Source organism: Pectobacterium aroidearum (assembly GCF_015689195.1).
Classification (GTDB): Bacteria; Pseudomonadota; Gammaproteobacteria; order Enterobacterales; family Enterobacteriaceae; genus Pectobacterium; species Pectobacterium aroidearum.
The window spans coordinates 115,344-230,105 of record NZ_CP065044.1; the positions used below are offsets into that span (position 1 = coordinate 115,344).

The following is a 114,762-nucleotide window of genomic DNA, read 5'->3' on the forward strand; positions in this document are numbered from 1 at the left end:
TTCCTCACCTGTTTTATCTGGTGAGTCAGGTATTCAGGTCTGCATAAAGGTTGACGGAGAAAGCGCTTGCGGCTCAGACGTTCATTAACGATTAAACAGATGACAGCCGTGTCTGCCGTGGCATTGGTGACGATCAGCCTGTTTATCGTCATACAGCTCTTTCACTTCGTTCATCAACGCCGTGAAGATTATTCCAGACAGCTGGAGAGCATCGCCTATTCCGTGCGCCAACCACTGACAGACGCGGTGCTGCAAGGGGAAGTTCAGCGGGCTGGCAATATTCTGGACAGCTTATTACCGGTTGCTTTTCTAAGTCGGGCAGATGTGCTGCTGCCGGATGATTTCCAGACGCTGCATGCGAATTTCCCGAAAGAACGTCCGGTGCCAGACTGGATCGCGCGGGTATTCAGGCTGCCGATCCGTATTTCTATTCCGCTCTATTCCCCGCCGCAGACGCAGTATTCGGCACCGCTGGCACATCTGGTCTTGCAGGCGGATTCCTACCGGATGTATCAATTTATTGTCAGCACCTTTTCCACCATGCTGGCAACGTACCTGCTACTGGCGTTGATTATGTCGATCGCCATTACCTGGTGCATGAACCGCCTGCTGATACACCCGCTGCGTGGGATTATTATCGAGTTACAGAATCTCCCGCCGGATGCCATGCTGCACCGTCCGCTCACGCTGCCGCCCTGGCATCATGATGATGAATTGGGCGCGTTGGTGCGCAGCTACAACCGCAATCAACAACTGCTGGAGCAATCTCTTTCTGCCGGAACGGAAGGGGTGGGGTTACCGGATAAAGCGCATTTTATGCGACGCCTCGAACAGCGTCTGGCCGATGCTACTCCATTCAGCCTGCTGGTTTTCGGGCTTGATTCCTCAGCCAGCAAGCAGGGCGATATGGCCACGCTGGCTACGCAGCTTCGCGCGGTGATTGAGGAACAAAACGAGGCGGGGCTCACCTGTCTGGCACGTCTCGATTGTGACGAATTCGCTCTCATCGGGAAAACGCTGGGATCTACCGGGCAAGCACAAGACTGGGCGCAAAACGTCATGCTGGCGATCAATCTGCCTTTTTTACCCGCGGACGCCCAGCCTGCACGGGCTGTCAGCGTGGGTATCCTCACCATTACCGATCCTCGGCCAGAGGCGGCGGCGCTGCTGTTGTCACAGGCGCGTTTTGCCATGCAGCTAGCGCGGCACGATAAGAAATGCGGTATTCATTGCCTCACCGTGCCTTCCTGATTCTTCACAGGTAACGTAAATGTTACTTTTTGTGGATAGGTTTCCTGAAAGGCACTTTCCCCGTATGGCGGGGGTTTGTGCGCTTTTATAGGGGATTATCCTGCTGCAAAAATGTGCATCTGTTACAAGTAAATTGCACTGATGTTTCTTTATAATTCTTGCTGACGTGATTCAGCTCTTGTTTTTAACCTGTCGTTCACAAACTAAACTTATAAAACATTCTCAGCTTGTTATTGCAATGTTACTTTCCGGCGCAATCACAGGCGGCATTTTCGTACCCTATTCCCCTCCTGTGTTTTCCCCACCATAGGACGTATGTATGAAAACATCAATTTTTAAAAGTCTTTATTTTCAGGTTCTTGCTGCCATTACGATAGGGATACTGTTGGGGCATTTCTACCCTCAACTTGGCGAGCAAATGAAGCCTCTGGGCGATGGGTTTGTTAAATTAATTAAAATGATTATTGCGCCGGTTATCTTCTGTACGGTGGTTACCGGTATCGCAGGAATGGAAAGCATGAAGTCGGTCGGTCGTACTGGTGCGGTCGCCCTGCTGTATTTTGAAATTGTGAGTACGATTGCGCTGATTATCGGCCTGGTCGTGGTCAACATCGTGCAACCTGGCGCGGGCATGAACATCGATCCAAGTACGCTTGATGCGTCTGCGGTGGCAGTTTATACCCAACAGGCTTCGCAACAGGGTCTGATTCCGTTCCTGATGGACGTGATTCCGGCGAGTGTGGTCGGCGCGTTTGCCAGCGGTAATATTTTGCAGGTTCTGTTGTTTGCCGTGATGTTCGGCTTTGCATTGCACCGCTTAGGGGCAAAAGGCAAAGTGATTTTTGACGTGATCGACAGCTTCTCCAAGGTCATTTTCGGCGTCATTAACATGATCATGAAACTGGCTCCGCTGGGTGCGTTCGGTGCAATGGCCTTCACCATCGGTAAATATGGTGTCGGTACGCTGGTGCAGCTGGGGCAGCTGATCGCCTGCTTCTACATTACCTGTGTCCTGTTCATCTTCCTGGTGTTGGGAAGTATTGCTAAAGCGACCGGCTTCAGTATCTTCAAATTCATTCGCTACATCCGTGAAGAACTGCTGATCGTACTGGGTACGTCCTCTTCTGAATCCGTGCTGCCACGTATGCTGGAGAAGATGGAGAAGGTGGGTTGTAAAAAGTCTGTCGTCGGTCTGGTCATTCCTACTGGCTACTCGTTCAACCTTGACGGTACCTCTATCTACCTGACGATGGCGGCAGTGTTTATCGCTCAGGCGACCAACAGCCACATGGATATCTGGCATCAGATTACTCTGCTGGTGGTGCTGCTGCTGTCCTCTAAAGGTGCAGCGGGCGTGACGGGAAGCGGATTCATCGTGCTGGCGGCAACGCTGTCTGCCGTGGGCCACCTGCCTGTTGCTGGTCTGGCGCTGATTCTGGGTATTGACCGCTTCATGTCAGAAGCCCGTGCGCTGACTAACCTGATTGGTAACGGTGTTGCGACTATCGTGGTAGCGAAATATTGCCGCGAGCTGGATGAGAAGAAACTGGATGCTGAGCTGTCTGGTACGAATAAAAGCGACAACGCAGCCACGCCGACGGCGCAGTCATAATTCCTATAATCTCGGTATAGTTTTCTAAATCAGTTCCCTGCGGTGTTAAGGCACCGTGGGGAATTTTTTTGTCTGCGCACACATCGAACCAAACTGTTTCTCCCGCCTCCCTGACTCGCCATGAAACGTAAAAATATTGTTAAATATGACTATTTTTACCTTTTTTGCAGATTATTTCGCCTCATGGAGTGACATAGACAAAAGCGCGCGGTCTAAGGGAATGGTACACTTCGCGTCTTCAATTTTTTCCGTGATATATCCACGAGAGTGTGCGGTGGCAGACGCAAGGTCACCATAACGATTAACAATAACCACATTTTATTATGTTGGATAGCTATGAGTAGGGGTTCACATGCAGGGCACCAAAAAGGCGCTTTTCGTTGGTGGTTTGTTGCTGGCAGTGGTCAGCAGCAGCGTGCAGGCTGAAGCACTACAGCCCGATCCTGCCTGGCAGCAGGGTAAGCTTGATAATGGTTTTACCTGGCAGTTATTAACCACGCCACAGCGCCCCGGCGATCGGGTTGAGTTGCGCTTGGTGGTGAATGCCGGGTCACTGTTGGAAAACGCCCAGCAGGTAGGTTTTGCCCATTTTCTTCCTCGTCTGGCCTTAGCGCCCGGCGATAAACTGTCCGCAGTTCAGCGACCTTCCACGTGGATGAGCGATGCTAACGGCTCCCGCGTTCTGCCTCCGGCCATTATTTCGTACGATTTCACGTCGTATAACCTGAGTTTGCCGAATAATCGCCCCGAGCTGCTGAAAGAAGCGCTGACGTGGTTGGCTGAAAGCGCAGGACAGATGACGTTCGACGAAAAAAGCCTACAGGCGGCGCTGAAGGTGCCCGATCAGGTCGCAACCTTTCCGGTTAACCCACAGGATCCGAGCTGGCGCTATCGTCTGAAAGGCTCGCCTCTGCTGGCGCACGATCCTGCTCAGGACGTCAAACCACCGTTAAATGGCGAGCAGCTCCAGCAGTTTTATAAAACCTGGTATACGCCAGATGCCATGACGCTCTACATCGTTGGTCATGTGGATAACCGCAGCGTGATCGAGCAGATTGGCAAAGTCTTCTCCCCGCTGGAAGGGAAACGCGAAGCGCCAGCGCCCTTACCGACGTTAAGTCCGCTGCCGACGCAGGCGATCAGCCTGATGAATAACAACGTCCAGAAGGATACGCTGTCGTTGATGTGGGATGCGCCGTGGCACCCGATTCGTGAATCGCAGGCGTTGGTGCGCTACTGGCTGGGTGATATGACGCGGGAGGCGATGTTCTGGCATTTGCAGCAGGTGCTGGAGAAGAGCCCGCAGAAGGGTAACAACCTCCGCTTCGACTGCAATGTGTTTTATACCCGTTCTCAGTGCGCGATCCATATGGACGTGCCGAATAGCGAGGGCGTTGAGCCGGGCGTGACGTTTATGGCGCGTGAACTGGCGACGCTGCGTGAGAAAGGGCTGACACAGCAAGAGTTTGATGCGCTAATCGCGCGCAAGACGGACGAGCTGAACAAGCTGTTTGCCACCTATGCGCGTACCAGCACGGACATCCTGATGGATCAACGCCTGCGCTCCCAGCAAAACGGTGTCGTCGATATTGCTCCTGAGCAGTACCAGAAACTGCGTCAGAGCTATCTGTCCGCGCTGACGCTCGATATGCTGAATCAGGAACTGCACCAGCAGCTGGTACAGGATATGACGCTGATGCTGATCCAACAGCCTGGTGAGCCGGAAGCGAATATGAAGGCATTGCAGGAAGCTTACGATCGGATTATGACACCGGCCACCGAGCCTGCGGCCAGCGCCGCGACGGCTGCACCTGAAGGCGCCGTTCCAGAAGGAAAAAAACCGCAGGAAACGGCTCCCGCCGCGCAGTAAAGTATTAAGGTCGTCGCCTTTCGGCGCGGCCTATACAGGAAGGTGATAAGCGAGATACAAATTCGTCTGGAGCGAATTTGTACAGCCAGCTCACAAGCAACTTGAAGCATGGCGAGTATTGGTGGTTGTTTAAATCCACAATACTACGCTGTGTATTCGGTGGCGTTTTTTATCACTAGGCTAACCGCTCTCAAGACTCCGTATAATAAAATACGGGATATCGTTCGTGGAACGTTAGCTTATGTAACCAGTTATTTATAAAGCAGTTTTCAGGATAAATCCCGTTGTGAGCCCTTTTCTCCACCTCTATTATTCCCCCCGAGCGTCGTAATAATGAATCGAGGTACAAAGCATGAGTCGTACTCTTAAAGCTGCGGGGGTGATCGCTCTGATCGCCATGTTGAGTGGTTGCTTGTTCCCTCCTCCGGGAGGTGGAGGCGGTGGTCGAGGCGGCGGCGGCCCGTTCGGCGGTTTCCAGGAACAACCGGTTAACCAACCGGGGCCACGTTAAACCTCAAATGACGATGTAAGGCAGAGTGTCCTGCTTTGTCTAGCAACTAAAGGCCGCAATAGCGGCCTTTATCTTATTATCACGCGACGTACGGTTTATGCAGGCATTGCCTCAAGCGGGATAATCGCGCCACGGTATTGAATGACCGTGCTGGCCGTCAGGTGGCCGCGCTGTGCCGCTTCCTGCGTGCTGCCGCCATTCAGGCGCACTGACAGATAGCCTGCGCTGAAGGAATCGCCTGCTGCGGTGGTATCGACCACTTTCTCTTTTGGCAATTTGATCGCCGGGACATCAACCAGAGCTTGTCCACGTTCTGACACGATGCAGGAATCAGCCCCGCGTTTAATGACTACTTCGCTCACGCCCAGACCGTGCGTCCGCTCCAGTACCGCTTCCAGTGGCTTCGCGCCCCACAGCATGTCTTCGTCATCCAGCGTCAGGAAAGCAATATCGGTACAGGACAGGATGTCGGTATAAGCTTGTTGCGTTTCTTCCTTGCTCTGCCACAAACGTGGGCGATAGTTATTATCAAAAATCACTTTACCGCCGTTGGCGCGGCAGGCGCGCAGCAGGGCGAGGAGACGTTGGCGGCTTTCGGCGTTCAGAATCGCCAGACTGATACCGCTCAGGTAGAGATAGTCAAAGTGCGCCAGTGACTGACCGATTTTTTCTGCTTCCGGGCTGTCCAGCCAGTAGCGGGCAGCGGCATCATTACGCCAATAGTAGAATGTACGCTCGCCGCTTGCGTCGGTTTCAATGAAGTATAAACCGGGCAGCTTGTTGTCCAGGCGCTGAATCAGGTCGGTTTTCACCCCTTCTTTTTGCCAGGCGGCAACCATCTCGGTACTGAAGCTATCGGTGCCGAGAGCGGTTACGTAATGCACGCCCAGCTTATCGGCGTTTACCTGACGGGCAATGTAAACGGCGGTGTTCAGCGTATCGCCGCCAAATCCACGGTTAAGATCCGTGCCCTTCTGCGACAGTTCGATCATGCATTCGCCGATTACGGCAATGTTAGTAGTTGTCATCACTTTTGGCCTGTTTGAAAAGCTGGGTATAAAAAATGCGGAAATTAACATCAGTCTCAACATTACGTGAGACTGAGTCAATAGTCTTGAAACGATGTTTTACTTTTTCATGACGCAGATCGGAAAACCAGTGCTTCCCCGCTGCTCTTAACGATCGGAAGGCGGTTCTTTTTCCTGCTCATTCCGGTCTGTCGAGGTGTCACCTTTGTAGTTTGCCGTGGCGATCCAGGCGGCGCAGAAGAGCGTCAGACGTGCGAAGAAATAGAAAAATGCCATCAGACCAATAACCGAACCGAACGCTGCACCGGAAGGCGAGCTGGCCAGTTTAGGCAGCGCGACGGTCATCGCAAACTTGATGACTTCAAAGCCTACGGCGGCGATCAGCGTGCCGCGAAAGAGCGCTTTGCGCTTGGGTTTATGGCGCGGTAAAACGAAGAATATCCACAGGAATAACAGATAGTTGGCGAAGATGGAGATTGACAGGGCAATCAGCGTCAACGCGGGGCGCAGCCACTCAATGCCATCCAGTCCCAGTGCGGTCACAATCATGTTTTGCGCGGTGCCAGCAACGGAGGTCAGGAACAGCGTAATAATCAGCGCAATGACCAGGCCAGTCAGCGATAGAAAATCCCGCGTGTACTGAAAGTAAATCTTCTCTTCATCTTTCGGGCTCCTCTCCCACACGTCGCGCGACTGGGCGCGAATCGCTTCACGCAAATTTCCCATCCAACTGATGCCGGAATAGAGCGCAATCAGCAAGCCGGTAATCCCGACGGTGGTACGCTGCTGCACGGCCGTGTTGACGGTATTTTTCAGCGTATTGGCCAGATTAGGATCGCTGATGCTGTTGACGATACGGTTAATCAGCCCCGTCAGCAGGTCGGGGTTGGAGGCCAACACAAAACCGACGGCGGCAAACGACACCATGAGGATGGGAATCAGCGACAGGAAGGAAAAATAGGTAATGGCTGCACCAAACTGGTTGCCCATCCGATCGTTGAAGCGTTCGCCCGCGCGGATCAGGTGTGCCACGCTGGGAATCGCCTGAATACGTGCGGCCAGACGTTTGCTCTTACCCAGAAACGAGAGGGGTTTCTGCGGCGATGTGTCCCCTTCTGGGGTTGACGATGTTGATTTGCGATCCGGGTCTGCCGGTACAGGCATTGCGTTTCTCCTGTGTTCGGGATTAACTGGTTAGTATAAGTTTGATTATAACCAACAATATAAGAATGTTACTTTTAGATGTTTTTCTGAACGTACGTCATACACGGACGTTAAGCGAGTGAATTTTCCATGCCAACACCTTCCCCATCCGAACCGGCGCTGAGCGGTCTGCGCCTTAATCTGCGCATCGTTTCAATTGTGGCGTTCAATTTCGCCAGCTATCTGAATATTGGCCTGCCGTTGGCGGTGCTGCCGGGGTATGTGCATGACCACCTTGGCTATAGCGCGTTCTGGGCCGGTCTGGTGATCAGTCTGCAATATTTTTCCACGCTGTTGACCCGCCCGCACGCGGGGCGTAGCGCTGATGAAAAAGGACCGAAAAAAATCGTCGTTTGGGGGCTGGCTGGCGTCATGCTGAGCGGGGTGTTTTACCTGCTGGCCGCTTTTAGTGATGCATCGCCCGCGATCACGTTGCTGCTACTGTGTCTCGGGCGCGTTGTGCTGGGGGCTGGGCAGAGTTTTGCCGGGACAGGTGCAACGCTTTGGGGCGTTGGCGTGGTCGGTTCCCGACACATCGGGCGTGTGATTTCATGGAATGGTATTGCCACCTATGGGGCGATGGCGATTGGCGCACCGCTCGGCGTCTGGCTTAACCATATCGGTGGGCTAAAACTGCTCTCCGTGTGCATTATCCTGATTGCGGCAGTGGCGATTGTTCTCGCGCTGCCACGCCCGACGGTGCAGGTCGCGCCGGGGAAAAAGATTCCCTTCCGCGAAGTGCTGGGGAAAGTCTGGGTTTACGGCATTATTCTGGCGATCGCCTCTGCGGGTTTTGGCGTGATCGCCACCTTTATCACGCTGTTTTATGCCGATAGGAATTGGGAAGGTGCCGCGCTGACGCTGACGATTTTCAGCTGCGCTTTTGTCGGTGCGCGGCTGGTGTTTCCTAACAGCATTCAGCGGTTTGGTGGATTGCGTGTAGCGATGGCGTGCTTTGTGGTTGAGATCGTGGGGTTATTGCTGGTGTGGGGGGCAGCGCTGCCGCTGATGGCCGAAGTCGGCGCATTCCTCGCGGGGGCGGGTTTCTCTTTGGTGTTCCCGGCATTAGGCGTGGTTGCCGTTCAGGCTGTCTCGCCGCAGAATCAGGGCAGCGCACTGGCGACCTATACGATATTTCTCGATTTGTCGCTGGGCATCGTCGGGCCAGTGGCGGGTGTGCTGATGGCCTATACCGGTATCGCCTCTATTTATCTGGCGGCGGCGTTGCTGGGGCTATGTGGTCTGGCGCTGACGTGGCGGCTGGCTAAGAATACGGCGGAAGGCTAGGTAGCCATAATGAACATCATGCCTCCACATTGCCGATGATATGCCGCCGTTCCTTGCTCACGGTGAAAAACCATTACTTCACAGGCTGTTGGTCTGTTTTAGGCTGGTTGGCGCGGTAGGCATCCATAATCGGTGCCCAGTCCATACCTAATGGGACAGGGTGCTGTTTAAACAGTTCGCCGTACTCCTTGTCGAAATCATCAATGCCGTATTGTCTTGCTACGGGTACCTTTTTATCATACCAATCATCGGTGACCTCTTCGGCAATACCCCGGGCAAGCAAGAGGTCTGGTTTGACAAGTAGCCTATCGGCTTTCAATAGCACCTCATAATAACCGCCGGGGGCCAGACCAAAATAGAGCCAGCTACGTTGGTCAGTGTGTTCGCCAACCTGATAACGCTGTTGCATTTGCTGGGCTAGGTCTGCGGGTAAACTCACCGTAATACGGTACCGCTTACGATCGTAGAAAGAGACCATCTCTATCGAAGCCTTGTCAGGGGTGGGAACACCCTCGGTAGGTAACCCGCCCCCCCCAGCCCAATAATATTTTTTGTCAATGATGCTTTTATACGGTGCGCCGGCGTTACACCCCCCGCCGGGATAACTGAATACAGTTTCTCCTTTATGATAAAAAGTGGCCTTCGTCGTACAAAAACTGTCAATATTGCTACCTGAACCATAACTCCAGCTAACCGGAGTTCTGACATTCGGGGTTGAGCAGGCGGCCAACGAGACACAAAGCCCCACGACCATAATAAAATATCTGAACATCATGCCTCCACATTGCCTATGATATGCCGCCGTTCCTTGCTCACGGTGGTTTCCTGTTTGTGGGTTCCCGCGGGACTGGATATGCCCTGATTGCTGGCGCTGCGGTGCACATAGTCACGACGCAGCGCCCGATAAACCTCCGCAGAAAGTTGCTGACTCAGGTTCTTTACCACGCCCTGTTCGATTGCTGCCAACGACCAGAGTTCATCCAATTTAGTCAGATTGACCGAGGGTCGCTTGACCGAGAGCGGTTCAAGTTGAAGCATCTTATCTTCTGCACGCCATCCCTTAAACGGCACACCAACGGCGCGCCCGGCCTCCACCATCATATGTAGCGGAATACGCGAATATTCGCCTTCCACCACGCGGCTCATTACCACCTCCACATACACGGCCTTTTTCGGCCAGGCATCATCCTTACCCCGCCGCCGAATAAACGAATAGGGGATCAAACTGATTGCCCCCACGGGTGGCGTGGCAGCACGCGGTAAATGCGGGTGAAGCCGATCCACCCAGCCCTGCGCGATCTTTTCCTCGGCATAAGCGCGGGCTTGGTGGTAGGCGCGGCTTTCTGTATCTGGCGTGGAAGTTTCCTCCTCGCTCATAAAGCGCTCCAGTTCGAGGCACTCGGTCAGCGCCGGGTCACTGTTCGGGTTAGGCAGGCTCCAGCGGCTGTAATACCCACCGCCGATATCCGAGTGCGCGCCCGGCAGCGCCAGTTCAGTAAAATGGGGCGGAATGCTGGTGCCGATCGCTGTGGGCGTGACGCGTGTTAAGGGAAAGTGTTTTCGCACCTCATCCAGCGCGGTTAAATGTACCACCCGTTCGGCGCAGTCATCCTGCAAGCGGATGTTGAGACTGGGATGGTACGATGAAGCCACCGTATCAAAAATCCCGACAAAGGTGATACGTACGTCCTCCCGATTGGCCCAGTCAAACCCCGCTTTCAGCCGGATAGTGGGTATATTGGCGATCGCCTGCACCAGCGGATGATTGTTTTTCTGGTCGATGACGTTAACAAAATGGCGTGCCGCCGCCGCCCCGCGGCTAAAGCCAAACACATCGAATACAATACGGTGGATGCATTCAATATTGGGTAAAACATCCTCCAAATCCCGCATAACTGCGGAAACAATGCTCTGTTCACTGGCCTGATTCACCTTGCCAACGATAGAGGTATTTTCACCACCAAAATCGAGATCCAGCCCCTTCGTTAACATATTGTCCGATCGGTATTCCAGCCCCTCTTTTCCTGCAACCGGATCGCGAGTGCCAATGCCGCTGATATAGCTATGGGCGCTCAATGTCTTAGCCCCAAAGATATATTGATCGTAGAGTTTCCCCACATTAGTAATATCGTTCGCCGCACTGTCACTCACCGGAAGCCGCCCCATCTGGCAACCACGCAGCTCTTTCTCCCGCTGTGCCGGATCGGTGCAGGTTTCAGCCAGCCATTGTTCTACCTTTTTAAGGCCAGACTCGGCGTTATAGGTGTTATTCCCCGTGCCATCGAAGAACACGCCGATGCGCAGCACGTTGATCTGGTAGCCTTTGACCTCGATAACGTAGGAATGGTTGGTAAGGAAACGGACGCTACCGGCTTTGCCTTCCTGATGCGCTTCTGGCAAGGGTTGCTCAGGTGTGGTCAGGCACAGGTCACCGGTGGTCACCTTAATATGTTCACGTGGCGTGTCATCGTATCCTGCCTTTTCTGCCACATAGGCAGGGACGGCACTTTGCCCGTCCTTCAATACTTCACGTGATTGCGCTGCCTTGAGCCAGGGCTGCGTCTCCAGCTTCACGGTGATGGGGCCCACCGCAAGGCCCTGTACGACGACAGGCCCTTCTTTGAGGGTGACCGTTTCGGACTTGCCGGTATCATCGGTGAGTGTCGCTTTCAGCCCTTTAAACGCACGATTGTGTTCATCACGCACCTCAATTTCTATCCAGCAATCGTAATGTTCGCAGGGGATACAGTAGGGATCGGCTGCCATTAGTTAACTCCTATCAATGCGTTATGCTGCACCATCCAGTGGTTGACCTGCGCGAATTCAGCTTCGGTCAGCATCAGCGGCGCTCGAATACTCTCCAGAGGAAGCCCGACCTGCAAGGTCAAGGCTCCGGCCACCACTCCATCGAGCACGTCTTCCTGAAGCTTCTCCGCATTGGCTTGCCTGAGAACGGACAAAATAGCCCCAGCCGGATCGGGATGACGTGCCATCATACTCGTCATGGTCTGCCACAGACGCCGACGAAGAATATAGGCATGACGATCGTCGTCATACAACGCCGCCAGATGAGGCGGACGAATGTGAAACCAGGGGCTTTTTGACGGGGGATGACATGGCGTATCTGGATTCCGTGTAAACCCAGTGTCGTTGATCCAAATCCCATTACAGGGGCCAAGCACGGCATCCCGCTCTTCTGGGCTCATCGCGCAGAACATCGGCAGAAAAATACGAGGCTCAGAGAAACGAAACCAGACCGCCTCTCCTTCACGGATAGCCAATATCAGGCTTTGCCAATGGTGGCGAACGACGTCAAGAGACTGTTCACTGACCAGATAGAACCCACTCAGTGCCGGAGAATCCGACACGAATGCAGGTGAAGGGTTAGACAACAGCCAGGGGCCAAGTGCCAGTTGTTCGTCAAATTCTGTCCCCGCAAAGAGGGGGAAAGCTTCACCCTGGCTGAGTTCATAGAAACGGGCTACCGCCGCGCGATCTAACGCGCTGTCGACAATAGCAAAGAGGACGCCGCGATGTTGTGCTTGCCACGTATTCAGACTCATGCTTTGCCTCCCTTCGCAAGGGGGCAAGGTTTGACCAACGGTGACATCGATTCCATGCTTTTATGAATGGCGGGTGCAGGTAATGTCGCGGGTGGAGCAGGGGGGACGGCAACACCGCCCGGCAGAATGGGGCTCTGTCCGCCCCAACCCGAACCGCTGCCCGCGCTGCCCCCTGAGTTAATATTGATAGCCGGGCCAACGATGCTCACGCCGCTGGGATCGATCTTCACGAAGCTTCCTCCGACTTTCAGCGTCAGCTCCGCGCCCGCTTCAAGAACCACCTTAGCCCCCGCTTTTACATGTACTTCCTCACCCGCCTCGACCAGCAAAGCCTGCCCCAGTTTCTGATGCATCGACGCATCAACGGTCAGCGAAAGAGCGCCTTTCACGTGGTCACGTTTCTCGCTCTCCACCGTCAGGTGATCGTTGGCTTTAACGCGGGTGACTCGCTCATTATCAATCTCCGTGTGGGCATCATGTTTGATGTGCCAGACCACATCATTCTCAACGAGCGCCTTGAGGTCTTTCTGCCCGTGAAGATAAATCTTCTCCTGACCGGCCTGATCCTCGAAGTGCAATTCATTAAAGCCTTCTCCCTGATGCGTCTTCGTGCGCAGTACGGTGCGCGTCTTATTGGCAGGCAGCGGATACGGTGAGGGATTGGTGGCATGAAACGTCCGCCCGGTGACAATCGGCTGGTCTGGGTCACCTTCCAGGAAGCTGACGATCACTTCATGGCCGATACGCGGGATGGCAATCATGCCGTACTGACCGCCCGCCCAGCCCTGACTCACCCGTACCCAGCAGGAGCTTTGGTCGTTGCTCGCGCCGTATCTGTCCCACGGGAATTGCAGTTTCACCCGACCATACGGGTCACAGTAGATTTCTTCCCCGGTCGGACCGACAACCGTGGCGATTTGCGGGCCGTCCACCATCGGTTTATACGGCATCGCGGCGCGCCACGTTGTTGTGCCTTTCACCACCACAAAACTGTTGCTCATCGTGGTTGGTTCGCCGCCACTTTCCTCTTCCAGTGCCTGCGGCTGTTGCCCGACGTGCGTCACGCTCACCGTCTGCCAGACCGCATTCAGCGTCGTATTCGGGTGCTCCGTCAGGGTAAACGTACTGCCCGGCATCAGCCCCGCACAGTTGGATTCCCCTTCGCTCGTCACGGCTCCAGACCGCAACGCATCCAGCCGGTAGCCGCTGAACGCCTTGCCGCTCGGGTCTTGTTTATAGCGTCCCGGATAGTCGTAATGTTGGTAACTTTCACGCTGGTGTTCCAGCTCACCGCTCATCTTCTTGTGCGACAGCCCGTAAGCCGGCGTTTTGAAGCTGTAGTCTTTCAGCTCGACTTCGGCCGTGCTCACCCGCTCTGCGTAGTGGAAGCGCCGAACGTATTCCCCCTCGCTCAGCCCCTGCGTGGCGAGATTGAAGAACAGCTCCGGGCCTTTGGTCAGTGCGCCCGCATCGTCGGCAAACACCACCCGGTGTTTGCCCTCTTCATATTCGTGGAAGAAGTACATGCCTTCCTCCGCAGCCAGACGGGTGATAAACGCCAAATCGCTTTCCCGGTACTGCACGCAATATTCCCGCACCGCATGCTCGTTACGCAGCGCAAAGGCGTAGTCGGTGATGCCAGCCTCTTCCAGCAGCATGCTGATAATGGCTTCCGGCTTTTGTGCCTGAAAAATACGGGCGTTGGTGCGCAACCCCAGTCGCCACAGCGCCGGACGAACTTCTATCTGATAGCGCGTGCGCCGAAAACCGGTGTCGCCCTGCGTGAAGCCACTGACAATCCCGCTGACCCGGCGCTTCAGCTCGCTTTCATACCAAATCATCAGCTCGCACGGCTGGTCCAGCACCGCGCCGAAATCGACATCCGGCAGTGCGCTCGCCAGACTCAGCGACAGGCTGAAAGGCCGGTTCAATCCTTCATCCAGCCTGAAATCCACCACTGCAAAAGTACCTGCCGCCAGGGCACCGACCTTAACGGTGAACTGTAATCCTGTACTGTTTGCCATCGGCTTTCTCCTTATTTTTATTCTTACTCTGCTGTCACGGCTACCACATGCGCCGATGCGTTCCGCCGCTCCCCTGATGAAAAGCAAAATGCTTAAACGGTGGTCTGAGTCTGCTCACACCACAGTTCACGTTGATAAAACACGACGCTGGCTAAACACCATGCGAGAAAAAACGCGGCTTCAGAGAAAAGCGTAGGAATTTAAGTTGAACAGCGATTCGGTGTGTTCACCACACGGTAAAAAGCAAACAGAGCGCAGGTTTTAGGCGGTAGGCAGAATACTAAAAACGTCCCCTGTCACATCCTTGGCGCAGGTCCTGTTGATAAATAACAGCGAGGGAAGGATAGCAGGCGAAGTGAAAACCAATAGTATGAAGAAAGGACTGAAAACAGGTCAATCAATTGATTAATATTGAAATAATTTCATTTTTAAGTAAAAAACATAGAGAGAGCGACTCTTTCTCCCACGTTGGTATAGGCCGGGTTCTCAGGTTAAATACTAAGCTGGCAGGAGCATAAATCCCCAGTGAACTGGGGATTTATTAAGAGACTGGTGGGGGGATTATTTTAGCTTCAGGGTGTGGATGATGCCTTCCGCTTCGCTCTGTGCCTGCTGCTGATTGCTGGCCGGCAGCGTGATCTGTAAGGTCAGCAGTTGGTTTTCTACTTTGCCCAACACGACAGAGGAATAAGCCTGTTGCCCGCTGCTGGTGATGATGCTGTCTAGCTGTTGCAGCTTCTTGCCGTCAACGTCGATGGTTTTGTTGGTCACGACCTGGAGGTTGGCGTCACGCGTGCGTTGTTGATCTTCCAGACGCTGCGCCAGCACGGTCAGTTCTTCCGTAGTGTTGTCGCCCAGAATCACGATGACCGCTTTCTGCCCATTGTCATTGGCATAAACGTGCATGTTGTTCGCCTGCGTTCCCACTTTCCCACTCTGGTCACGCATATCGGCTGGCAGAGTAAACGCAATCTTGCCTTCCATTAATTCAATATTCTGACCTGCGCTGGCTTCTGCGGCAGGTTTATCTTGCGCACCCGCTTTTGCGGCGTCATCCGTTTTGCCATCACAGGCAGCAAGCAGGCCGACAAGCAAGCCGACACCGAGGTATTTGATTACATTCGACATGGGATCCCTTTCTCTCGTTTTTGAACAGGTCATCTTTTGAAACAGGTAATAACAGTATGGCACCCTATTCAGATAGCAAAAACAAGCATTTTGTTGTTGCAAACCGTTGTGGGAACCTGCGTTATTTTTACAAAACGATGAGTGACTTAAGAGGAAAGGGCGGCGTAAATAGCCGCCCGATTGGCATTAATGGTGGCTGCTGACGGAATGGTAGTCGGCAGAGCCTTTTTGCTCGCTCAGACGTTTGAGTACCATGTTCAGCATCACGCCGTACATCGGCAGGAAAAATGCCAGGCTGATCAGCAGCTTGAACGCATAGTCCACCATCGCAATTTCGACCCAGTTTGCAGCCATGAAGGCATCAGTGCTGTGGTAAAACGCGATGAAGAAAAAGGCCAGCGTATCGCTGAAGTTACCAAACACGGTCGACACGGCTGGAGCGACCCACCACGCACGATTTTGGCGCAGGCGGTTGAAGACGTGAACATCCAGAATCTGACCCAAAACATAGGCCATGAAGCTGGCGCAGGCGATACGTGCTACGACGATATTTACCTGACTTAACGCTTCGAACGACTGCCACGATCCCTGATAAAACAGGGATGAAACCAGATAGGAAATCACCAGTGCAGGTACCATCACGGTCAAAATAATACGACGCGCCAGCGGTGCACCGAAAATCCGTACCGTCAGGTCAGTAGCCAGAAAAATAAACGGAAAGGTAAACGCGCCCCAGGTGGTATGGAAACCGAAAATCAAGACTGGGAGCTGAACCAGATAATTACTCGATGTAATGATCAGGACATGGAACAACGATAGCCAGATCAGCGCCGTAAGCCGCTGCTGGGGAGTAAAACGATACATAATGTGACCTTTTTGGTTATTGGGGTTAGGGAACCCAAGGAATAACGTGCAGATTTATGCTGCAACGCGGCGGCATAATACGCAATTGTTTCGCTAATGCAATTATTTCGCTACGACCCTGTGTTTTGCCCATAAAAGATGGTTGTTTTATGCGCAAACGTTGTCGTCGCTTGCGTCGAAAAATCCTCCGCGTAAACTAAGGCGGTTTTTTGATTCCTGCACTGAGAACGTTGATGACCGATCCCTTTACCAACCCGGATAAAACCCTTGATGCGCAGGGGCTGCGCTGCCCTGAGCCAGTGATGATGGTGCGTAAGACGGTACGCCAGATGGAAACCGGGCAAACGCTGCTGATTATTGCCGACGATCCGGCCACCACCCGCGATATTCCCGGTTTTTGCGTGTTCATGGAACATGAGCTTCTGGCGCAGGAAACCGAACAGCTTCCCTATCGTTATCTGCTGCGCAAAGGTTAATACTCGTCATACTTCAAGCCGCGGGTGCGCGGCGTTGCACCGCGCACCGTAGACTGCGATTAGTCCTGTTTTCTCAGCAGCCGTAGCGCGTTGGCGGTGACCAGCGCTGTTGCGCCGGAATCCGCCAGCACCGCCAGCCACAGTCCGGTAATGCCCAGAATGCTGGTGACCAGAAAGACCGCTTTCAGCCCCAATGCGATAGTAATGTTCTGACGAATATTACGCTGTGTTGCCCGCGACAGGCTGATCATGGCTGCCAGCCCGGTTAGACGACTGTGCGTGAGTGCCGCATCGGCGGTTTCCAGCGCGACATCCGTACCGCTGCCCATCGCAATGCCGATCGTTGCAGCTTTCATTGCCGGGGCGTCGTTAATACCGTCACCCACCATCGCGACGGGATGCTGCTTGCTTAAATCACTGACTGCCGTGACCTTATCGGCAGGGAGCAGACTGGCGCGGTAATCGATCCCTAGTCTTGCCGCAATCGCTGCTGCTGCGCGGGGATTATCGCCTGTAAGCATCACGCCACGGATCCCCAACTGCTGCAAGGCATCCAGCGCTTCACGCGCATCGTGGCGTAGCGTATCGCTGAGCGCCAGCAAACCCAGCAACCTGTCGTCTTCTTGTACGACTACGACGGTTTTCCCTTCGTTTTCCAGCGCGTCAATCTGTTGCAGCCAATCGGCGTCGAGCAGGTCGGAGGCAACGCGAGTCGGCGCACTGACCTGAATCCGTTTGCCGCCTATCGTGCCTTCAACCCCGACGCCCGCCAGTGCCTTACGGTTTTCCGCCAGCGGCAGGAATGTACTGCTGGATAACGCATGCTGGACGATGGCTTTGGCAAGTGGATGGTGTGAACCGGATTCCACGGCGGCGGTGCGCGTCAGCAGCGCCGTTTCGCTAATGCCTGCTGCGGGTAACACGTCCGTTACCTGCGGCTTTCCTTCCGTTAGCGTCCCTGTCTTGTCAAATGCGATAGTCTTGATACTGCCCAGCGATTCCAGCGCTGCACCGCCTTTAATGAGCGCCCCACGGCGCGTTGCGGCAGCCAGCCCGGACGTAATCGCCGCAGGTGTTGAGATCACCAACGCACACGGACAGCCGATTAACAGCAGCGTCAGACCGCGATAAATCCATTCTTGCCACGGCTGCGCCAGCAGCAACGGCGGCACCAGAATTACCAGCAGTGACAGCAGCATGATGGCCGGCGTGTAATAGCGGCTGAACTTATCGAGGAAGCGTTCTATCGGCGCACGGCGCTCTTCCGCTTCTTCTATCAGTTGCAGAATGCGGTCGATCGCACTGTTGCCCGGCTGTGAAACCACGCGCAACTGCACAACCCGATCGACACACAGGCTGCCAGCAGCAATTTTTTCACCGGGTGTGCGCTCAACGGGCACCGATTCGCCGGTCAGGGCGCTTTCATCAAAGCTGGCATCGCTGTTCAAAAGCTCCGCATCGGCGGGAAGACGTCCGCCGGGCGCGACTTCAATCACATCGCCGGGAACCAGACTGGCGACAGGCACAAGACGCCGTTGCCCGTTGACGATCGCCGTGGCGTCTTCGGGAAGCAGCGCCATCAGTGCCGTTACGCCCCGTCGTGCGCGGTTGGCCGCGTAAGACTCCAGATATTCGCCCAGCATAAACAGCAGCAAAATGACCGTCGCTTCGGTGGTGGCGCCAATCAAGAGTGCCCCGATGGAAGCCACGCTCATCAGCGTTTCAATCGCGAAGGGGGTGCCTGTGCGAATGAGTTGTATCGCTTTTTTCAGGATTGGTATCAATCCGACAATCGTGGTCGCGATAAACGCGATTTGTCCGCCACGCTCGCTGAGCAGGGAAAGCCCCCAGCTTGCAGCAGCCAGCAAAGTGAAAAGAAGTAAGAAACCATATTCGTGCACGAAACGACGCACGGTAGATGTATTCGGGGGAACGACGGGGAGTGCGGTGTCCTGCAAGGTAAAGCCCGCTTGCTGGACGGCATGTTGAACCTGAGGACGAATGTCGGTGTAGGCATCAACAACCAGTTTTTCGGTGGCGAACAGCACTTTGGCTTGTTCAATTCCGGTGAGATTTTTTACTGCATTTTCGATTTTACGGGCGCAGCTGGGACAATCCATCCCGCTGATTTTCCAGCTGAAACGCTGGTTTGATCGGGGCCTGTCGCTGTCTCCGCCGTCGGGGTCGTCTGAATCCGCGCTGCCGCCGCTGTCTGACGAGTGCTGTTCTGTGCCGCAGGCGCTCTGTACTGCGGCGTCAGAGGTGTGTTTGGTTGAACAACAGCTGTGATCGGCGTGGTTCGAATGCTGCGCGTGCTCGTTGCAGCAGCTTTTGGTGCTGTGTGCGGTGCTGCGTGGCGCGTGGTGAACGCCGTTATTGCAGCAGGCTGATTTCTCAGCGCTGTGGTGCTGATGAGAGTGCATGTCTTCCTCCTGGGTTATTAGTGATAGCCATTCTCATCAGGAACTTTACACCGCTGTTCAACGCTTAGCCAGATTTTCGTGAGCGCCGTAAACGTTAGAAATAGAGGGAGCGGACAATCAGGAAATGGCCGCCAAAATAGCCCGCTGCCACAATCGCCTGATGGGCGCGGAACGGAAAACGGTAATGGTGAATCAACCAGGCTGCGTGGGCGATAAACAGCAGTACGGTACCCGTCAGCAGAGAGAAATTCGCGTTTGTTCCCAGCGCAAAATACCGCTCGCCGGCAATCCAGACCATCAGCGTGGTCATGATGATGAATGCGCAGGCGGGCCAGCGCTGTGTGTCCAATCGTCCCCAGATAATGGCGATCAGGATTGCAGCCAGAATGACGAGCGTTAATGCCAGCGGCCAGAAGAAGGTGAGCGCGATTTGTCCGGTAAAGAAGCTAACGGTGTACAACAAATGGGAGAGAAAATAGGCACCAAACGCGTAAAGCAGACGCTGAGTCGGCAGCAGCAACAGGGTATCTGCGACCAGCGTTGCCAGCAACCCCAGCACAATCAGATAGCCCGGCACGCCAAGTAGCGGCGTCTGCCAGGCCAAAGCCAGCAGCAGTAGCATGGTGACTGGTTTGAATAACCAACGTTGCCACGTTGGACCACGGTAGCTGGCGTCCACATACAGCCAACCAGAAAAAAGCACAGCAATAAATGACCAAAGCATAGCGTGTCCTTTTTGTGTTTTTGTTTGTGTCAGGATAAAAATAAGCCGTTCTTTATTCAGTGTAGGGGATTGTGAGGAAGTTAAACAACGCGTCGTGAGACGGATGCGACTTCTGTGAGCTTCATGTTATGTTATCGCCTGTTTTTATTGTAGATGGGCGCCGTGACGTCTCGAAGGGAGCATTGTGTTGAATGAGTAGCGAATCCGCGCTTTATCGTATTCAATTTATAAATAACGGTAAGAATTACCAGCTTTACGTGCGTGAGTTGGTTCAGAGCAGCCTGTTCGGTTTTATTGAAATTGCCGACTTCGTGTTTGATAGCCAGTCGGCGGTGTTGGTTGATCCGTCAACGGAGAAACTGAAAACGGAATTCTCTGGCGTTAGCCGTAGTTTCATCCCGCTACAGGCGATCATTCGTATTGATGCCGTGACGGAAAAAGGTAGCGCCCGCATTTCTGATTTAGGCGATAACGTTACCGCGTTCCCTTATCTTCCCGGCAAGAAACCCTGATGAATGATTTTCCCTGGCTGTTGGCGTTGGCTGTTGGCGCGATTTTGGTGCTAGCGGCGCGACAGTATCGACGTCAACGCCAGAGGGACGCGCAGAATGACGCGGCGCCGCTGCGTATTGTGGCCGCAGAGGTGAAACACAAACGTGAGTTTCCCCGTACTCGTCGGCGCGCGCGCGAGCATCAAATGATGGCCGTAGAGGATATGCGGTATGAGGTCACGTTCAGGCCGATTACCGGTGGTGCGACTATCACGTTGCGCCTTGAGAACGCGGATTATCACCAGCTTGATACTGGAATGCAGGGATCGTTGCAGCTAAAGGGCACGCGCTTTATTCGCTTTGTGCCCCAGCAGAGGTAGGGGTTACGGTTTCGGTGGCTTAGGCTGCTTTTTCTGCCACGCCAGCAGTTCAAACACGCCAAAAAGGAAAATACGTGCCTGAAGTGCCCGGTTTAGCGCAGGGCTGTCCTTTGGCTGGCTGGATTTTAACAGCAGCAGTTGGAAGCCGTGCATCAGGATCATAAACACCATTGCCACGGTCATGAAGATATTCAACGGTTTGGGAAACGGTTGAATCAGGTTAAGCAATAGAAATCCCCACACGCCCAGCATCAATAATCTGCCAAGGTTAATCAAAATCATCTCTTACCCTTACGTTGCTGCGAAGATCACTGACGGATGTACAAACGGTAGGCGACCTGACCTGCAATTTTCTCACGGTGCAGTTGCCAATTTTCTGGGATAGTCAGCTGCGCATTTTCCGCCTCAGTTTCCACGTAAATCCACGCATCGGGTGCTAGCCAGCCCTGTTGTTCCAGCAGCATGAGCGTGTTGTTCAGCAGCTCTTTGCGAAACGGTGGGTCGAGAAACACGACGTCAAACGGCGTACCGGGCTGCGCCAGCCAGCTCAGGGCATCAGTATTGACCACCTCAGCATTTTCCGCCCGAAGCAGCGCCAGATTTTGCGTTAATTGCTGGGCGACTGCACGCTCCATTTCCAATAATGTGGCGTGAGCAGCATAACGAGATAAGGCTTCCAGCCCGAGTGCGCCGCTGCCAGCGAAACAGTCCAGGCAGCGTGCCTGTTGAATGATGGGAGCCAGCCAGTTAAACAGCGTTTCCCGCACGCGGTCGGTGGTGGGACGTAAACCGGGACTATCAGGAACCGGAAGTTTTCTGCCGCGCCATTGACCACCGATGATTCGGATTTGTCCGGCGGCTGACGATGCGTTTTTTTTAGCCATAGCTCACAGGGTTATTGTTGTGCCGCATCATCATGGTGTGGATACGGGCAGGAAATTTCTGGCGCTATTCTAGCGGCGGTTACGTGTAGAGGGAATGTTAAGATGGAGGTTAAGGCGCTTAAGCCAAAATTTTGTGCGGTCTGCGGTCTTCCGGTAACGCGCAGCGTTTGACACACTTCGTTACGGACATTGCCTTTCGTTACGAAGATTGTTGGCCGCACGGAGAATTGTCTGTCATTGCCCTCGCTGGCTGCGTGTTGCTGTCGGCAGGAAAGTGTTAAACTTATTGTTTAAATATGATTTTCATTGATTGATTCGCTGCGGTGAGCAGCGTGGAGCGCGATCGCACATGTCAAAAGAAAAGAAGCGCGGTTTTTTTTCCTGGCTGGGACTAGGGAAACAGGAAGAAAAACAACAAGAGCAGCCGCAAGAGAAACCCGTTGTTCAAGAGAAGATTGTTGTTGAAGAACAATCGCCAGCGGCGGAGTCGGGTGCCGCAGTATCAGTTCACCAGACCGTTGAGCACGCGCCGGAGCAGGTAGAGAAACCGCTGCCGGAAGAGCCTGTCGTTGAAGCGGAAGAACTGACTCAATCAGTCGCTGAGCGTGATGTTACCGCAGCGGCAGACGAATCGGTTGTCGTTGCCCCGGAAGTCAACGTTTCTGAATCCATTACTTCTGAACCTGCTGTTTCTACCCCTGCTATTTCCGAAACTGACGATCGTGACCTGATCGATCGGGATGTTATCGATCGTGATGCTGCCGATCCGATCGTGCAGACCGAGATCGCCGAAAGCGCGACGTTGGTTGAGGCAGAGCCGGATGTCGCGCAGCAGGAAGAGCAAGAATACGAAGAACAAGAACCTACGCAGCCAGATGATGTTCCGGTTGTTGCGCAAGAGCAGGAGCGTCCGACGAAAGAGGGGTTCTTCGCTCGTCTGAAACGCAGTCTGGTAAAAACGCGCCAAAACCTCGGTTCAGGATTTATCGGATTGTTTCGCGGTAAGAAAATCGACGACGATCTGTTTGATGAACTGGAAGAGCAACTGTTGGTTGCGGATGTGGGGGTCGAAACGACCCGTAAAATCATCACCAGCCTGACGGAGCACGCCAGCCGACGCCAGTTGAAAGATGCTGATACGCTTTTTGTGAAGCTGAAAGACGAAATGGCGGAGATTCTTGCTAAGGTGGACGCCCCGCTGAATATCGAAGGCAAAACACCGTATGTCATTCTGATGGTTGGCGTTAATGGCGTGGGTAAAACCACCACCATCGGGAAAATGGCGCGTCAATTCCAGGCACAGGGTAAATCCGTGATGCTGGCGGCGGGTGATACCTTCCGTGCGGCAGCGGTGGAACAGCTTCAGGTCTGGGGACAGCGTAATAACGTGGCAGTGGTCGCGCAGCATACCGGTGCGGATTCAGCATCGGTGATTTTCGATGCGATTCAGGCAGCGAAAGCGCGCGGTGTGGATGTCCTGATCGCGGATACCGCCGGTCGCTTGCAGAACAAAGCGCACCTGATGGAAGAGCTGAAAAAGATTGTGCGCGTGATGAAGAAGCTGGACGAAGACGCGCCGCATGAAGTGATGCTGACGCTGGATGCGAGCACCGGGCAGAACGCGGTGAGTCAGGCCAAACTGTTTAATGAAGCCGTTGGGCTGACGGGAATTACCTTGACCAAGCTGGACGGTACCGCGAAAGGCGGGGTGATTTTCGCCATTGCCGACCAGTTTGCGATTCCTATCCGCTATATTGGGGTAGGGGAAGGCATTGAAGATTTACGGCCATTCAAGGCCGACGATTTTATTGAGGCACTTTTTGCCCGAGAGGATTAAAACGGATGATTCGTTTTGAACAGGTCAGTAAAGCTTACCTCGGTGGGCGTCAGGCATTGCAAGGGGTGGATTTCCATCTGCGCCCCGCGGAAATGGCGTTCCTGACCGGCCATTCCGGCGCAGGGAAAAGTACCCTGCTGAAACTGATTTGTGGCATTGAACGTCCCAGCGCGGGGCAGATTTTGTTTGGCGGTCACAATATCAGCCGCCTGAAAAAACGCGAAGTCCCGTTCCTGCGGCGTCAGATCGGCATGATCTTTCAGGATCACCATCTGCTGATGGAACGTACAGTCTATGACAACGTCGCGATGCCGCTCATTATCGCGGGCGCCAGCAGTGAGGATATCCGTCGTCGGGTATCCGCTGCACTGGACAAGGTTGGCCTGCTGGATAAAGCGAAAAATTACCCTATCCAGCTGTCCGGCGGTGAACAGCAGCGCGTTGGCATTGCGCGCGCGGTGGTGAACAAACCCGCCGTGTTGCTGGCGGATGAACCGACCGGCAACCTGGACGAAGCGTTGTCAGAAGGCATTTTACGCCTGTTTGAAGAGTTCAACCGCGTCGGTGTTACCGTCCTGATGGCGACGCATGACACCGGGCTGATCGCCCGCCGTAATTACCGTGTGCTGACGCTGTCGGATGGCCGCATGGTGGGGGGAAACCACGATGGCGAATAACGTCCGTAATGCGAAAAAGCCTGTTGCAAAATCGAAAGCGTTGCGCGGCGGCTGGCAGGAACAGTGGCGCTATGCTTGGACGAATACGCTGGCTGATATGCTGCGCCAGCCGCTGGCCACTTTCCTGACCGTCATGGTGATCGCCATTTCGCTGGCATTGCCCAGCATTTGCTATCTGGTGTGGAAAAACGTCAGTCAGGCTGCCACACAGTGGTATCCCTCGCCTCAGCTAACGGTCTATCTGGATAAATCACTGGATGACAATGCGGCGCAGGCGGTAGTCACGCAGCTTCAATCTGAAGACGGCGTTGATAAAGTCAATTACCTGTCGCGCAATGAAGCGATGGGCGAGTTCCGCAACTGGTCTGGTTTTGGCGGCGCGCTGGATATGCTGGAAGAGAATCCGTTGCCGGCGGTGGCGATTATCACGCCGAAAATGAGCTTTCAGGATTCCACCACGCTGACGACGCTGCGCGACCGTGTGGCGGCAACGCAGGGTGTGGACGAAGTACGGATGGACGACAGCTGGTTTGCACGGCTGGTAGCGTTAACCAATCTGGTCGGGCAAATTTCTGCGACGATTGGCATCCTGATGATTGTTGCCGTCTTTTTGGTGATCGGCAACAGTGTGCGTCTGAGTATTTTCAGCCGCCGTGAAACCATTAACGTGATGAAGCTGATTGGCGCAACGGACGGGTTTATTCTGCGTCCGTTCCTGAATGGTGGGGCGGCAATGGGCGTAGGCGGCGCGGTGCTATCGCTGATTCTGTCGCAGGCGCTGGTCTGGAAGCTGGATGCGGTGGTGGCGCAGGTGGCTTCCGTTTTTGGTACGACGTTCGCCGTTAAAGGACTGAGCTGGGATGAGTCTCTGCTGCTGCTGTTAATCGCCGGCATGATTGGCTGGCTGGCCGCCTGGTTGGCTACCGTGCAACATTTACGCCGTTTTACACCACAGTAAGCGTTTTCTGGTATAATTATCCCCTGTAATTCAGACCGTATTGCAGGGGAAATCTCCTCAGCGACATCTCTTCTTTGCGCTTCCCGCTGTGTTTTCCCCTTGGTTTTTCGTGCGTTAACGGCTCGTTTTCTCCCTGCTTGATCTCTGGCAGGAGGTGAATAAAATGATAGGAACTTGCGAGCGAAATCACAGTCTGAATAGACAGATTTTAGGATTTGAGTGAATACGCTTTAAAGGTGTCGTGTTTTGCCATTTTCGCGCAAAACGATGCGGCGAAGCAGTGCTAAGATAGTCGACTGCAATATGACGAGTAGAGCAACTGAGAGGGTTGAATGACCAAAGATATGCAAACTTTCACCTTAGTTCCCCAGGGCAGTCTGGAAGGGTATATTCGTGCCGCCAATGCCTATCCGATGCTGACGGCGGAGGAAGAGCGGGCGCTGGCTGAACGGCTGCATTATCAGGGCGATCTGGATGCGGCTAAGCACCTGATTCTGTCACACCTGCGTTTTGTTATTCACGTTGCCCGTAACTATTCCGGCTACGGCCTGCCGCAGGCGGACCTGATTCAGGAAGGGAACATCGGCCTGATGAAGGCGGTACGTCGCTTTAACCCTGAAGTGGGCGTGCGTCTGGTTTCTTTCGCCGTGCACTGGATTAAAGCAGAAATTCATGAATACGTGCTGCGTAACTGGCGTATCGTGAAAGTCGCGACCACCAAAGCACAGCGTAAACTGTTCTTTAACCTGCGGAAGACGAAAACGCGCCTCGGCTGGTTTAACCAGGATGAAGTCGAACTGGTGGCACGTGAACTGGGCGTGACCAGCAAAGACGTGCGCGAGATGGAATCCCGTATGGCGGCGCAGGACATGACGTTCGATCCAACGCCGGAAGAAGATTCGCACGACGGCAAAGCGATGTCGCCGATGCTTTACCTACAGGATAAATCGTCTGACTTTGCCGATGGCATTGAAGAAGATAACTGGGACACGCATGCGGCGGATAAGCTCACTTACGCGCTGGAAGGGCTGGATGAACGTAGCCAGCATATTATCCGAGCCCGTTGGCTGGATGATGACAACAAATCCACCTTGCAGGAATTGGCCGATCAATACGGCGTTTCCGCAGAGCGTGTGCGTCAGTTAGAAAAGAATGCGATGAAAAAACTGCGAGCGGCGATAGAAGCGTAATCGCTCTCATCGTCTCTTTCTGTAGCGACCGGGTAATGCCCGGTCGTTTTGTTTTTGTCTGCTGTCAGGCTGTCGTGTTTGGGCTATGGTTTCTCTGAGTTGATTTCGTCAAGAATCAGCGGCGTTTCTTTTCTGCGAATGTAGCGCCAGCCGCCGGATACCGGTGAGAAGCCACAGGACACCATAAACCGTGCCAGCACTTCCTCTTTGATCGCAGCATGATTCGCCGTTGCCAGCCACCACTCGTTTACTTCAGGGAGTTGACGGCGTGCCTCATCAACTAACAACTGCCCTACGCCCCGCCGCCGGGTAACTTCACGTACCATCATATCGCTCAGTTCCGCATAGTCCCCTGCAATTTCGACCAACATACCGCCGAGTAACCGATCGTTAAAACGCGCGGCAAAGAGGCGTCGAGTCGGTTTTAGTCCTGCTTCTAATAAATCAATGTTTTGATGCGGCCAGATTTTCGCCAGGTCAATTTTGTCCTGAGGGCTGAATTGGGTGAGGCATTCAACGGTGAGTTTCATTTTTATCGGCACTCCATCATATGAGTGAAGAATAATGTAGTTGTTTTGTAGTGGATCAGTTGTGTAATTTGATCGTTATGGTTAATAGGGCAAATGTTTTTCTCATTCTTCGTTTTTCGAGTAATCCATCAACAATTAATGCACAAAGTAGAATATCTGACTATATATAAATTAAATGCTGGATTTTGCATCTAGCGTTTTGTGCTGTTTGCTCCGCTTGTTTCTGACAATGTGAGTTGATTTGCAGCATAAAATTCCTGTTTAATAATATGAAAAATAAAGCCTTATTAGAAACTATTACTAATAATAACCTAAGCCTTTCTTACTTATAAGAAAATAGCGGGTTATGGCAGAAGGCGGTCAGGTTTTCGGCAATATCCATAATGACAGATGGGGTAAAAAGAATGAAATTCAGTAAAGGTAAAGTATTGCTGATGGGTTGTATGGCTGCGGCGTTTAGCCATGCAGTCAGTGCTGCCGATATTAAAGTTGCGGTGGTCGGCGCGATGTCTGGCCCGGTTGCCCAATATGGCGACATGGAATTCATTGGCGCGCGTCAGGCGATTGCTGACATTAACGCAAAAGGCGGCGTAAACGGTAACAAACTGGTTGGCGTGGAATATGATGACGCGTGTGACCCTAAGCAGGCTGTTGCCGTAGCGAACAAGGTCATTAATGACGGTATCCGTTATGTGATTGGCCATCTGTGTTCCTCCTCTACGCAGCCTGCGTCTGATATTTATGAAGAAGAAGGCGTGATCATGATTACGCCTGCGGCAACCAACGCCGACTTGACCACGCGCGGCTACAAAATGGTGCTGCGCACGACGGGTCTGGATTCCGATCAGGGACCAACCGCGGCGAAGTACATCGTTGAAACCATCAAACCGCAGCGTATCGCCGTGGTGCATGACAAACAGCAATATGGTGAAGGTCTGGCCCGCTCTGTTCAGGATAGCCTGAAAAAAGCCGGTGCGAATGTTGTGCTGTTTGAAGGTGTGACGGCGGGTGACAAAGATTTCTCTACGCTGGTTGCGCGCCTGAAGAAAGAGAACGTCGATTTCGTGTATTTCGGCGGATACTACCCAGAAATGGGGCAGATTCTGCGCCAATCGCGTCAGGCTGGCATGACGACCAAGTTCATGGGTCCGGAAGGCGTGGGTAACTCCTCACTGTCCAACATTGCGGGCGATGCGTCTGAAGGGATGCTGGTCACGCTGCCGAAGCGTTACGATCAGGTTCCTGCGAACCAACCGATTGTGGATGCGCTGAAAGCCAAGAAACTGGACCCGACGGGCCCGTTTGTCTGGACGACCTATGCCGCGCTGCAATCGTTGACCACCGCGATGACGCGTACGGGTAGCGACGAGCCAGAAAAACTGGTGGCGGATCTGAAAGCGAAATCCGTGGATACCGTAATGGGGCCATTAAGCTGGGATGCAAAAGGCGACCTGAAAGGGTTTGAATTTGGCGTATTTGAGTGGCACAAAGACGGTACTTCCAGCGCAGTGAAATAATCACCATGCCGGAGGCGGATAACGGATGAATTCGCCGCTATTTGCCTCTTCGGCGCGAGGATCATTCTCCGCCCTCTGAGTGTGTACCAATAATAATCCCTCAATACCGAGCCCCCGTAGCCGCAAGGCGCGGGGGCAGCATTTAAGGTTAAGGTATGTCCGAGCAGTTCCTTTACTTTTTTCAGCAGATGTTCAACGGCCTGACGTTGGGCAGCACCTATGCGCTGATCGCCATTGGCTACACCATGGTTTACGGCATTATCGGCATGATTAACTTCGCACACGGCGAAGTGTATATGATCGGTAGCTATGTCTCCTTTATTGTGATTGCGGCCCTGATGATGATGGGCATCGATGCTGGCTGGCTGCTGATTGGCGCCGCCTTCATTGCCGCCGTGGTCATTTCCAGCGCCTACGGCTGGAGTATCGAACGGGTGGCCTATCGACCTGTTCGAACGTCAAAGCGCCTGATTGCGCTGATTTCTGCCATCGGGATGTCAATTTTCCTGCAAAACTACGTCAGCCTGAATCAGGGCTCGCGTGATGTTGCGCTGCCGAGTCTGGTGACTGGCCAGTGGGTGCTGGGCGAAAGCAATGGCTTTGCCGCAACCATTAGCTCCATGCAGCTGATCATCTGGATTGTTACGTTCCTCGCCATGCTGGCGCTGACGTTGTTTATTCGCTATTCCCGTATGGGACGCGCCTGCCGCGCTTGCGCGGAGGACCTGAAAATGGCGAGCCTGCTGGGTATCAGCACCGATCGCGTCATTTCCCTGACCTTCGTTATCGGCGCGCTGATGGCCGCCGTTGCTGGCGTGCTGTTGGGGCAATTTTACGGCGTTATTAACCCCTATATTGGCTTTATGGCTGGGATGAAAGCCTTCACCGCTGCGGTGCTGGGCGGAATCGGCAGTATTCCTGGCGCGATGATCGGTGGGCTGATTCTGGGCGTAGCCGAAGCGCTGACGTCCGCCTACCTGAGCACGGAATACAAAGATGCGGTGTCGTTTGCCCTACTGATTGTGGTGCTGTTGGTGATGCCTACCGGTATTCTGGGTCGCCCGGAGGTTGAGAAAGTATGAAACAGCTCAACCTGTTTAACGCGCTGGTTTCCGCGTTCATGTTGCTGGTGCTTGCCTCGTTCTTAATGGGCATGCAGTTGGCGTTGGATGGCACCAAATTGGTGGTGCGCGGTGCCGATGAAGTCCGCTGGTATTGGATTGGCGCAGGCTGCGTCGTGGTGTTCTTCTTCCAACTGATCCGCCCGTTCTTCCAGCAAAGCATCAAGAAATTTTCCGCGCCGTCGCTGGTGCTACCGAGTTTTGATGGCAGTACGCCGCGGCAGAAAGTATTGGCAGTGGCATTGATTATCGCCGCTATCGCCTGGCCGTTCCTGGTGTCGCGCGGTACGGTGGATATTGCCACCCTCACGCTGATTTACGTGATGCTGGGTCTGGGGCTGAACGTGGTCGTTGGTCTGTCCGGCCTGTTGGTATTGGGCTACGGTGGGTTTTACGCCATTGGTGCGTACACGTATGCGCTGCTGAATCACTATTATGGATTGGGCTTCTGGGAAAGTCTGCCGCTGGCGGGTATGGCGGCGGCGCTGTCTGGCTTCCTGCTTGGTTTCCCTGTGCTGCGTTTGCGCGGCGACTATCTGGCGATTGTGACGCTTGGGTTCGGCGAAATTGTTCGTATCCTGTTGCTGAATAATACCGAAATTACCGGTGGCCCGAACGGCATCAGCCAGATCCCTAAACCTACTTTCTTTGGTCTGGAATTCAGCCGCAGCGCGCGCGATGGCGGTTGGGATACGTTCCACAATTTCTTTGGCCTGCAATACGACCCTAGCGACCGTATTATCTTCCTGTATCTGGTGGCGTTGCTGTTGGTTGTGTTGACCCTGTTTGTGATTAACCGCCTGCTGCGGATGCCGCTGGGACGCGCCTGGGAAGCGCTGCGCGATGATGAAATCGCCTGCCGTTCTCTGGGGCTGAGCCCCACGCGTATCAAGCTGACCGCGTTTACTATCAGCGCCGCGTTTGCGGGCTTTGCCGGCACACTGTTTGCCGCGCGTCAGGGCTTCGTCAGCCCGGAATCGTTCACGTTCGCTGAGTCTGCCTTTGTGCTGGCCATCGTTGTGTTGGGCGGGATGGGGTCGCAGTTTGCGGTCATTCTCGCGGCAATTCTGCTGGTGGTGTCTCGTGAGCTGATGCGCGATCTGAATGAATACAGCATGCTGCTGCTGGGTGCGTTGATGGTTCTGATGATGATTTGGCGTCCGCAAGGCCTGCTGCCGATGAAGCGTCCTGAAATGAAGTTGAAAGTCGCGAAGAAGGAAGAGCAAGCATGAGCACGCAGCCACTATTATCAGTCAGAGGTCTGATGATGCGTTTTGGCGGCCTGCTGGCGGTCAACAACGTTGAAATGGATATTCATGCGGGCGAAATTGTCTCGCTGATCGGCCCAAACGGGGCCGGTAAAACCACGGTCTTTAACTGCCTGACCGGTTTTTATCGCCCAAGCGGCGGCACCATCATGCTGCGCGATCGTCATCTGGAAGGATTATCCGGACAGGCTATTGCCCGTATGGGCGTAGTGCGCACGTTCCAGCACGTTCGCCTGTTCCGTGAAATGACGGTGATCGAGAACTTGCTGGTCGCACAGCATCAGCACCTGAAAAGCGGCGTGTTTGCCGGGCTGTTGAAAACGCCAGGCTTTCGTCGTGCGGAAGCCGATGCGCAGGAGCGCGCCGCAGTGTGGCTGGAGCGTATCGGCCTGTTGGATTTAGCGAACCGTCAGGCGGGGAATCTGGCTTACGGCCAGCAGCGCCGTCTGGAGATTGCCCGTTGTATGGTGACGAGGCCCGAGCTACTGATGCTGGATGAGCCTGCGGCCGGTCTGAACCCGAAAGAAACGGACGAGTTAAATCAGCTGATTGCGGAACTGCGCGATAGCCATCAGGTATCGGTGCTGTTGATTGAACACGATATGAAGCTGGTCATGGGGATTTCCGACCGGATCTATGTCGTCAATCAGGGCACGCCGCTGGCACAGGGTACTCCAGCTGAAATTCGTAACAACCCGGATGTCATTCGTGCCTATCTGGGTGAAGGATAACGTTTATGCTGTCATTACATCAGGTTTCGGCCCACTACGGAAAGATTCAGGCACTGCATCAGGTTAGCCTGCATATTAATCAGGGCGAGATTGTTACGCTTATCGGTGCAAACGGTGCCGGTAAAACCACGCTGCTGGGCACGCTGTGCGGGGATCCGCGCGCGACAGAAGGCACCATCACGTTTGACGGTAAGGACATCACGAACTGGCAGACCGCGCAGATTATGCGTGAAGCTATCGCGATTGTGCCGGAAGGCCGTCGCGTCTTTTCCCGCATGACGGTAGAAGAAAATCTGGCGATGGGGGGATTTTTTGCCGATCGCGAGCAGTATCAGGAACGCATTGCGCGTGTCTACGATCTGTTTCCGCGCTTGTATGAGCGACGCGCCCAGCGTTCCGGCACGATGTCCGGCGGTGAGCAACAGATGTTGGCGATTGGCCGTGCGTTGATGAGCCAGCCGCGCTTACTGCTGCTGGACGAACCGTCACTGGGGCTGGCGCCGATTATCATCCTGCAAATTTTCGATACGATCCAGCAACTGCGCGAAGAGGGCATGACCATCTTCCTGGTGGAGCAGAACGCCAATCAGGCGCTGAAGCTGGCCGACCGGGGTTATGTACTTGAAAACGGGCATGTCGTGTTGGAAGATACCGGTGCGGCATTGTTAGCTAATGAAGCGGTACGTTCGGCCTATCTGGGCGGATAATTGAAGTTTTGTTGAAAGGTTAAGAAGAGATGGCCATTGAAGGGTTGTTAGCGCACCGTATCGCTCAGTTAAAAAGTTCCGCCATCCGTGAACTGCTGAAACACAGCAAGATGGAAAATATTATCTCGCTGGCTGGCGGGATTCCGTCAGATGCATTGTTTGATTTCGAAGGGTTAAGTCAGGCCACGCACTTAGCGATTACCGAACAGCCGAAAACGGCATTCCAGTATGGCTTGACCGAAGGCAGCGGCGTGTTGCGTGATCGCATTGCCGAGCTGTGTGCCGTGCGCGGCGTAAAAACGCGCGGTGACGATATTGTAGTGACGGCGGGTTCACAGCAGGCGCTGGACTTGATCATGCGCTCGATGGTCGATCCGGGTGACGTGTTCGTCGTTGAACGCCCGACCTATCTGGCGGCGCTGCAAACGCTGGAACTGGCGCAGGCACAGGTGATGTCGGTGTCATCTGACGCCGACGGCATGGTCGTCGACGAGCTGGAAGAGCTGCTGAAGAAACAGCGCATCAAAGGCGTTTATATCGTTCCGAACTTCGGCAACCCGAGCGGCGTGACGCTGAGCTATGAACGTCGCCTGAAATTGATTCAACTGGCAGAGCGCTACGGTTTTGTCATTATCGAAGACGATCCCTATGGCGAGCTGCGCTTCACCGAAGAACGCAACCCGACGCTGTTCCAACTGGCGCAGGAGAAGCTGGGGAGCACGGAATACGTGCTGTACACCTCCACGTTCTCGAAAGTGCTGGCACCGGGGCTGCGTCTCGGCTGGGCGATTCTGCCGGACTGGCTGTTGCACAAAGTGGCGATTATCAAACAGGCCGCTGACCTGCATGCCAGCGCGCTGTCGCAGACCGTCGCGGAATGCTATCTGGGATTAGGACGTCTGGATTCGCAGATCGAGAAAATCCGCCACGCCTATAAGCACAAAGGCGAACTGTTGGCACAGCTGGTCGAGAAGGAACTGGGTGATGTGATCACCTTCAACCAGCCGAAAGGCGGGATGTTCCTGTGGGCGAAGTTCCGTCAGGACGATTTCAACACGACGGAATGGCTGAAGAAGACGCTGGATCAGGGCGTTGTTTTCGTGCCGGGTGAGTTCTTCTTCCCAGACAATATCGATTACTCAACGCTGCGTCTGTCCTTTGCGACGGCGACGGATGAGCAAATGCATGAAGCGGTGGCGCGACTGCGTCGGGCGCTGTAATCGCCGATAACAGGCTATCCGTTAATGTAAAAAACCGCTGATATTTCAGCGGTTTTTCTTTATCAGTGCAGCATTAACAGATGATAGCTTTAAAAGGTTTCCCAGTTTGTGTGACTCGAATTAGCGGCCAGCGCCAGTTTGGGTCTGGGCAGCGTAGCGGCCTGTGGTGCGGCACGCTGTGGCTGGATACCGTCGATTTTGAAAACGCTCATCAATTCAAGTAAGTTTTTGGCCTGCTGGCTCAGGCTATCCGCCGCAGAAGCGGATTCTTCAACCAACGCAGCGTTCTGCTGGGTAACCTGATCGAGCTGATTGACTGCGTCATTCACCTGCGAAACGCCTTGTTCCTGTTCATGGGTGGTCAAGCCTATTTCATTGATGAGATCGGCGACGTGCTGCGACTGTTCGACAATGTCTCTGATCGTGGTGCCCGCCTGATTAACCAGCGCCTCGCCCGCTCCTACTTTTTCGACGCTAACGCTAATCAACTCTTTGATTTCACGTGCCGCAGAGGCGGAACGTTGAGCCAACGAGCGTACTTCCCCTGCAACCACAGCAAACCCGCGCCCCTGTTCTCCGGCACGTGCGGCTTCGACAGCGGCGTTGAGCGCCAGAATGTTGGTCTGAAACGCGATGCTATCGATGACGCCAATGATATCGCCAATTTTATGTGAACTTGCGGTGATTTCTCCCATGGTGCGTACAACATCATCGACAACATCACCGCCTTTTCGTGCTGAAGCGCTGGCTGCGTTGGCAAGCTGTGTTGCCGTGCGCACGGTTTCTGCGTTCTGCTTCACCGTGGTGTTCATCTCTTCCATCGACGCAGCGGTTTCCTGAAGGTTAGCGGCCTGTTCTTCAGTACGTTGACTCAGATCGGTATTACCGATGGCAATCTGGCTGGCACCCGTGGCGATAGACTCACTGCTCTGATGCACTTGCCCGACAATGTTACTCAGGCTTTGGCGCATTTCCTCCATTGCGGCGAGGATGCTAGTAGTGTCTCCGGCACGCCGTTCAATGGCGATGGCAAGATTCCCCTGTGCAACCTGACGAGTCACCTCCAGGGTATAGGCCGGTTCTCCGCCCAACTGGCGTTTGATGCTTCGCGTGATCCACCAGGCAATCACCCCGCCTGATAGCGCGGAACACAGTGCGATAATCATCATTAAAGAACCTGCTTTTATCGCATCATTCTCAGACTGATTGGCAAGGTCAACGGTGAGCTGTTTTTGTATTTCTACCATTTTATCCAGAATGTTGAATATTTCTGTTTGGGTAACGCGAACTTCTGTCATCAACACATTACGGAATGCTTCATTTTGACTGTTCATCGCGAGGTCGATGGATTTTTTCACACTGGCGACATAGGCTGGTCGTGCTTGCATCAGATTGCCAATAAGTGCCTTTGCGTTGCTATCGGCGGCATTTTTATTGAGTATTTCCAGTAACTCGGTATTACGAGCAAGCGTTTTTTGAACGCGCTCATTTTCTTGCTTCATTTGTGCTTCGTCTGTCAGGAGTGCGATATTTCTCATTGAACGCGCGGTGATGTTGACGTTATCTTTAAATTCCTGCATCAATAACAGATTGTTAATACGTGTCTTTGACAGAACCTGAATGTTACCACCCAGCGTTTCTAATTGAACACGACCCAACAGTGCAACTAAAAACCCAATAATAATGATGAGTGTGAAGCCTGTTCCTAATATCTTTCCTAAACTGATATTTCTCATAGCGTTCCTTTATTATTTTTAAACATAGGACACATCAGGTGTCTTTATTTTTTAAAGGGTTAGCGTATAAATATGGCTAACCCCATGAACGTTAGTACTTTCATCATGATACTTATCCACACAGGCTTTGCTGGTGTAGAAATACCCATAACGTTTGGCGATGATTTTCGCATTTTCCACGAGACACAAACGTTACGTTTGTGTAGATATGGAACATCTTTTAAAGAGATCGGCAGGATAAGATCATGATGCCTGAAGTGTAGAGAACAACCAGAAAAGTAATGATAGAATAAACGTAATAAAACCCCCGTTATTCAGATTCAGTAAATGTTAGCTATGTGGCTTATGTTTAAAATCTGAGAAGAGTAAATAATGTTAAAGCATGGCTATCTTTAGGGAATACTTTTGAATTTCTGTGATATTTCTAATGATTAAAGTGAGAAAGTGACAGTTCTTTGTCCTTATATAATGGCATTGTCTGGAGTATTTTACGCTCTGTCATTCCTCTCCCTTGGAAGGGAGAGGAGGATTGTTGCGTGCCTGTAGGCCTGACGCTGTTAAAAGGTCTCCCAATTTTGATTATCTTTACCTGTACCTGCGTTGCCTTTCGTCGTGCTCAGAGACGGTAGTGTGCCGATCGGTCTTTTCAGCGTTGTAGCCACACGTAACGACGATGCGCCTTCAACCGTAAAGACTTTCATGATGTCCACCAGGCGTGCTGCCTGCTCGCTCAGGCTATCGGCGGCAGATGCAGATTGCTCAACGAGCGCGGCGTTCTGCTGGGTGACCTGATCCAGTTGGTTAATGGCATCGTGTATCTGTGATACACCCGATTCCTGTTCTTGCGTAGTGACGCCGATTTCGTTGATTAAATCAGCAACGTGGCGCGCCTGACGAACCAGCTCTTCGATCGTGGTTCCTGCATCGCCCACCAGTACAGAACCTGTTTCAACTTTCTCGACGCTGTGACCGATCAGTTCTTTAATCTCTTTGGCTGCGGTGGCGGAGCGCTGTGCCAGCGAGCGAACTTCGCCAGCCACCACGGCAAAGCCACGGCCCTGTTCGCCGGCTCTGGCTGCTTCAACGGCGGCGTTGAGTGCCAGAATATTGGTCTGGAAAGCGATACCGTCGATAACGCCGATAATGTCGCCGATCTTACGCGAACTGGCGGTGATATCTTCCATCGTACGCACAACGTTATTGACCGCATCGCCGCCTTTTTGCGCTGTGGTGCTGGCGGAATGGGCTAACTCTGTTGCGGTGCGCACGGTCGCCGCATTCTGCTTCACCGTGGTATTCATTTGTTCCATCGAGGCTGCGGTTTCCTGAAGATTTGCAGCCTGTTCTTCCGTGCGCTGGCTCAGATCGGTGTTGCCCATCGCAATCTGCGTCGCGCCGGTGGCGATCGATTCGCTGCTCTGATGCACCTGACCGACCAGATTACTCAGGTTTTGGCGCATATCCTCCATCGCAGCCAGTACGCTGGTGGTATCTCCATCGCGCAGTTCAATCGCAACGGCCAGATTCCCCTGTGCAACCTGACGGGTCACTTCCCGCGTGTAGGCTGGCTCCCCCCCGAGCTGACGTTTAATGGTGCGGGTAATCCACCATGAAATCATTGCACCCAGCACGACAGAAAGCAGGGCGATGATGACCATCAGCGTGCCCGCGTTAGTGGCATTTTTTAAAGACTGGTCGGCGATGTCGACTGTGAGCTTCTCTTGCCAGTTGACCATGTCATTCAGCGCTTTGAAGACGGCTTCCTGTTTTGCCCGCACGTCTGTTAATAACAGATGTTGCGCTTCGCTGTTTTTATTCGCCATGGCTAATGTGATGGCGTTGGTATAGCTACTGCTGTAAGCCGGGCGCACGCGCTCCAGTTCCGCGACCAATTCCTGAGCATGTTTCTCGGCGGCGCTGTCGTGTATTTTGGTAAGTAACGCGTTATTGCGGGAGACCATCTCCTCGATACGCACTTTCTCTTGCTGCATCTGCCGACTGTCTTCCTGCATCGTCAGGTTTCTGATGGCGATGGCATTGGTGTTTATGTTGTCTTTAAACTCCTGCATCATGATGAGGTTGGTAATGCGAACCTGCGACAGCAGCTGGATATTTTCCCCGAGTTTATCTAACTGGATACGGCCAAATATCGCCACCAGAAAACCGATAGCAATCACCAGAGTAAAGCCTGTCCCTAGCATTTTACCCAGGCTGCTATTTTTGATGAGATTCATTGTGTCCCTTATTATATGCTGAAGATGAATATGGTTGGTGTAGGTGTGCTTTAAATGTGAAATAGGCGTTGCGCAAACGTATTTATTTTGCAAATGCCGTCACGTTGCGGTTTGAGCTATGTCAGGTAAATCCTTTCCTTTAATCACTGCCCGTTTCCTTTCGGCTATAAATGTATTTCACGTTACTTTTTCTGGTTATTTTCTTAGCAAAGTAGGGTTGTGTCTGGTGCGATAGAACCTATTCTGATGACAGGGAAATGATGGCGCAGGAGTATAAAGGCGAAGGGAAAATCCGCAATATTTCTATGGGTTAGAGAAAAAATAAACTGATATCGTGCTGTAATGTTAAATTGACAGTCATGTTAATAAACGTTGTGAATTATGATTCTCTGCTTATTTATTCAACCTTAAAGCGGGTTTTATTTTCTATTTATTCTTCTTTTTCGAACGATATGATGATTTTACCATCATATATTTGATGTTTTTATCATCACAGCGTTGTCATTTCTCTTGTTTTTTATTGATTTTATTTTATTGCATTTAATATAAAGTTAATTGCGAGTTTTTCTTTTTTATTAATTGTTTTTCCCTATTGAAAAAACCGCTGATCGCTCAGCGGTTTCGGCATGTTTTGATTAACGGCTAAAAGGTTTCCCAGTTTTGTTTATCGCTTCCCGTGGTGCTTTTAGGGTTGGCGAGTGAAAGCTTTGCGCTGTCAGGCCGTTTTAACTGTGGAGCAAGGCGCTGCGGCGCTCCGCCTTCAACGATGAAGACTTTCATCAGTTCTACCAGATGAGCGGCTTGCTCACTCAGGCTATCGGCCGCAGATGCGGATTGCTCAACGAGCGCGGCGTTCTGCTGCGTGACCTGATCGAGTTGGTTCACCGCCTCATGAATCTGTGAGACGCCGGATTCTTGTTCCTGCGTGGTAATGCCAATTTCGTTAATCAGATCGGCAACGTGGCGCGCCTGACGAACCAGCTCTTCGATTGTTGTGCCCGCATCGCTGACCAGTGCGGAGCCTGTCTCGACTTTCTCGACGCTGTGACCGATCAGCTCTTTAATCTCTTTGGCTGCGGTGGCGGAACGCTGTGCCAGCGAGCGGACTTCGCCAGCTACCACGGCAAAGCCACGACCTTGCTCACCTGCCCGAGCCGCTTCGACCGCGGCGTTGAGCGCCAGAATATTGGTCTGGAAAGCGATGCCGTCAATCACGCTAATGATGTCGTTAATCTTGTGCGAACTGTCGGTAATTTCTTTCATCGTGACAACAATATTCCCGACAGCTTCACCGCCTTTAGCCGCGGTGTTGCTGGCAGCCTGCGCCAGTTGAGCGGCGTTGCGCACGGTATCGGTATTTTGACGCACTGTCTGGCTCATTTCTTCCGTAGACGCTGCGGTTTGCTGTAAGTTGGCTGCCTGCTCCTCTGTGCGCTGGCTGAGGTCAGCACTGCCTGCGGCGATCTGTCTGGCTCCGGTGGCGATAGATTCGCTGCTCTCACGCACCTGTTCAACAATGCTGCTTAAGCTTTTGCGCATGTTATTCATCGCGAACAGCAAACTGGTATTGTCACCTGACGCCAGATCGACCGGTATTGCGAGATTACCTTGTGCGATTTCCTGTGTGACCTGCGTGGCATAGGCGGGTTCACCCCCCAGCTGCTTCTTGATATGGCGGGTAATCAGCCAGGCGATGCATGCGCCGAATAATGAGGCGATGACAGCCAGAATGAGCAGGGAATTGCCATCATAGTAGGACTCTTCAATCGCGTTGGTTGCCGTTTGCGTGGTGTAGTCTCTCTGCAACTGAATCATGGTGTTCAGATTGTTAAAAAGCTTGGTTTGTATGGGTTCAAGCTGGGTTTTAACTAACTCGATAGATTCAGCCTGTCTATTGCTGAGTGACAGCGCGACGGCCTGGCGGCCTACTCTGGCAAATTCAGTGCGGTTTTGCTGTAGCTCGCCCAGAATATTGCGAACCTCGGTTGCCCGTAAATTGGTTTCCAGTTGAGTGACGAGCTGCGTGTTTTTGGCACTCGTGGTTTCAATCAGTTTTTGATTGTCTTCCAGAACCTTTTGCTCGGTAGCGATCAACATACGCAATGTGGCTTTGATCGTGACGTTAAGATTATCTTTCAGTTCTTGTAGCACGATGAGATTGGCAAGGTGGTGTTTGGCCAGCCTGTCCGTAGTATTACCGAGGCCAACCAGGTGCATTCTGCCGAAGATAGCCACTAATAGGCCAATAATAATAACAATGGCAAAGCCTGAACCGACCTGAGTACCCAGTTTCATTTTTTTTGTATGCTGCATGTTATCCTCATGACTTATTTACAATATTTATTGTTATTAAGCAGATTTTCCTTTGCACGATGGAGGCATGTGCTGCTGCGGTTTCTCGATCCCTCTGATGAATAATTAAGCACTTCACTCTAGAGTATCGGCATGACCGGAGAAAACATTGATTTTAATTGCCGCCTTTGCAGCGTGGCGCACGCTGATGAGGAAAAAACAGAAAACGCAGGGTATGGCGGGGTTCGGTGGAGAATGGATGTGAAAGTAAATAGGGGGAGGTGATCCCCCTGTGTCGAATCAGAACTGTTCCCAGTTTTGCGTATCGCTTCCTGCGCGGCTTCTGGAATTGGCAAGCGAGAGTTTGGCGCTGTCAGGCCTTTTCAACTGCGGAGCAAGGCGCTGTGACGATCCGCCTTCAACGACGAAGACTTTCATCAGCTCGACCAGATGAGCCGCCTGATCGCTCAGGCTATCGGCGGCAGACGCGGATTGCTCAACGAGCGCGGCGTTCTGCTGCGTGACCTGATCGAGTTGGTTAACGGCATCGTGAATCTGCGAGACACCAGATTCTTGTTCCTGCGTGGTGACGCCAATTTCGTTAATCAGATCGGCAACGTGACGCGCCTGACGAACCAGCTCTTCGATTGTCGTGCCCGCATCGCTGACCAGTGCGGAGCCCGTCTCGACTTTCTCGACGCTGTGGCCGATCAGTTCTTTAATCTCTTTGGCTGCGGTGGCGGAGCGCTGCGCCAGCGAGCGAACTTCGCCAGCCACCACGGCAAAACCACGGCCTTGTTCACCCGCCCGGGCGGCTTCGACCGCGGCGTTGAGCGCCAGAATGTTGGTCTGGAAGGCGATGCCGTCAATGACGCTGATGATGTCGCCAATTTTGTGCGAACTGTCGGTAATTTCTTTCATGGTGACAACGATATTGCCGACGGCTGCACCGCCTTTAGCCGCGGTGTTGCTGGCAGCCTGCGCCAGTTGAGCGGCATTACGCACGGTGTCTGAGTTCTGACGTACGGTCTGGCTCATCTCTTCCATTGAGGCTGCGGTCTGTTGCAGATTGGCCGCCTGCTCTTCCGTACGCTGGCTGAGGTCGGTACTGCCTGCGGCGATTTGGCTGGCGCCGGTGGCGATGGATTCACTGCTCTCACGCACCTGTTCAACAATGCTACTCAGGCTTTTGCGCATTCCGTTCATGGCTGCCAGTACACTGCGGTCATCACCGGGACGTAAGTTCACGGCGACGGCCAGATTTCCCTGCGCAACCGCCTGGGCGATTTGTGCGGCGTAAGCCACTTCACCACCCAGTAACCCTTTGATGGTGCGGGTAATCAGTACGGAAACCAGAATGCCAACGAGCACCGCAATGGCTGCGAAGACGATCAGCATGTTGCCGTCTGAGCGCGCTTCCTGCATCGCGCTTGTCGTCATATCCAGCGTCCGTGTTTTCTGAAATTCCCGCATGCTATCCAGCGCGGCGAAAACTGGTGCCTGCGTAACCTGCATCTCATTGACCATGATTTGCACGGCACGCGCCCTTTCTTCGGCGTTCTCGGATAGACCAAGTTCAACCGCCTTATTCACGGTATCCCGATAAGCCGGACGCGCCTGAGTCAGGCTCTCCAGCGTGTCACGAGTTTCTGGTTCAGACATGTGTTCATACAGTTTGGTCAGGATTTCTGTATTGCGGGCAATTTGCTGATCGATCAGGCGCTTTTCTTCCTGAATACGGCTCCTGTCATCGGTCAGGCCAATGTTACGCACCGAACGCGCCACGGCATCAAAACCGTTTTTGGCGTCCTGTATCAGGATAAGGCTGGTCAGATTTTTTTCGGACAGTGATTCAATATCTTCACCCAGATCGACCAGATGCGCGCGCCCCAGCACGGCGACCATCAGACCGATGATGATGACAGAGGCGAAGCCAGCACCCAACATGGTGCCAAGCTTCATTTTTGCTAGAAAATTCATAATGTTCCTTTATTATTTTTTATCGGTGATGCAGGTTCTGCTTTGTGGATTGGGTCTCTTCTGCGACAGGTCAGGAATAGGATGTACTTCTGATGACGTCATGTGTTGGCATGCAGACTTGCGTAGCGGTGGTAAAGAAACGCGCAGTTCCTTACCCCATGCACAGTATAAAGACAGGTGTGGATAGGCAGATGTGGAATATAGGAGTAAAACAGGCGCATTTTCCGGCATAAAGAGAAAAACCGCCGAAGATCAGCGGTTTTTCCTTTAGTGAAAGGTCGTAAGGGGTGAAACGTTGAGACGTTTACATCACCAGCCACAACGCCCAGGTGAAGAGGAACCCGGCTAGCCCGAGGATAGTTGTCAGCACCGTCCAGGTGCGCAGGCCATCGGCGACGGACAGCCCCAGATATTTGGTGACGATCCAGAAACCCGAGTCATTAACGTGTGATAGACCCAGTCCGCCAAAACAGGCAGAGAGTGTCACCAGCACCAGCTGCATCTGGTTCAGGCCGCTGACGGCTTCGCTCAGCAGGCCGCAGGTGGTGAGAATGGCAACGGTAGCGGAACCTTGCGAGGCACGCAGCGCCAGCGACAGAATAAATGCGGCAGGCACCAGCGGCAGGTGAATGCTGGTCAACGTATCCGCCAGCGCTTTACCAATGCCCGATTCCACCAGCACTTTACCGAACACGCCACCGGCACCGGTCACCATAATGACCATCGCCGCGGCAGGCATGGCATCACCCATCACACCGCTGGCTTTCTCCAGCGACCAGCCGCGACGCAGTGCAATCAGCCAGAACGCTAAGGCCAGTGCAATCAGCAGCGCCACGGCAGGAGAACCGACCAGCGACATCACGTTACGCACCGGGTGTCCGGCAGGCAGAATGGTCGCAGAGACGGTGCCGAGCATAATGATGGCAATCGGAATCGCAATCAGCGCGGCGATCAGCCCGGCGGAGGGGGCAGAGACGGGGGCCGTATCCGGCGTGGCATCTTCCGGCTTCGCCAGCTGTAGCTGCTCTAATACTTCAACGGAAAGCGCATAATTACGGCGGTTCATGGCCTTGGCAGCCCAGTAGCTGATGATGCCGACAGGAATCGAGACCAGCAGGCCAATGATGGTCAGCCAGCCGATATCCGCATTTAGCAGGCCAGCAGCGGCGACAGGACCAGGGTGGGGCGGCAGCGCGACGTGGACCGTCAGCATAACGCCCGCGACGGGCAAGCCGAATTTAATCGGGGAGACTTTCGCGACTTTCGCAAAGCCGTAAATAATTGGGGCGAGGATAATAAAGCCGACATCGAAAAATACCGGAATACCCAGAATAAAGGCGGCGATGGTTAATGCTGCCACCATTAATCCCGGCCCCATCAATTGGGCAAAGCGGTGCGCTAAGGATTCCGCGCCGCCGGACACTTCGATCATTCTGCCCAGCATGGCGCCGAGGCCGATAATAATTGCCACTGAACCGAGAATACCTCCCATACCGGAGGTAATCACTTTCATCACGTCGCCAGTGGGAATACCCGTAGCCAATGCAACGAGTAAGCTGACGACCAGCAGGGCGACAAAGGGCTGAATTTTAAATTTAATGACCATCAGCAGCAGGAGTAATACCCCGGCGATAGCGATGCAGAGTAAGAGCGAGGTGGCCATGTTCTTATCCTCATTGACCCATTTTGCAATTCAGAGGCTGAAAAGGTATTGGGTTATTGTTTTATTTGAAGAAAAGGGTGACCTGATTCCCACATTGAAATAATGCGGGAATCTGACCTTTTCTCGTATTTTATAAAGGTGTCTCTGGTGTTTGCTTTTTTATAAAATATCCCCGTCATACTTCAAGTTGCATGTGCGTTGGCTACGTTCAGTCACCCGAATCACTTACCTGAGTAAGCTCATCGGGATTCCTTCTCTTGCCGCCTTCCTGAAACTCGAATTATTTAGGGTATAGTCATGCATTACGGCGATAATTTATTTCTTCAGCCAGGGTTTAATCCATCCCAGCCCGTCTTCCGTTTTGCCACGCGGGTTATATTCACAACCAACCCAGCCGCCATAATTCACGCGATCCAATTCGGCAAAGATGAACGGGTAATTAATCTCTCCTTCATCGGGTTCATGCCGTGCAGGAACCGAGGCAATTTGAATATGTCCGATGCGGCCATCCAAATCGTGAATAATTTGCGTCAGGTTGCCATCGACAATTTGCGCGTGGAAGAAATCCAACTGGATATAGACGTTCGGCCGATCGATCAGATTGGCTAATTCCAGCGCCTGATACTGACTAGCGAACAGATAATTCGGCTTCACTTTCGCGCTCAGCGCTTCAATCATGATATTGATGCCGTGCGGTGCAAATTTATCGGCGGCGTAGCGCAGGTTATCAATAAAGGTTTGCTGATAGGCTGCGCGGTCTTCACCGGGCGGGACGACACCCCCCATCACCAGTACCGAAGGACAGTTGAGCGCCAGCGCATATTCCAGCGCGTTATCGATATCCCGGCGAGCATCTTCAATGCGATCGGGCAGGGCGGATACGCCCCATTCGCCCGCGGCGATATTGCCGGGCGCAGTATTGAACAACACCTGCTTCAGGCCATTTTCCCGCAGCTTTTCCGCCAGCAGCGGTGCCGGATATTCATAAGGAAACAGGTACTCGACCGAAGTGAAACCCGCATCGGCAGCGGCTTTAAAACGATCGAGAAACGGCACGTCGGTAAACAGCATAGAAAGATTGGCAGCAAACTTAGGCATGGTTAACTCCTCGGTTCAGCAAAAAATGGCTCATCAAGAGAGCTCTGCAATATCGTCAGCGGTGAGGTAGCGAATTTTTCGATCACCGAGAATAAAAATCAGCTTGGCGGTTTCTTCCAGCTCTTCCATGTTGTCCGCCGCCGCACGCAGATCCTTGCCAGTGACGACCGGGCCGTGGTTAGCCAATAAGAACGCCTTGTAGCGCGAGGCCAGCTTCGCCAGATCTTCACCGAGCCGTGCATCGCCGGGACGGTAATAAGGGACGACGGGCACTTTACCGACGCGCATCACCACATAGGGCGTGAACGGCTTGATGGCATCCTGCGTATCCAGCCCTTCCAGACATGAGAGCGCCGTCAGGTAGGTGCTGTGTAGGTGGACGATCGCTTTGCATTCGGGGTCGTTACGGTAAATCGACAGGTGAAAGCTAACCTCTTTCGACGGCTTATCCCCGGAGATCCACTCGCCGCTCAGGCTGACTTTGGACAACCGCTCGGCATCCAGGTCGCCGAGACAGGAGCCGGTTGGCGTTGCCAACAGCGTGCCATCATCTAATAGCAACGAGAGGTTGCCCGCTGAGCCAGTGGCGTAGCCGCGCTGGAAAAAAGACGCGCCCAGTTTGACCATTTCCGCGCGTGCGCGCTGCTCGCTGTTCAGTGCGGCTTCAGTGTTGTGGTGTTTTTCACTCATGCGGCAAACTCCTTTTGAGCGCGGGCAAAAAAGTCTTCATCACCGAAATTGCCGGATTTCAACGCCAGCGAAAGCGGATGATTGGTGGAACGTACCCACGGCACGCCGGGAGAAATGGATGGCCCGATATGGAACGCGTGAATGCCCAGCGTTTGCACCACGATGCTGGAGGTTTCCCCGCCCGCAATGATGAAGCGCTGGAAGCCATCCTGCTGAAGCTGGCGGGCGACGGCAGCAAACAGTTTCTCCACTGCCTGACTGCTGGCTTCTGCACCCCAGCGCTGCTGAATCTGCGCCAGTTCGTCGGGTGATGACGTGGCGTATAGCAGCGGCGCGAGTGCGTCATCACGATGTGCTTTTACCCAGTCGGCCAGTTCCTGCACGTAGGCTTGCTGGGCATCATCGCTTTCCAGACAGCGAGCGACGTCAATCGCGCGACCCGCTGCCTGTTTCAAGTAATGAGCGACCTGCTTGTTGGTCATCACTGAGCAGGAGCCGGACAGCACAACGCCTGCGCCGGATTGTGGCTTGCCTGCCTCGGTGGCGGAACCGGTTTGTTTTGTTGGGTCTGCCAGCTGGCGTGCCAGACCAATCGCCAGGCCGGAACCGCCAGTGACCAGTTTCATGTCGCGCAGTGCTTCACCCTGTGTTAGCAGGTGTTGTTCGTTCAACGTATCCAGCACCACATAGCGGATGCCCTGTTCTTTCAACTGTGCCAGCCGCTGTTTGACGGCTTCCGCGCCCTGATCCATCACGGCATACGGCACCAGACCGCATTGCCCCGCCGCCTGCTGCTCCATGACGCGCATCAGGTTGCTGTCCGTCATCGGTGTAACCGGATGGTGGCGCATCCCGGATTCTGACAACAGCTGATCCATCACGAATAAATGCCCTTGATAGACGGTTCTGCCGTTCACCGGCAGCGCTGGAGAGATGATGGTCTGCGTTTCGCTGAGCTGTTCCAACAGCGCATCGGTTACCGGACCGATGTTGCCTTTTGCTGTGCTGTCGAAGGTGGAGCAATATTTAAAGTAGAACTGCTGGCAGCCCTGCTGTTGCAGCCATGCCAGCGCCTTGAGTGAATCCGCCACGGCCTGTTCCGCCGGACAGGAGCGCGATTTCAGGCTAATGACCACGGCCTGCGTGTCGACCTTAAAATCGGACGGCGGTACGCCGTTGAGTTGTACGGTCGGCAGCCCGTTGTTGACCAGAAAGCTGGCGATATCCGTTGCGCCGGTAAAATCATCGGCGATCACACCTAGCTTGATCATGGCGCCTCCTTCTTTTCCGGCAGCGTAATACCGTTGAAAATCTTGATGACCGCGCTGTCGTCTTCTTTACCGAATCCGGCGTTGCTGGCGGCGGTAAACATGTTGAATGCGGTAGAGGCCAGCGGCAGCGGGAAATGGAGCGATTTGGCGGTGTCGGTGACCAGCCCCAGATCTTTCACGAAAATATCAACGGCGGATTTTGGCGTGTAGTCGCCATCGACAACGTGACGCATGCGGTTCTCAAACATCCAGGAATTCCCGGCGGCGTTGGTCACCACGTCATACATGATATCCAGTGGGATATCGGCACGGGCGGCGAGCGCCATTGCTTCCGCGCCAGCGGCGATGTGTACGCCTGCCAGCAACTGGTGAATAATTTTAACCGTTGCGCCCAGCCCGATTTCTTCACCGATGCGGTAAACCTTGCCCGCGACGGCATCCAGCACGGGCTTCAGTTTCTCAAAGGCCAGATCGGAACCGGATGCCATGACCGTCATGTCGCCTGCGGCAGCTTTTGCCGCCCCGCCGGATACCGGTGCATCCAGCATGATCAGCTGATGCTCAGCCAGACGCTGTTCAATGTTTTTGGCATCCTGCGCGGAGATTGTGGAAGACACCATGACCACGGTGCCGGGCTTGAGTTTCGCGGCGACCTGCGGTTCACCGAACAGAATCCCGTTAACCTGTGCGGCGTTTACGACCAGCAGCACCACGGCATCCAGCTTGTCAGCGAAGGCATCAATACGTGTGTCGGCCTGCGCCGCACCCGCTTGACGTAACCGTTCCAGCGCCTGCGGGTTGATATCGACGCCGTATGTCGTCAGGCCAGCATTGATGCAGGACGCCGCAGCGCCAAAACCCATGGAACCCAGACCGATAACGGCGACAGCATAATCAGAAGTCTTTTTCATCGTGGTTGCCTTGTTAAAATTAGTGATTTTTTGTTCTCTGGTGTTAAATATAAGGACTATCAGAACAAATTATGGTGATTTTTATCACATAAATTAACATTGAGATCGTGATGATTCAGTGTAGCTGAACACCGTCGGGAAAGAGATATCCTTAATTTTCTTTGTATATCATGTAATTAATTATGATTTCTCGTTGCGTAACGATGAACGCAATCATGTCTGGCGTGGTGTATGACGTGAATTTATGATAATTATCGTCATCAAACGGGGTATCTCTCACAATATTTATCAAACCAGAGTTATCAGACCAGCACTCTCAAACAGGGAACGAACAGCGTGATTCCAGTAGAACGTCATCAACAGATTCTGGCGCTGATCGCCGAACGCGGCGTGGTAAGCATCAATGAATTGACCGAGCGGCTGGGCGTGTCGCACATGACGGTACGGCGCGATGTGCAAAAGCTGGAGCAGGATGGCCTGCTGCTGAGCGTCTCCGGCGGCGTGCGCTCGCCCGAGCGTCTGGCGATTGAACCGTCGCATCAGGATAAATCCGTGATGTTCAGCCAGCAGAAAGCGGCGATGGGTAAACTGGCGGCGCAGCACATTCCGTTGAATAGCTGCATTTATTTGGATGCAGGCACCACGACGCTATCGCTGGCGCGCGAGCTGGCTGAACGCGACGATCTCCTGATTGTCACCAACGATTTTGCGATTGCCGCTTTTCTGATTGAGTCCAGCCAGTGCCGCATGATCCACACCGGCGGCACGCTGTGTCGGGAAAACCGATCCTGCATTGGGGAAGCCGTGGCGCAGGCGCTGCGCAACCTGTTTATCGACATCGCCTTTATCTCCGCGTCTTCCTGGAGCCTGCGCGGGCTGTCCACGCCGAACGAAGACAAAGTGGTTGTGAAACGCGCGGCGGTAGAAGCCAGCAGCAAGTGCGTACTGCTGTGTGACACCTCGAAATACGGTCGCATTGCCACCCATCTCGCTACGCCGCTCAGCGTATTCGACAGCATCATCACCGACGACGGCCTACCTGTCGCCGCCAAAGAAGCCTTGAGCAAAATGGGGGTGGAGGTGCTGGTGGCGTGAGGGGATAGCCAAATTGGGACGGCCTAACTATCGCCTTGAGTCCAATGTGGAAATAAACGTATTATCGCGATGTCGTTAATTACATAAACTCATGAAAACAAAGGAATGTAAATAATGAGTGTGCGTAGTGAAATTATTGATGGCCGACAAGCCTCTGGTGTGACATATGGCTTGATTTATACTGAGGTGCTAGGTTGGATTGATTTAGGCCATGCGAAAGGGGACGACATTAAGGATATTATTCAACAAATGTATGTCGGAGAGAATACTGAAGACGGAATGCCATACTACGATGTTACCTATAAACAAGGCATGATTGGACTCAGAAGAAGTGTCACTATCAACCGGTTTATTAAATGGCGGATAAAAAAAGGAAGGTCTCTTCAAGAAAGACATAGCATTGCTCTTGCTATGATGCTCACCGTAGCGAAACGGTTTGAATCTATGCAGGCTTCTTTTCCATTCAATTTAGTTACAGATAGTGGATTTAGTGGGGAAGATCTTGTTTCAGATTTATTAGGTTTCTACCGAGTGGTTTCTACTCCGAACCCTTTTTATTTATTACGGCCAGTGAGTAAAGAAGAAGCATTAAAACGATGGGATTTCTATGGTCCTATCGGAAATTTTAAAAATATAGGATTCCGACCTATTTTATTTCCTGATCCTGAGCTCATGTCCTATGCTCAACCTCGGTTAGGGTTTCTCCCATCTTTTATGCAAACAATACAACCTTATAATGACTTTGAGTCAGGAAATGTAGGCATTGCATCCTACGATGGTACTGAACTCACAACAAATTTCTTTAAATAACATGAAAAAAAAGATAATTATACCACTCGTCATATCGATCCTAATTGCCTTACCGCTTATCTATTATTGGCCTGCCATGGTTATTCTGACGGAGGGGAGTTCTCGCTACACGGAACAGGACACCCGACGATATGAAATGCTGACTGACGATATCATTAAAAATTGCCCGCGCATTTCTTCTATCTATGATTTTGGCTATGCCACGGTTGATGGCTCTGCATTGGAAGTCAGCAATATTACGTTTCAAAACACCAATGATGCGACAAGCATACGCAGCTATCTAGCGTCGCTTGGTTTTACGCTGAGCGACACAGACACGACGGGTGAGTATTGGAAGTCTGCGGATTCAGATAAAACGATACATATAGGAATCATCAACGATCCGAAAACCGTTATCGTTGATGTCATACGAAAATAGCCCTGAATAGGGTAGTCAGAGTGTTTAATAGAACCTTATAGTTATGCCGTTACTCTAGTCTTTGTTGCGATGGAGGCGGGCTAGAAGAACTATTCTGATTACGCTTTTTATTCTCGGCAATTTCATGCAGCGTCAATGGGCTTTCGCCGCTTTCATCTCCTGCCAAGATAGCGTGGTATAAGGAGTAACGACCAGCATTATCTTGAATATTGGTTTTTAGACTGTTATTCCACTTATTACGCTGGTTGTTGTCCATGTTTAGTGAAAACCTGTAAAATCTATTTACTGTAGTATAAGCGACTTCTTTACTTATGCCTCTCCTTTCCTTGTCACTTTCCCGTCATCTTCCAGTTATTTTTCTGTCATGCGCCCATGTCATGTTTACCTTCGCATAAAAAACGCCGTGATGATGGCGCATTTAATTGATTGCAGGAGACAGGCATGTTCAACAACACAACTCGTAAAACACATGCTATTCGCACCGCCGCGGCGTGTGTGGCATTAGCGCTGATGAGCGCCAGTGCGCAGGCCGCGACAGAAATTCCTTTCTGGCACTCTATGGAAGGCGAACTAGGGAAAGAAGTGAATTCTCTGGCTGACCGTTTTAACAAAGCACACAGCGATGTAAAAATTGTGCCGGTCTACAAAGGCAACTATGAGCAGAATCTGGCTGCCGGGATTGCGGCCTACCGCGCTGGGAATGCGCCCGCCATTTTGCAGGTCTATGAAGTCGGTACGGCCACCATGATGGCAAGTAAAGCCATCAAACCTGTCTATGAAGTCTTCAAAGAGTCAGGCATTAATTTCGATGAGTCGGTGTTTGTGCCGACTGTCTCTGGTTATTACACCGATGCGAAGAGCGGCCACCTGCTGTCGCAGCCGTTTAACAGCTCTACTCCGGTGTTGTACTACAACAAAGATGCCTTCAAAAAGGCCGGTTTAGATCCTGAGCAACCGCCGAAAACCTGGCAGCAAATGGCTGAGTACACCGCCAAACTGCGTGCAGCCGGGATGAAGTGCGGCTATGCCAGCGGCTGGCAGGGCTGGATTCAGATTGAAAACTTCAGCGCCTGGCACGGTCTGCCAGTTGCGAGCAAGAATAACGGCTTTGACGGCACCGATGCCGTACTGGAATTCAACAAGCCGACGCAGGTTAAGCACATTCAGCTGTTGCAGGACATGAACAAGAAGGGTGACTTCACCTATTTCGGGCGCAAGGATGAGCCGACCGAGAAATTCTACAATGGCGACTGCGCCATCACGACCGCTTCTTCTGGTTCTCTGGCGAACATCCGGGAACACGCCAAGTTCAACTACGGCGTTGGCATGATGCCGTATGACGCTGATGCGAAAGGCGCACCGCAGAACGCCATTATCGGCGGAGCCAGCCTGTGGGTGATGGGCGGTAAAGATGCCGCGACCTACAAAGGCGTCGCTGAGTTTATGAAGTTCCTGGCCGAGCCGGAAAATGCTGCTGAATGGCATCAGAAAACCGGTTACCTGCCAATTACTACTGCGGCGTATGAGCTGACGCAGAAGCAGGGCTTCTACGAGAAAAACCCAGGTGCGGATATCGCCACGCGTCAGATGCTGAACAAGCCACCGTTGCCGTTCACCAAAGGCCTGCGTTTGGGCAACATGCCGCAAATTCGTACCGTTGTGGATGAAGAATTAGAAAGCGTATGGACAGGTAAGAAGACGCCTCAACAGGCGTTGGATAGCGCGGTTGAACGCGGTAACGCGCTGCTGCGTCGCTTTGAGCAATCGACGAAGTAATACGCTTCTGTTGAGCAATACCGGGCCGAAGGGAATCGGCCTGTTTCTTTTCTGTTTGCAATGAGTTACCGCATGACATCATCCCGCCCCGTTTTTCGCAGCAGTTGGTTGCCTTACGTGCTGGTGTTACCTCAACTGCTGATTACCGTGATTTTCTTTATCTGGCCCGCTGGCCAGGCGCTGTGGTATTCGGTGCAGAATCTCGATCCGTTTGGGTTATCCAGCGAATTTGTCGGCATGGAAAACTTCAGGCAGTTGTTCAATAACCCTTACTACCTCGATTCGTTCTATACCACGCTGATATTCAGCTTTCTGGTAGCCGGGTTTGGCATGTTGATTTCACTCTTTCTGGCCGCGTTGGTGGACTATGTCATCCGTGCCAGCCGCCTGTACCAGACGTTGATCATCCTGCCCTATGCTGTGGCACCTGCCGTCGCTGCCGTATTGTGGATGTTCCTGTTTAACCCCGGTCTGGGGCTGATTACCCATTTTCTCGGGCTGATGGGCTACACGTGGAACCACGCGCAGCACAGCGGTCAGGCGATGTTTTTAGTCGTCCTTGCGTCGGTCTGGAAGCAGATTAGCTATAACTTCCTGTTCTTTCTCGCTGCGTTGCAATCGATCCCTCGTTCACTGGTGGAAGCGGGCGCGATTGATGGCGCTGGGCCCGTACGGCGTTTCTTCAATCTGGTGTTACCCATGATCTCACCGGTGAGCTTCTTCCTGCTGGTGGTCAATCTGGTGTACGCCTTTTTCGACACCTTCCCGATTATCGATGCCGCGACGGCCGGTGGGCCAGTGCAGTCGACGACCACGCTGATCTACAAAATTTATCGCGAGGGCTTCGCAGGGCTGGATCTGTCCAGTTCGGCAGCGCAGTCGGTGGTGCTGATGATGCTGGTTATCGGGCTGACCATTATTCAGTTTCGTTTTGTTGAACGGAAGGTGAACTATCAATGAAGGTCGATAGCAATGATTGAGAATCGTCGCGGATTAGATATTTTCAGCCATGTCATGCTGATCGTCGGCATCCTTGCCGTCTTGTTTCCGCTGTACGTGGGGTTTGTGGCCGCCACGCTGGATAATCAGGAAGTCTTTCAGGCACCGATGACGCTCATCCCCGGTACTCACCTGTGGGAAAACCTGCGTTATATCTGGCTGCACGGCGCGGGCAACAACACTACGCCGTTCGGACTGATGCTGCTCAACAGCTTTGTGATGGCACTGGCGATTACGGTGGGCAAAATTACCGTATCGATCCTGTCCGCTTACGCCATCGTCTATTTCCGTTTTCCGCTGCGCAACCTGTTCTTCTGGATGATTTTCCTGACGCTGATGCTGCCGGTGGAAGTACGTATTTTCCCGACGGTGGAAGTGATCGCTCGGCTGGACATGATGGACAGTTACACCGGTTTAACGCTGCCGCTGATGGCCTCGGCGACCGCGACTTTCCTGTTTCGCCAGTTTTTTATGACGCTGCCGGATGAGCTGATGGAAGCGGCACGTATTGACGGCGCCAGCCCGATGCGTTTCTTCTTCGACATGGTTTTACCGCTGTCGAAGACCAATCTGGCGGCGCTGTTCGTGATCACGTTCATCTACGGCTGGAACCAGTATCTGTGGCCGCTGCTGATTATCAGCGATGCCAATCTGGGGACTGCGGTCGCCGGGATTAAAAGCATGATTGCTTCCGGTGACGGGGCGACCCAGTGGAATCAGGTGATGGCCGCTATGCTGCTGACCATGCTGCCGCCGCTGCTGGTGGTGTTACTGATGCAGCGCTGGTTCGTTCGCGGTCTGGTCGACAGCGAAAAATAAATCGAGACGAATTTCGGAAACGCTTATGGCATGTTTAAAACTTCAGGCCGTCACCAAGTCTTACGATGGCAAAACACAGATTATCCAACCCATCGATCTGGATGTCGCTGACGGCGAATTCGTGGTGATGGTGGGTCCATCGGGCTGCGGTAAATCGACGCTGCTGCGCATGGTGGCAGGCCTCGAACGCACCACCAGCGGCGATATCTATATTGATAACCAGCGGGTCACCGATCTGGAACCGAAAGATCGCGGTATTGCGATGGTGTTCCAGAACTATGCGCTTTATCCCCATATGAACGTGTTCGACAACATGGCTTACGGCCTGAAAATTCGTGGTCTCGGCAAGGCGCAGATTCGTGAGCGTGTTGAAGACGCGGCGCGAATTCTGGAACTGATGCCGCTGCTGCAACGCAAACCGCGTGAGCTATCAGGCGGCCAGCGTCAGCGCGTGGCGATGGGGCGGGCGATTGTACGTGAACCGGCGGTGTTCCTATTTGATGAACCGTTGTCGAATCTGGATGCCAAACTGCGCGTACAGATGCGGCTGGAATTGCAGCAACTGCACCAGCGCCTGAAAACCACCAGTCTGTACGTCACGCACGATCAGGTTGAAGCCATGACGCTGGCGCAGCGCGTCATCGTCATGAACAAAGGGATCGCCGAGCAAATTGGCGCGCCTGCTGAGATTTATCGCCGTCCGGCCTCGCTATTTGTGGCCAGTTTTATTGGCTCACCTGCCATGAACCTGTGGTCGGGTCGCATTAGCGATGACGGCTGCCGCTTTGAAATCGGCGACGACATCGCGCTGGCGCTGCCTGAGCCGAAGCCGCAGTGGCGCGGTAAAGCATTGACGCTGGGGGTACGACCGGAGCATATTCAGCTGGCAACGCGCGAAACCGACGGTATTCCGTTGCAGATCGACACACTCGAACTGTTGGGCGCGGACAATTTAGCGCACGGTAAGTGGGGCGGACAGAACGTGATCGCTCGGCTCTCTTATGAGCACTGTCCCGCCATCGGTTCGACGCTTTGGCTGCATTTACCGACGTCATCATGGCACCTGTTTGATTCGCAAAGCGGATTACGGATGGAATAATGGAAACAATCTGGCCTTACCCGAGCATTGTCGCCCATCGCGGCGGTGGTTCACTGGCACCGGAAAACACGCTGGCGGCGATTGATGTTGGCGCCAGCCTCGGTCACAAGATGATCGAATTTGATGCCAAGCTGTCGCAGGACGGCCAGATTTTCCTCCTGCACGACGACACGCTTGAGCGCACCAGCAATGGCTGGGGCGTTGCTGGAGAACTGCCGTGGGACAAGCTGGTCGGGCTGGATGTCGGCGGCTGGTACGGTCATAAATTTGTTGGTGAACGCCTGCCGCTGCTATCGGAAGTGGCAAAACGCTGCGTGCAGTATGGCATGGCGGCCAATATCGAGATTAAACCCACTACCGGATATGAAACCGAAACCGGACGGGTGATTGCGCTGGCGGCGCGTCAGCTGTGGGCCGATCATCCGGTTGCACCGCTACTGTCATCGTTCTCCATCGATGCCCTGGAAGCCGCGCAGCAGGCTGCACCGGAACTCCCGCGCGGGCTGTTGCTGGATGAATGGGAGGAGGGCTGGCTGACGCTAACGCAGCGTCTGGGATGCGTGTCCATCCACCTGAATCACAAACTGCTGACGGCAGAGCGCGTTGCGGCGCTGAAAGCCGCGGGTTTACGCATTCTGGTTTATACCGTTAACCAACCTGATCGCGCGCAAACTTTGCTGGATTGGGGCGTTGACTGTATCTGTACTGACCGGATAGATTTAATTGGGGCAAGCTTCGCGACCGGCTGAGGTCTGCCTTATACCCGTCATACTTCAAGCTGCTTGTGCGTTGGCTGCCTTTGCTCACCCCAGTCACTTACCTGAGTAAGCTCCTGGGGATTCTCGCAGTTGCCGCATTACAAGGCCATAAATGGGCCTTGCCCTAAAGGGTCAACGCATAGCGTTGTTCAAAACGCTAACGTTTTGTCACGCAACTCGAATTATTTAGGGTATATCTCCATAATAACGGATCCCCTTTCTGACTTGGTGCCGGTAATAAGGAAGTGGCTTCATGCCCGCATTTATTGTTTCGCTTTGGCACCAGATTTTTCTGTCGTTACCCCTCTTTGTTCTGATTGCGCTCGGCTACAGCCTGATTCGCTACGGTAAATGGCCGACTACCGTGACCGACGGCATGACGCGCTTTGTCTTCTCCGTCGCCATGCCCGCCATGCTGTTCCGCCTGATGTCGGATTTCTCCCAACGTCCAGTGGTGGACGCTCGGCTGCTGATCGCCTTTTTCGGCGGCTGCCTGCTGGTGTTTGTCTTAGGCCGCATCGTGGCGCGCAAGATCTTTCATCTCGATGGCGTCTCCGGCTCGCTGTTTGCGCTGAGCGGCATCTTTTCCAATAACGTGATGCTGGGGCTGCCGATTGCCACGCTGATGCTGGGTGAAGAAGCAATCCCGTCGGTCGCGCTGGTGGTGGTGTTTAACGGGCTGATTTTGTGGACGTTGGTGACGGTGTCGGTGGAATGGGCGCGTAACGGGGCGTTGTCGCTGCAAGGCTTTACCAAAACCGCGCTGGGTGTGCTGAAGAACCCGCTGATTATTGGCATTCTGTCCGGTACGGCGTTCAGCCTGACCGGCTTGCCGCTGCCGTCATATATCGATCAGCCGCTTTCCATGCTGGGGCAGATTGCCGCACCGCTGTCGCTGGTGGCGCTGGGCATGGGGCTGGCGGAATACCGCGTGCGCGACGGCTGGCAGATCAGTACGGCGATTTGCACGATCAAGCTACTGGTACAGCCGCTGGTGATCTGGGGGATTGCGATTGCACTTGGCCTGCCGGAAATGGAGACGCGTGCAGTTGTGCTGCTGGGGTCGATGGCGGTGGGCGTCAACGTCTATCTGATGTCGCGCCAGTTTGGTGTGCTGGGGGGCCCGGTGGCATCAAGCCTGCTGCTATCAACGGCGATGGCGGCATTAACCACGCCGTTGATTCTGACGCTGATGGGTGTGCGGCTATAAGGCCGCAGCAGCCTCAGGGGTTCTGTTTAATTGGCGGTGGCGGCGTGGTTCTCTGCGACCGCTCTAAATCTTTCTGTAGCTGCTGTTGGCGCTGTTGCTGCAACTGCTGGTTGCGCTGTTGCTGCAACTGCTGGTTGCGCTGCTGGAGCTGCTGATTCAATTGCTGTTGCTGCACTTTCTGGCTCTGCTGCATATTCTGCTGCAACTGTTTCTGGCTGCTGATGCCGCTCTCAAACTGCTGCTGAGGCGTGGGTGCTTGTGTCGTGTTGGCGTTTGCCAGAAGCGGCAGGCCGAGCAGCACAGCACAGGCCAGTAATGTCGTAGGGTGTTTCATTAAACCTCCACACAGGCTGTATGCCCGCATCGTGTTTTCATCAGTACATTAGCCTGATGTGTTTCCTTAAGTGTAATCGCTGTAGAGGAAAACGTCGTGCAGAGTAATCCGCAATCCTGCATGCACAGGTTTTGGGTTGCCCTGTTGGAATGCGTTATACTGCGGCGGAATTTTCCTTCGTGGTTGACGTTATCTCATGTTCCATATCGCGCTCTATGAGCCTCAAATTGCACCAAACACCGGCAATATTATCCGACTGGCGGCTAACAACGGCTGTACGCTTCATTTGATTGAACCGCTGGGGTTTGATTTTGAAGAGAAAAAACTGCGCCGTGCAGGGCTGGATTATCACGATCTGGCGAACGTCAGCCGTCATAAAAATTATCAGGATTTTCTGGCCGCCGTTCCCGGCAAGCGCATCTTCGCCTGTACCACCAAAGGCAGTCGCCCTTATGACCAGCCAGCCTATCAGCCAGGTGATGTCTTGCTGTTTGGCTCGGAAACGTCGGGGTTACCGGATGAGATTCGCAATGGCTTTGAATCGGATTTCCGTATCCGCATCCCTATGCAGTCCAACAATCGCAGCCTGAACCTGTCGAATGCGGTAGCGATCATCAGCTATGAAGCCTGGCGGCAAAACGGCTTCGGCGGTTGCCTGTAGTCACGACAGGCTACAGCCTGCCGGTGGCGGATTTTTTCAGTGGTGGATTCACCAGAAACACCACCTCCCCGCGATAATACGGTGAAGTGGCAAGGCGATGCTGCCACTGCGGTTCCCACTTGCCGTTTTGTACCAGCCCTACCCGAAAAGGCAGAGTGAGCTTCATCAGCGCGGGCAGGTACTCGGCGTAGTTGGTAATGGTGTTACGCCCCTGATAGGTCTGTACCACCACTTCATCGAGCTTACCCTGTAAGCGGTTCAACGCCGACACATCCCCGGTTTTTGACCAGTCGAGCAGCCCGGTAATGCTGAGTTGACAATCCTCGGGTAAACGCTCACGCAGCTGTGTCAAAAACGCGACATAGCCAGCCAACTGATAGCTTTTCGCGTCAAAGTCGATCTGAATCCCGACAACCTGATTACCGTGGCGCTGCCATTTTTCCCGTAGCTTTAGCATCCGGTTCAGATGGCGATCGGAAAGTTCCAGCGTGGTCATGCGGAAAGCCAGCCAGACACGGTTAACGCGCAGCTGGCTCGGCGGGATCCCCTGGCGCAGAAACACGACCTTGCCCTGACGGCGAGCCACTTCTCCCTGATGCAGGTACAACGTCTGGGCTTGATGCAGGATGGGCTGCGGCTTTACCGCTGCCCACAGCCAGAAATCCTGATAGCGTGTCGCATCGACGGTGGTGTTCGCCGCGTTGACGGTTGAGGGTGCTGCGTTAACGGAAGTGGCCTGCGTACAGAATGAGAGTATGCAGGCCAGCACGATTGACGGCGTTACCAGTAATAATCGAGCTTGTCTGCCCACACGCTGCCTTTGTATTTGGTTTTCAGTTGAGTAAACCAGGCTTTGCGGGTTGCCTTGCTGATTTCCTGTGGACCACAGTCGTTATAGCCGCTCGGCGCATAGCAGTAGACCGCGCGATACAGGGCATAGGTTTTGTCTTCCGGTGGCGCTTTCGGGTCGGCAATCACCTTCATATAACCATCTAGACGGTTATATTCGGTGCCGACGAATTGCGTTGGCGCGTTGGTGAGCCCGCTCAACATGCTGCCTTCACCCCAGTCGAAGCCCACGCTGTTATTGGTGCGCAGGAAGAACTCGCCGAGGCAGTTAATCGCACGCGCGTCATTCGGCCGTTGGTTCAGTGTTGTGACCACGTCGTTCAGTGCCGGACATTGATAGTCTTCTTCGGTGTCGCTACCATCCCAGTCAAATGCCGTCAGATCTTCCTGATTCCAGCTTTGATTTTCGCTGCTGACCAGTGGTGCGATGTCTTTTCGCAACTGAACATCCTTGAGATAGCTGGCGTAATCGCCGTGAGTCAGCGATTTGGTTAACAGCGTATGCAGCGCAATGGCCCGCTCCTCATGGCTCTGCTGCGCGCCCGTTTGCTGACGGAGCAAATCGGCGTTGGCGCTAATCTTCAGCACGGCAGAACGGAAACGCAGGTTTTTCACCGGGCTATCAGCGGTAAAAATTCGCTCGGGATGGCCTGCCTTGACCAGCGTTTCTGCCAGCGCCAATTGCAGGAACTGATTTTGCGTGTACCCCATCTTGCGTGTTAACAGTTGGCGCCAGTGCGCTTCTGCCTCATCCCAGCGCTCCAGACGTACCAGTGCACGACCGCGTAATACTTGCAGACTAAAACGCACGGTATCGGTCAGATCGTTTTCCTGCGTAGCGGGAACGCTGTTAACCACAGCGGCGTAATCTTTTTGACCATAAAACAGCTGGGCGGCTTGAAGGTAGCTGAACGCGTCCTGCATGTTGTCTTGCTCAAACAGCGGTTTCTGCGCGGCCAGTTCTTCGGTGGATAAGGCGGGTAATGCCAGCCAGCCTTCATCCGAACGCAAGCGCTTGAGATCTTGCACCATCGTCAACGGTGTGCTGCCCGGCGCGCTGGTGAATTGCCGATTTTCCAGCAGCTTATTGTCGATCTCATCGTTCAATTCAAGGAGGTCTTCGACGTCGGTGGTGCCGTCCAGTTCGTGTTGGTACGTTTTCGCCAGGGCATTCGTATCATTCATGATCCAGTAGGCGCGGCGATACAGTCCGTTAGCGGAATCGACGTATTGCCCTTCGGGATACTGTTTCAGGTAGTCATCAATATGCTGAACGGCCAACTGAGCAGTGGCCTTATCGGCTTTACCGGCGTCGAACATGTTGTATTCATCAAGCGCATTTTCCATGGCTTTATTGATTGCCACGCGAATCAGCATATAGCGTGAAGTTTCGGCCACCCAGGGCTGTGGTGATGATACCAACGCCTGAAAACCGCTTTCCGCCTCATCAAAGTGACCCTGATAGAACGCCAGAACCGCGAATAAATATTGCATAAGTGCGCCGGCATTCCCTTCGTCCGGCAGTCTTGCGAGACCTTCGTTCAGCGCGTCTTTGGTATACAACGGATTGAGGAGATTCACCCGCTGATGTGCCAGCAGCGTGCGCTGTTCCTCTGTGAGCTGTTTATCCGCCAACAGGACGTCGAAGAACGCCTCCAACGTGGAGAGCGCATTGGAAATATGCCGTCCTTCGTTATCATCAGGCGAAAACGTGGAGATAGTGCTCTGAACGGACAAAGGAAGGTGCAGTTGCTTCGCTTTGTTGAGCGTCGAGAGGTAAGGTGCATCAGCCGTGACGTCCTCTCCTGACTCTGACGTCTGAGGTGTTTCCGTCGCCGCGATCCCCATGACTCGGTAGGCCGTGAAAGGGTCGATACGTGAACGCGCTTGATCGGGTAAAGGATGGGGTAACGGAAGCGAAATTCCGTGGAGACGGCTTTGCAACAACATCAGATTCGTACGCGTGTCATTACCCGGTTGCAGGTAAGGCAGGGCGGACATGCCACATTCTGAGTCGGAAAAGCCGCACACTCCATCGCTGGAACTGAATGCCTGACTGCTCATTAACGCGATCAGTACGCCAGCCAGCAGCGTTACTCCTTTCATGGTTGGTATCCTTCATTTAACACGGGTCTTGCCTGTTTTCGGCATGAGTGGCGATCACTCTACGCAATCGCGTAAAAAACGCAATCCAGTGTAACTTTGAGAAGGTAAACAGAACATGACAGGTGCCCTATCGGGCACCTGAATGTGAGTTGTCGCGGGAATGTCGGCGGCGGGGAAGAACCCGTTCGATTTACCGTTGATGCAATGGCAGCCAGATGATCAAGCGCAATCCACCCAGCGGACTGTCTTCTGCTTTGACCCAGCCTTTGTGCTGCGTAATGGCGGTTTCCACGATAGCGAGGCCCAAACCGCTGCCGCCGGATTCGCGATCGCGCGCTTCATCGGTACGGTAGAAGGGGCGGAAAATCTGTTCGCGATCTTCCGGGCTCACGCCAGGGCCGTCATCATCCACTTTGATGGTGATGCCCTGATTATCCACTGAGAAAGCCACTTCGATGTGGTTGTGCGAATAACGCAGCGCGTTGCGCACGATATTCTCCAGCGCACTGTCGAGCGAGGCAGGGTTGCCAAAGAGCGTCCACGGCCCCGGTGGATAAGGAACTTCCAATGTTTTCCCCATCTGCTCGGCTTCAAAGGCGGCATCGTCCAGCACATTGCCCCACAGCTCATCGGCACGCAGGAACTCGCGGGTCAGTTCGTTCTTGTGCTGATTGCGTGAGAGTACTAGCAGATCGTTAATCATGCTATCGAGCCGCTGCGTTTCCGTCTCGATGCGGTTCAGCTCATTGCCTTCCCCCTGACGCCGACGCAGCAGCGCCGTCGCCAGTTGCAAGCGCGTCAACGGCGTACGCAACTCATGAGAGATATCCGACAGCAGGCGCTGCTGTGCGGTGACCATCCGTTCCAGCGCACTGACCATCTGGTTAAAGCTGACGCCCGTCGCCTGAAATTCCTGCGGGCCGGACTCCAGCTCAGGGTGCTGGCGTAAGTTGCCTTTGGCGACTTCGTCGGCGGCGTGTTTGAGCTTACGTGCGGGTTTCGCCAAACTCCAGGCGAGCCACAGCAACAGCGGTGAACTGATCAGCATGGTGAAGATCAACAGCAGTAGAGGGCGGTCAAACAGCAGGCTGATGAAATCTGACTGCGGGCTGCTGGCAGGACGAATGAGGTAGAGCTGATAGTTGTCATCACCATCGCGGATCGCAAAAGGGCCGAGAAGCTCAATGCGGCCGTAATTTTTCTTTTGCGGGTGATCGGCGTTATCCGACAGCCCGATAAAATTACGCACAATTGGGGTTTCATGCTTCTCTACGCCGAAGATTCGGCCTTCACTGGTGACCAGAAAAAGGCGCTGTCCCGGCGGAGCCCACTTCTCCAACACCCAGAACAGCCGTAGCCACCAGCGCAGATCGTTGGCAGGCGTGTTGGCAAGGTCTGCTTCAATATGCTGTTCCAGCATGATGCCCTGCCGCTGCTCGTTTTCCAGCAGGGCGGTAAGCTGGCGCGAGTCCAGCTTGGGCACCATCAGAACCAGCATGAGTACCAGCGCCAGCGTTAACCAAAAAATGGCAAAAATACGGGCGGTCAAACTATTGATCATGCAGCCGATACCATCAAATAGCCTCGTCCACGCAGCGTTTTAAACCAGGGCAAGCCATCCTTGCGTTCTGGCAGTTTACGTCGCAGGTTCGAGATGTGCATATCGATCGCGCGGTCAAACGGTGTCAGTCGTTTCCCCAGCACTTCCTGGCTTAAATGTTCGCGTGAAACCACCTGTCCCAGCCGCTGTGCCAGCAGATAGAGCAGCGTGAATTCTGTGCCCGTCAAATCCAGTACGATATCGTCAAAGCTGGCTTCCTGACGTCCGGGGTTCAGACGCAGGCCGTCGACTTCCAGCGTCGGCGCGCTGTTATCGCCCGCTTGCTGTTGATCGGTCCAATTGGAACGGCGGAGAATCGCGCGAATACGCGCCACCAGTTCTCTGTCGTTAAAGGGCTTCGGCAGATAGTCATCCGCACCCAGTTCCAGACCAAGAACGCGGTCTAATTCACTGCCGCGGGCGGTCAACATGATGACCGGCGTTTGATGCTGCTGTCGTAGTTCTTTTAATGTATCGATACCGTTTTTCTTCGGCATCATCACATCCAGTAATAACAGGTCAATGGTGTTATCTAATACCTGTAACGCCTGCTCGCCGTCGTAGGCGACAACGACGTTAAAACCTTCCATTTCGAGCAACTCTTTCAATAAAGATGTCAGCTCTCTATCGTCATCAACCAGCAGAATTTTATTCATGTTTTCTCTACCTCCAAGGGCAAAATACGACATAGATTAGCGCTATTCCATGACTTTACGTAGTTTTACATCCTCTGACGCATGTTTGCAGCAAGATGCGTAGACTCCTGCTCATTGATTCACAAAATGACGTACCGCTCTGGAGAGTTATCGATGCAACAGTTTGCAACCTTATCTCTTGCTTCACTGCTTATGCTAGGCACTTTTACCGCCGTTGCAGCAGAAAGTGGAGACGCCCCGGCGAGCGGCTGGCATATCGATGATTCCGCCACAAAAGGTGTCTCCGGCCAGCAAGGTATGTTCGATGGCGTGAGGCTGACTGAGCAACAGCGTCAGCAAATGCGTGATTTGATGCACCAGAGTCGTCAGGACAAACCGGCGTTTAATGCCGAAGATGTTAAAGCCATGCACAAGCTGGTGACGGCAGAAACGTTTGATGAAGCGGCGGTGCGAGCGCAGATAACCCGAATGATGAGTGTGCAGATTGAGCGTCAGATTCAGATGACCCGAGTGCGCAACCAAATGTATAACCTGCTGACGCCGGCGCAGAAAGAGATCTTAGATGTGAAGCATAAGCAACGCATGAAAGAGATGCAGCAGCAGATATCCATGTTTAACCAGATGGCCGCGCCAGCACCAGGCACGACAAACCAGACTGAGACAGAGAATCCCGAGTAGTAGCGCTAGTGTAGTAAGTAGTCTGTAGTAAACGTAGTGCAGTCCGAGTAGCAATGTGTAGTAGGTACACACCCTGTTTTTCCTTGCCATAGACACCATCCCTGTCTTTTTGCCCTCCATGATGGAGGGTTTTTTTTGCCTTTTTTAATGTCGATAACAGGTTTTGACTTCACTTTTTGACTTCAAGTTTGTGGTGTCTATAATGACTTCAAAAAATGACATCATGGAATCGGCAATGCAGGGAAAAATAGCCAGTCTACGAAAAAAGCAGCGAGAAACGCTGAGCCAAATTTTCAAAACACCCGTGCTTTCAGGTGTTAAATGGTCAAATGTTGAGTCACTCATCACTGCGTTAGGTGGTGAAATTAAGGAAGGTAGCGGGTCACGGGTGCGATTTTTATTGAATGGGAGTATCGCCCGGTTCCATCGTCCTCACCCGTCACCGGATACTGATAAAGGCGCATTGGTTAACCTGCGTGAATGGTTGGAAAGTATAGGAGTAAAACCATGACTAAAGCACTTAACACACCAAATACGATGGTTGTTTCCGGCCAATCGGCCATTATCAGCTATGTACCGGAAATCGGTATGTTTCGCGGTAAGTTTATTGGCTTATCTGGCTACTGTGATTTTGTCGCTGACAGTATTAATGGGCTGAGAAACGAGGGCGAAATTTCGCTACGTGAATATCTGGAAGACTGTCAGGAAAATGGCATTGAACCTTACGAACGTGAAGAGAAGGTGAAAACGTTCACTCTCCGTTATCCTGAATCATTCGGAGAACGACTGACTATTGCGGCGGCTGAACGTCAAATTTCAGTGAATACATTTATTGTCGAAACGCTTAATGAACGTATGAAACAGGCTTAACGATCTCCCGATGAGGCGGTTTTATTGCATAAACACAATAGTGAAAGCCCGTAGTACACCGCGAAATCTCTTGATGCAATCCATGCTTTCCCGATAGAGAGCAGGATAAAAGCTGAGTAAGAAAAGCACGAAAAAAGACAGCGTAAAGGGGCGGTAAAGCGTAGAATATGAGCACCAAAAATGATGCTCATGAATGCTCCCTTACCTGTCTTCAGGCTTTTGGCTGACATCCTCATAAAAGCACGCTGAAACACCCTTGGCCGCTCGCCGATTACATGGCGATGTCATACTTTCCCTGTACCATTGCTCCATCGCGCTAGCCTCTGCCACGACAGAGGGCGCATTCTTTTATTTTAACTTTTGATATCAATGCCATGATCCGTTCTTCCCGTTCGACCGCCTGGTTACGCGTCGTCAGCCTTTCTCTGGCGGCATTCATTTTTAACACCGCGGAATTTGCCCCTGTTGCGTTGTTGTCAGATATCGCCGCCAGCTTTTCCATGAGCGCCGCGCAGGTTGGGCTGATCATTACGATTTACGCCTGGGTGGTCGGGCTGATGTCGTTACCCTGTATGCTGCTGTCCAGCGATATGGAACGACGTAGCCTGTTGATCAAAATCTTTATCCTGTTCGCCATCAGTAATGTGCTATCCGGTCTGGCCTGGAACTATTGGGTGCTGGTGATCGCCCGTATCGGCGTGGCGCTGGCTCATGCAATATTCTGGTCGATTACGGCATCGCTGGTGGTGCGTCTGGCGCCTGCGGACAAAAAGGCGCAGGCATTAAGCCTGCTGGCGACCGGCACGGCGTTGGCGCTGGTGCTGGGGTTACCGCTGGGACGTGTGGTCGGTCAGTATCTGGGGTGGCGTGTGACGTTTGTCCTGATTGGCCTGATTGCTGCGGCGATTATGGTGGGTCTGATGAAACTGCTGCCCGTGTTGCCAAGCAGCAATTCCGGTTCATTGAAGAGTTTGCCTCTTCTGCTGAAACGTCCGGCACTGCTGTGCGTGTACGGCCTGACCGTCATGATCGTGACGGCGCATTTTACCGCCTACAGTTATATTGAGCCGTTTATCCAGAAAGTGGCGTTGTTGAGTGAGAACTTCACGACCATCTTGCTATTGATTTTTGGCGGTGCCGGAATCATTGGTAGCATGCTGTTTAGCCGTTACAGCAGTAAGTATCCGGCGGGCTTTCTGATTGTCTCTTTCGCGTTTCTGGCGGCATGTTTGCTGTTACTGCTGCCGTTGTCATTTAGCGGCTGGAGCCTGTCGACGCTGTGCATCGTCTGGGGAATCGCCATTATGGCGCTGAGCCTGGGTATGCAGGTCAAAGTGCTGACGCTGGCATCGGATGCAACGGATGTGGCAATGGCGCTCTATTCGGGGATTTATAACATTGGCATCGGCGGCGGTGCGCTGCTGGGCAATCAGGTTATTATCCATTTGGGCTTGCCCGACATCGGCTTCATGGGAGCGGCGATGGCGATGCTGGCGACGGTATGCTGTATTTTGACGTTTGTTCGCTATTCCCGTGTGTTAAAAACATCATTAACGAGTTGAACGTGGGTAACAACCCAGGCGATCGGTTTTCTGTGAGGGCATGATGAATCCACACTATGCGCGTCTGGTGACGCTGGCCGCCGTGAGCGCAACTGCCGTGGCGCTGGTGCTGTTCATAATGAAAGTGTTTGCCTGGTGGCACACGGGTTCGGTGAGCCTGTTGGCGTCACTGGTTGATTCGCTGGTGGATATCGCCGCGTCGCTGGTGAATCTGCTGGTGGTGCGCTATTCGTTGCAGCCGGCGGATACTGAACATGCGTTCGGCCACGGTAAAGCGGAATCGCTGGCTGCACTGGCGCAGAGCATGTTTATCTCCGGCTCGGCGTTGTTCCTGATTCTGACGGGGCTGCAACACTCGCTGGAACCGCAGACGCTGCACGCGCCGGAAGTGGGGATGTGGGTGACGCTCATTGCGCTAGTCGCCACGCTGCTGCTGGTATCGTTCCAGCGCTGGGTCGTGAAGCGTACGCACAGCCAGGCGGTTCGTGCGGACATGCTGCATTATCAGTCCGACCTATTGATGAACGGTGCGATTCTGGTGGCGTTGGCGCTCAGTTGGAAAGGCATTACGCGTGCCGACTCGCTGTTTGCTCTGGGTATCGGCGGCTACATTTTATATAGCGCGTTACGCATGGGGTATGACGCCGTGCAGTCACTGCTGGATCGGGCGCTGCCGGATGATGAGCATCGTGCTATTGCTGAGGTGATTGTGAACTGGCCGGGCATTCGTGGCGCACATGCGTTGCGTACCCGACGTTCCGGCCCAACACGTTTTATTCAACTGCATCTGGAAATGGATGATGCACTGCCGCTGGTTCAGGCACATCAAATTGCAGACGATCTGGAGCAGGCATTACTTAAACGTTTTCCGGGGGCTGACATTATTATCCATCAGGATCCGGTTTCCGCCGTGCCGGAAAATCAGCGCGGCAGGCTGACGGCGTAGTTGACCGTGTTTTCAGCATTTTATGTTAAAAACGTGATAGGCCATGAAAATTTATGCACAATTTAGCCTGACCTGAATCAATTCAGCTTCGGGTGTTTGTTATAATATGCTAATAAAAGAATAAGGCGTTGCCGCCTGTTTCACGGCGGTGGTGAATTTACGATAGAAGAATCCTGCAAAATTACATCTACAAGTCCAGAGGTTGTCATGATTAGAAGAATCGGAGTGTTGACGAGCGGTGGCGATGCACCAGGTATGAATGCGGCAATTCGTGGTGTGGTTCGCGCTGCACTAACGGAAGGGCTGGAAGTTTACGGCATTTATGATGGTTATCAGGGCTTGTACGAAGATCGCATGGAGCAGTTGGATCGCTACAGCGTATCGGATGTGATTAACCGTGGCGGCACGTTTCTGGGATCTGCGCGTTTCCCGCAGTTTCGTGACGAAGCAGTGCGTCAGGTTTGCGTAGAAAATATGAAAAGACGCGGTCTGGATGCGCTGGTTGTTATCGGCGGTGACGGTTCCTATATGGGGGCTAAGCGTCTGACCGAAATGGGTTTCCCTTGTATCGGCTTGCCCGGCACGATCGATAACGATGTGGCGGGTACGGACTACACGATCGGCTACTTTACCGCGCTGGAAACCGTGCTGGAAGCGATTGACCGCCTGCGTGATACCTCCTCTTCACACCAGCGTATTTCCATTGTTGAAGTCATGGGACGCCACTGCGGTGACCTGACGCTGGCGGCGGCGATTGCCGGCGGTTGTGAATTCATCGTTCTGCCGGAAGTGCCGTTCAGCCCGGAAGATCTGGTCTGTGAAATCAAAGCGGGCATCGAGAAAGGCAAAAAACACGCGATTGTGGCTATCACTGAACTGGTGTGCGACGTCGACGAGCTGGCGAAATACATTGAAAAAGAAACGGGGCGCGAAACCCGTGCGACCGTACTCGGCCACATTCAGCGCGGTGGTTCTCCGGTTGCATATGACCGCATTCTGGCTTCGCGCATGGGTGCCTACTCTATCGAGTTGCTACAGCAGGGTTACGGCGGCCGCTGCGTCGGTATCCAGAATGAAAAAATGGTGCACCATGACATCGTTGACGCTATCGAGAACATGAAGCGTCCTTTCAAAGGGGACTGGTTGGATACGGCGAAAAAGCTGTTCTGATACCAAAAAGCTGATGTTTTCTGTCTCTTCGTCTATTTTTATGCTGACGTTAAGACGGTTTCGTGCGCGATAATGTTGTTATTTTCATGCTACCTCGTAGCACGCGCCCGACACGGGGCGTCTCAAGCGCCGCTCGCCCCGTGACCCCAAGGCTTTAGGCGCGAATTATGCCGCTGACGCGGTTCCTTCGTCGGTATCTGGCTTAACGGACCGCTTGCGACACGTTCCCGACGTGGCGCAAGCTTTCGCCGCGTATATGGACGCTCCCGGTTGAACAAGGCGTTTTTCAGCAAGATGTAAAATCGGTAACTGCAGGCATATATCCGGTTTCTGATGGGGCTTCTGCGCCCCGAACCATGATGAAATCCGCCAGGTGAGAACCAAGCATCCACTACGGGCTATCGTGCCCATCGGCGAACCGGTTTACCTCACCTGCGGTCTTACCTGTTTTGCCATCTTTTTGATTACACCTGCAATTCCGGACTGCGTTTTACCCTTTCTGAACCTCAACAAAGACTGAGCGGTGCTCAGGCTACCGCAGGGGAGCGATAGTCGGTTTCATGGACCAGCATCGACCACAGTATCCGCGCTGTTTTACTCGCCTGTGCCACTACCGCAACATTGTAATTTTTGCGTTTTAGCAGTCCGTCAAGCCATCGCATGTCTTCCCGGTGTCGCTCAATCACGGAAGCGACTGCCCGGGCTCCGTGCACCAGAAGATAACGGAAATAACCATCGCCCCGTTTGCTTATCCGCCCCAGATGCTGTTTGCCTCCGCTGGAATGTTCACGCGGTGTCAAACCCATCCAGGCTGAGAACTGTTTTGCACAGCTGAACTGCTTTCCGTCACCCACTGACGCGACCAGATACGTCGCCGTCAGCAGTCCGACGCCAGGCACTTTTGTCATGCGTTTACAGGCTGCCTGTGTTTCGGCCCATGACTTCAGTTGTTGTTCGATAAGCTCCAAATGGTCATCCAGCGCATCAATATGCGCCATCTGGCGTAATGTGCTGGCACGAACGAACGGTGATAGCTCATTTTCTCCGTCTTCAAGAATTTCTGGAACGCCCTGCTTCAGCGCTTTTCTGCCTGTTGCCATCACAAAACCAAACTCGCTCAGCATGGCCCGCAGGCTGTTCGTACAGGCGACCCGTTCCCGGATAATGATATCCCGCTCCGTATGAAGGGCGAGCACAGCCTGCTGGTCAACGGTTTTGACCTGAACAAAACGCATATTGGGCCGAGTAACGGCTTCGCAGATGGCTTCCGCATCCGTCGCATCGGTCTTGTTGGTTTTGACGTAAGGCTTGACGTACTGCGGTGGCATCAGCCTGACCTGATGGCCGTGGCGGATAAACATCCGGGCAAAATGGTGGCTGGATGAACACGCCTCCATCCCAATAAGACAGGGTTCGAGACGGATAACGAACTCAGCAAACTTTGCCCGCGAGAGTTTCTTTTTCAGCACGGTCTGGCCGGTGTGATTGACACCATGAAGAACGAAAACGTTTTTTGCCAGATCGATACCAAGGGTAGATACTTGCATTTGGACGCTCCTTCTTTTGAGATTTGACACTCATACTCTGGCACATCTGATGCCGTTAAGATGGAGCGTCCATCTCATTGTCCCTGCGGCTCATCCTAAGCCTGCTATCTCCTCAGCATAATTTTTTACGCCGGATAACGGCAAAACTCGCGTTGCCTCGGGATTGTCGTATAAGAGCCTGCGCTAGACATTTGAGGTGAGCCCCTCCTCCGGCTCCTCCATCACATCCGCCGTTGTAGATATATAACCAGCAAGAATATAAAAATCGGTTTTATTATTTTTTCTGTACGATTAGACCTGCTAGCCTGCCCATTCCTTCCGTCCTGATGACACGCTGATTGCTGCTATGAACATCGATCTTCGCCAACTGCGCCACTTTATTGCCCTGATTGAGCATCGAAATTTTACGTCGGCAGCACAGGCGATGAAGCTTTCCCAATCTGCCTTCAGTCGCAGCATCCAGTCGCTGGAGCAGACCATTGGCACGCGTCTGATCGATCGTATGAATCAATTAGAGCCGACGCCGAAAGGACTGGTGGTGCTGGAACACGCGCGTCGCCTGATTAATCAGACGCACGATCTGTTTAACGATATTCAGCAATTCAACGAGAAAGAAGCGGGCGAAGTGAATTTTGGCTGTGGCCCAGCTCCCGCGGCCTGGCTAATGCCGCAGGTGATCGGGGATTTTTCGCGACATTACCCAAAGGTGCGGATGGTCTTTCGCGTTGATAACTGGCAGGCGTTGGGCCATCGGCTTATGGCCGAAGAGCTGGACTTTATCGTGGCGGACATGCGCAATTTTGAATTCGATACTCGCTATCGGGTGCAGCCACTGAGCCAGCACCGCTGGGGCTTCTGCTGCCGTAGCGGGCATCCGCTGGCGGCGCAGGAAGAGATCACTGTCGAGCAATTCTTTTCCTACCCGTTGGCGGCAACGATCCGCCCACCCAACCTGCACCGTGCGCTGGTGCAACTGAGCGGTAAACTGGATATTCGCACCAGCATTGAGTGTGAGAATGGCTACAGCCTGCTGGATGTGGTTCGTCATTCGGATGCCATCGGGACAACCAACCATTTCAACGAGCCCGAGCGACACGGCCTGCATATGTTGAAGATTGCGGGTCTGGACGACAACACCGACGAGTTTTATACCCACTACGGCATTATTTATCTGGCGGATGCCCGTCTGTCTCTGCTGGCACGCAAGCTGATTGACACGTTTGTGCAGGTCGACAGCGACCTGCACGGTACGCCAGCGGTGCTTACAGCGGAGTGATGCTGAAGTCGCTGATTTCCTGACGCGAAAATACCGTCCGAAAACCGAAATAGCCGGGAGCGGGCGTATTCGGATAGCTGGCGTGGAAATAGAGCACATCGTCGACCCAAAAACGTGTTTCCCGCCGATCCACCTCAATCACGATGCGATAGCGATGATTAGGACGCAGCAGGTGCGTGGCATCGGTGTATTCACCGAGCAGCAGACGCTCACCGTGACCGTCGTAATAACGGAAGCGCGTAGTGCTGTTCCAGTTGCCGCCCATCCCGACATAGTACAGATTCAGGCTGTCATATTCGTTGAGCTTGCCGTACCGAGTAAACAGGTTCGGGTGGTGCAGGTCGCGCGCGGCCCAGAACTGATTCAGGTCGGATACGCGGTCGTAGGGACGATCCGCGACCAACACTTCGCGCGTGAAGGCGATGCGATAGGTGCCTGAGAGTGGGGCGTCCAGCCAGATCGTCAGCCCGGCGGCGCTTTCCAGCGCCAGATGCTCTGGCGTGGTCTGGATTGTCGTGCGGTCAGGATCTTCCTGCTCCACCTGCCAGCGTAACGGCTGGCCGATGGAATCCGTGGACCAGATAAGCGTTGAACGGTGTGGCGAATCAATAATGTCATGTGTGTCGTCTGCCTGAGGTGACAGGAGGAGCGTGTTTTCAGTACAGCCTGGGTCAGTCATGGTGATGTCCTGTAGCGTGCCGCCGGGTGGCGGCATTAAGAAGAGGGAATGTCATCCAGCAAAGCCAGCAGGGCGATGGCCGTTAACCCCCACTGGGCGACGGCGTTGGTCGCCAGATTGACGGCCGTGGTGCTGCCGGAATGTTTATCAATGGTGGAATCGATGACCGGCTCGTTGATGGGATAGAGCACGGTAGGTGGCGTTACACGCCGCTGCTCGAGCGTCGGATGGGCAATGCCGCCGTTGCCTGCGGTAAACTCTGCCCAGGCGCGCTGCGCCAGTGCACGATCGTTCAACCGTCGTGCGGCAAACGCAGTCAGTCGGGCATGTCCCTGAGCCAGATTGAGCTTTTTCACCGTTTTACCCACGGCTGCGCTTAACGCGATGGGGTCGTTATACAGTCGACAGTAGTCAAGCCACGCGCGTGTAAAAGCGGGATCGGGCAATGCTTCAACCAACTCGCTACAGATTTCCGTCAGACCGAAAACTGCGCTCAGGTGTGAAATTTCTACCTGATCCGCAGGTGCGGGAAGAAAGCGGCCGGTATCGGGATCGATGGCGGCGCTGCCAGTGAATAAACCGTGCGGCTGGCTGGCCAGCGTCTGCATGCTGTTGAGCAAGCGTTCGCGCATCGATGGGTCGCTATGGCGTTCCCATGCGGTGAGCCACGCGGCAGCAACGGCACCCCAGTCGGTACCGAAACCTAGGCTGATATGGTTTGGGTTATCGGGATGCGTCTGGCCGATTTTGCGGCCGGGCAGCACCGCGCTTAGCGTACGCAGCGCCTCGACCTGTTCATCCATCAGTTCACCGATGCGCTCATCGGCAGTGAGGTAGTAGAGAAAACGGCGGTTAGCGACGGTAGAAATACGCAGCTGTTTGGCGCTGTCGCCCCAGTGGCGCACATTGTGCCGCGACCCCAGCGGACTGAAGCGTCCTAGATGGTGTACGTCCACTTCGCCCGTGTGGCGCGTCATGGCTTCTGCCAGGCGAAACGCTTCGGCGCGCCCGCTGTGCAGAAAGTAATACCAGAGCCACAGATCGGTGCTGAGCTCCGAGTTATCCCATGCGTAGCCGCCCACATCGTAGCGCCAGACGTGACGGTCGCTGTCATAGGTGTGCATCACGTCGCCGAAATCCCAGAAGCCATACCATTTCCGCTGCTCGACCTCCTGCTGATAGACGTCGAAATACGCATCCAGCTGTTTCTCAAGCCGAATTCGGGCTGGCGTGGTGGCAGAGGAGGGGGCCCACATTGATCCAAACGCCTGCGCGCGGTGCAGATCCTGAGCGTCTGCCACCAGCAACGGCGGTTGCTGCATGCGTCGCGCCCGATTCACCAGATCTTCCGCGTCTGGCGTCGCAGGTAGCACATCGATAAACAGTTCGCTGGTGCGCGCTACGCCGACTGCCGAACCGAAGCCCGGTTCGTAATCTTCATAGGTAATGGCCAGTCCTTCGCGCTGTTTGTCATGGGTATCCTGACCCAGCCCGTCATGATAAAAGCGCATATCCATCGGTTCCGCCCACGGTGACCACAGCCAGAGCGTGACGGTCGCGACGTCGGTGTGAGCATTGTCGATTTCCAGACAGGCTGGGTAGCTCTGCCAGAAATGGCGTATCCCGAACGCCACACCGCCGGTTGGCGTGCCCAGATAGCCGACGCCCGCCGCCCGTTCGCCGGTAGCGGAAAGTAACCAGCCCTGTCCGGCCGCCGTGCGTTTATGTATCTGGAAACCGTCGGGATGGTGCTGCGTCAGGCGATAGCTGCCAAACGCGGGAATGTAATCCAGCCGTTTTCCGACCTCCGGTGAAAAATCCGCTATCGGCGGCGTGGCTTGCCCGGCCAACTGTGCCGCGATAACGGCCGAACCGGGATCGCGCCGTAGCCCGCTCAGGCCGCGTACCGCTTCACGGAAGAGCCCGCCCTGATCCGAGACGAAACGGACATAGCGATCGTGCAACTCCCCCTGTAACGGAACGTCGAACGCCAGCCCAAGTCCTTTCAGGCTGACGAGGTCATCGTCGTTGTCATAGATCAGCGTGTGTAGGACACGCAGTGAATCGGTGTTCGCATAGCTATAAAGCCGGATAATAAAGGGGATGCGCGTTACCCCCTGCTGTGGCGCGTGGTGTGTACCGCGTAGCGCAATCACCGTCCGCTGTGCCCCGTTCTGCTCCACCGCGACCGTATCAATCACGCCCTGATATGCATCCAGCGTCAGGGTACTCTCCGTCTCCGCGCCTCGCTGCATGCGCAACACCAGTCTGCCGTTGGTTAACGCCAGCCGATTATTTCGCCATACTTCTGAGATTAAACGGGTGCCAGAGCGTGGGATCTCGTAGCGAATGCGGTCCGTCTCTACTGTCCAGCCGTGCTCATGTTCGCGGACCATTGCTGAACCCGTCGAGCCGTCCTTAGCGGGAATCGGCCGTAGCGTCAGTCCGTCTTCCGGCGGTGTGTCACCACCCAGGGCATGTGCCGACCATTTAATCGAACCGTCCGGCCAGCGCGCCAGAGGCCAACTTTGCAAGTCGTAAGCGTGCTGTTGCGCATCATGCAGTTGGAAGCCGCTGTCGTTGCGCACTGCCCCTTGCGGCCAGGGGACGCCCCAGGTCACGCCAGTGAACGCGCGGGGCCGCTTCCCGTCCAGCCAGCGCAGGTTGACCTGCGGTGCGGATTCGCCTGCGTAGGCAGAGGCACGAGGCGCGGTGGCGTGCGCCGATGTCCAGAACGGAGCCGACAGCGCGAGCAGCGTGCTGTCGCGCAGGAAACGTCGGCGTGAGTAAGGCATCTTGTTCATGACGTTAGCCCTTGAAGTCGTAGCCGACTGATATTCCGACCATGCGCGGTTCACCTATCACACCCGTTGTGGCGCTGGAGCCTCTGACGGAGCGGTAGTAGTTTTTATCCAGCGCATTTTTCACCCATAGCGATACGTTCCAGCGGTTGTCGCCTTGCTTGCCGCTCAGCCCGCTAGACAGGTTCAGGACGCCATACGCTGGAATGCGATTGTATTCGGAATCGTCGAGCGTACCGTAGGCCCAGCTCCGCCATGACCATTGACCGGAAACCGAGGCTTGCAGATTATTTGGCGTATCCCATTGGTAACGCACACGCGTGTTGTAGCTCAGCGTCGGGGACTTGAAGACGCGTTTCCCCGACATATCGCACGAGACGGCGGAGATCTCTGCCGGGCAGCGGGCGTTAGGGAAATTCAGGTAACGGGCATCCAGAACGGTACCGGCCAGACTGATGCTCAACCCGTCAATCGGGCGCAACGTCAGTTGCGTTTCGCCGCCGCGCGAGCGGAATTTCCCGGCGTTAATCAGGTAGCTGGTATCTGTTTCTTCGTCATAGGCGTTATTTTGGAAATCTTCGACCACGCTCCAGAACAGCGCGGTATTCCACTCTACTTTACGCTGTAGCCAGTGTGTTTTAACACCCAGCTCTGCCGAACGGGTTTTCTCTGGATCGACGTACAGCGAATCGATCCCCAGCTGTCTTGCTGCCCCAGATGATACGTTCAGGCCACCGGATTTTTCCCCGTAGCCCAGCGTGACGTACGGAGTCACATTCGGTGCAGCGAACCAGTTCAGGCTGATGGAGCCAGAAGGCAGGCGGTTGGTTTGCGAGAGCGGGCCAGAGTTAAAGGTTGCGCGGTTTTTACGAACAAATGTCCCCTCCTTTTTCTCATAGGTTTGGCGCAGGCCGACAATGACATCCAGTTTATCGGCGGCATGCCAGGTTCCGCGGCCATAGACGGAATAAACGGTGTCATCCAGCGTGCCAAAGCGCTGAACGTTAATGCCCTGATAGCCATTTCCTACCCATGTCCGCACGCGGTTGTCGTTGTAGTAGCGACTGTTTGCCTCGGTATCGAGGTTCTCTCCCCAGTAATCGACGCCCAGCGAATAATCGAACGTGTTGCCTTTGGGCGAATCCAGCCAAAAACTTTGTGACCAGACGCGATCGCGTACGTCAGCACCGCTATCGTGATAGAGCGGAATATTCCAGTTATCCGCCGTGCTGGGTAATACGCGGAAATAGCGCAGTGACGATAGCGAATTGACGCTATAGCCGTTTTTCAACCTCCAATTGGCCTCTACCGAGCCACCGCCTTGCGCAACACGAATAACATTCTCGTCATCCATGGCGACCTGGCGACCGCCGACGACCTTGAGGCCTGTCTGTTCCGCGCGAGTACGGAACGCGTCAGTTGCGCTCACCAGCACGGAAACCGGACGCTGCGTGGAGTCGCTGTAGTCGCCGGTAATTCTGAGGCTAAAACTGTCATTAGGCTGATAAAGCAGTTGGCCGCGCACGCCGTTATTGGTGCTGCCTCCTAGCTTATGGCCGTTTTCTATATTCGTGACGTTTCCACCGCGTTCCGTGCGCGACAGGTTGATGCGTCCCGCCCAGTGGTCGCTGAGTGGCCCGGATGCCATCAGTTTGGATTGCAGGTAACCGCGCTGCCCGAAAGATTGTTCCAGTGAATATTCCGGTGTGAAGGTTGGCTTGCGGGTGCGAATATCAATAGCGCCGCCGGTGGTGTTAAAGCCGTAGGCTGCCCCCTGTGGGCCTTTCAATACGCGCGTGCTGTCGATATCCAGCAAGTCATTAGAGATGACGCCGGGGCGGGATAAGTAAACGCCATCGACAAACAGCCCTACGCTGCCCGGCATACCGATATTCGTACCGCTCTCGCCGCCGTCGCCAATCCCACGAATGGTCACGGTGGTGTCCATCACATCGACGGTATCGACATCCAGCCCTGTTACCAGTTGCGACAGTTCTTCAAAGCGATACACCCGTTCTTCTTCGAGCGTTTTGCCATCGATCACCGATGCCAGCGTGGTCGGTGGTTGAACAGGCGTACGCTGAGCATTCACTTTCACACGCTTTAGTTGAACGGGGGCGGCGGTTGTTGCCTCGGTTCGTGGAACGTTATCCGTTGTGATTTGTGGATCGGCTGCTCGCGCCATAGCAGGAAGCGTTAAGACGCAGCTCATTAAAATACCCGATGTTATTTTTCGCTGGTGTTCTTTTAAATACTGCTGGTGTTTTTTTAAATACATAGCTTCGTCCGAATGTCGTCAATAGGCTGCCTATTGCCGTGAATGTCACGGCAATATGTGGGTTATAATTTTGGGGGGGAATAAATTACTGAGTTGCTTTTAGATAAGAATCATCCAGCCATTTATCGACATCAAAAGGTTGCCGAATAAGACGTGATTCATAGGCCAATGTGACGGCGCGTTTTAATTTTTCCACAAAGGCTGGATCCAATTCGGGTGAAAGACGCTCGGTTAATGGCGGTAATGTATCCCATTCGACGCGTAATATATTTTCCGGATAACCTGATTGGGTGGCTAAGAGTCGAATAAACTCATCTTTATTTTTCTCATCGCTGGCCCAGTTTGCCGCTTCTCGTTGAACTTTGACCAGGCGGCGCAGAATATCCTCGTTACCTTTGGCAAATTTCTCATCCACCAGCAGGAAGCCGCTAAGCTGGCCTGCGCCATTCAGGTCACGGCTAGACAGTGGGATGTCCGCCAGCCCTTTATCTCGCAGCGAAAGCGTATTGCTGCCGCCCCATGTCGCATCAATCTGTCCGGCCGCTAACGCCGCGCTGGCCGCCGCGAAGTCGAGATTAATCAGCTTCACGTCAGAGGGCTTTAGGCCCTGGGAATCAAGCGCGCTGACGAACGAAAGCTCTCCTGCTGTTCCACGGAAGATCCCGATGCGTTTACCTTTCAGGTCGGCGATTTTCTCAATACCGGAACCTTTCGCCACCGCCAGATAGTGATTGATGCCGCGTGATGCCACGGCGATCACGCGGGTATCCAGCCCGCGCGCGCGGCCGATAATGCTGGCTAAATCCCCCAGATAGGCCACGTCAACCTGATGGTTGCCAAACGCTTCATTAATAACGGGGCCTGCGCCTTTAATAAACGTCCAGCGGACGCTGATCCCGTCTTTGCCAAACTCACGCTCCAGCAGCTTCTGGCTGTGAATGACGTCAAGCAGGCCGCCGCCGCTGGGTTTTGTGCCTGCGCCGATGTCTGGCGCGGCAATACGAATTTCAGTAATCGCCGATGCAATGCCTGACCAGGCCATTCCCATTGCCAATAAACTGGTCACTAACCATTTTCGTCCTGATGTTTTCATTTGTCGCCCGCCAGTGATGAGGTGTTTGAATGTGAGTGTGCGAATATTTCTGTTGTTATTGCGCCGGTTTAGCGCGGCGTCATCTTGTTGCAGAAACACATTTAAAGGCTTGGCAATAAACTGACTAATACAAAAAAAGCATTATTATTTTTAGTAAATAGCTAAATCAGCATTCATCGCTTATTTCATCGTTATGCAGCGAACGAAAAAAAACTATTCCAACTATGCATTAGCCTGTTTGGGTTTATTGCCTTTAGTTTGTCGGTAGGCAGGATCGTCATTATCTTTCCGATGAAATAAATAATTATACCCTAAATAATTCGAGTTTCAGGAAGGCGGCAAGGGAAGGAATCCCGATGAGCTTACACAGGTAAGTGATTCGGGTGAGTGAACGCAGCCAACGCACATGCAACTTGAAGTATGACGGATATAAATGAATATCGATATGCAGATACATACGTTGACTTTATTAAGCACTTGGAAAGAATCGCTTATTCCAGCGCTATTTTAGGTTACCTCTCAATGTCGCCTGCAAGTTAAAGCATGACGGGTATCAATAAACACGGTCAGGAGCACTAACCATGACGGAATTACTCTATGCGGGAGCGGTGTCAGGATCCCGGTCTTATTCACCGGAGCCGACTCCGCACGCCAGCCGGGTGAACGGCGTCGTGCAGTCGCGCGTGCCGGCGTTGAATACGACGGTTTCGTCCCGACCGGAGCGTTGGCTGGCGGCGATCGCAACGTTGCTATTGCACGCGGCAGTATTGGCGTTATTCAGTAGCGCGTCGACACCGCCTGTTACGGTACCAGCCCGGCCACAGCCTATCAGCATCGAACTGGTTGCGGCGGTTGCCGAGCCGGTACTGCAAGCCGAGCCGGCTGAACCTGAAGTCGTAGCCCCTCCGCCGGAACTCACTCCGCCCGTCGTCAACAAGCCGGTGGATGACAACGCGCTATTACCGCCGGAACCTGAAAAAAAAGAGCCTGAGAGAAAAGCGCCCGAGAAAAAGCCAGAACCCGCGCCGAAAAAGGTCGCGGTGAAAAAGAACCCGCCCGCGCCGACGCCAAAACCTCAGGCTGAAACGGTATCGGCAAGTGCCCCGGTCACGCCAGCTCCGGTGGCGCAACAGGCAGTCGCGCCACCCGTAGACGCGCCGTTAACGCCGCCGTTGGCGAATGCGGACTACCTGCATAATCCGGCACCGTCTTATCCCGACGTGGCGATTAGCCGTGGTTATGAAGGCACCGTACTTCTGAATGTGCAGGTACGTGCCGATGGCAAAGTGCAAACCATTCGGATTCATCAATCAAGCGGCTATCCCTCGTTGGACGAGGCAGCCAGAGACACGGTGCTGCGCTGGTCTTTCGTTCCGGCGCGCCGCGGCAACCAGCCGGTGAGCGGCTGGGTGGTTGTTCCCGTCGATTTTTCGCTGAACTCATGAGGTAATTGGTTATGACGCTTGGACACATTGAACTCTTTTCTGCGGAAGGCGCAGTGATTCTATTGTTACTGCTGTTTTCCCTCGTCACCTGGGGGCTGGGGCTGCTGAAATTCGTCCAATACGGGCGGGCGCAGCGGCGCGATCGGCGTTTTCGCGCGGCGTTCTGGCAGCAGGATGACGTTAGCCAGACGCCGGAAACCAGCGCCAAACAGCCCGGTTCACTCGCTAATCTGGCGTTGGCCGCCGTCAAAGCGCCGGAGCAGATGAGTGGGCAGCTTGCACTGAATATTCATCTGCCCGATCGGGTTGAGCGCGCGCTGCAACAGCAGATTCAGCGTGAGCGCCGTACGTTGGAAAGCGGGCTAGCGGTGCTGGCCAGTATCGGCAGTACGTCGCCGTTTATCGGCCTGTTTGGCACCGTTTGGGGCATTATGGCGGCATTGCAGGAGATCGGGCTTTCTGGTTCTGCCAGTCTCGATACCGTTGCGGGGCCGATTGGCAACGCGCTGATTGCGACCGGCATCGGGATTGCCGTCGCGGTGCCTGCGGTGCTGATCTACAACTACTTTTTACGTCGCCTCAAGCTGGCCGTCGCGGACATGGATGACTTTGCCCATGATGTCTACAGCGTGATGCAGGCACACGATTTTCATGTCAGCACGGTTCACGCCAGCGCGGAGCCATCGTCTGCCGCCTTCTCCGTGAAGAACCTGAGAGAGGTGGTCTGATATGGCGTTTACCTCGCGTAATGATGAAGACGTCATGAGTGAAATGAATATCACGCCGCTCGTGGACGTCATGCTGGTGCTGCTGGTGGTGTTTATTGTGACCGCGCCGATGTTAACCAATGCCATTCCGATTCAGCTCCCGAAAACGTCGGCGGTGGCACCGGCTGACCGCGCCGATCCGGTAGTGATTAGTATCGATGGCGAACAGCGGGTGTTCATCAATAAAGAGAATCTGGCGCGCGAACAGCTGGTGCCGCGCTTGCAACAGGCTAAAGCGGGTAATGCGGATCTGGTCGTGCAGGTGCAGGCGGATAAAGACGCGAATTACGGCGCTGTCGCCGCGCTACTGGCCGATGTCGAGCAGGCGGGGATTACTCGTCTTTCCCTGCTGACGCAAAAATAACGCCGCTGGATACCGACGATCATGATGCCCAAATATCCGCTGCGGATACGCTCCGCCCCTGATGCCTCGCTGACCGCCGCCGCACTGTCGGCGGGATATTCTGCGTTAGTCGTGTCTCTGGTTGTGCCGCTGCTGGTGCTTGCAGGCTGGTGGCTTGCCAGTCGTCACGGATGGATGTCTGAACAAATCCTGCCTTCACCACTGGCGGTCATCGATAGCGCACGGGCTTTTATCCCCGAAGAGCTGGTTCATCAGTTGCCCATCAGCCTGCTGCGGCTGGCGATTGGCTTTAGCGGGGGGATCGCGCTGGGTCTGGTGCTCGGTAGTCTCTTCGGTCTGAATCGGCGGCTGAATGCGCTATTTATGCCGTTGTTCACCGTTATCGCGCAGATCCCGACGCTGGCCTGGATTCCACTCTTGATGCTGTCACTGGGCATTGGCGAGGCGCTGAAGCTGGTAGTGCTGGTGAAATCGGTGACGGTGCCGGTGACGCTCTATACGTGTGCCGGCATTCAACAGACGCCGCAAAAGCTGCATGAAATGGCACGTAGCCTGCGTTTACCGCCTGCCGCTTTCCTGCGCTACCTGATTCTGCCTGCGATGCTGCCCTATGTGATGACCGGCGTGCGGCTGGCGTTTTCTACCGGATGGGTCGCGTTGATTGCGGTTGAACTGCTGGCATCCAGCGAAGGGTTGGGCTATCTGCTGGTACAAAGCCGCCAGCTGTTCATGTTGGATTTAGTGTTCGTCTGCATTCTGATCATTGGAATCCTGGGATTTGCCGGAGAGCGTGTGCTGCTGAAGCTGGAGCGTCGCTGGATTCACTGGCCTGCACCGGTGCTGGGTCGCGATAGCTTGGGTTATGCGCTGCCGAGCCTGTCGCTGACGCCTTGGTTAGCGCCACTGGTACTGGTTGTGCTGTGGCAGGTTAGTAGCACCTACGAGTGGGTGAACATGGCTTTCCTTCCTGCGCCGAGTCGCGTGATCGACGCGCTGTGGACGGGGCTGGTTCAGGGGGGATTGCTCATCGATCTCCATGCCAGCCTGCTGCGGGCGTTACAGGGCTTTACGCTGGGGAGTGCGATCGGCGTGCTGGTTGGAGCGGTGCTCGGCGGCTGGCGTATTGCCGACAGGCTGTTTAATCCGGCGCTGTCCGCGCTGCGTTGCGTAGCGCTATTCGCCTGGCTGCCGCTGATCACCGCCTGGTTCGGTTTAGGGGAAAGCGCCAAAATCGTGTTTATCGCCGTGGCGGCATTCTTTCCCGTGATGCTGGCAACCCGTCAGGGGATCGCCCAGCTTCCCCCTGCGCTGTTGGAAGTGGCGCAGGTGCTGCGTCTGACGCCAGTTCAAACGCTCCGCACGCTAATACTGCCCAGCGTGTTGTCGCCGCTGTTTTCCGGCCTGCGGCTGGCGTTGATGCACGCGTGGACAGGCGCGATTGGCGCAGAGTATTTCATGCCGTCGGGAGAAGGGCTGGGTGGCATGATGATTCGCGCACAGCAGTTGCTTGAATCCGATCGCATCATGGCGGGCGTGGTGCTGATTGCCGCCGTCGCCGCGCTCTTTTCCCGGCTGATTACCTTATCTGAGCGGCGGTTGACTCGCTGGCGCTTTGCGTGACCGTTAACGGAGAAGTTATGTCCCTGCATTTTCAGCACATTACTAAACACTTTATCGTCAACGGCACCCCGCTGACGGTGTTGCAGGATATCGATCTGTCGCTGCATGAGGGCGAACTGGTTGCCATCATCGGTGCCAGTGGCTGTGGTAAATCGACGCTGCTGCGTTTGGCGGCCGGGATTGATACCACGGAACGCGGACGTATTCTGATTGGCGAGCGGCCTGTGCGTGGTATTCCCGACGATGTCAGTCTGGTGTTTCAGGAACCGCGCCTGTTTCCGTGGCTCACCGTGACGGACAATATTCGCCTCGGTATGCTCAACCTCAATCTGTCTCCTGCTGAGGTAGAGCGCCGTATTGCACACTATCTTCAGATGATGGGGCTGGAAGGCTTTGCTGATGCATGGCCGCATCAGTTATCCGGGGGAATGGCGCAGCGAGTGGCAATTGCCCGTGGGCTGGTGTCGACGCCGCACATTCTTTTGCTGGATGAACCTTTTGGGGCACTGGATGCGTTAACCAAGCAGCAGTTGCAGGCGCGTTTGGCGGAGATACGCCAGCAAACGGATTTGACGATCCTGCTGGTGACACACGATGTGGAAGAGGCAGTTTTTCTGGCGGACAGGGTAGTGGTGATGTCGCCTCGACCCGGCCGGATTAGCAGGATTCTACCGATAAACCTCACTTATCCTCGTGACCGAACCAGCACTGCATTGTTGGAGCAACGACAAGCGGTCAGTCAGGCGCTACATCAGGCGGATGCTGTTGAAGTCTGATGCTGCTGCCTACCGCTTTCTCTCAATCTTAATCATCGATAGAAACCGCCGTGAAAAAGGTGATTGAGATTGCTGACAAAATCCGTAGAGCGGGAGTAACGGATAGATCGTAAAGACGCTGTAAATACATCCCTGTACGCTCGGCTTGCGCAGATATGAATCTCATCCTGAGATTCACCCTTTCAGGGCCGTCGCAAGCGACGTTCAAAGACGTTCCTGACGTCTTTGTCCCTGGCGCAAACGCTTTACTCTTCTATTCCGTTATTCCCGTTTTCGTTCGGCAAATAAGTTTGTTGACAGTCTGAACCGCCGTGAAAAGGCGGTTTTTCTTTTCTGTCCGCCACGCGAGATCGTGCATTTTCAGCATAGTGAAGTGCTGTGATTAACTGGCATAATGCGCATGTCATTTTCGGTCAATACCTTAACAGGATATTCCTATTGGGCATGCGCAGGTGTGTTGGCCTACACTCGTTAAGGCCGCGCGGGTTCGCGCCGATGCATAATCGTGACCGAGAGAAACACTTATTGCCGATACTTGCCGGTAAGAAAGGGCGGGTATATATCGTTATTATTGAGGTTTTCGCATGAAAAAAGTTACCGTTGCCGCAACACAAATGGCGTGTTCTTGGGATCTGCCTAAGAACATTGAAAACGCCGAAAAACTGGTGCGACAAGCGCATGCAAAAGGCGCGCAGGTTATCCTGATTCAGGAGCTGTTTGCCGCACCGTATTTCTGTATCGATCAAAGCCCAGAGCACTATGCGCTGGCGCAGGAGCTGGAAACCAGCCCGCTGATTAAGCATTTTTCCGCACTGGCGGCGGAGTTGAACGTGGTGCTGCCGTTGAGCTTCTTTGAGCGTGCCAATAACGCCTATTACAACTCGTTGGTGATGATTGACGCGGACGGTGCCGTGCTGGACGTTTACCGCAAAACACATATTCCGAATGGTCCGGCGTATCAGGAGAAGCAATTCTTTATTCCGGGCGATACCGGTTTTAAAGTCTGGCAGACGCGCTACGCAAAAATCGGCGTGGGCATTTGCTGGGATCAGTGGTTCCCGGAAACCGCACGCAGCCTGGCGTTGCAGGGCGCAGAGCTGATTTTCTATCCGACCGCGATTGGTTCCGAACCTGCTTACCCGGATATCGACAGCCAGCCGCACTGGACTCGTGTTCAGCAAGGTCACGCTGCGGCGAATCTCGTGCCAGTGATCGCATCTAACCGTATTGGTACAGAAGCCAGCAAATACATCGACGGTCTGGAAATGACGTTCTACGGCTCGTCCTTCATTGCCGACCAAACCGGTGCGCTGGTAGCACAGGCCAATAAGACGGATGAAGCGATTCTGGTACATGAATTTGATTTAGAAGCCATTGCTGCACAGCGTGCGTCATGGGGCCTGTTCCGCGACCGTCGTCCGGACATGTACGGCACGATCGCCACTTCTGACGGCAAGACCTGGAGATAAGTCATGTCACAGCCAGCAACTTCCCCCCTCACGACGCCGCATCAGGATGGTTTTGCGATGCCCGCCGAATGGGCGCCGCATGATGCCGTGTGGATGATTTGGCCGTATCGCACTGACAACTGGCGCGAACAAGGCATTCCGGCGCAAAAAACGTTCGCGCGCGTGGCAGAAGCTATCGCTCAGAATACGCCGGTTATCATGGGTGTGCCCGCACGTTACATGGCGAATGCGCAACAAGTGATGCCAGTGAATGTCACGCTGGTGGAAATGGAAAGCGACGACGCCTGGATGCGTGACACCGGTCCAACCATCGTGCTGAATCAGGCGGGTGAACGTCGGGGTATCGACTGGCAGTTCAATGCCTGGGGCGGCGAACTTGGCGGTCTGTATGAAGACTGGCGTCAGGATGAGAAAGTCGCGGCACAGGTGCTGGACTATCATCAGGCTGCGCGTTATGCCGCGCCGCTGATTCTGGAAGGCGGCTCGATCCATGTCGATGGTGAAGGCACATTGCTGACCACAGCGGAATGCTTGCTCAATCCGAACCGTAACCCGCATCTGAGTAAGGCAGAAATCGAACAGCTGATGCGTGATTACCTCAGCATCTCGACGATTATCTGGCTGGAAGAGGGCGTATACAACGACGAAACCGACGGGCATATCGATAACATGTGCTGCTTCGTACGCCCCGGTGAAGTGGCGCTGCACTGGACGGATGACGAAAACGATCCGCAGTATGCCCGCTCCGTTGCGGCCTATGAGGTGCTGTCGGCCGCGCGGGATGCGCAAGGGCGTGAGCTGAAAATCTGGAAGTTGCCAGCCCCCGGCCCGCTCTATGCGACCAAAGAGGAAGCGCAGGGCGTGGACAGCGGCGATGCGGTTGAACGCCTTGCCGGTTCTCGTCTGGCGGGTTCCTATGTGAATTTCCTGATCAGCAACCAGCAAATCATTTTCCCGCTGCTGGATGAAAAGACGGATGACGTTGCCCGCGACCTGCTGCAACAGATGTTCCCCGGCTACCTGATTAGCGGCGTGCCTGCGCGGGAAATCCTGCTGGGCGGTGGAAATATTCACTGCATTACGCAGCAAATCCCTGCGGTGAAGTAACTGTTGGGCCGTTAATAGACGGCTTAAAAGAAGGGGTGACGGATATCCCTATCCGTCATAAAAAAAGCCGGTTGGCGCGAGAGCGTGAACCGGCTTTTTGATCGGGCGAAGGTTTGTTCCGCCCGTTTTCTATGAAACGCTTAGCCGCGTTTCGCGTCGGCTGCGGCTTTCACGATAACGGCAAAGGCGTCGGCTTTCAGTGAAGCACCGCCAACCAGCGCGCCGTCGATGTCCGGCTGGGTGAACAGCTCGGCAGCATTCGCAGCATTAACCGAACCGCCGTACTGGATGATAACTTGTTCAGCAATAGCGGCATCTTGCTTGGCGATGTGATCGCGGATGAATTTGTGAACGGCCTGCGCTTGCGCAGGGGTCGCAGATTTGCCGGTACCGATAGCCCATACAGGTTCGTAGGCGATAACGGTGTTTTCAAACGCTTTCGCACCCAGCGTGTTCAGCACGGCGTCCAACTGACGTGCACATACTGCTTCCGTCTGGCCCGCTTCGTTTTCCGCTTCGGTCTCGCCAATGCACAGCACCGGAATCAGGCCCGCGTCTTTCAGCACGCCAAATTTCTTCGCAATGAATTCGTCGCTTTCTTTGTGGTAGGTGCGGCGCTCGGAGTGGCCGATGATGATGTATTTCGCGCCGATGTCTTTCAGCATGTCGGCAGAGGTTTCACCGGTGAAGGCACCAGAGAGGTTTACGTCAACGTTCTGCGCGCCCAGTGCAATACGGCTGCCAGCCAGTTGGTGATTAGCTTGATCGAGGTAGATCGCCGGTGGTGCAATCGCTACGCCACAACCGTCAACAGTGCTGAGCTCTTTACGCAAGCCCGCGATCAGTTCGTTGACCATGTGAGTGCTGCCGTTCAGCTTCCAGTTACCCATAACTAATGGATGTCGCATCTTTTTTCCTCCAGCCGGAATCGCGAATGAATCAATATGTTAATAAATCAATGTATTAATGAACCGATGCATAAATTTTACTGCCGTCAGGCAATACGACCTGCCCACAGTATAGAGACGAAATGTGACCGTGGCTCTGTTTTTCGTCATTAATTACCGTGTAGATCACGGTTCAGATAGCGTTAGCTTAATCGGTTCAACAGCAAAAGTTAGCCCTTTTTCGCCATCATCTGCAACAACATAACGCAGGGCGCCTTCCGTTTGCGGATAAAAGCGCTGTCCTTTGCCTTTTTCCAGCAGTTCGGTGACTTTTTTCATGCTTTGTTCTTCCGTCAGCGACGGCGCGAACGTTCGTGCCAGCGCCGCCATATAGTCGATGGCCTGCTTACGACGCGCTGCGGTCTCTTGATCGCTCTGTGGCTGCGGTAGCCAGGTAATTTGCAGCGTTTTGATTTTCCCCGTGCCTTTTTCTAACGCGGTTGAGGCATAGAGGTGGTCGTTGATGCGACTGGCAGCGCGAGTCAGCATGCTGGTGATATTACCGGTGTCGACAACTCGAAATTCACCAATCGGCAGCGTCGGGTTGCTCAGGTTGTAGCGGGAACGGAACTGCGTGATGGTTTGATCGAAGGTTGGGGCTCCGGCCAGCAGGTACGGCGCATTGGCTGAGGGTTTGGGCGGGAACGTCGGGTCGGCTGCTGCGTGAGTCTGGTACAGCACCAGCGATGATAAAACCAAAAGTGAAGCGATGCGTTTTCGTGTCATAGGGATTCGGGTCAGCCACTTCAGAAGATGTCCAGGCCAATAACGGCGGAATACGTTTGATTAAAGCGGCATTGGTACGTCGTTGTCAAAAATCGCGTAAAGATTACAGGCAAATACTTGGGTTGAGGTAAAATCAGCCACACTAAAATACCGATTCATTTGGCCAGACAGGCTGACAATTCAGGGCGTTATCGTTAATGACATTACAGCAATGGTGCTTCTCGTTTAAAGGCCGAATCGGCCGTCGTGATTTCTGGCTCTGGATGGCCATTTGGGTCGCACTGATGGCGGTACTATTTACGCTATCCGGCCAAAGCTGGCTGGATACGCAATCAACGGCGTTTGGTTTGGTGGTCTTGCTGTGGCCAACGGCGGCGATAATGGTGAAACGACTGCACGACCGTAATAAAAGCGGCTGGTGGGCGCTGCTGTTAGTGGTGGCGTGGATGCTGGCTTCGGGGAACTGGACGATGTTTTCCACTATCTGGCAGTGGGGTATTGGCCGCTTCTTGCCGATCCTGATTGTCGTGATGACGTTGCTCGACTGCGGCGTTTTTCTGGGGACAAAAGGGGAAAATCGGTTTGGAGCAGAGGCGGAGCCGTTTCGCTTCCGCCGCTAATTAAAACAACCGACGGTTTACCAATAGTTTTCGGCAGTCATATGACCGGGTCTGCGGCGCAGGTGCTTGGTCATTTGCCGCTCTTCTTTCAGCAACAGTTGGGTATCGCGCACCATCTGTGGGTTACCGCACAGCATAACGTGGCTGGTTTCAGCATTCATCGGCAAGCCCACGGCGGCCTCCAATGTACCGTTGCTGATAAGCTGGGGAACGCGGCCTGTCAGCGAGCCCGTTTCCTCTTCCCGGCTGACGACCGTTTGAATACGCAGCTTCCCGTGGTAACGCTGCTGTAATTGCTGCATCAGCGGCAGATAGCTCAGATCGCGTGAGAACCGGGCGGCGTGAACCAGCACGATGTTCTTAAAGCGCTCCAGATCCTTACCTTCCTGAAGGATCGACAGGTAAGGGCCAATACCCGTCCCTGTTGCCAGCATCCATAGCGTCTCGCAGTCAGGAACCTCTTCCAACACGAAAAATCCAGCGGGTTCTTTGACGACCATCACTTCGGAGCCAGGCTGAAGCGCATGAAGATGAGGACTAAGCTTGCCTTCCGGCACCGTCACCAGATAGAACTCAAGTGTAGGATCGCTAGGCGCATTCACGTAGGAATACGCGCGCTGCACTTTCTCACCCTCAATCTCCAGCGCCAGTTTGCCATACTGCCCGGCAGTGAATGAATCGGTGGGCGCGTGAACCCGAATGCTAAACAGACTCTCTGTCCAGTTTTCCACCTGAACCACTTTGCCTGTCACCCATTCAGCCATATTTTTTTGCTCCTGTTGTACCCGTCATACTTCAAGCTGCATGTGTGTTGGCTTCTCTTACTCGCCCCAGTCACTTACTTGAGTAAGCTCCTAGGGACTCGAGCGATTGCCGCCTTCCTGCAACTCGAATTATCTAGGGTATTGACGCCACTATTCGTGCATTTAAGTCGTGCGTTTAAGATACGCTATTTATTAACAACTGTGAAACAATCAGTCAGCCGGGCAATCGCCTGTTACAGCAAAAATTCGTGCAGCGTACGATCCTTGCGATCCAGATAGTGTGTCGACTTAATCCGGCGGATCGTGCGGGATTTGCCGCGGATCAGCAGCGTTTCCGTGGTGGCCATGTTGCCTTTACGCGCGATCCCGTCCAGTAAATCACCTTTGGTGATGCCGGTCGCGGAGAAAATCACGTTGTCATTACGTGCCATGTCATCAAGTTTGAGGACGCTGCCCGCTTCGATGCCCATTTGTCGGCAGCGTGCCAGCTCATCTTCGCCGATACGGCGGTTTTCAGCGCTATCGCCTTTAACCTGATGACGTGCCAGCAAACGTCCTTGCATGTCGCCATCAAGCGCGCGAATCACGGCCGCTGAAATCACGCCCTCTGGCGCGCCGCCGATGCCATATAGTACGTCAACTTCGCTGTCCGGCATGCAGGTGAGAATGGATGCGGCTACGTCGCCGTCTGGAATGGCGAACACTTTCACGCCCAACTGCTGCATTTCCGCGATGCAGGCATCGTGGCGCGGTTTAGCCAGTGTCGTTACGGTTAACTGGCTGAGCGGTTTACCCAGCTTCAGCGCGATATTGCGCAGGTTGTCTGCCAGCGGTAGGTTGAGGTCAATCGCGCCTTTCGCTTCAGGCCCGACGATCAGTTTTTCCATGTACATGTCTGGCGCGTGCAGAAATGCGCCTTTTTCGCCAACGGCCAGCACGGCCAGCGCATTCGCCTGACCCATTGCCGTCATCCGCGTGCCTTCAATCGGATCGACGGCGATGTCTACGGCATCGCCCTTGCCGGTGCCGACCTGCTCACCGATAAACAGCATGGGTGCTTCATCGATTTCCCCTTCGCCGATGACAATCTGACCGTTGATATTGACCTGATTCAGCATGATGCGCATCGCCTGTACGGCGGCATTGTCGGCGGCATTCTTGTCGCCACGACCTAACCACTTATAGCCTGCCAGCGCGGCTGCTTCGGTGACGCGCGAGAACTCGATGGCTAATTCACGTTTCATAAATACCTGTCTGTTGTCGTTCGGGAAAGAAGTGGCCTTATGTTAGCCACTTAAGCCTGGATTTAGGTGAAACGCGGTGATGAGGTTCCCGCAGGGACGCCTCGCACCGTGGTCGCCCCGGTATCTCGGTTCTTAAGCGATCAACATTAGGATATGGGCGAGGATTTTATCACAACGGGGGAGAGTGGCGGTTGGGCGATAGGGAAAAAACGGGCGCGACAGGCGCGCCCGATGTGGATAGATGTGGTGATAGATTAGGCGTCGTGATCTTCCCAGTTGCGGGCGCGAGCCACGGCTTTCTGCCAGCCGCTGTAACGATAATTACGCTCCACGGTTTCGATGCTGGGGCGGAATTCGCGCTCGATCGTGGCTTTGCTCTTCACTTCGTCCAGATCGTTCCAGAATCCTGTGGCAAGGCCTGCCAGGAAAGCGGCACCCAGCGCAGTGGATTCGCGCACTTCCGGGCGTTCCACGCGCGTGCCGAGAATATCGGACTGGAACTGCATCAGGAAGTTGTTGGCGACCGCGCCGCCGTCGACACGCAGCGCTTTCAGGCGTGTATCGGCATCTGCCTGCATGGCATCCAGTACATCGCGGGTCTGGAAGGCAATGGATTCCAGCGTTGCACGGATAATGTGGTTAGCATTCACGCCACGGGTCAGACCGAAGATTGCGCCACGGGCATACGGGTCCCAGTAAGGGGCACCTAAACCGGTGAAAGCGGGTACGACGTAGACGCCGTTGGTGTCCTTCACTTTTGTTGCGAAGTATTCGGAATCCATTGAGTCGCCGATCAGCTTCAACTCATCACGCAGCCATTGGATAGAAGCGCCGCCAACGAATACCGAGCCTTCCAGCGCGTAGTTAACTTCGCCGCGTGGGCCGCAGGCGATGGTGGTCAGCAGGCCGTGTTTGGACAGCACCGCTTCTTTACCAGTGTTCATCAGCAGGAAGCAGCCAGTGCCGTAGGTGTTTTTCGCCTGCCCTGGATTGACGCAAAGCTGGCCGTACAGCGCCGCCTGCTGGTCACCCGCGATACCGGCGATAGGAATACGTGTGCCGCCTTTACCGCCAATGTTGGTCTGGCCGTAGACTTCTGAAGATGCGCGCACTTCCGGCAGCATCTCACGCGGGATATCCAGCGCTTCCAGCATGCGGGTATCCCACTCCAGCGTATGAATATTAAACAGCATGGTGCGGGAAGCGTTGGTGTAATCCGTTACGTGAACACGCCCCTGCGTCATTTTCCAAATCAGCCAGGTATCAATCGTACCAAACAGCAGTTCGCCGCGTTTGGCGCGTTCACGAGAGCCTTCAACGTGATCCAGAATCCATTTCACTTTGGTGCCGGAGAAGTAGGGGTCGACCACCAGTCCGGTGGTGTTGCGAACGTACTCTTCCAGACCATCTTTCTTCAGCTTTTCACAAATGTCCGCAGTGCGACGACACTGCCAGACAATGGCGTTATAAATCGGCTTGCCGCTCTCTTTTTCCCAGACGACGGTGGTTTCACGCTGGTTGGTGATACCAATGCCCGCGACTTCATCCGAGCTGATGTCGGCTTTGGCCAGCACTTCGACCAACGTTGAGCTCTGTGACGCCCAAATCTCCATGGGGTCATGCTCTACCCAGCCCGCTTTTGGGTAGATCTGGGTGAATTCACGCTGTGAAACGCTCACGATGTTGGCATCGTGATCCAACACGATGGCGCGGGAGCTGGTTGTGCCCTGGTCGAGTGCGACGATGTATTTTTTTTCCGGGTTCATAAATCCAATCCTGTAATGATTAACCGTGAAATAGGATGGTCGTGGCGTTAAGTTTAACGGCTTTCACGACGCGTGGTAGTTTCTGCCTCGGGTTCGCACACATCGCATGGCAAATTACGGCCAATCAGTGCGCGATAACCGAAGGCACCCAGACAGGCACCGATGATGGGGCCAAAGATAGGAACCAGGAAGTAAGGGATTTCGCGTGCGCCAGTAAAGGCGACGTTGCCCCAACCCGCCAGGAAGGCGAACAGCTTAGGACCAAAGTCACGCGCTGGGTTGAGAGCGAAGCCGGTCAGCGGCCCCATAGATGCACCGATGACGGCAATCAGAATACCGATCAGCAGGGGAGCGAGTGGCCCGCGTGGGATACCGTTACCATCATCGGTCAGCGCCAGAATCAGACACATCAGGATGGCGGTGATGACGGTTTCAACCAGCAGCGCCTGCATGACGGAAATGTGCGGGTTCGGATACGTTGAGAAAATGCCGGCTAAACTCAGGCTTTCCGTACTGCCACGCACCATGTTGTTGGTCTGCTCGAAATCCACGAACAGATTGTGATAAAGACCGTAGACCAGTGCGGCGGCACAAAATGCCCCGGCAATCTGCGCCAGAATGTAAGGCACCACTTTGCGCCCATCGAAACAGGCAAACAGCCACAGCGCGATGGTTACTGCTGGGTTGAGGTGGGCACCGGAAATCGCGGCGGTCAGGTAGATTGCCATCGCAACCCCCAGACCCCAAATGATGCTGATCTCCCACTGTCCGAAGCTGGCTCCCGCCAGTTTCAATGCGGCGACGCAGCCGACGCCGAAGAAAATCAGCAGGCCAGTGCCGAGAAACTCGGCGATACACTGACCTCTTAGCGTTGAACGTTCTGCTTGGCTCATATTTTTTTCCTGCTGGGTAACATACAGAGTGGTAGGTCTAAGGATACCGCTGAGTGGCATCCTCTGTTTTAAATGTATTTATGATGTGAATTTATCGTTAATGCGCGAAAACGAGAAATATCGAAATTGAAATGTGTGTTGTGCGTCAAGAAAATGAGCGTATTCGCTTATAAAATGACTCGCCGTGGTTTTTCGCACAAGGTTGATAGTAACGCTCAGGTTAAATTTATTAACACTTACCCGTCATACTTCAAACTGTATGTGCGTTGGCTTCCCTTACTCACCCCAGTCACTTACTGGTGTAAGCTCCTGGGGATTCGTGCGATCGCCGCCTTCCTACAATTTGAATTATTTTGGGTAACATAGGAGTAATGGGGAAGCGAACAGGAGTAGTTTTCAACCTATGCCACTCGCTTTTCCGTTTGCGCTGCCTGTTTTTCAGTTTGTACTGCCCGTTTTTAAGTTTGTACTGATAGTGTTACGTAAGAAAAGCTGCCACACTCGCGTAGTGGGGGATGTGCGCTAGACAGGTGGCGGTTGGCTACATACAATTTCGCTATGGTCTGTCTTGCCAGCCGTCCCGCGGTCAGGATTATGTTTACGGGCGGATGGCGACACCGTTGGGTGTTGGTTACAGAGTCCGAAAGCCAGCGTTAACCGATCTTTGCCTTGTTGCGATTAAAAGGGGTTTGAAGAATGTCATTTGAAGTGTTTGAAAAGCTGGAAGCGAAAGTTCAGCAGGCGATTGATACCATCACGCTGTTGCAAATGGAAATTGAAGAGCTGAAAGAGCAGAACAATGCGCTGTCGCAGGATGTTCAGGCGGCTGCGGGTTCACGTGAAGCGCTGGTGCGCGAGAACGAACAGTTGAAAGAAGAGCAAGTGGTATGGCAAGAGCGCCTGCGCGCGCTGTTAGGCAAAATGGAAGAAGTCTAATAGGACTTGTCGGCTCAGGCGACGGAATCGATTATCGATTGAGCCAAATAAAAAAGGGCGTATATCGCCCTTTTTTGTGATGACATTGCCGTGATGAAAACGCGAAGATTCAACGAGATTATTCAATATCCAGCGGGTCTTCCGCCAAAATAATACCGGTGTTATCGGCATACAAATGGTCACCGGAGAAGAAGGTTACGCCACCGAAGTTGACGCGAATATCGCTCTCTCCGATGCCTTCGCTGCCTGCGCCGACCGGAATGGCCGCCATCGCCTGAATACCGATATCCAACTCAGCCAAGTCGTCAACCTGACGCACTGCGCCATACACGACAATGCCTTCCCATTCGTTTTGCGTCGCCAGCCGGGCGATTTCCGCGTTGATCAACGCGCGGCGTACGGAGCCCCCGCCATCGACCAGCAGCACGCGCCCGAGGCCGTTCTCTTCAAGGAGATCGAAAAGCAGGCCGTTATCCTCAAAACATTTCACCGTGGTGATTTTGCCACCAAATGAAGTACGCCCGCCAAAGTTAGAGAACAGAGGCTCAACAACATTCACCTCTTCGTGGTAGATATCGCACAGTTCGGAAGTATCGTATTTCATAGGATTAACGTCTGTTTGCCGCTGGAATCATGAGTATATCCCTTTCTGGCGGCTGTTGGCAAAATCATCAAATGTTAACTTGATGCGAATCAGTAAATACGCACCGCTTTTCGCCTGCGCTCACTTTACCCGCACTAACTCAGTATCACGCCAACGGCGAACAGAATGTTGGTCAGCAGCGCGCCTTTCACCGTTTTTTCCAACATCGGACGCATGCTGAATGCGCTGGTTTCACGCAGCACATAGCGCGCCTGTTTAATCAGCAACGGGAGCGTCAGAATAAAAAGCCAGCCCGCCAGGCTGTGCAGATAAAATGTTGCAAACAGACCGAGACAAACCGGCGCCAGCAACAGCAGTATCGTGTGGTAGAAACGCGCTTTTTCCGCGCCGAGGCGCACAGCCAGCGTGTTCTTGCCACTGATGCGATCGTTGTCGATATCGCGCAGGTTGTTGATGTTCAATACTGCCGTTGCCAACAGACCGCAGGCCGTCGCAGGCAGCATGACGATGCTGTCGAAGTGGCCGGTTTGCAGATAATACGACCCTGCGACGCTGAGCCAGCCGAAAAAGATCAGCACCGAGATATCGCCGAGCCCAATGTAGCCATAGGGTTTATTACCGACGGTATAGGTGATGGCGGCGAAAATCGCCAGCAGCCCCAGAATCAGGAAACCAAAGATATCCGCCGGCTTTTCACACGCCAGAATCACCAGACTCACGCCGGAAATGATGGTAAGCACGACCGTCACGATCAGCGCATTGCGCAGTTGCGTCAGCGTAATGGCGCCGGTCTGGATGCCGCGCAGCGGCCCGATACGGTCCTCGGTATCGCTGCCTTTTACCGCATCCCCATAGTCGTTAGCCAGATTGGAAAGGATTTGCAGCAGTCCGGCGGTCAACAACGCCAGTAATGCTACGCCCGGTTTAAAGCTGCTATGCCAGCTCGCAATCGCCGAGCCAGTGACGATAGATGCGAAAGCTAATGGCAACGTTTTTGGACGCAGACTATCCAGCCAGGCTTTGGTTTTGCTGCTATGGGTTGATAAGGTCATGGTGTGCTTCAATTTTTATTGACGATCCAATTGCGTGAATCATCCGTTTATAAACAAGAAAAGTCAGTGATGGCGGCGTCAGAAACAAAAGTGGGAGGCCAACGCCTCCCACTTTATCGTTAATCGTGCGATCCGCGAAAACGGATTATAAGATAAATCGACTCAGATCTTCATCTGCTACTAATTCATCCAGATGATTACGTACGTAATCTGCGTCAATGGTAACGCTTTGACCGTTCATTTCGCTGGCGTCATAAGAAACGTCTTCGATCAGACGCTCCATCACGGTATGCAGACGGCGCGCGCCGATATTCTCGGTGCTTTCGTTTACCTGCCAGGCGGCTTCGGCAATGCGGCGGATACCATCAGCGGTGAACGAAATATCCACACCTTCCGTCGCCATCAGCGCTTTGTACTGTTCGGTCAGCGAAGCGCTCGGCTCTGTCAGGATACGCTCAAAATCTTCCGTCGTCAGCGCCTGCAATTCCACGCGAATCGGCAGACGTCCCTGCAATTCTGGAATCAGATCGGACGGGCTGGCAACCTGGAATGCGCCGGAGGCGATAAACAGGATGTGGTCGGTTTTGACCATACCGTGCTTGGTAGACACAGTGCAGCCTTCAACCAGCGGCAGCAGGTCACGCTGAACGCCTTCACGAGAAACATCCGGGCCGGAGCTTTCGCCACGCTTACAGATTTTGTCGATCTCGTCGATGAACACGATACCGTGTTGCTCAACGGCCTCAATCGCCTGCTGTTTCAGCTCTTCCGGGTTCACCAGCTTGGCGGCTTCTTCTTCCACCAGTAGTTTGAACGCGTCTTTGATTTTGATCTTGCGGGCTTTTTGTTTCTGGCCTGCCAGATTCTGGAACATGGACTGGAGCTGGTTGGTCATCTCTTCCATGCCCGGCGGAGCCATGATCTCGACGCCAACGGGTGCGGCAGCCAGATCGATCTCGATCTCTTTGTCGTCCAACTGGCCTTCACGCAGTTTCTTACGGAATGCCTGACGCGCAGCGGAAGGTTCTGGTGTGCTTTCTGCCTGACCCCAGTTGTTTTTCGCTGGTGGAATCAGCACGTCCAGAATGCGATCTTCTGCCATCTCTTCCGCACGGAAGCGGTTTTTTTCGATGGACTGGAGGCGTACCATTTTGATCGCGGAATCCGTCAGATCGCGGATGATGGAGTCAACTTCTTTACCTACGTAGCCAACTTCGGTGAATTTGGTGGCTTCCACTTTGATGAACGGCGCATTGGCGAGCTTCGCCAGACGGCGAGCAATTTCAGTTTTACCGACGCCGGTCGGGCCGATCATGAGAATATTTTTAGGCGTCACTTCATGACGAAGTGCTTCGTCCAACTGCATACGGCGCCAGCGGTTACGCAGCGCGATGGAAACGGCGCGTTTCGCTTTATGCTGGCCGATGATATAGCTGTCGAGTTCGCTGACTATCTCGCGCGGGGTCATTTCAGACATAGTTGATCCTTACGCCTTGGAGGCTAATTCTTCTATCGTGTGGAACTGGTTGGTATAGATACAGATGTCGCCAGCAATCCCCAGAGATTTCTCGACGATATCACGCGCACCCAGCTCGGTGTTTTCCAGCAACGCACGTGCGGCGGCCTGCGCATAAGGACCACCGGAACCAATAGCGATCAGGTCATTTTCAGGCTGCACGACATCACCATTACCGGTAATGATCAGCGAGGCATTTTCGTCCGCGACGGCCAGCAGTGCTTCCAGTTTGCGTAGCATACGGTCGGTACGCCAGTCTTTCGCCAGTTCGACAGCGGCTTTCACCAGATGACCCTGGTGCAATTCCAGCTTACGTTCAAAAAGCTCAAAAAGGGTGAAGGCATCCGCCGTGCCGCCTGCGAAACCAGCAATGACGCGGTCATGGTAGAGACGACGTACCTTACGCACGTTGCCTTTCATCACGGTGTTGCCCAGAGTGGCTTGTCCATCACCGCCAATGACCACCTGGCCATTGCGGCGTACGCTTACAATTGTTGTCACGAGTCAGTCCCCGTTTGAAGAAAAAGATCCCCGCATGATTCGGGGCGCATTGATGTTATAGATGGGGGAAGGCGTGGGGTTTTTCAACCCCCGCTGGCAAGAGGAATACAGTTTGATGCGCCCGCGCTTTTCAGGCGTTGGATCATGCTATCCGCGGCAGCACGGTTGTTGTAAGGCCCCAGCATAATACGGTTCCAGCCGCCGTTAGAGGTGATGCGGCTTTCGATACCGGCAAATGCCAGCTGCGCTCTCACCGATTCGGCAGGGTCCATGGTTTTGAAGGAACCACACTGAATTGCCCAGCGTTGAGTTTTCTCGGCTTTTGGCGCTTCAGGCTGCTTGACCGGCTGTTGCTTCGGCGCTTCCTGTTTTGGTGTCTCTTGTCTTGGCGTTTCTTGTCTTGGAACAACAGGCGTCGTTTGCGTGACCGCTGGTGCACGCGTTGCGGGCTGTGTTGTCACAACAGGAGGCTGCTGCATCGGTTGCGTCGACGGCTTAATCGTTACCTGAGAGCGCGGAACCTGCGTCTGGTCGTTATACGGCACCTCAGAGAGCTGCGTTGGCTGACGACGCATATCAGACTGCATCTGTTCTAACAATTGGCGCTGTTCATCGGTCAACTGTACCGGCGAGCGGATCTCACCACCTGCAGAAGGCTCCGTTGGCGTTGTGACGCCCAACTGACGATTTTCCAGCTCTTTGATGTAGCGCCAGCGTTCTTCCGGCTTAGGTGGCAGCCCATTACCTTTGCCCACGTTTTGATGCGGCAGAACGGGGGACTCGTCCGGTTTGTTATGGGCGATAAAGTACAGACCGCCCGCGAAGGTGACCAAAACGGCAACAGCGAGTGCGATCATCGTTTTTGATGCACCTGAAGCCTTGCCTTTTTTTCGGCTATTTGTCGTTTTCCGACGCGTCCCTGATGAACGTCCCCGGCTCACGTAGTCTCTTTGTGCCACTGTCGTTTCGCTGTGAATTTATAAGTAAATAACATAATTAGGGGGTCATGTTACTGAACCCTCAAATATTTGACCAGCACCTGAAGTCTTAAAGCCTGTTACGAGCGAAATTCGGCGCAGCGACGCTGTCGCGTATGACCAGTTCACTGGACAACAGACGGGAACCGCTTTGTACCGTGTTACCTTGCAACTGCTCTAAGAGTAGCAGCATTGCCTCGCGTCCGATCTGATAACGAGGCTGGGCGACAGAAGTCAGGGGGGGCCAGCAGTACTGCGCCTGTTCGATATCGTCGAAACCGATGACGGAGAGGTCACGTGGGATATCCAGCCCCATCTTTCTTGCCTGCGCCAGTACGCCCAGCGCCATGAGGTCGCTATGACAGAAGACCGCGCTGGGCGGCTGTGGGTGCTGCATCAGCGCAATCAGGCCATTTATTCCGGTTTCGTAGGTGAAATCACCGCGAAAGATATATTGGTTATCGATAAGAATCCCATTGCGCCGCAGGGCCTGAATATAGCCCTGTAGGCGATATTGACTCAGGTGCATGTGCTCCGGGCCGGCAATACAGGCGATGCGCTGATGGCCTGCCTGATAAAGATAATGTACGGCTTCAAAGGCGGCGGTCAGGTTATCGATATGCACGGTTGGCAGTGCCAGATCCGGTGAAAACTCATTCGCCATCACCATCGGCGGCAGATTACGCTGCTCTTCCTGGCCTGCGTCAAACGGCAGATTGGAACCCAGCAGCAACATGCCGTCGATCTGTTTGGTAATAATCAGGTCAACGAAGGTTTTTTCTTTCTGATGTTGGTGAGCACAGTCGCCAATCAGCACCAGATAGCCGTGTTCGGCTGCAGTTTCCTCGATCCCGCGAAAGATTTCGGAAAAATAGGGATCGCAGATATCCGGTACGATCGTCAGGATCGTGCGTGATTCGTTACGCTTGAGGTTCCTGTTGAGCGCGTGGGGCGAATAGCCAACGGCGATGACGGCCTGCTCGACCTTCCTGCGGGTGGTCGCAGAGACTTTCTCCGGATTCATTAACGTTCTGGATACGGTGGCGGTGGAAACGCCCGCCTCATCCGCCACGTCTTTCATCGTCGCCGTGGTGACGCCTTTCTTCTGCTTCAACGCTTTTCTCCTTGCGTCAGCGTTAACTGGCGCTGACTGTCAGCAGAACGCTCCTGCCTGCTGACTCTCTATGATGACGGGTAACGCTCTTCGGCGCAGTATGCCGACTGACTGGCACGATACGTCAGGCCAGCATACTGCCTGCGCAGACAGTGATAACAGATTGAACGCAGGTTTTGTTGCTTAATTTGCACAGAAAGTGTGATGAATATCGTGTTCTCGACGCCGATCGCAAAAAAGGCGTAGCAAGAAACCAAAATGATCTAACAAGAAACGCTAACTGTCCGTGGGGTCGACATCCAGCATCCATTTCACTTTACGTGCCTGCGGCAGCGTGCCGATTAGCGCCATCGAGGTTCTGACCAGTTTCTGTAAGAGCGCTCGGGAAGGGTGCTGTAGCAAGAGTTGCCAGCGGAAACGCCCCGCGCGTTTGGGTTGCAAAGCCGGGACCGGGCCCAGCAGCCAGAGCGATTCATCCCGCAGCGGGCTCGCTTCCAGCAAATTACGCAGTTGCTGGAGGAATAACGCGGCCTGCTGATTATCGTGATCGTCGGCGCGGAAGAGGATATGGCTGGTAAACGGCGGCAGAAAGACGCTTTTCCGCTCGGTAAGTGCCTGGCTGGCAAAGGCATCGTAGCCCTGTTGTAGCAGAGTTTGTAATAGCGGATGTTCCGGGTGGTGCGTTTGCAGCGCCACTTCACCCGCCTTGCCCGCGCGTCCCGCACGACCTGCCACCTGAGTATAGAGCTGGGCAAAGCGTTCGGCCGCGCGGAAGTCGGCGGAGAACAGTGAACCGTCCACATCCAGCAGGGCAACCAGCGTTACGTCAGGGAAGTGGTGGCCTTTCGCCAACATCTGGGTGCCGATGAGAAGACGTGCGCCTCCTTGCCTGACCTGCGAGAGCTGCTGCTCCAGCGCGCCTTTGCGGCTGGTGGTATCACGGTCGATACGGGTGATTGGGACATCTGGAAAGATCGGGGCAAGGCTTTGCTCAAGCTGCTCAGTGCCCAGACCGACGGGCACCATATTCGTCGAGCCGCAGCTGGGGCACTGCTGCGGCACCGGGCGCTGGCTGTCACAGTGATGGCAGCGCAACATCTTCTGGTGCTGGTGATAGGTATAGTAGTGATCGCAACGCTGACACTCGGCAATCCAGCCGCACTCGTGGCACATCACCACGGGAGCGAACCCGCGCCGATTAAGGAACAAGATAACCTGATTATCGTTCGTCAAATGATGGCGGATGCGGGTAATCAGCGGTTGAGATAACCCTGCCGTCAGCGGCAGCCCTTTCAGATCGATAACGTGCTGTTTGGCCAGTGCGGCATTGCCCGCTCGTTTGGTCAGGTTTAGGCGACGGTATTTGCCGATCTGGACGTTATACAGCGTTTCCAGCGCGGGCGTCGCCGTCCCCATAACGATGGGAATGTCTTCCTCTCTGGCGCGGAATACCGCCAAATCGCGGGCGTGATAGCGCCAGCCTTCCTGCTGTTTATAGGAGCTGTCGTGTTCTTCATCGATCACAATCAGTCCCAAACGGGCAAAGGGAGTAAATAGCGCTGATCGCGTTCCGATAACGATGGCGGCCTCACCGCTGCGGGCGCGTAGCCAGACGGCCAAGCGTTCGCTGTCGTTGAGTGCAGAGTGCAGCACATCCACCGGTGCGTTAAAGCGTTCGCGAAAGCGGGCGATGGTTTGCGGCGTCAGGCCAATTTCTGGCACTAACACCAGCGCCTGCTTGCCCTGCGCCAGCACGTTTTCCAGCACGCTGAGATAGACTTCGGTTTTGCCCGAACCAGTGATACCCGCGAGCAGCCAGGCGGCAAAGTGGTTATCTTCGCTGCGGATCGCACCGACGGCAGTAGCCTGCTCGGTATTCAGACGCAGCCGGTCAGTTGCCAGACTAAAGTTTTGACGCCAGTCATGAAGCGTTTGCTCCGCGGCCTGTAATTCGCATAGCCCTTTGCTACGTAGTGCCTGCAACGCCGTTTCCGTCAGCCCGATTTCGCTCACCTGGTGGCGATAAATCGGCGACTGAAGTAAAGCCGCTAACGCCTGCTGCTGCTTCACGGCGCGTTTGAGCGTGCTGAGCGGCGTTGCCCGGCCCTGCTCGGTGGCAAACCACTGCCAGAGCGGGGCACGGTGTGCGGGCTTCCCCTGACGCAGTAGGATCGGCAGCGCGTGAAACAGCACTTCGCCAATCGGGTAGTGATAATACTCAACTGCCCACAGCAGAATGCGCCACAGGCTGGGGGGGAACAGCGGCTGCTCGTCCAGCACATCATGCACGGGTTTTAATTGTTCAAGCGGAAGCTCGCTGGTGTCGCTCAGCGCGGTAATAATACCGATAGCTTTACGGTTACCAAAGGAGACGCTGACGCGCGCGCCGACCTGCGGAGCGATGCCTCCTGCGGGTAGCAAATAATCGAATGTACGTGCCAGTGGCACGGGCAAAGCGACCTGAGCGACAGACATAACTTCTCCGTGGTAATCGACGTGGATTGGCGAGGCGATCCACGACACAACCGGGTGGTTTGTATCACGCGCCGCGCAGGGTGAAAATAACGCAAGGCGCTAGTGTACATGCTGCGAGGGATAATGTGTGGATGCGATTGCATCGGGGTATCAGATTCTGTATGATCCGCCGCCACTGTGCTGTTCGCGCAAATGATAGGTCGTTCGCGAAAATCATTGCGCCGTTCGCATAATGAAACTTACTTATACAACTTTCGTGTGGTGTCTGGCGGAACAGGGCTGGATAGCGACACGGCCTTAACTGAGGTTTCCCCATGAAAAAAGGTATTCACCCGAATTATTCTGCAGTTACTGTAACTTGCTCTTGCGGTAACGTGATCAAAACCCATTCTACCGTGGGTCGTGACCTGAACCTGGACGTTTGTGGCGAATGCCACCCGTTCTACACCGGTAAACAACGTGATGTTGCAACTGGTGGCCGTGTTGACCGCTTCAACAAGCGTTTCTCCGTACCAGGCACTAAAAAATAAGTTTTACTGGTCAATTGGCACTGTCCTTTTTGGCATCGCCCATTTTGACATAGTAACTTTCGACAAAGGCACCGACAGGTGCCTTTGTTGTTTATGGCGTGCCAGCATTGTTCATCAAGAAATTGTTCATCGGGAAGACGAAATTCGCTCTAATGCCGCCTGTGCAAGAAAACCCGAACGACTTTTAAATTCTGGATTACTCGCCACGCAACGATCAATGCGGTCAATCAGCGATTTGGGCAATGTAACGTTAATTTTTTCTGAGCCGCCCATTAAACGAGTTACATCAATATCAACAACCGCCCACGTGTACCCTGCATACTCAGACCCTTTTGCCAACTGACCTACTGTTGATACGGTGGGAATATCCTGACCCATCTCAACCAGTAGCTCGATATGTCCGGTAATCGCTTCTTTAGCGTTTGCGATAGCATCGTCTAGCGTATCGCCTGCAGAAAAACAGCCCGGTAAATCTGGTACTGTTACGCCGTATGCGTGAGTATCGTCGCCTGCTTCAATTGCAATGGGATAAAACATAATTCAGCCTCTTCGAGTCAGCGATGATCATATTCCTGCCTGTTTCCTGATGCTTTTTACCGTACCTATTGGTAAATCCTTCTTGGGGTGGGGGATTGTGACTAATCCCGGTTTGCTGGGGTGCATAAAATGGTGGTGGCTTCCGTTCACTCGTATCAGCTCCCACCCATCGGCCTTGATTTCTGCGATTAACGTCCTGCTATCCATCCCTGCACTCCACTCCCTTTTATTAAATAACAATAACCCCAATAACTCCGGTAGACAACATTTTAGAGTTATTGGAGTTATTTTTAACTTACACTTTTTATCCCTGCTGACGTTTTACCAGCATCCCCAGAACGAAGATGCCGCCTAGCCCTGCCGTAATAATCCCGATGGGCAATTCCTGTGGTGCCAGTAGCTGCCGGCTGAGCCAATCACCCCCGCACAGTAATATCGCACCCAGTACAGCTGTCATTGGCAGAAGCCTCTTGTGTAGCACGCCGCTCAGCGGGCGGGCCAGATGGGGAATCATCAGGCCGATAAAACCGATCACGCCGGTCAGCGCGACCAGTAGCGAGGTGGCAAAAGCGCAGCAGATGAAAATTTCCACCCGTACACGAGACAGGTTAACCCCCATTGAGGCCGCAGTTTGTCCGCCAGCGAGCAGAGCATCGAGCGCGCGCCAGCGCAGGGCGGTGAGACCGAATAGCAGCAGAACGCTGAACACCGCAAAAGGTAACGTGTCCCAACGAGCAAGGCCCAGCCCGCCCAGCGACCAGAAAAGAATCGAGCTGGCAGCTCGCTGATCGCCAGAAAACACCAGATAGTTTGTCAGTGCGCCGAACAGAAACGAGATCGCCAATCCGCAAATGATCAGGCGTTCTGCACCGCGCGCCTGTTGCAGCAGGAACAGCACGGTCACGGCGGCGGCCGATAAAATACCGCCACAGAAAGCCGCCATCGGCAGCGCCCAGTCACCGAGCTGCTCACCAAAGCGGGTGATGACGGCGACCGCCCCCGCCGAGGCGCCGGCAGACAGGCCAAACAGAAAAGGGTCAGCCAGATCGTTACGGGTTGCCGTTTGCAAAAAGGCCCCGACCATCGCTAACCCTGCGCCGCACAGTGCCGCCAGAAGGCTACGGGGAATACGCAGTTCCAGAATGATACGTGATACCATCGGTGAGACATCCGCCGATGATAACCCTAAGACACTGGCGACCTGAGTAAGGGGAATCGTCGTACTGCCAGTCGCAATATTTACCAGCATCAGCCCTGCCAATATCAGTAGCGCAACGACAAAGGTTGCGGCATAACGTGAAGATGTTGGGCTCACTGAAAGGCATCCGGGTAGAGTGCGTGCGCCAGTTTATCGACGGCAGCGATATTTGCTGGCCCCGGGGTGAGCTCCGCATATTGCAGCTTCAGATAGCGATGCTGTTGTACGGCTGGGGTAAATTTCATCAGCGGATGTGATTCTAGAAAACGTCTTAACGCATCTGCGCCGTTGCCCGCCTGGTAATCCAGCAAAATAATAAAGTCAGGCTCGCGCGCCGCCACGTTTTCCCACGATGTTGAGGCCCAGCTCGTTGCCATATCGTCCATCACGTTCTTGCCGCCCGCAGCCTCAATGATGGCTGTTGGCATGGCAAACTTCCCGCTGGTAAAAGGCTTATCGTCGCCAGAGTCATACAGGAAAACCGTCTGTTTCGGCCGATCGCCAATACGGGTTTGCAGGGCGGCAATGTGCTGTTTCCAATCGTCAATCTGCTTCTGAGCTAGCTCCTGCTTACCGAAGATCTTCCCCAGTTTCAGCATGTCGCCGTAGAGCAGATCCATGCTGGCTCTCGGACGCTGCTGCTGCGGTTCGGTGAAAACGCAGCTTTCGCTGAGCACCAGCGTCTGAATGCCGTATTTTTTCAGCGCTTGCGGCGTGACTTCACCACCGACTTTCATGCCGTAGTTCCACCCTGCAAAGAAGAAATCCGGGTGTACGGCCAGCAGGTTTTCCAACGTCGGGTATTTTGCTGCCAGTTCAGGGATCGTACCCTGCTGCTTGATAAAGTCAGGGGGCGCTTTATACCAGCCGGTGATACCGGTCAGCCCGACAATACTTTTTTGCAGCCCAAGCGCAAATGCCATTTCCGTCATGTTCAGGTCATGAATAACCGCGCGCTGCGGTGGCTGGGTGAAGGTTAGCGATTGCCCACAGCTGTCGACTGTGACCGGAAAATCTGAGGCGTGCGCCCAGTACGACGTCAATGCCAGCAGTCCAGACAGAAGCGTTATTTTCATCAGGATTCCTTAGTGCAATTCAGGGGCTTCAAAGATGCGAATGGGCGAACCGTTTATCGGGTGCGGCACCGTAAAACTCTCCATCCCAAAGACGGATTTCACACAGTCGGTGCTCAGCGCGTGTGCTGGCGTTCCCCAGCGGAGTAGGGTTCCCTGTTGTAAAACGGCGACGCGATCGGCAAAGGGCGTGATGAGGGGCAGGTCGTGCAGCACCGCCAGCGTTGAAATGCCGCGTTTCCGTACCAGAGAAAGCAGCTGCGCGCGCGCCAACGGATCGAGATGGTTCGTTGGTTCATCCAGCAGCAGGAGCTGCGGCGTTTGCGCAAAGGCGCGCGCCAGCGCGGCGCGTTGGCGCTCCCCACCGGAGAGCGTGCCCAGCAGGCGGTGGCGCAGTGGTAATAATCCGGTATCGTCCAGCGCTTCTTCGATGAGCTGGCGATCGTACGCAGGCGTACTGAATCCGTGGTGTGGAATCCGTCCTAAAGCGACATACTCCGCGACCCGCAGACGCAGATCTGGTGTATCGTTCTGCGCCAGAATCGCGATCCGTTTTGCTCGCTCATGACGGCTCAGGGTATTCAGCGGCTGACCGTTCAGATGGATGTATCCCGTCGTTGTGCCGAGTTCGCTGGTTAACACGCGTAGCAGCGTGGATTTGCCGCTGCCGTTGGGCCCAATCAGCGCTAAACGTTCACCCGCCTGCATGGACAGCGAAATATTTCTGAGCCTCGGCGCCCGATTGGCGTCGGCAACGGAAACATGGTGCAGTTGTAGCAGCACGGGTCTGGTAGAGAGGGGCTCTGTCATGATGTGGGTATATCACCGTTATACGCTTAATTTGTTATGTTATAACATAACAAATTAAATGCAATCCCGATTCACAATGTGAGCGGAAGAGGAAAGGTCTGAAGAAGAGAGCGGAGGACGTTAGTGAGAGTGAGGTATCGTGCGGTGATTATCTGCATAGCAAAACCCCGCCGGGAAAGGCGGGGTTAGCGAGAAACTCGATAGCACAAACGCGATCAGTATTCCCACGTATCCGGGTCGATACCCATTTCACGCATGATGATTTTCGCTGCTTCAGGAATTTCATCGCTGCGTTCTTTACGCAGGTCTTCGTCATTCGGTAACGGTTGACCCGTGAACGCGTGCAGAAACGCTTCGCACAGCAGTTCGCTGTTGGTGGCGTGGCGCAGGTTGTTCACCTGACGACGCGTGCGTTCGTCAGTCAGTATCTTTAATACTTTCAGAGGGATAGATACTGTTATCTTCTTGACTTGCTCGCTTTTTTTACCGTGTTCAGCGTAAGGGCTGACATACTCGCCGTTCCACTCAGCCATGGGATACCTTAAAAATTAATCTAATGAAGACAGCATCTGTCATGAAATGCCACGATTCTAACGGTTATTCTGCCTGTGCTCAATCTATACGCAAAGAGGTTTAGATGTCTAGATGTATTGACGTCTATTGAAACTGCGTTTACTCTTAAGTTCCTATCTTTTCAGCCTCAAGCCAGGAAATGAGCCGATGACGCGTAAACAGGCAACGATCGCAGTCCGCAGTGGGTTAAATGATGATGAACAGTATGGCTGCGTCGTCCCCCCCATTCACCTTTCCAGCACGTATAATTTTACCGGATTCAACCAGCCACGCGCACACGACTATTCACGTCGCGGTAACCCTACGCGGGATGTGGTACAGCGTGCGCTTGCTGAACTGGAAGGCGGCGCAGGTGCGGTAATGACGAGCAGCGGAATGTCGGCGATTATGCTGGTTTGTACGGTGTTCCTGCGTCCCGGCGATTTGCTGGTGGCGCCGCATGATTGCTACGGCGGCAGCTATCGTCTGTTTGACAGTCTGAACAAGCGCGGCGCGTTTCGCGTCAAATTTGTCGATCAAAGTGATACCGCTGCACTCAACGCGGCGCTGGCAGAAAAGCCGAAGCTGGTGCTGGTGGAAAGCCCGAGCAATCCGCTGCTGCGTGTCGTGGATATTGCCGCGATTTGTCAGGCTGCGCGTGAAGCGGGCGCGGTTAGCGTGGTAGATAACACTTTCCTGAGCCCGGCGTTGCAGAAGCCGCTGGAGCTGGGTGCCGATCTGGTGGTGCATTCGTGCACCAAGTACCTGAATGGCCACTCTGATGTGGTTGCGGGTGCGGTAATCGCCAAAGATGCCGATACCATTACTGAATTGGCCTGGTGGGCGAACAATATCGGTGTCACAGGCGCGGCGTTTGACAGCTATCTGTTGCTGCGCGGCCTGCGTACTCTGGCGCCGCGTATGGCGGCCGCGCAGCGTAATGCGCAACAAATCGTTGAATTCTTACAGACGCAGCCGCTGGTGAAGGCGTTGTATCATCCTTCACTGCCAAATAATCCCGGTCATGATATTGCCCGCCGTCAACAATCTGGCTTTGGCGCTATGCTAAGTTTTGAGCTGGATGGTGATGAAGATACCTTGCGGCGTTTTCTTGCCTCGCTGGAATTGTTTACGCTGGCGGAATCGCTGGGCGGGGTTGAAAGTCTCATTTCTCATGCGGCAACGATGACGCATGCCGGTATGGCGCCAGAAGCGCGTGCCGCGGCGGGTATCTCTGAAACATTACTGCGTATTTCCACCGGCATTGAAGACGGCGATGATCTGGTTGCCGATCTGGATCGTGCGTTTCAAGCCGCAGCCAAGAGGTAAGAATGAGTGCATTAGGAGTAGCGCCATCGGTAACGGGCCGACAACTGCATAAGTTTGGCGGTAGCAGTCTGGCCGATGTGAAGTGTTACCTGCGCGTAGCCGGTATTATGGCGGAGTATAGCCACCCCGGTGATTTGATGGTGGTGTCTGCCGCGGGCAGTACCACAAACCAACTGATTAGCTGGTTGAAACTCAGTCAGAGCGATCGTCTGTCGGCGCATCAGGTTCAGCAGGCGTTACGCCGCTATCACAGCGAACTGATTGCCGGCCTCCTGCCTGCGCAAACGGCAGAGACGTTGACCGCTCAGTTTATTCGCGATCTGGAGCGTTTGGCTACGCTGCTGGATGGCAAGATTACCGATGCCGTTTACGCCGAAGTTGTCGGACACGGTGAAATCTGGTCGGCTCGCCTGATGTCCGCTGTATTGAATCAGCTGGATATGAATGCGGCCTGGCTGGATGCGCGTGACTTTCTCTGTGCAGAACGTGCCGCGCAGCCGCAGGTTGATGAAGGTCGTTCCTGGCCGCTGTTGCAGCAATATCTGACGCAACACGCGGGGCAGCGTTTAGTGGTAACGGGTTTTATCTGTCGTAATAACGCGGGTGAAACGGTGCTGCTGGGGCGCAACGGAAGTGACTACTCCGCCACGCAAATTGGTGCGCTGGCGGGGGTTGAACGTGTGACTATCTGGAGCGATGTCGCTGGGGTTTATAGTGCCGATCCGCGCAAAGTGAAAGACGCCTGCCTGCTGCCGCTGCTGCGGTTGGATGAAGCCAGTGAGCTGGCGCGTCTGGCTGCGCCGGTACTGCATACGCGTACGTTGCAGCCTGTTTCCGGCAGCGATATCGACCTACAGCTGCGTTGCAGCTATCAGCCTGAACAAGGGTCAACGCGTATCGAACGCGTGCTGGCCTCGGGCACGGGTGCCAAAATTGTCACCAGCCACGATGATGTGTGCCTGATTGAAGTTCAGGTTCCCTCAGAACATGATTTTGTGCTGCTGCAAAAGGAAGTCGAACAACTTCTGAACCGTGCACAGCTGAAACCGCTGGCGATCGGCGTTCATCAGGATCGTAACCTGCTGCAACTGTGCTACACCTCCGAAGTCGTGGAGAGCGCGTTACAACTGCTGTCGCAGGCGGCGCTGCCCGTTGAGCTTAACCAGCGCGACGGACTGGCAATGGTCGCGATGGTCGGTGCGGGCGTGGGTAAAAACCCGCTGCACAGCCACCGTTTCTATCAACAGTTGAAAGATCAGCCGATTGAATTTGTCCGCCAGGCCGATGATGGCATCAGTTTAGTGGCCGTTCTACGTGTTGGTCCGACGGAGCACTTGATTCGCGGGCTGCACCATTCGCTGTTCCGGGCAGAGAAGCGCATCGGTCTGGTGCTATTCGGTAAAGGCAATATTGGTTCACGCTGGTTGGAGCTGTTTGCGCGCGAGCAAAGCAACCTGTCTGCGCGTACCGGCTTCGAGTTTGTATTGGCAGGTGTGGTGGACAGTACGCGCAGCCTGTTGAACTATGACGGTCTGGATGCCAGCCGTGCGTTGGCTTTCTTCGAAAGTGAAGCGCAGGAGCGGGATGGCGAAGATCTGTTCCTGTGGATGCGGGCGCACCCCTTTGATGATTTGGTGGTGTTGGACGTCACCGCCAGTGATTCGGTCGCCGATCTGTATCTGGATTTCGCCAGCTATGGTTTCCACGTCATCAGCGCCAACAAACTGGCAGGCGCATCCGGTGGCAATAACTATCGCCAGATCCGCGATGCGTTTGCGAAAACGGATCGCCACTGGTTGTATAACGCGACCGTGGGCGCGGGTTTGCCGGTCAATTTTGCGGTGCGCGATCTGCGGGAAAGCGGTGACAGTATTCTGGCGATTAGCGGGATTTTCTCCGGCACGCTCTCCTGGCTGTTCCTACAGTTCGACGGCACCGTGCCGTTCACCGAACTGGTCGATCAGGCTTGTCAGCAGGGATTGACCGAGCCGGATCCACGCGTTGACCTCTCCGGTCAGGACGTTATGCGCAAGCTGGTGATTCTGGCGCGTGAGGCGGGCTATGATATTGAGCCTAGTCAGGTTCGGGTTGAGTCGCTGGTGCCGTCGGGTTGTGAACAGGGTTCCGTCGATTACTTCTTCGAGAACGGCGATTCGCTTAACGATCAGATGCTGCGCCGTCTGGAAGCGGCACAGGAGATGGGGCTGGTTCTGCGTCACGTCGCACGCTTTGACAGCAACGGGAAAGCGCGCGTTGGCGTTGAAGCCGTCCGTCCCGATCATCCTCTGGCGTCGCTGTTACCGGGTGATAACGTGTTTGCGATTGAAAGCCGCTGGTATCGGGATAACCCGCTGGTTATCCGTGGGCCGGGGGCGGGGCGCGATGTGACAGCAGGTGCGCTTCAGTCTGACCTAAACCGTTTGGCACAGCTGTTGTAGAACCTGTTGTAATCGCGGCATCGTTGGTGGCCGTCTCCGCGTATTGGGGAGACGGCCAATATTCAAGAGACATATTTCCCCCATTTCGTACTCGCCAAAAAATTTCCGCTGTAATCTTCCCTGTCAGTCGTGTCATTGAAATGTCATGGTGACAACACGCCACTGACACGATCTCACCGCACAATCGGCGCATTGTTTGATTATCGCGGAATGCACAGCTGTGCAAAAAACAACTTCTTCTGCGGCAGCCCCGCACATTGTCATCGACCATCTACATGTTGGGTACGGCACGACAGCCGTATTGAATGATATTCATCTGGAGATTGCACAGGGTGAATTCGTTGCGTTGCTCGGTTCGTCAGGATGCGGCAAGACGACGTTACTGCGTACAGTTGCGGGGTTTTCGTCACCACGCTCGGGGACGATTCGCGTTAATGGGCAGGATATGACGCAAGCGCCGCCGGAGAAACGCGGAATGGCGCTGGTGTTTCAGAGCTACGCGCTGTGGCCGCATATGACGGTGGCACAGCATATTGCTTACGGGCTGCGTTTGCGCCGCGTGCCGCGTGCGGAGATTGCCAGCCGTGTGGCGGAACTGGAAACCATGCTTGGGTTGACGGGGCTGAGCGCCCGTAAGCCTACGGAGCTGTCCGGTGGGCAGCGTCAGCGTGTCGCCTTAGGTCGCGCACTGGCGGTGAGGCCCGATATTTTACTGCTGGACGAACCGCTCTCCAATCTGGATGCCCGCATTCGCCTACAGTTGCGTGATGAGATCCGTGCGCTGCAACAGCGGCTGGGATTGACCGCCATCCACGTGACGCACGATCGCGAAGAAGCGATGGTGATGGCAGATCGCATCGTGATTTTGAATCAGGGTCGCATCATGCAGGCGGGTAGCCCGCAAGAGGTGTACCACCATCCGGCCAGTTCGTTTGTCGCGGCGTTTATGGGCGCAGAGAATCGGCTGGTGCTGGATGCGCGTTATGACGGCGATACGCTGATGATTCCCGGTGATGCCGAAAGTCATTCGCTGGTGCCGGCGAATTCGTCGCTACCGCCTGGCCCAATAGAAGCGCGCTTTCGGGCGGAAGCGGCATGTCTTTACGATGCAGCCGATGCTCCGCTCATCCAGCCGGGTATGTTGATGCGCTACGGCACGGTACAGGCACAAAGCTACCCTGGCGGATACTGGCTGCATACGATTTCCAGCGGCACCTGGCGGATACAGGTTCATGCGACGCATCCCTATGCCATCGGACAGCGGGTTGCGGTGCAGATCCCTGCCGAGGCGCTGTTTCTTTTCCCGCTGGCACACGAGACAACGTCTTTATCGGCGGTACCAGATACTACTTCACGTTATTCCCCGCTTCCCGGCCTGACGGCCTGATCCTGAATTGGAGACAAATGATATGAAACGTATTTTTGCTGCAACGCTGATGTTGAGTACGCCACTGGCTGCTGTACAGGCTCAGGAATTAACGGTGTTGACGGCGGGTGACCAGAACATGGTCGACTATGTAAATGAATATCTGGGGCCGCTGTTTGAGAAACAGCATCCCGGCGTAAAAGTACGTGCGGTCGGCACCGGACCGGGTGATGCGGGGTCGCAGAAGATTCTTGAGCGTTTCAATGCACAACAGGCCGCCGGTGCCAAAGTCTGGGACACCGATGTGGCGGTCGTGCATGAGAAATTTGTCGGTCCGATGGTGCAAAAGGGCGACCTGCTGAAATATCGCGATGATATCGCCAGCGGCAAGCTGGTTAGCATGGCCGCAGCGGATAAAGCCATGGGGACGGACGTAAAAGGCTATGTCATGCCGATGTTCAGTAGCCAGACGGCGCTGGCCTATAACCCCGACATGGTGGCTAATCCGCCGAAAAGCTATGACGAAATCCAGCAGTGGGCTGCCGCGAATCCGAAGATGTTCGGCTACAACGGGATTAAAGGCGGAGCATCGGGCGTCAGCTTCGTGATGGGTTGGATTTACGCTTACGGCGGCGATGCCCAGAAGCTGATGAACGGACCGTTTGACGAAGCGGAAGCGAAAAAATGGCAACCAGCGTTTGAACGGCTGAAAGCCTTTAACAAGAACGTGACGTTAACGCCGGGCAATGCTGGCACGCTCGATATGTTGAGTCGTGGTGAAATTGCCATGGGACCGGTGTGGGTCGACATGTTCTATTCCTGGAAAGCGAGTGGGCAACTGCCGGACAATTTCAAATTGCTGCTCCCTGCACCTGGTATGCCGGGCCAGCCGATGCACTACGTCATCCCTGCGCAGGCACCGAACCGCGAACTGGCTAAGCAGTTTGTTGAACTGGCAACCAGCGCCAAAGTACAGGCCGAAGGGATTGTGGAACGCTTTAACTGGTATCCGGGGATTGATGCCAAATACGTTCAGGCCGAGTTGAAACCCGCGGTCTGGCAACGTCTGTTCACCGATGTGACGCCTGACGAGCTGGCAAGCAAAGGAAAAACGTTCCCTATCGCGCCTTACCACACCGCGATTTTGAACGCCTATGAGCAGGCGATGGCGAAGTAATAACTCCCTAACTTTTTATACACTTAGTACCACATGCGCTCTGGCAGGATAAAGCCAGAGCGCGGAGACATTCATGTTGCAAGTATCCCAATTCTCTTCCCGACTGGCGGGTATCGCGCTTGTGCTACCCGCGCTGGCAGTGGTGGCGGTCTGTTTTATCACGCCGCTGGGGCTGTCGGTTGGGGGCGCTTTTGTTAGTCAGAATGGCGTGGGCATTGATAATTTTGTCACGGCATTGACGCTGTATCTGCCCGATATCCTGTTTACCTTACTGATTGTGAGCCTCGCGACGCTGTTGATCGGCCTGCTGTCGGTCATGATCGGCGGTTACCTGACCTTAGGTGAAAGCCCACGTATGGTGGCGGTACTGCGATGGGTCTATCGCTGGCCGTTGTTTATTCCGTTTATCGTGACTGGGCAAATTTTACGCACGTTTCTGGCCAAGAACGGCTGGCTGAATGGCGCACTGGATACGCTCGGCATTATCGATATGGCCAGCGCCAGCAACTGGCTGGACTGGCGCGGCATCGTGTTCGCCTTTGTTTGGAAACAGACGCCGTTTGTGGCGCTGCTGGTCGCGGGTGCGATGGCGTCACTGGATCGCACGATGATTGAGTCTGCCCGTAACTTAGGCGCGTCGCGCTTGCGTATCCTGTGTGAAATTGTCGTGCCTCAGATCGGGCAAACGCTGCTCACGGGGCTAATTCTCTCTTTCGTCACCATGATGTCGGTACTGTCCGTGCCGATGATGATTAATGCTCAGTCGCCGACGATGCTAACCGCCAACATTGCCTTCCGTATTAACGCCTATGGCGATTATGGCGTGGCAAATGCGTTGGGGGTGATTTCCCTGCTGATGACCGGCTTGTTTGCTGTGATTTATCTCCGCCTGAATATGAGGGATAAAGCATGAAGAACGTACTGTGGTGGATCCCGAGAATGCTGATTCTGGGGACGCTGATCTTCTTGATCTTTGGGCCATTGGCTAACCTCCTGCTGTGGTCGGTGGCGGAAAAATGGTTCTATCCTCATCTGCTGCCCAATGACTGGGGCTTCGCCTTCTGGAAGCGGGTATTTTCACCACGCGGTGTGGCTTGGGAAGCGTTGGGGAATAGCGTGTTGGTGGCGGTGTTCACCGTGCTGGCCTCGCTGTCGCTGGCGATTCCGGCGGGATATGCGCTGGCACGCCTGCCGCTGCCTGCTCGTGGATTGATACTGCTGATATTCCTGATCCCACAGGCGTTTCCGAACCTGACGGTGTACGTCAATATCGCTCGCCTGTTCTATCAGTGGGGGCTAAATGGCACGCTGCTGGGTGTCGTGCTGGTTCACACGGTTCACGGACTGGTGTTTGCCGTCTGGATTGCCTCGGCGGCGTTCTCGGCGGTGGGGCGTGAAATGGAGCAGGCGGCACGATCGATTGGTGCCGGACCGTGGCGTGCCTTTGTCGATATCACCTTGCCGCTGGCTATGCCGGGGCTGATGGCATCCGCCATCTTTGTGTTTCTCGAATCGCTGGATGAGTTTACCGGCAGCTATTTCGTGGGAGCACCGGATGTGCAGATGATGCCGCTACTGCTTTATACCGCGGGGGCGGGCGGCAACTACCAGATCGCTTCTATTACCGCTTTGGTGCTGCTGATTCCTTCCGTGCTGTTCATGCTGGTGGTGGAGCGTTTTTTGAAAGCCGATGTCATGGCAAGGATAGGGAAATGACGGTGGGTAAACAGGGCTACGTCAGCGCACAGGATGTCGCTCGCCGGGCTGGCGTATCGCGCTCGGCGGTGTCCCGTAGTTTTACCCCCGGCGCAAGCGTGTCGGCTGCCACCTACGCCAAAGTGATGACGGCGGCACAGGAGCTGGGGTATCAGGTTAACGATTTAGCGCGTGGCCTGCTGGCGAACAGCAGCCGCCTGGTGGGGCTGGTGGTGACGCACCCTGAAGTCGGGTTTCGTGCCAATCTGGTGGCGGAACTGTCGCAGGCGTTAATTCAACGCGGCTCAATTCCTGTTCTCATCAATACCGGTCATGTGCGGGAGGCGATGGCTGCCGCGCGCTCCATCCTGTTTGGTCACCGGGCGGAAGCAACGATTGTGCTTTCCGGCTCGCCGCCGAAAGAGTTCGTTGAACTGGCGCAGCTAAACGGCCAGCCGTTGATTGTCATCGGGCGGCATGAACCGGCGTGTGACAGCGTACACATTGATAATGACAGCGCAGCACGTATGGCAGCGCGGTTGTTTGCCTCATCGGGCAGAACGCGTCTGGCGCTGGCCGGAGCGGCTTCGGCAACGCCCAATATCATTGAACGTGAACAGGCGTTTTGTGATGAAGCGCAGGCGTTAGGGCTGCTCGTGGCCGTGGTGCGCGGCAGCGATACAGATTATGACGATGGGCTGGTGGTCGGGCAGACGCTGTTTTCGCTGCCTGAAGCCGTCAGGCCGGATGCGGTGTTCTGCGTTAACGATTTAGTCGCGTTCGGCGTGATCGACCGTGCAAAGCAGTTTGGGCTTGCCGTTCCGCAGGATCTCATGGTGATCGGATTTGATGATATTCCGGCCGCAGGGTGGGATGCCTACGCGTTAACGACGTTTCGTCAGGATCCCGCAACGATGGCGGCACAGGCGTTGGC

General features: G+C 54.2%; 104 protein-coding genes (1 of these 104 cut by a window edge). 52 read left to right on the forward strand and 52 right to left on the reverse strand.

Translation table 11 applies throughout. The features are described 5' to 3' along the window. Positions 1-99 precede the first annotated feature (99 nt). The 4 genes from I2D83_RS00455 to I2D83_RS00470 all read left to right on the forward strand — a co-directional run bounded on the left by I2D83_RS00455 (position 100) and on the right by I2D83_RS00470 (position 5,244). Positions 100-1,251 carry an adenylate/guanylate cyclase domain-containing protein gene (locus I2D83_RS00455; protein ID WP_241007256.1) on the forward strand — a complete coding sequence of 384 codons (1,152 nt, stop codon included), beginning with the start codon at positions 100-102 and terminating at the stop codon, positions 1,249-1,251. A gap of 319 nt (positions 1,252-1,570) precedes the next feature. Continuing rightward, entirely contained in the window at positions 1,571-2,863 is a 1,293-nt protein-coding gene (locus I2D83_RS00460; protein ID WP_012772826.1) for a dicarboxylate/amino acid:cation symporter, read from the forward strand. 352 nt (positions 2,864-3,215) lie between these two features. After that, the gene (locus I2D83_RS00465) at positions 3,216-4,733 is read left to right on the forward strand and encodes a M16 family metallopeptidase (RefSeq protein WP_205947354.1); all 1,518 of its coding nucleotides are present in this window, start codon (positions 3,216-3,218) and stop codon (positions 4,731-4,733) included. Between the two features lie 352 nt (positions 4,734-5,085). After that, a complete protein-coding gene (locus I2D83_RS00470) occupies positions 5,086-5,244 on the forward strand; it encodes a hypothetical protein (RefSeq protein ID WP_205947355.1) in 159 nt (52 codons plus the stop codon). A 95-nt stretch (positions 5,245-5,339) separates the two neighbouring features. On the opposite strand, the gene kdgK is transcribed toward I2D83_RS00470, so the two are convergent. Further along, positions 5,340-6,272: a 2-dehydro-3-deoxygluconokinase gene (kdgK, locus tag I2D83_RS00475; RefSeq protein ID WP_181830224.1), complete on the reverse strand. Its 933-nt coding sequence runs from the start codon at positions 6,270-6,272 to the stop codon at positions 5,340-5,342. Between the two features lie 147 nt (positions 6,273-6,419). Beyond that, positions 6,420-7,436: an inner membrane protein YhjD gene (gene yhjD, locus I2D83_RS00480; protein ID WP_205947356.1), complete on the reverse strand. Its 1,017-nt coding sequence runs from the start codon at positions 7,434-7,436 to the stop codon at positions 6,420-6,422. A 129-nt stretch (positions 7,437-7,565) separates the two neighbouring features. Here yhjD and I2D83_RS00485 point away from each other — a divergent pair, with 129 nt between their 5' ends. Further along, positions 7,566-8,762, forward strand: a complete 1,197-nt coding sequence (locus tag I2D83_RS00485) for an MFS transporter (RefSeq protein ID WP_205947357.1) — start codon at positions 7,566-7,568, stop codon at positions 8,760-8,762. Positions 8,763-8,835: 73 nt separating this feature from the next. On the opposite strand, the gene I2D83_RS00490 is transcribed toward I2D83_RS00485, so the two are convergent. The 6 genes from I2D83_RS00490 to I2D83_RS00515 form a co-directional block, all read right to left on the reverse strand. Next, complete coding sequence (locus tag I2D83_RS00490; protein WP_241007257.1) at positions 8,836-9,537, reverse strand: DUF2931 family protein; 702 nt, start codon at positions 9,535-9,537, stop codon at positions 8,836-8,838. Further along, complete coding sequence (locus tag I2D83_RS00495) at positions 9,534-11,528, reverse strand: T6SS phospholipase effector Tle1-like catalytic domain-containing protein (RefSeq protein ID WP_205947358.1); 1,995 nt, start codon at positions 11,526-11,528, stop codon at positions 9,534-9,536. Before I2D83_RS00495 ends, I2D83_RS00490 begins: the two co-directional genes overlap by 4 nt. Next, a complete protein-coding gene (locus I2D83_RS00500; RefSeq protein ID WP_205947359.1) occupies positions 11,528-12,325 on the reverse strand; it encodes a DUF4123 domain-containing protein in 798 nt (265 codons plus the stop codon). The genes I2D83_RS00495 and I2D83_RS00500 overlap by 1 nt, the downstream gene beginning before the upstream one ends. Then, a complete protein-coding gene (locus I2D83_RS00505) occupies positions 12,322-14,349 on the reverse strand; it encodes a type VI secretion system Vgr family protein (RefSeq protein WP_205947360.1) in 2,028 nt (675 codons plus the stop codon). The genes I2D83_RS00500 and I2D83_RS00505 overlap by 4 nt, the downstream gene beginning before the upstream one ends. Before the next feature lie 561 nt (positions 14,350-14,910). After that, complete coding sequence (locus I2D83_RS00510; RefSeq protein ID WP_012772832.1) at positions 14,911-15,477, reverse strand: DcrB family lipoprotein; 567 nt, start codon at positions 15,475-15,477, stop codon at positions 14,911-14,913. Between the two features lie 186 nt (positions 15,478-15,663). Then, the gene (locus I2D83_RS00515; RefSeq protein WP_181845705.1) at positions 15,664-16,341 is read right to left on the reverse strand and encodes a 7-cyano-7-deazaguanine/7-aminomethyl-7-deazaguanine transporter; all 678 of its coding nucleotides are present in this window, start codon (positions 16,339-16,341) and stop codon (positions 15,664-15,666) included. Between the two features lie 233 nt (positions 16,342-16,574). Here I2D83_RS00515 and tusA point away from each other — a divergent pair, with 233 nt between their 5' ends. Then, complete coding sequence (gene tusA / locus I2D83_RS00520) at positions 16,575-16,817, forward strand: sulfurtransferase TusA (protein WP_012772835.1); 243 nt, start codon at positions 16,575-16,577, stop codon at positions 16,815-16,817. A 59-nt stretch (positions 16,818-16,876) separates the two neighbouring features. Here the strand turns inward: tusA and I2D83_RS00525 are convergent, their stop codons facing one another. Both I2D83_RS00525 and I2D83_RS00530 read right to left on the reverse strand, forming a co-directional pair. Next, positions 16,877-19,240 (reverse strand): zinc/cadmium/mercury/lead-transporting ATPase, encoded by a 2,364-nt coding sequence (locus I2D83_RS00525; protein ID WP_180779109.1) that lies wholly within the window; start codon positions 19,238-19,240, stop codon positions 16,877-16,879. Between the two features lie 94 nt (positions 19,241-19,334). Continuing rightward, entirely contained in the window at positions 19,335-19,964 is a 630-nt protein-coding gene (locus tag I2D83_RS00530) for a lysoplasmalogenase (RefSeq protein ID WP_012772837.1), read from the reverse strand. Between the two features lie 191 nt (positions 19,965-20,155). On the opposite strand from I2D83_RS00530, the gene I2D83_RS00535 reads away from it, so the two are divergent. Both I2D83_RS00535 and I2D83_RS00540 read left to right on the forward strand, forming a co-directional pair. Beyond that, positions 20,156-20,476, forward strand: coding sequence for a DUF1820 family protein (locus I2D83_RS00535; protein ID WP_012772838.1), 321 nt, complete (start codon positions 20,156-20,158; stop codon positions 20,474-20,476). Beyond that, complete coding sequence (locus I2D83_RS00540) at positions 20,476-20,835, forward strand: DUF2500 domain-containing protein (protein ID WP_180779110.1); 360 nt, start codon at positions 20,476-20,478, stop codon at positions 20,833-20,835. Before I2D83_RS00535 ends, I2D83_RS00540 begins: the two co-directional genes overlap by 1 nt. A gap of 3 nt (positions 20,836-20,838) precedes the next feature. Here the strand turns inward: I2D83_RS00540 and I2D83_RS00545 are convergent, their stop codons facing one another. Both I2D83_RS00545 and rsmD read right to left on the reverse strand, forming a co-directional pair. Beyond that, positions 20,839-21,114: a DUF1145 family protein gene (locus I2D83_RS00545; protein ID WP_161797826.1), complete on the reverse strand. Its 276-nt coding sequence runs from the start codon at positions 21,112-21,114 to the stop codon at positions 20,839-20,841. A gap of 29 nt (positions 21,115-21,143) precedes the next feature. Then, positions 21,144-21,719: a 16S rRNA (guanine(966)-N(2))-methyltransferase gene (gene rsmD / locus I2D83_RS00550; RefSeq protein WP_205947361.1), complete on the reverse strand. Its 576-nt coding sequence runs from the start codon at positions 21,717-21,719 to the stop codon at positions 21,144-21,146. Positions 21,720-22,068: 349 nt separating this feature from the next. Here rsmD and ftsY point away from each other — a divergent pair, with 349 nt between their 5' ends. The 4 genes from ftsY (at position 22,069) to rpoH (ending at position 26,381) form a co-directional block, all read left to right on the forward strand. Next, positions 22,069-23,556, forward strand: a complete 1,488-nt coding sequence (gene ftsY, locus I2D83_RS00555; RefSeq protein WP_205947362.1) for a signal recognition particle-docking protein FtsY — start codon at positions 22,069-22,071, stop codon at positions 23,554-23,556. 5 nt (positions 23,557-23,561) lie between these two features. After that, positions 23,562-24,233 (forward strand): cell division ATP-binding protein FtsE, encoded by a 672-nt coding sequence (ftsE, locus tag I2D83_RS00560; RefSeq protein ID WP_012772843.1) that lies wholly within the window; start codon positions 23,562-23,564, stop codon positions 24,231-24,233. Continuing rightward, the gene (gene ftsX / locus I2D83_RS00565; RefSeq protein ID WP_012772844.1) at positions 24,223-25,191 is read left to right on the forward strand and encodes a permease-like cell division protein FtsX; all 969 of its coding nucleotides are present in this window, start codon (positions 24,223-24,225) and stop codon (positions 25,189-25,191) included. Before ftsE ends, ftsX begins: the two co-directional genes overlap by 11 nt. A 332-nt stretch (positions 25,192-25,523) precedes the next feature. Next, a complete protein-coding gene (rpoH, locus tag I2D83_RS00570) occupies positions 25,524-26,381 on the forward strand; it encodes an RNA polymerase sigma factor RpoH (protein ID WP_012772845.1) in 858 nt (285 codons plus the stop codon). An 83-nt stretch (positions 26,382-26,464) separates the two neighbouring features. On the opposite strand, the gene panM is transcribed toward rpoH, so the two are convergent. Continuing rightward, positions 26,465-26,911, reverse strand: a complete 447-nt coding sequence (gene panM / locus I2D83_RS00575) for an aspartate 1-decarboxylase autocleavage activator PanM (RefSeq protein WP_180779114.1) — start codon at positions 26,909-26,911, stop codon at positions 26,465-26,467. 404 nt (positions 26,912-27,315) lie between these two features. On the opposite strand from panM, the gene I2D83_RS00580 reads away from it, so the two are divergent. From I2D83_RS00580 to I2D83_RS00605, 6 genes are all read left to right on the forward strand, one after another. Next, positions 27,316-28,428, forward strand: a complete 1,113-nt coding sequence (locus I2D83_RS00580) for a branched-chain amino acid ABC transporter substrate-binding protein (RefSeq protein WP_012772847.1) — start codon at positions 27,316-27,318, stop codon at positions 28,426-28,428. 155 nt (positions 28,429-28,583) lie between these two features. Next, positions 28,584-29,510 (forward strand): high-affinity branched-chain amino acid ABC transporter permease LivH, encoded by a 927-nt coding sequence (gene livH, locus I2D83_RS00585; RefSeq protein WP_012772848.1) that lies wholly within the window; start codon positions 28,584-28,586, stop codon positions 29,508-29,510. Beyond that, positions 29,507-30,781, forward strand: a complete 1,275-nt coding sequence (locus I2D83_RS00590) for a high-affinity branched-chain amino acid ABC transporter permease LivM (protein ID WP_205947363.1) — start codon at positions 29,507-29,509, stop codon at positions 30,779-30,781. The genes livH and I2D83_RS00590 overlap by 4 nt, the downstream gene beginning before the upstream one ends. Continuing rightward, the gene (gene livG / locus I2D83_RS00595) at positions 30,778-31,548 is read left to right on the forward strand and encodes a high-affinity branched-chain amino acid ABC transporter ATP-binding protein LivG (protein WP_180779116.1); all 771 of its coding nucleotides are present in this window, start codon (positions 30,778-30,780) and stop codon (positions 31,546-31,548) included. The genes I2D83_RS00590 and livG overlap by 4 nt, the downstream gene beginning before the upstream one ends. Before the next feature lie 5 nt (positions 31,549-31,553). Continuing rightward, a complete protein-coding gene (gene livF, locus I2D83_RS00600) occupies positions 31,554-32,255 on the forward strand; it encodes a high-affinity branched-chain amino acid ABC transporter ATP-binding protein LivF (RefSeq protein WP_012772851.1) in 702 nt (233 codons plus the stop codon). 29 nt (positions 32,256-32,284) lie between these two features. Continuing rightward, positions 32,285-33,475: an aminotransferase-like domain-containing protein gene (locus I2D83_RS00605; protein ID WP_205947364.1), complete on the forward strand. Its 1,191-nt coding sequence runs from the start codon at positions 32,285-32,287 to the stop codon at positions 33,473-33,475. 89 nt (positions 33,476-33,564) lie between these two features. Here I2D83_RS00605 and I2D83_RS00610 read toward each other — a convergent pair whose 3' ends face one another. From I2D83_RS00610 to ltnD, 9 genes are all read right to left on the reverse strand, one after another. Beyond that, positions 33,565-35,211, reverse strand: coding sequence for a methyl-accepting chemotaxis protein (locus I2D83_RS00610; protein ID WP_181847380.1), 1,647 nt, complete (start codon positions 35,209-35,211; stop codon positions 33,565-33,567). A gap of 557 nt (positions 35,212-35,768) precedes the next feature. Further along, complete coding sequence (locus I2D83_RS00615) at positions 35,769-37,445, reverse strand: methyl-accepting chemotaxis protein (RefSeq protein WP_205947365.1); 1,677 nt, start codon at positions 37,443-37,445, stop codon at positions 35,769-35,771. Positions 37,446-38,087: 642 nt separating this feature from the next. After that, complete coding sequence (locus tag I2D83_RS00620; RefSeq protein WP_181830215.1) at positions 38,088-39,758, reverse strand: methyl-accepting chemotaxis protein; 1,671 nt, start codon at positions 39,756-39,758, stop codon at positions 38,088-38,090. A 279-nt stretch (positions 39,759-40,037) separates the two neighbouring features. Then, the gene (locus I2D83_RS00625; protein WP_205947366.1) at positions 40,038-41,717 is read right to left on the reverse strand and encodes a methyl-accepting chemotaxis protein; all 1,680 of its coding nucleotides are present in this window, start codon (positions 41,715-41,717) and stop codon (positions 40,038-40,040) included. A gap of 304 nt (positions 41,718-42,021) precedes the next feature. Next, entirely contained in the window at positions 42,022-43,380 is a 1,359-nt protein-coding gene (locus tag I2D83_RS00630; RefSeq protein ID WP_181845697.1) for a GntP family transporter, read from the reverse strand. A 315-nt stretch (positions 43,381-43,695) separates the two neighbouring features. Then, positions 43,696-44,478, reverse strand: coding sequence for a 2-oxo-tetronate isomerase (otnI, locus tag I2D83_RS00635; protein WP_181830213.1), 783 nt, complete (start codon positions 44,476-44,478; stop codon positions 43,696-43,698). A gap of 33 nt (positions 44,479-44,511) precedes the next feature. Beyond that, positions 44,512-45,168, reverse strand: coding sequence for a 3-oxo-tetronate 4-phosphate decarboxylase (gene otnC / locus I2D83_RS00640; RefSeq protein WP_180779124.1), 657 nt, complete (start codon positions 45,166-45,168; stop codon positions 44,512-44,514). Next, positions 45,165-46,439, reverse strand: coding sequence for a 3-oxo-tetronate kinase (gene otnK, locus I2D83_RS00645; RefSeq protein WP_205947367.1), 1,275 nt, complete (start codon positions 46,437-46,439; stop codon positions 45,165-45,167). The genes otnC and otnK overlap by 4 nt, the downstream gene beginning before the upstream one ends. Further along, entirely contained in the window at positions 46,436-47,350 is a 915-nt protein-coding gene (gene ltnD, locus I2D83_RS00650) for an L-threonate dehydrogenase (protein ID WP_012772861.1), read from the reverse strand. Before ltnD ends, otnK begins: the two co-directional genes overlap by 4 nt. Before the next feature lie 336 nt (positions 47,351-47,686). Here ltnD and ygbI point away from each other — a divergent pair, with 336 nt between their 5' ends. The 3 genes from ygbI (at position 47,687) to I2D83_RS00665 (ending at position 49,673) form a co-directional block, all read left to right on the forward strand. After that, positions 47,687-48,445: a DNA-binding transcriptional repressor YgbI gene (ygbI, locus tag I2D83_RS00655; RefSeq protein WP_205947368.1), complete on the forward strand. Its 759-nt coding sequence runs from the start codon at positions 47,687-47,689 to the stop codon at positions 48,443-48,445. Positions 48,446-48,559: 114 nt separating this feature from the next. Further along, complete coding sequence (locus I2D83_RS00660; RefSeq protein WP_012772863.1) at positions 48,560-49,255, forward strand: hypothetical protein; 696 nt, start codon at positions 48,560-48,562, stop codon at positions 49,253-49,255. A 1-nt stretch (position 49,256) separates the two neighbouring features. Further along, positions 49,257-49,673, forward strand: a complete 417-nt coding sequence (locus I2D83_RS00665; protein ID WP_205948118.1) for a hypothetical protein — start codon at positions 49,257-49,259, stop codon at positions 49,671-49,673. A gap of 49 nt (positions 49,674-49,722) precedes the next feature. Here the strand turns inward: I2D83_RS00665 and I2D83_RS00670 are convergent, their stop codons facing one another. After that, positions 49,723-49,929, reverse strand: a complete 207-nt coding sequence (locus tag I2D83_RS00670) for a hypothetical protein (protein ID WP_181845692.1) — start codon at positions 49,927-49,929, stop codon at positions 49,723-49,725. 185 nt (positions 49,930-50,114) lie between these two features. On the opposite strand from I2D83_RS00670, the gene ugpB reads away from it, so the two are divergent. The 6 genes from ugpB to I2D83_RS00700 all read left to right on the forward strand — a co-directional run bounded on the left by ugpB (position 50,115) and on the right by I2D83_RS00700 (position 56,334). Continuing rightward, positions 50,115-51,449 carry a sn-glycerol-3-phosphate ABC transporter substrate-binding protein UgpB gene (gene ugpB / locus I2D83_RS00675; protein WP_012772868.1) on the forward strand — a complete coding sequence of 445 codons (1,335 nt, stop codon included), beginning with the start codon at positions 50,115-50,117 and terminating at the stop codon, positions 51,447-51,449. A 72-nt stretch (positions 51,450-51,521) separates the two neighbouring features. Continuing rightward, positions 51,522-52,409 carry a sn-glycerol-3-phosphate ABC transporter permease UgpA gene (gene ugpA / locus I2D83_RS00680; protein ID WP_181845690.1) on the forward strand — a complete coding sequence of 296 codons (888 nt, stop codon included), beginning with the start codon at positions 51,522-51,524 and terminating at the stop codon, positions 52,407-52,409. Positions 52,410-52,421: 12 nt separating this feature from the next. Beyond that, the gene (gene ugpE, locus I2D83_RS00685) at positions 52,422-53,267 is read left to right on the forward strand and encodes a sn-glycerol-3-phosphate ABC transporter permease UgpE (protein WP_012772870.1); all 846 of its coding nucleotides are present in this window, start codon (positions 52,422-52,424) and stop codon (positions 53,265-53,267) included. A 25-nt stretch (positions 53,268-53,292) separates the two neighbouring features. After that, positions 53,293-54,366 (forward strand): sn-glycerol-3-phosphate import ATP-binding protein UgpC, encoded by a 1,074-nt coding sequence (locus I2D83_RS00690; protein ID WP_205947369.1) that lies wholly within the window; start codon positions 53,293-53,295, stop codon positions 54,364-54,366. Further along, complete coding sequence (ugpQ, locus tag I2D83_RS00695) at positions 54,366-55,115, forward strand: glycerophosphodiester phosphodiesterase (protein ID WP_205947370.1); 750 nt, start codon at positions 54,366-54,368, stop codon at positions 55,113-55,115. Before I2D83_RS00690 ends, ugpQ begins: the two co-directional genes overlap by 1 nt. Before the next feature lie 262 nt (positions 55,116-55,377). Continuing rightward, entirely contained in the window at positions 55,378-56,334 is a 957-nt protein-coding gene (locus tag I2D83_RS00700; protein ID WP_205947371.1) for an AEC family transporter, read from the forward strand. A gap of 13 nt (positions 56,335-56,347) precedes the next feature. Here I2D83_RS00700 and I2D83_RS00705 read toward each other — a convergent pair whose 3' ends face one another. After that, the gene (locus I2D83_RS00705) at positions 56,348-56,668 is read right to left on the reverse strand and encodes a hypothetical protein (protein WP_205947372.1); all 321 of its coding nucleotides are present in this window, start codon (positions 56,666-56,668) and stop codon (positions 56,348-56,350) included. A 196-nt stretch (positions 56,669-56,864) separates the two neighbouring features. Here I2D83_RS00705 and I2D83_RS00710 point away from each other — a divergent pair, with 196 nt between their 5' ends. Continuing rightward, positions 56,865-57,329: a tRNA (cytidine(34)-2'-O)-methyltransferase gene (locus tag I2D83_RS00710; RefSeq protein ID WP_012772875.1), complete on the forward strand. Its 465-nt coding sequence runs from the start codon at positions 56,865-56,867 to the stop codon at positions 57,327-57,329. A gap of 10 nt (positions 57,330-57,339) precedes the next feature. Here the strand turns inward: I2D83_RS00710 and I2D83_RS00715 are convergent, their stop codons facing one another. The 4 genes from I2D83_RS00715 to cpxR form a co-directional block, all read right to left on the reverse strand. Continuing rightward, a complete protein-coding gene (locus tag I2D83_RS00715; RefSeq protein WP_182100780.1) occupies positions 57,340-58,140 on the reverse strand; it encodes a DUF3142 domain-containing protein in 801 nt (266 codons plus the stop codon). Next, positions 58,110-60,284 carry a PA5441 family protein gene (locus tag I2D83_RS00720; RefSeq protein ID WP_205947373.1) on the reverse strand — a complete coding sequence of 725 codons (2,175 nt, stop codon included), beginning with the start codon at positions 60,282-60,284 and terminating at the stop codon, positions 58,110-58,112. Before I2D83_RS00720 ends, I2D83_RS00715 begins: the two co-directional genes overlap by 31 nt. 190 nt (positions 60,285-60,474) lie before the next feature. Then, a complete protein-coding gene (cpxA, locus tag I2D83_RS00725; RefSeq protein ID WP_010281575.1) occupies positions 60,475-61,845 on the reverse strand; it encodes an envelope stress sensor histidine kinase CpxA in 1,371 nt (456 codons plus the stop codon). Then, a complete protein-coding gene (gene cpxR, locus I2D83_RS00730) occupies positions 61,842-62,540 on the reverse strand; it encodes an envelope stress response regulator transcription factor CpxR (RefSeq protein WP_012772878.1) in 699 nt (232 codons plus the stop codon). The genes cpxA and cpxR overlap by 4 nt, the downstream gene beginning before the upstream one ends. 153 nt (positions 62,541-62,693) lie before the next feature. On the opposite strand from cpxR, the gene cpxP reads away from it, so the two are divergent. From cpxP to pfkA, 6 genes are all read left to right on the forward strand, one after another. After that, on the forward strand, positions 62,694-63,218 hold the full coding sequence (cpxP, locus tag I2D83_RS00735; RefSeq protein WP_012772879.1) for a cell-envelope stress modulator CpxP: 525 nt from the start codon (positions 62,694-62,696) through the stop codon (positions 63,216-63,218). 235 nt (positions 63,219-63,453) lie between these two features. Continuing rightward, entirely contained in the window at positions 63,454-63,729 is a 276-nt protein-coding gene (locus tag I2D83_RS00740; protein ID WP_181845733.1) for a type II toxin-antitoxin system HicA family toxin, read from the forward strand. Then, positions 63,726-64,088, forward strand: a complete 363-nt coding sequence (locus I2D83_RS00745; RefSeq protein WP_205947374.1) for a type II toxin-antitoxin system HicB family antitoxin — start codon at positions 63,726-63,728, stop codon at positions 64,086-64,088. The genes I2D83_RS00740 and I2D83_RS00745 overlap by 4 nt, the downstream gene beginning before the upstream one ends. Before the next feature lie 374 nt (positions 64,089-64,462). Further along, on the forward strand, positions 64,463-65,650 hold the full coding sequence (locus I2D83_RS00750) for a sugar transporter (RefSeq protein WP_205947375.1): 1,188 nt from the start codon (positions 64,463-64,465) through the stop codon (positions 65,648-65,650). Positions 65,651-65,693: 43 nt separating this feature from the next. After that, on the forward strand, positions 65,694-66,596 hold the full coding sequence (fieF, locus tag I2D83_RS00755; protein ID WP_012772881.1) for a CDF family cation-efflux transporter FieF: 903 nt from the start codon (positions 65,694-65,696) through the stop codon (positions 66,594-66,596). Positions 66,597-66,803: 207 nt separating this feature from the next. Beyond that, positions 66,804-67,766, forward strand: a complete 963-nt coding sequence (pfkA, locus tag I2D83_RS00760) for a 6-phosphofructokinase (RefSeq protein ID WP_012772882.1) — start codon at positions 66,804-66,806, stop codon at positions 67,764-67,766. A gap of 527 nt (positions 67,767-68,293) precedes the next feature. Here the strand turns inward: pfkA and I2D83_RS00765 are convergent. After that, positions 68,294-69,313, reverse strand: a complete 1,020-nt coding sequence (locus tag I2D83_RS00765) for an IS110 family RNA-guided transposase (protein ID WP_205947376.1) — start codon at positions 69,311-69,313, stop codon at positions 68,294-68,296. Positions 69,314-69,659: 346 nt separating this feature from the next. Between I2D83_RS00765 and I2D83_RS00770 the strand changes: the two genes are divergently transcribed. Beyond that, positions 69,660-70,589 (forward strand): LysR family transcriptional regulator, encoded by a 930-nt coding sequence (locus tag I2D83_RS00770; RefSeq protein WP_012772883.1) that lies wholly within the window; start codon positions 69,660-69,662, stop codon positions 70,587-70,589. Here I2D83_RS00770 and I2D83_RS00775 read toward each other — a convergent pair. From I2D83_RS00775 to I2D83_RS00790, 4 genes are all read right to left on the reverse strand, one after another. Next, complete coding sequence (locus tag I2D83_RS00775; protein WP_205947377.1) at positions 70,576-71,304, reverse strand: DUF6250 domain-containing protein; 729 nt, start codon at positions 71,302-71,304, stop codon at positions 70,576-70,578. The genes I2D83_RS00770 and I2D83_RS00775 overlap by 14 nt on opposite strands. Further along, entirely contained in the window at positions 71,304-74,072 is a 2,769-nt protein-coding gene (locus I2D83_RS00780) for an exo-rhamnogalacturonan lyase family protein (RefSeq protein ID WP_205947378.1), read from the reverse strand. The genes I2D83_RS00775 and I2D83_RS00780 overlap by 1 nt, the downstream gene beginning before the upstream one ends. 4 nt (positions 74,073-74,076) lie before the next feature. Then, on the reverse strand, positions 74,077-76,347 hold the full coding sequence (locus tag I2D83_RS00785; RefSeq protein ID WP_205947379.1) for a TonB-dependent receptor: 2,271 nt from the start codon (positions 76,345-76,347) through the stop codon (positions 74,077-74,079). Between the two features lie 85 nt (positions 76,348-76,432). Next, the gene (locus I2D83_RS00790) at positions 76,433-77,440 is read right to left on the reverse strand and encodes an ABC transporter substrate-binding protein (RefSeq protein WP_012772887.1); all 1,008 of its coding nucleotides are present in this window, start codon (positions 77,438-77,440) and stop codon (positions 76,433-76,435) included. A 581-nt stretch (positions 77,441-78,021) separates the two neighbouring features. Here I2D83_RS00790 and I2D83_RS00795 point away from each other — a divergent pair. From I2D83_RS00795 to aguA, 7 genes are all read left to right on the forward strand, one after another. After that, entirely contained in the window at positions 78,022-78,885 is an 864-nt protein-coding gene (locus tag I2D83_RS00795) for an energy transducer TonB (protein WP_181847414.1), read from the forward strand. A gap of 11 nt (positions 78,886-78,896) precedes the next feature. Continuing rightward, positions 78,897-79,613 carry a MotA/TolQ/ExbB proton channel family protein gene (locus tag I2D83_RS00800; protein WP_180779143.1) on the forward strand — a complete coding sequence of 239 codons (717 nt, stop codon included), beginning with the start codon at positions 78,897-78,899 and terminating at the stop codon, positions 79,611-79,613. A 1-nt stretch (position 79,614) separates the two neighbouring features. Next, positions 79,615-80,016: an ExbD/TolR family protein gene (locus I2D83_RS00805; RefSeq protein WP_180779144.1), complete on the forward strand. Its 402-nt coding sequence runs from the start codon at positions 79,615-79,617 to the stop codon at positions 80,014-80,016. A gap of 21 nt (positions 80,017-80,037) precedes the next feature. Continuing rightward, positions 80,038-81,636 (forward strand): ABC transporter permease, encoded by a 1,599-nt coding sequence (locus I2D83_RS00810; RefSeq protein ID WP_205947380.1) that lies wholly within the window; start codon positions 80,038-80,040, stop codon positions 81,634-81,636. Between the two features lie 17 nt (positions 81,637-81,653). Further along, complete coding sequence (locus I2D83_RS00815; protein WP_181847417.1) at positions 81,654-82,412, forward strand: ABC transporter ATP-binding protein; 759 nt, start codon at positions 81,654-81,656, stop codon at positions 82,410-82,412. A 584-nt stretch (positions 82,413-82,996) separates the two neighbouring features. After that, on the forward strand, positions 82,997-83,881 hold the full coding sequence (gene aguB / locus I2D83_RS00820; RefSeq protein WP_012772893.1) for an N-carbamoylputrescine amidase: 885 nt from the start codon (positions 82,997-82,999) through the stop codon (positions 83,879-83,881). Positions 83,882-83,884: 3 nt separating this feature from the next. Further along, positions 83,885-84,988, forward strand: coding sequence for an agmatine deiminase (gene aguA, locus I2D83_RS00825; protein WP_181845676.1), 1,104 nt, complete (start codon positions 83,885-83,887; stop codon positions 84,986-84,988). A gap of 140 nt (positions 84,989-85,128) precedes the next feature. Here the strand turns inward: aguA and tpiA are convergent, their stop codons facing one another. Together tpiA and I2D83_RS00835 are read right to left on the reverse strand one after the other, a co-directional pair. Next, positions 85,129-85,896, reverse strand: a complete 768-nt coding sequence (gene tpiA, locus I2D83_RS00830; RefSeq protein ID WP_182101211.1) for a triose-phosphate isomerase — start codon at positions 85,894-85,896, stop codon at positions 85,129-85,131. A gap of 165 nt (positions 85,897-86,061) precedes the next feature. Beyond that, entirely contained in the window at positions 86,062-86,661 is a 600-nt protein-coding gene (locus I2D83_RS00835) for a YiiQ family protein (protein WP_012772896.1), read from the reverse strand. Positions 86,662-86,858: 197 nt separating this feature from the next. On the opposite strand from I2D83_RS00835, the gene I2D83_RS00840 reads away from it, so the two are divergent. Next, positions 86,859-87,281, forward strand: coding sequence for a DUF805 domain-containing protein (locus tag I2D83_RS00840; protein ID WP_012772897.1), 423 nt, complete (start codon positions 86,859-86,861; stop codon positions 87,279-87,281). 17 nt (positions 87,282-87,298) lie between these two features. Here the strand turns inward: I2D83_RS00840 and fpr are convergent, their stop codons facing one another. The 4 genes from fpr to I2D83_RS00860 all read right to left on the reverse strand — a co-directional run bounded on the left by fpr (position 87,299) and on the right by I2D83_RS00860 (position 91,948). Further along, on the reverse strand, positions 87,299-88,045 hold the full coding sequence (gene fpr / locus I2D83_RS00845; protein WP_012772898.1) for a ferredoxin--NADP(+) reductase: 747 nt from the start codon (positions 88,043-88,045) through the stop codon (positions 87,299-87,301). A gap of 233 nt (positions 88,046-88,278) precedes the next feature. Continuing rightward, positions 88,279-89,289 carry a class II fructose-bisphosphatase gene (glpX, locus tag I2D83_RS00850; RefSeq protein WP_012772899.1) on the reverse strand — a complete coding sequence of 337 codons (1,011 nt, stop codon included), beginning with the start codon at positions 89,287-89,289 and terminating at the stop codon, positions 88,279-88,281. A gap of 254 nt (positions 89,290-89,543) precedes the next feature. Further along, on the reverse strand, positions 89,544-91,055 hold the full coding sequence (gene glpK / locus I2D83_RS00855) for a glycerol kinase GlpK (protein ID WP_012772900.1): 1,512 nt from the start codon (positions 91,053-91,055) through the stop codon (positions 89,544-89,546). Positions 91,056-91,108: 53 nt separating this feature from the next. Further along, a complete protein-coding gene (locus tag I2D83_RS00860; protein ID WP_180779150.1) occupies positions 91,109-91,948 on the reverse strand; it encodes an MIP/aquaporin family protein in 840 nt (279 codons plus the stop codon). A 696-nt stretch (positions 91,949-92,644) separates the two neighbouring features. On the opposite strand from I2D83_RS00860, the gene zapB reads away from it, so the two are divergent. Continuing rightward, complete coding sequence (gene zapB, locus I2D83_RS00865; RefSeq protein WP_010281529.1) at positions 92,645-92,884, forward strand: septal ring assembly protein ZapB; 240 nt, start codon at positions 92,645-92,647, stop codon at positions 92,882-92,884. Positions 92,885-93,002: 118 nt separating this feature from the next. On the opposite strand, the gene rraA is transcribed toward zapB, so the two are convergent. From rraA to priA, 7 genes are all read right to left on the reverse strand, one after another. After that, positions 93,003-93,488, reverse strand: coding sequence for a ribonuclease E activity regulator RraA (gene rraA / locus I2D83_RS00870; protein ID WP_010281528.1), 486 nt, complete (start codon positions 93,486-93,488; stop codon positions 93,003-93,005). Between the two features lie 134 nt (positions 93,489-93,622). Next, on the reverse strand, positions 93,623-94,540 hold the full coding sequence (locus tag I2D83_RS00875; RefSeq protein ID WP_205947381.1) for a 1,4-dihydroxy-2-naphthoate polyprenyltransferase: 918 nt from the start codon (positions 94,538-94,540) through the stop codon (positions 93,623-93,625). Between the two features lie 145 nt (positions 94,541-94,685). Next, complete coding sequence (gene hslU / locus I2D83_RS00880) at positions 94,686-96,017, reverse strand: HslU--HslV peptidase ATPase subunit (RefSeq protein ID WP_180779152.1); 1,332 nt, start codon at positions 96,015-96,017, stop codon at positions 94,686-94,688. Between the two features lie 9 nt (positions 96,018-96,026). Next, positions 96,027-96,557, reverse strand: a complete 531-nt coding sequence (hslV, locus tag I2D83_RS00885) for an ATP-dependent protease subunit HslV (RefSeq protein WP_005973334.1) — start codon at positions 96,555-96,557, stop codon at positions 96,027-96,029. 83 nt (positions 96,558-96,640) lie between these two features. After that, positions 96,641-97,516 (reverse strand): cell division protein FtsN, encoded by an 876-nt coding sequence (gene ftsN / locus I2D83_RS00890; RefSeq protein WP_071820980.1) that lies wholly within the window; start codon positions 97,514-97,516, stop codon positions 96,641-96,643. Between the two features lie 88 nt (positions 97,517-97,604). Beyond that, the gene (cytR, locus tag I2D83_RS00895; RefSeq protein WP_012772905.1) at positions 97,605-98,648 is read right to left on the reverse strand and encodes a DNA-binding transcriptional regulator CytR; all 1,044 of its coding nucleotides are present in this window, start codon (positions 98,646-98,648) and stop codon (positions 97,605-97,607) included. Positions 98,649-98,924: 276 nt separating this feature from the next. Next, the gene (gene priA, locus I2D83_RS00900; RefSeq protein ID WP_181847420.1) at positions 98,925-101,123 is read right to left on the reverse strand and encodes a primosomal protein N'; all 2,199 of its coding nucleotides are present in this window, start codon (positions 101,121-101,123) and stop codon (positions 98,925-98,927) included. Between the two features lie 314 nt (positions 101,124-101,437). Here priA and rpmE point away from each other — a divergent pair, with 314 nt between their 5' ends. Next, positions 101,438-101,653 (forward strand): 50S ribosomal protein L31, encoded by a 216-nt coding sequence (gene rpmE / locus I2D83_RS00905; protein ID WP_012772907.1) that lies wholly within the window; start codon positions 101,438-101,440, stop codon positions 101,651-101,653. A gap of 126 nt (positions 101,654-101,779) precedes the next feature. Here rpmE and I2D83_RS00910 read toward each other — a convergent pair whose 3' ends face one another. The 6 genes from I2D83_RS00910 to metJ all read right to left on the reverse strand — a co-directional run bounded on the left by I2D83_RS00910 (position 101,780) and on the right by metJ (position 105,804). Beyond that, positions 101,780-102,190 (reverse strand): type II toxin-antitoxin system HicB family antitoxin, encoded by a 411-nt coding sequence (locus I2D83_RS00910; protein WP_180779155.1) that lies wholly within the window; start codon positions 102,188-102,190, stop codon positions 101,780-101,782. A 27-nt stretch (positions 102,191-102,217) separates the two neighbouring features. Continuing rightward, positions 102,218-102,397, reverse strand: a complete 180-nt coding sequence (locus I2D83_RS00915; protein ID WP_010281507.1) for a type II toxin-antitoxin system HicA family toxin — start codon at positions 102,395-102,397, stop codon at positions 102,218-102,220. A 97-nt stretch (positions 102,398-102,494) separates the two neighbouring features. Beyond that, entirely contained in the window at positions 102,495-103,505 is a 1,011-nt protein-coding gene (locus tag I2D83_RS00920) for a FecCD family ABC transporter permease (RefSeq protein WP_205947382.1), read from the reverse strand. Next, entirely contained in the window at positions 103,502-104,464 is a 963-nt protein-coding gene (locus I2D83_RS00925) for an ABC transporter substrate-binding protein (RefSeq protein WP_205947383.1), read from the reverse strand. The genes I2D83_RS00920 and I2D83_RS00925 overlap by 4 nt, the downstream gene beginning before the upstream one ends. Before the next feature lie 9 nt (positions 104,465-104,473). Beyond that, the gene (locus tag I2D83_RS00930; RefSeq protein WP_205947384.1) at positions 104,474-105,271 is read right to left on the reverse strand and encodes an ABC transporter ATP-binding protein; all 798 of its coding nucleotides are present in this window, start codon (positions 105,269-105,271) and stop codon (positions 104,474-104,476) included. 215 nt (positions 105,272-105,486) lie between these two features. After that, the gene (metJ, locus tag I2D83_RS00935; RefSeq protein ID WP_005973355.1) at positions 105,487-105,804 is read right to left on the reverse strand and encodes a met regulon transcriptional regulator MetJ; all 318 of its coding nucleotides are present in this window, start codon (positions 105,802-105,804) and stop codon (positions 105,487-105,489) included. Positions 105,805-105,991: 187 nt separating this feature from the next. On the opposite strand from metJ, the gene metB reads away from it, so the two are divergent. The 7 genes from metB to I2D83_RS00970 form a co-directional block, all read left to right on the forward strand. Next, positions 105,992-107,152, forward strand: coding sequence for a cystathionine gamma-synthase (gene metB, locus I2D83_RS00940; protein WP_012772912.1), 1,161 nt, complete (start codon positions 105,992-105,994; stop codon positions 107,150-107,152). A gap of 2 nt (positions 107,153-107,154) precedes the next feature. Then, a complete protein-coding gene (locus I2D83_RS00945; protein ID WP_012772913.1) occupies positions 107,155-109,590 on the forward strand; it encodes a bifunctional aspartate kinase/homoserine dehydrogenase II in 2,436 nt (811 codons plus the stop codon). A gap of 220 nt (positions 109,591-109,810) precedes the next feature. After that, positions 109,811-110,977, forward strand: coding sequence for an ABC transporter ATP-binding protein (locus I2D83_RS00950; protein WP_205947385.1), 1,167 nt, complete (start codon positions 109,811-109,813; stop codon positions 110,975-110,977). Positions 110,978-110,999: 22 nt separating this feature from the next. Next, positions 111,000-112,133: an extracellular solute-binding protein gene (locus I2D83_RS00955; protein ID WP_180779161.1), complete on the forward strand. Its 1,134-nt coding sequence runs from the start codon at positions 111,000-111,002 to the stop codon at positions 112,131-112,133. A gap of 73 nt (positions 112,134-112,206) precedes the next feature. After that, positions 112,207-113,046, forward strand: a complete 840-nt coding sequence (locus I2D83_RS00960; RefSeq protein WP_205947386.1) for an ABC transporter permease — start codon at positions 112,207-112,209, stop codon at positions 113,044-113,046. Beyond that, the gene (locus I2D83_RS00965; protein WP_012772917.1) at positions 113,043-113,849 is read left to right on the forward strand and encodes an ABC transporter permease; all 807 of its coding nucleotides are present in this window, start codon (positions 113,043-113,045) and stop codon (positions 113,847-113,849) included. The genes I2D83_RS00960 and I2D83_RS00965 overlap by 4 nt, the downstream gene beginning before the upstream one ends. Further along, on the forward strand, positions 113,846-114,762 hold the 5' portion of the coding sequence (locus I2D83_RS00970) for a LacI family DNA-binding transcriptional regulator (protein WP_205947387.1). 88 nt of this gene lie beyond the right edge of the window; 917 of the gene's 1,005 nt are visible here — the first part of the coding sequence; it begins with the start codon at positions 113,846-113,848; its stop codon lies beyond the right edge, outside the window. Before I2D83_RS00965 ends, I2D83_RS00970 begins: the two co-directional genes overlap by 4 nt.

What these genes read in the sequence shown, in the direction of transcription:
- I2D83_RS00455 (WP_241007256.1), top strand. Translation starts at nt 100, where the DNA reads ATGACAGCCGTGTCTGCCGTGGCATTGGTGACGATCAGCCTGTTTATC.
- I2D83_RS00460 (WP_012772826.1), top strand. Translation starts at nt 1,571, where the DNA reads ATGAAAACATCAATTTTTAAAAGTCTTTATTTTCAGGTTCTTGCTGCC.
- I2D83_RS00465 (WP_205947354.1), top strand. Translation starts at nt 3,216, where the DNA reads ATGCAGGGCACCAAAAAGGCGCTTTTCGTTGGTGGTTTGTTGCTGGCA.
- I2D83_RS00470 (WP_205947355.1), top strand. Translation starts at nt 5,086, where the DNA reads ATGAGTCGTACTCTTAAAGCTGCGGGGGTGATCGCTCTGATCGCCATG.
- kdgK (WP_181830224.1), bottom strand. Translation starts at nt 6,272, where the DNA reads ATGACAACTACTAACATTGCCGTAATCGGCGAATGCATGATCGAACTG.
- yhjD (WP_205947356.1), bottom strand. Translation starts at nt 7,436, where the DNA reads ATGCCTGTACCGGCAGACCCGGATCGCAAATCAACATCGTCAACCCCA.
- I2D83_RS00485 (WP_205947357.1), top strand. Translation starts at nt 7,566, where the DNA reads ATGCCAACACCTTCCCCATCCGAACCGGCGCTGAGCGGTCTGCGCCTT.
- I2D83_RS00490 (WP_241007257.1), bottom strand. Translation starts at nt 9,537, where the DNA reads ATGATGTTCAGATATTTTATTATGGTCGTGGGGCTTTGTGTCTCGTTG.
- I2D83_RS00495 (WP_205947358.1), bottom strand. Translation starts at nt 11,528, where the DNA reads ATGGCAGCCGATCCCTACTGTATCCCCTGCGAACATTACGATTGCTGG.
- I2D83_RS00500 (WP_205947359.1), bottom strand. Translation starts at nt 12,325, where the DNA reads ATGAGTCTGAATACGTGGCAAGCACAACATCGCGGCGTCCTCTTTGCT.
- I2D83_RS00505 (WP_205947360.1), bottom strand. Translation starts at nt 14,349, where the DNA reads ATGGCAAACAGTACAGGATTACAGTTCACCGTTAAGGTCGGTGCCCTG.
- I2D83_RS00510 (WP_012772832.1), bottom strand. Translation starts at nt 15,477, where the DNA reads ATGTCGAATGTAATCAAATACCTCGGTGTCGGCTTGCTTGTCGGCCTG.
- I2D83_RS00515 (WP_181845705.1), bottom strand. Translation starts at nt 16,341, where the DNA reads ATGTATCGTTTTACTCCCCAGCAGCGGCTTACGGCGCTGATCTGGCTA.
- tusA (WP_012772835.1), top strand. Translation starts at nt 16,575, where the DNA reads ATGACCGATCCCTTTACCAACCCGGATAAAACCCTTGATGCGCAGGGG.
- I2D83_RS00525 (WP_180779109.1), bottom strand. Translation starts at nt 19,240, where the DNA reads ATGCACTCTCATCAGCACCACAGCGCTGAGAAATCAGCCTGCTGCAAT.
- I2D83_RS00530 (WP_012772837.1), bottom strand. Translation starts at nt 19,964, where the DNA reads ATGCTTTGGTCATTTATTGCTGTGCTTTTTTCTGGTTGGCTGTATGTG.
- I2D83_RS00535 (WP_012772838.1), top strand. Translation starts at nt 20,156, where the DNA reads ATGAGTAGCGAATCCGCGCTTTATCGTATTCAATTTATAAATAACGGT.
- I2D83_RS00540 (WP_180779110.1), top strand. Translation starts at nt 20,476, where the DNA reads ATGAATGATTTTCCCTGGCTGTTGGCGTTGGCTGTTGGCGCGATTTTG.
- rsmD (WP_205947361.1), bottom strand. Translation starts at nt 21,719, where the DNA reads ATGGCTAAAAAAAACGCATCGTCAGCCGCCGGACAAATCCGAATCATC.
- ftsY (WP_205947362.1), top strand. Translation starts at nt 22,069, where the DNA reads ATGTCAAAAGAAAAGAAGCGCGGTTTTTTTTCCTGGCTGGGACTAGGG.
- ftsE (WP_012772843.1), top strand. Translation starts at nt 23,562, where the DNA reads ATGATTCGTTTTGAACAGGTCAGTAAAGCTTACCTCGGTGGGCGTCAG.
- ftsX (WP_012772844.1), top strand. Translation starts at nt 24,223, where the DNA reads ATGGCGAATAACGTCCGTAATGCGAAAAAGCCTGTTGCAAAATCGAAA.
- rpoH (WP_012772845.1), top strand. Translation starts at nt 25,524, where the DNA reads ATGACCAAAGATATGCAAACTTTCACCTTAGTTCCCCAGGGCAGTCTG.
- panM (WP_180779114.1), bottom strand. Translation starts at nt 26,911, where the DNA reads ATGAAACTCACCGTTGAATGCCTCACCCAATTCAGCCCTCAGGACAAA.
- I2D83_RS00580 (WP_012772847.1), top strand. Translation starts at nt 27,316, where the DNA reads ATGAAATTCAGTAAAGGTAAAGTATTGCTGATGGGTTGTATGGCTGCG.
- livH (WP_012772848.1), top strand. Translation starts at nt 28,584, where the DNA reads ATGTCCGAGCAGTTCCTTTACTTTTTTCAGCAGATGTTCAACGGCCTG.
- I2D83_RS00590 (WP_205947363.1), top strand. Translation starts at nt 29,507, where the DNA reads ATGAAACAGCTCAACCTGTTTAACGCGCTGGTTTCCGCGTTCATGTTG.
- livG (WP_180779116.1), top strand. Translation starts at nt 30,778, where the DNA reads ATGAGCACGCAGCCACTATTATCAGTCAGAGGTCTGATGATGCGTTTT.
- livF (WP_012772851.1), top strand. Translation starts at nt 31,554, where the DNA reads ATGCTGTCATTACATCAGGTTTCGGCCCACTACGGAAAGATTCAGGCA.
- I2D83_RS00605 (WP_205947364.1), top strand. Translation starts at nt 32,285, where the DNA reads ATGGCCATTGAAGGGTTGTTAGCGCACCGTATCGCTCAGTTAAAAAGT.
- I2D83_RS00610 (WP_181847380.1), bottom strand. Translation starts at nt 35,211, where the DNA reads ATGAGAAATATCAGTTTAGGAAAGATATTAGGAACAGGCTTCACACTC.
- I2D83_RS00615 (WP_205947365.1), bottom strand. Translation starts at nt 37,445, where the DNA reads ATGAATCTCATCAAAAATAGCAGCCTGGGTAAAATGCTAGGGACAGGC.
- I2D83_RS00620 (WP_181830215.1), bottom strand. Translation starts at nt 39,758, where the DNA reads ATGCAGCATACAAAAAAAATGAAACTGGGTACTCAGGTCGGTTCAGGC.
- I2D83_RS00625 (WP_205947366.1), bottom strand. Translation starts at nt 41,717, where the DNA reads ATGAATTTTCTAGCAAAAATGAAGCTTGGCACCATGTTGGGTGCTGGC.
- I2D83_RS00630 (WP_181845697.1), bottom strand. Translation starts at nt 43,380, where the DNA reads ATGGCCACCTCGCTCTTACTCTGCATCGCTATCGCCGGGGTATTACTC.
- otnI (WP_181830213.1), bottom strand. Translation starts at nt 44,478, where the DNA reads ATGCCTAAGTTTGCTGCCAATCTTTCTATGCTGTTTACCGACGTGCCG.
- otnC (WP_180779124.1), bottom strand. Translation starts at nt 45,168, where the DNA reads ATGAGTGAAAAACACCACAACACTGAAGCCGCACTGAACAGCGAGCAG.
- otnK (WP_205947367.1), bottom strand. Translation starts at nt 46,439, where the DNA reads ATGATCAAGCTAGGTGTGATCGCCGATGATTTTACCGGCGCAACGGAT.
- ltnD (WP_012772861.1), bottom strand. Translation starts at nt 47,350, where the DNA reads ATGAAAAAGACTTCTGATTATGCTGTCGCCGTTATCGGTCTGGGTTCC.
- I2D83_RS00660 (WP_012772863.1), top strand. Translation starts at nt 48,560, where the DNA reads ATGAGTGTGCGTAGTGAAATTATTGATGGCCGACAAGCCTCTGGTGTG.
- I2D83_RS00665 (WP_205948118.1), top strand. Translation starts at nt 49,257, where the DNA reads ATGAAAAAAAAGATAATTATACCACTCGTCATATCGATCCTAATTGCC.
- I2D83_RS00670 (WP_181845692.1), bottom strand. Translation starts at nt 49,929, where the DNA reads ATGGACAACAACCAGCGTAATAAGTGGAATAACAGTCTAAAAACCAAT.
- ugpB (WP_012772868.1), top strand. Translation starts at nt 50,115, where the DNA reads ATGTTCAACAACACAACTCGTAAAACACATGCTATTCGCACCGCCGCG.
- ugpA (WP_181845690.1), top strand. Translation starts at nt 51,522, where the DNA reads ATGACATCATCCCGCCCCGTTTTTCGCAGCAGTTGGTTGCCTTACGTG.
- ugpE (WP_012772870.1), top strand. Translation starts at nt 52,422, where the DNA reads ATGATTGAGAATCGTCGCGGATTAGATATTTTCAGCCATGTCATGCTG.
- I2D83_RS00690 (WP_205947369.1), top strand. Translation starts at nt 53,293, where the DNA reads ATGGCATGTTTAAAACTTCAGGCCGTCACCAAGTCTTACGATGGCAAA.
- ugpQ (WP_205947370.1), top strand. Translation starts at nt 54,366, where the DNA reads ATGGAAACAATCTGGCCTTACCCGAGCATTGTCGCCCATCGCGGCGGT.
- I2D83_RS00700 (WP_205947371.1), top strand. Translation starts at nt 55,378, where the DNA reads ATGCCCGCATTTATTGTTTCGCTTTGGCACCAGATTTTTCTGTCGTTA.
- I2D83_RS00705 (WP_205947372.1), bottom strand. Translation starts at nt 56,668, where the DNA reads ATGAAACACCCTACGACATTACTGGCCTGTGCTGTGCTGCTCGGCCTG.
- I2D83_RS00710 (WP_012772875.1), top strand. Translation starts at nt 56,865, where the DNA reads ATGTTCCATATCGCGCTCTATGAGCCTCAAATTGCACCAAACACCGGC.
- I2D83_RS00720 (WP_205947373.1), bottom strand. Translation starts at nt 60,284, where the DNA reads ATGAAAGGAGTAACGCTGCTGGCTGGCGTACTGATCGCGTTAATGAGC.
- cpxA (WP_010281575.1), bottom strand. Translation starts at nt 61,845, where the DNA reads ATGATCAATAGTTTGACCGCCCGTATTTTTGCCATTTTTTGGTTAACG.
- cpxR (WP_012772878.1), bottom strand. Translation starts at nt 62,540, where the DNA reads ATGAATAAAATTCTGCTGGTTGATGACGATAGAGAGCTGACATCTTTA.
- cpxP (WP_012772879.1), top strand. Translation starts at nt 62,694, where the DNA reads ATGCAACAGTTTGCAACCTTATCTCTTGCTTCACTGCTTATGCTAGGC.
- I2D83_RS00740 (WP_181845733.1), top strand. Translation starts at nt 63,454, where the DNA reads ATGCAGGGAAAAATAGCCAGTCTACGAAAAAAGCAGCGAGAAACGCTG.
- I2D83_RS00745 (WP_205947374.1), top strand. Translation starts at nt 63,726, where the DNA reads ATGACTAAAGCACTTAACACACCAAATACGATGGTTGTTTCCGGCCAA.
- I2D83_RS00750 (WP_205947375.1), top strand. Translation starts at nt 64,463, where the DNA reads ATGATCCGTTCTTCCCGTTCGACCGCCTGGTTACGCGTCGTCAGCCTT.
- fieF (WP_012772881.1), top strand. Translation starts at nt 65,694, where the DNA reads ATGAATCCACACTATGCGCGTCTGGTGACGCTGGCCGCCGTGAGCGCA.
- pfkA (WP_012772882.1), top strand. Translation starts at nt 66,804, where the DNA reads ATGATTAGAAGAATCGGAGTGTTGACGAGCGGTGGCGATGCACCAGGT.
- I2D83_RS00765 (WP_205947376.1), bottom strand. Translation starts at nt 69,313, where the DNA reads ATGCAAGTATCTACCCTTGGTATCGATCTGGCAAAAAACGTTTTCGTT.
- I2D83_RS00770 (WP_012772883.1), top strand. Translation starts at nt 69,660, where the DNA reads ATGAACATCGATCTTCGCCAACTGCGCCACTTTATTGCCCTGATTGAG.
- I2D83_RS00775 (WP_205947377.1), bottom strand. Translation starts at nt 71,304, where the DNA reads ATGCCGCCACCCGGCGGCACGCTACAGGACATCACCATGACTGACCCA.
- I2D83_RS00780 (WP_205947378.1), bottom strand. Translation starts at nt 74,072, where the DNA reads ATGAACAAGATGCCTTACTCACGCCGACGTTTCCTGCGCGACAGCACG.
- I2D83_RS00785 (WP_205947379.1), bottom strand. Translation starts at nt 76,347, where the DNA reads ATGTATTTAAAAAAACACCAGCAGTATTTAAAAGAACACCAGCGAAAA.
- I2D83_RS00790 (WP_012772887.1), bottom strand. Translation starts at nt 77,440, where the DNA reads ATGAAAACATCAGGACGAAAATGGTTAGTGACCAGTTTATTGGCAATG.
- I2D83_RS00795 (WP_181847414.1), top strand. Translation starts at nt 78,022, where the DNA reads ATGACGGAATTACTCTATGCGGGAGCGGTGTCAGGATCCCGGTCTTAT.
- I2D83_RS00800 (WP_180779143.1), top strand. Translation starts at nt 78,897, where the DNA reads ATGACGCTTGGACACATTGAACTCTTTTCTGCGGAAGGCGCAGTGATT.
- I2D83_RS00805 (WP_180779144.1), top strand. Translation starts at nt 79,615, where the DNA reads ATGGCGTTTACCTCGCGTAATGATGAAGACGTCATGAGTGAAATGAAT.
- I2D83_RS00810 (WP_205947380.1), top strand. Translation starts at nt 80,038, where the DNA reads ATGATGCCCAAATATCCGCTGCGGATACGCTCCGCCCCTGATGCCTCG.
- I2D83_RS00815 (WP_181847417.1), top strand. Translation starts at nt 81,654, where the DNA reads ATGTCCCTGCATTTTCAGCACATTACTAAACACTTTATCGTCAACGGC.
- aguB (WP_012772893.1), top strand. Translation starts at nt 82,997, where the DNA reads ATGAAAAAAGTTACCGTTGCCGCAACACAAATGGCGTGTTCTTGGGAT.
- aguA (WP_181845676.1), top strand. Translation starts at nt 83,885, where the DNA reads ATGTCACAGCCAGCAACTTCCCCCCTCACGACGCCGCATCAGGATGGT.
- tpiA (WP_182101211.1), bottom strand. Translation starts at nt 85,896, where the DNA reads ATGCGACATCCATTAGTTATGGGTAACTGGAAGCTGAACGGCAGCACT.
- I2D83_RS00835 (WP_012772896.1), bottom strand. Translation starts at nt 86,661, where the DNA reads ATGACACGAAAACGCATCGCTTCACTTTTGGTTTTATCATCGCTGGTG.
- I2D83_RS00840 (WP_012772897.1), top strand. Translation starts at nt 86,859, where the DNA reads ATGACATTACAGCAATGGTGCTTCTCGTTTAAAGGCCGAATCGGCCGT.
- fpr (WP_012772898.1), bottom strand. Translation starts at nt 88,045, where the DNA reads ATGGCTGAATGGGTGACAGGCAAAGTGGTTCAGGTGGAAAACTGGACA.
- glpX (WP_012772899.1), bottom strand. Translation starts at nt 89,289, where the DNA reads ATGAAACGTGAATTAGCCATCGAGTTCTCGCGCGTCACCGAAGCAGCC.
- glpK (WP_012772900.1), bottom strand. Translation starts at nt 91,055, where the DNA reads ATGAACCCGGAAAAAAAATACATCGTCGCACTCGACCAGGGCACAACC.
- I2D83_RS00860 (WP_180779150.1), bottom strand. Translation starts at nt 91,948, where the DNA reads ATGAGCCAAGCAGAACGTTCAACGCTAAGAGGTCAGTGTATCGCCGAG.
- zapB (WP_010281529.1), top strand. Translation starts at nt 92,645, where the DNA reads ATGTCATTTGAAGTGTTTGAAAAGCTGGAAGCGAAAGTTCAGCAGGCG.
- rraA (WP_010281528.1), bottom strand. Translation starts at nt 93,488, where the DNA reads ATGAAATACGATACTTCCGAACTGTGCGATATCTACCACGAAGAGGTG.
- I2D83_RS00875 (WP_205947381.1), bottom strand. Translation starts at nt 94,540, where the DNA reads ATGACCTTATCAACCCATAGCAGCAAAACCAAAGCCTGGCTGGATAGT.
- hslU (WP_180779152.1), bottom strand. Translation starts at nt 96,017, where the DNA reads ATGTCTGAAATGACCCCGCGCGAGATAGTCAGCGAACTCGACAGCTAT.
- priA (WP_181847420.1), bottom strand. Translation starts at nt 101,123, where the DNA reads ATGTCTGTCGCTCAGGTCGCTTTGCCCGTGCCACTGGCACGTACATTC.
- rpmE (WP_012772907.1), top strand. Translation starts at nt 101,438, where the DNA reads ATGAAAAAAGGTATTCACCCGAATTATTCTGCAGTTACTGTAACTTGC.
- I2D83_RS00910 (WP_180779155.1), bottom strand. Translation starts at nt 102,190, where the DNA reads ATGTTTTATCCCATTGCAATTGAAGCAGGCGACGATACTCACGCATAC.
- I2D83_RS00915 (WP_010281507.1), bottom strand. Translation starts at nt 102,397, where the DNA reads ATGGATAGCAGGACGTTAATCGCAGAAATCAAGGCCGATGGGTGGGAG.
- I2D83_RS00925 (WP_205947383.1), bottom strand. Translation starts at nt 104,464, where the DNA reads ATGAAAATAACGCTTCTGTCTGGACTGCTGGCATTGACGTCGTACTGG.
- I2D83_RS00930 (WP_205947384.1), bottom strand. Translation starts at nt 105,271, where the DNA reads ATGACAGAGCCCCTCTCTACCAGACCCGTGCTGCTACAACTGCACCAT.
- metJ (WP_005973355.1), bottom strand. Translation starts at nt 105,804, where the DNA reads ATGGCTGAGTGGAACGGCGAGTATGTCAGCCCTTACGCTGAACACGGT.
- metB (WP_012772912.1), top strand. Translation starts at nt 105,992, where the DNA reads ATGACGCGTAAACAGGCAACGATCGCAGTCCGCAGTGGGTTAAATGAT.
- I2D83_RS00945 (WP_012772913.1), top strand. Translation starts at nt 107,155, where the DNA reads ATGAGTGCATTAGGAGTAGCGCCATCGGTAACGGGCCGACAACTGCAT.
- I2D83_RS00955 (WP_180779161.1), top strand. Translation starts at nt 111,000, where the DNA reads ATGAAACGTATTTTTGCTGCAACGCTGATGTTGAGTACGCCACTGGCT.
- I2D83_RS00960 (WP_205947386.1), top strand. Translation starts at nt 112,207, where the DNA reads ATGTTGCAAGTATCCCAATTCTCTTCCCGACTGGCGGGTATCGCGCTT.
- I2D83_RS00965 (WP_012772917.1), top strand. Translation starts at nt 113,043, where the DNA reads ATGAAGAACGTACTGTGGTGGATCCCGAGAATGCTGATTCTGGGGACG.